At 71.4% G+C, this 110,200-nt stretch carries 103 protein-coding genes, 1 tRNA gene and 3 pseudogenes (1 of these 107 cut by a window edge); 57 read left to right on the top strand and 50 right to left on the bottom strand.

Annotation, left to right across the window (positions count from 1 at the left end; genetic code table 11):
• On the top strand, window positions 1–614 hold the 3' portion of the coding sequence (locus tag ACLJQZ_RS25480; RefSeq protein ID WP_410622385.1) for a hypothetical protein. It extends 307 nt beyond the left edge of the window; 614 of the gene's 921 nt are visible here — the last part of the coding sequence; the start codon falls outside the window, past its left edge; it ends in the stop codon at window positions 612–614.
• A gap of 99 nt (window positions 615–713) precedes the next feature.
• Entirely contained in the window at window positions 714–1,139 is a 426-nt protein-coding gene (locus tag ACLJQZ_RS25475; RefSeq protein WP_410622384.1) for a L,D-transpeptidase, read from the top strand.
• Here ACLJQZ_RS25475 and ACLJQZ_RS25470 read toward each other — a convergent pair.
• The 4 genes from ACLJQZ_RS25470 to ACLJQZ_RS25455 all read right to left on the bottom strand — a co-directional run bounded on the left by ACLJQZ_RS25470 (window position 1,094) and on the right by ACLJQZ_RS25455 (window position 4,879).
• A complete protein-coding gene (locus ACLJQZ_RS25470) occupies window positions 1,094–1,537 on the bottom strand; it encodes a hypothetical protein (protein WP_410622383.1) in 444 nt (147 codons plus the stop codon). The two genes, ACLJQZ_RS25475 and ACLJQZ_RS25470, sit on opposite strands and share 46 nt — an antisense overlap.
• Entirely contained in the window at window positions 1,534–1,977 is a 444-nt protein-coding gene (locus ACLJQZ_RS25465; RefSeq protein ID WP_410622382.1) for a hypothetical protein, read from the bottom strand. The genes ACLJQZ_RS25470 and ACLJQZ_RS25465 overlap by 4 nt, the downstream gene beginning before the upstream one ends.
• A gap of 83 nt (window positions 1,978–2,060) precedes the next feature.
• On the bottom strand, window positions 2,061–3,422 hold the full coding sequence (locus ACLJQZ_RS25460) for an NAD-dependent succinate-semialdehyde dehydrogenase (RefSeq protein WP_410622381.1): 1,362 nt from the start codon (window positions 3,420–3,422) through the stop codon (window positions 2,061–2,063).
• 170 nt (window positions 3,423–3,592) lie between these two features.
• Entirely contained in the window at window positions 3,593–4,879 is a 1,287-nt protein-coding gene (locus tag ACLJQZ_RS25455; RefSeq protein ID WP_410622380.1) for an ABC transporter substrate-binding protein, read from the bottom strand.
• A gap of 128 nt (window positions 4,880–5,007) precedes the next feature.
• Between ACLJQZ_RS25455 and ACLJQZ_RS25450 the strand changes: the two genes are divergently transcribed.
• Window positions 5,008–6,030, top strand: a complete 1,023-nt coding sequence (locus ACLJQZ_RS25450) for a LacI family DNA-binding transcriptional regulator (RefSeq protein WP_410622379.1) — start codon at window positions 5,008–5,010, stop codon at window positions 6,028–6,030.
• A gap of 102 nt (window positions 6,031–6,132) precedes the next feature.
• Window positions 6,133–6,501 carry a DUF742 domain-containing protein gene (locus ACLJQZ_RS25445; protein ID WP_247053754.1) on the top strand — a complete coding sequence of 123 codons (369 nt, stop codon included), beginning with the start codon at window positions 6,133–6,135 and terminating at the stop codon, window positions 6,499–6,501.
• Here the strand turns inward: ACLJQZ_RS25445 and ACLJQZ_RS25440 are convergent.
• A complete protein-coding gene (locus tag ACLJQZ_RS25440) occupies window positions 6,488–7,321 on the bottom strand; it encodes an alpha/beta fold hydrolase (protein ID WP_410622378.1) in 834 nt (277 codons plus the stop codon). The two genes, ACLJQZ_RS25445 and ACLJQZ_RS25440, sit on opposite strands and share 14 nt — an antisense overlap.
• Before the next feature lie 66 nt (window positions 7,322–7,387).
• Complete coding sequence (locus ACLJQZ_RS25435) at window positions 7,388–8,014, bottom strand: TetR/AcrR family transcriptional regulator (RefSeq protein ID WP_410622377.1); 627 nt, start codon at window positions 8,012–8,014, stop codon at window positions 7,388–7,390.
• Between the two features lie 39 nt (window positions 8,015–8,053).
• On the opposite strand from ACLJQZ_RS25435, the gene ACLJQZ_RS25430 reads away from it, so the two are divergent.
• A complete protein-coding gene (locus ACLJQZ_RS25430) occupies window positions 8,054–8,923 on the top strand; it encodes an SDR family NAD(P)-dependent oxidoreductase (protein ID WP_410622376.1) in 870 nt (289 codons plus the stop codon).
• 47 nt (window positions 8,924–8,970) lie between these two features.
• Entirely contained in the window at window positions 8,971–9,231 is a 261-nt protein-coding gene (locus ACLJQZ_RS25425; protein WP_410622375.1) for a hypothetical protein, read from the top strand.
• A 30-nt stretch (window positions 9,232–9,261) separates the two neighbouring features.
• On the opposite strand, the gene ACLJQZ_RS25420 is transcribed toward ACLJQZ_RS25425, so the two are convergent.
• Genes ACLJQZ_RS25420 through ACLJQZ_RS25410 form a run of 3 tightly spaced genes read right to left on the bottom strand, consistent with a single transcriptional unit; the run spans window position 9,262 to window position 11,683 of the window.
• On the bottom strand, window positions 9,262–10,839 hold the full coding sequence (locus ACLJQZ_RS25420; RefSeq protein ID WP_410622374.1) for a WXG100 family type VII secretion target: 1,578 nt from the start codon (window positions 10,837–10,839) through the stop codon (window positions 9,262–9,264).
• The gene (locus ACLJQZ_RS25415; protein WP_247053731.1) at window positions 10,839–11,153 is read right to left on the bottom strand and encodes a hypothetical protein; all 315 of its coding nucleotides are present in this window, start codon (window positions 11,151–11,153) and stop codon (window positions 10,839–10,841) included. The genes ACLJQZ_RS25420 and ACLJQZ_RS25415 overlap by 1 nt, the downstream gene beginning before the upstream one ends.
• Window positions 11,150–11,683 carry a YbaB/EbfC family nucleoid-associated protein gene (locus ACLJQZ_RS25410; protein ID WP_410622373.1) on the bottom strand — a complete coding sequence of 178 codons (534 nt, stop codon included), beginning with the start codon at window positions 11,681–11,683 and terminating at the stop codon, window positions 11,150–11,152. Before ACLJQZ_RS25410 ends, ACLJQZ_RS25415 begins: the two co-directional genes overlap by 4 nt.
• Window positions 11,684–11,872: 189 nt before the next feature.
• On the opposite strand from ACLJQZ_RS25410, the gene ACLJQZ_RS25405 reads away from it, so the two are divergent.
• Window positions 11,873–12,871, top strand: a complete 999-nt coding sequence (locus ACLJQZ_RS25405; RefSeq protein ID WP_410622372.1) for an aldo/keto reductase — start codon at window positions 11,873–11,875, stop codon at window positions 12,869–12,871.
• 281 nt (window positions 12,872–13,152) lie between these two features.
• On the opposite strand, the gene ACLJQZ_RS25400 is transcribed toward ACLJQZ_RS25405, so the two are convergent.
• Window positions 13,153–13,632, bottom strand: a complete 480-nt coding sequence (locus tag ACLJQZ_RS25400; protein ID WP_410622371.1) for a hypothetical protein — start codon at window positions 13,630–13,632, stop codon at window positions 13,153–13,155.
• A gap of 102 nt (window positions 13,633–13,734) precedes the next feature.
• Here ACLJQZ_RS25400 and ACLJQZ_RS25395 point away from each other — a divergent pair, with 102 nt between their 5' ends.
• From ACLJQZ_RS25395 to ACLJQZ_RS25385, 3 genes are all read left to right on the top strand, one after another.
• Window positions 13,735–14,424, top strand: a complete 690-nt coding sequence (locus ACLJQZ_RS25395) for a response regulator transcription factor (protein WP_410622370.1) — start codon at window positions 13,735–13,737, stop codon at window positions 14,422–14,424.
• On the top strand, window positions 14,421–15,680 hold the full coding sequence (locus ACLJQZ_RS25390) for a sensor histidine kinase (RefSeq protein WP_410622369.1): 1,260 nt from the start codon (window positions 14,421–14,423) through the stop codon (window positions 15,678–15,680). Before ACLJQZ_RS25395 ends, ACLJQZ_RS25390 begins: the two co-directional genes overlap by 4 nt.
• 86 nt (window positions 15,681–15,766) lie before the next feature.
• A complete protein-coding gene (locus ACLJQZ_RS25385; protein ID WP_410622368.1) occupies window positions 15,767–16,315 on the top strand; it encodes a hypothetical protein in 549 nt (182 codons plus the stop codon).
• Between the two features lie 316 nt (window positions 16,316–16,631).
• Here ACLJQZ_RS25385 and ACLJQZ_RS25380 read toward each other — a convergent pair whose 3' ends face one another.
• Window positions 16,632–19,901, bottom strand: coding sequence for a glucodextranase DOMON-like domain-containing protein (locus ACLJQZ_RS25380; protein WP_410622367.1), 3,270 nt, complete (start codon window positions 19,899–19,901; stop codon window positions 16,632–16,634).
• 124 nt (window positions 19,902–20,025) lie between these two features.
• Here ACLJQZ_RS25380 and ACLJQZ_RS25375 point away from each other — a divergent pair, with 124 nt between their 5' ends.
• Window positions 20,026–20,436, top strand: coding sequence for an ATP-binding protein (locus ACLJQZ_RS25375; RefSeq protein ID WP_410622366.1), 411 nt, complete (start codon window positions 20,026–20,028; stop codon window positions 20,434–20,436).
• A gap of 18 nt (window positions 20,437–20,454) precedes the next feature.
• Here the strand turns inward: ACLJQZ_RS25375 and ACLJQZ_RS25370 are convergent, their stop codons facing one another.
• From ACLJQZ_RS25370 to ACLJQZ_RS25345, 6 genes are all read right to left on the bottom strand, one after another.
• A complete protein-coding gene (locus ACLJQZ_RS25370; protein WP_410622365.1) occupies window positions 20,455–21,186 on the bottom strand; it encodes an ANTAR domain-containing protein in 732 nt (243 codons plus the stop codon).
• 259 nt (window positions 21,187–21,445) lie between these two features.
• Window positions 21,446–21,748 (bottom strand): STAS domain-containing protein, encoded by a 303-nt coding sequence (locus ACLJQZ_RS25365; RefSeq protein WP_410622364.1) that lies wholly within the window; start codon window positions 21,746–21,748, stop codon window positions 21,446–21,448.
• Window positions 21,745–25,833 carry a SpoIIE family protein phosphatase gene (locus ACLJQZ_RS25360; protein ID WP_410622363.1) on the bottom strand — a complete coding sequence of 1,363 codons (4,089 nt, stop codon included), beginning with the start codon at window positions 25,831–25,833 and terminating at the stop codon, window positions 21,745–21,747. The genes ACLJQZ_RS25365 and ACLJQZ_RS25360 overlap by 4 nt, the downstream gene beginning before the upstream one ends.
• Window positions 25,834–25,899: 66 nt before the next feature.
• Window positions 25,900–26,325 carry an ATP-binding protein gene (locus ACLJQZ_RS25355; protein ID WP_410622362.1) on the bottom strand — a complete coding sequence of 142 codons (426 nt, stop codon included), beginning with the start codon at window positions 26,323–26,325 and terminating at the stop codon, window positions 25,900–25,902.
• Entirely contained in the window at window positions 26,322–27,710 is a 1,389-nt protein-coding gene (locus tag ACLJQZ_RS25350) for a PP2C family protein-serine/threonine phosphatase (RefSeq protein ID WP_410622361.1), read from the bottom strand. The genes ACLJQZ_RS25355 and ACLJQZ_RS25350 overlap by 4 nt, the downstream gene beginning before the upstream one ends.
• Entirely contained in the window at window positions 27,710–28,063 is a 354-nt protein-coding gene (locus ACLJQZ_RS25345; protein ID WP_410622360.1) for an STAS domain-containing protein, read from the bottom strand. The genes ACLJQZ_RS25350 and ACLJQZ_RS25345 overlap by 1 nt, the downstream gene beginning before the upstream one ends.
• A 164-nt stretch (window positions 28,064–28,227) precedes the next feature.
• Between ACLJQZ_RS25345 and ACLJQZ_RS25340 the strand changes: the two genes are divergently transcribed.
• Window positions 28,228–28,614 (top strand): STAS domain-containing protein, encoded by a 387-nt coding sequence (locus ACLJQZ_RS25340; protein WP_410622359.1) that lies wholly within the window; start codon window positions 28,228–28,230, stop codon window positions 28,612–28,614.
• Window positions 28,615–28,620: 6 nt separating this feature from the next.
• Here ACLJQZ_RS25340 and ACLJQZ_RS25335 read toward each other — a convergent pair whose 3' ends face one another.
• The gene (locus ACLJQZ_RS25335; RefSeq protein ID WP_410622358.1) at window positions 28,621–29,829 is read right to left on the bottom strand and encodes a PP2C family protein-serine/threonine phosphatase; all 1,209 of its coding nucleotides are present in this window, start codon (window positions 29,827–29,829) and stop codon (window positions 28,621–28,623) included.
• 81 nt (window positions 29,830–29,910) lie between these two features.
• Here ACLJQZ_RS25335 and ACLJQZ_RS25330 point away from each other — a divergent pair, with 81 nt between their 5' ends.
• Window positions 29,911–30,570 carry a histidine phosphatase family protein gene (locus ACLJQZ_RS25330; RefSeq protein WP_410622357.1) on the top strand — a complete coding sequence of 220 codons (660 nt, stop codon included), beginning with the start codon at window positions 29,911–29,913 and terminating at the stop codon, window positions 30,568–30,570.
• On the opposite strand, the gene ACLJQZ_RS25325 is transcribed toward ACLJQZ_RS25330, so the two are convergent.
• The 3 genes from ACLJQZ_RS25325 to ACLJQZ_RS25315 form a co-directional block, all read right to left on the bottom strand.
• Window positions 30,567–31,286 carry an SDR family oxidoreductase gene (locus ACLJQZ_RS25325; protein WP_410622356.1) on the bottom strand — a complete coding sequence of 240 codons (720 nt, stop codon included), beginning with the start codon at window positions 31,284–31,286 and terminating at the stop codon, window positions 30,567–30,569. The genes ACLJQZ_RS25330 and ACLJQZ_RS25325 overlap by 4 nt on opposite strands.
• Before the next feature lie 59 nt (window positions 31,287–31,345).
• Entirely contained in the window at window positions 31,346–32,182 is an 837-nt protein-coding gene (locus ACLJQZ_RS25320; RefSeq protein ID WP_410622355.1) for a helix-turn-helix transcriptional regulator, read from the bottom strand.
• A 111-nt stretch (window positions 32,183–32,293) separates the two neighbouring features.
• Entirely contained in the window at window positions 32,294–33,877 is a 1,584-nt protein-coding gene (locus tag ACLJQZ_RS25315; RefSeq protein ID WP_410622354.1) for an alkaline phosphatase D family protein, read from the bottom strand.
• A 151-nt stretch (window positions 33,878–34,028) separates the two neighbouring features.
• Here ACLJQZ_RS25315 and ACLJQZ_RS25310 point away from each other — a divergent pair, with 151 nt between their 5' ends.
• The gene (locus ACLJQZ_RS25310; RefSeq protein ID WP_410622353.1) at window positions 34,029–36,281 is read left to right on the top strand and encodes a PHB depolymerase family esterase; all 2,253 of its coding nucleotides are present in this window, start codon (window positions 34,029–34,031) and stop codon (window positions 36,279–36,281) included.
• Here ACLJQZ_RS25310 and ACLJQZ_RS25305 read toward each other — a convergent pair.
• Both ACLJQZ_RS25305 and ACLJQZ_RS25300 read right to left on the bottom strand, forming a co-directional pair.
• Complete coding sequence (locus ACLJQZ_RS25305) at window positions 36,278–36,781, bottom strand: methylated-DNA--[protein]-cysteine S-methyltransferase (protein ID WP_247053685.1); 504 nt, start codon at window positions 36,779–36,781, stop codon at window positions 36,278–36,280. The genes ACLJQZ_RS25310 and ACLJQZ_RS25305 overlap by 4 nt on opposite strands.
• Before the next feature lie 17 nt (window positions 36,782–36,798).
• A complete protein-coding gene (locus ACLJQZ_RS25300) occupies window positions 36,799–37,707 on the bottom strand; it encodes a glycoside hydrolase family 16 protein (protein ID WP_410622352.1) in 909 nt (302 codons plus the stop codon).
• Between the two features lie 341 nt (window positions 37,708–38,048).
• On the opposite strand from ACLJQZ_RS25300, the gene ACLJQZ_RS25295 reads away from it, so the two are divergent.
• A complete protein-coding gene (locus ACLJQZ_RS25295; protein WP_410622351.1) occupies window positions 38,049–39,221 on the top strand; it encodes a glycoside hydrolase family 64 protein in 1,173 nt (390 codons plus the stop codon).
• A 42-nt stretch (window positions 39,222–39,263) separates the two neighbouring features.
• Window positions 39,264–39,476 carry a hypothetical protein gene (locus tag ACLJQZ_RS25290; protein WP_247053679.1) on the top strand — a complete coding sequence of 71 codons (213 nt, stop codon included), beginning with the start codon at window positions 39,264–39,266 and terminating at the stop codon, window positions 39,474–39,476.
• A 217-nt stretch (window positions 39,477–39,693) separates the two neighbouring features.
• On the opposite strand, the gene ACLJQZ_RS25285 is transcribed toward ACLJQZ_RS25290, so the two are convergent.
• A complete protein-coding gene (locus tag ACLJQZ_RS25285) occupies window positions 39,694–40,230 on the bottom strand; it encodes an ATP-binding protein (protein ID WP_410622350.1) in 537 nt (178 codons plus the stop codon).
• 239 nt (window positions 40,231–40,469) lie between these two features.
• On the opposite strand from ACLJQZ_RS25285, the gene rho reads away from it, so the two are divergent.
• Window positions 40,470–41,534 carry a transcription termination factor Rho gene (rho, locus tag ACLJQZ_RS25280; protein WP_410622349.1) on the top strand — a complete coding sequence of 355 codons (1,065 nt, stop codon included), beginning with the start codon at window positions 40,470–40,472 and terminating at the stop codon, window positions 41,532–41,534.
• Window positions 41,535–41,953: 419 nt separating this feature from the next.
• Here rho and ACLJQZ_RS25275 read toward each other — a convergent pair whose 3' ends face one another.
• Both ACLJQZ_RS25275 and ACLJQZ_RS25270 read right to left on the bottom strand, forming a co-directional pair.
• Window positions 41,954–42,154 (bottom strand): DUF3072 domain-containing protein, encoded by a 201-nt coding sequence (locus tag ACLJQZ_RS25275; RefSeq protein ID WP_247053671.1) that lies wholly within the window; start codon window positions 42,152–42,154, stop codon window positions 41,954–41,956.
• 164 nt (window positions 42,155–42,318) lie between these two features.
• Window positions 42,319–43,371, bottom strand: coding sequence for an NlpC/P60 family protein (locus tag ACLJQZ_RS25270; RefSeq protein WP_410622348.1), 1,053 nt, complete (start codon window positions 43,369–43,371; stop codon window positions 42,319–42,321).
• Between the two features lie 333 nt (window positions 43,372–43,704).
• Between ACLJQZ_RS25270 and ACLJQZ_RS25265 the strand changes: the two are divergent.
• From ACLJQZ_RS25265 to ACLJQZ_RS25255, 3 genes and pseudogenes are all read left to right on the top strand, one after another.
• Window positions 43,705–44,247 (top strand): annotated as a pseudogene (locus ACLJQZ_RS25265) (HAD-IC family P-type ATPase); the annotation flags it as partial.
• Window positions 44,248–44,369: 122 nt separating this feature from the next.
• Window positions 44,370–45,200, top strand: coding sequence for a peptidoglycan-binding domain-containing protein (locus ACLJQZ_RS25260; RefSeq protein ID WP_410622347.1), 831 nt, complete (start codon window positions 44,370–44,372; stop codon window positions 45,198–45,200).
• Window positions 45,201–45,335: 135 nt separating this feature from the next.
• Window positions 45,336–46,154, top strand: a complete 819-nt coding sequence (locus tag ACLJQZ_RS25255; protein WP_326951025.1) for an LLM class flavin-dependent oxidoreductase — start codon at window positions 45,336–45,338, stop codon at window positions 46,152–46,154.
• Here the strand turns inward: ACLJQZ_RS25255 and ACLJQZ_RS25250 are convergent.
• Window positions 46,108–47,052 (bottom strand): threonine/serine dehydratase, encoded by a 945-nt coding sequence (locus ACLJQZ_RS25250; protein ID WP_410622346.1) that lies wholly within the window; start codon window positions 47,050–47,052, stop codon window positions 46,108–46,110. The two genes, ACLJQZ_RS25255 and ACLJQZ_RS25250, sit on opposite strands and share 47 nt — an antisense overlap.
• An 84-nt stretch (window positions 47,053–47,136) precedes the next feature.
• Between ACLJQZ_RS25250 and ACLJQZ_RS25245 the strand changes: the two genes are divergently transcribed.
• On the top strand, window positions 47,137–48,021 hold the full coding sequence (locus ACLJQZ_RS25245; protein WP_410622345.1) for a LysR family transcriptional regulator: 885 nt from the start codon (window positions 47,137–47,139) through the stop codon (window positions 48,019–48,021).
• Window position 48,022: 1 nt separating this feature from the next.
• Here the strand turns inward: ACLJQZ_RS25245 and ACLJQZ_RS25240 are convergent, their stop codons facing one another.
• Entirely contained in the window at window positions 48,023–49,030 is a 1,008-nt protein-coding gene (locus tag ACLJQZ_RS25240) for an aldo/keto reductase (protein WP_410622344.1), read from the bottom strand.
• Between the two features lie 141 nt (window positions 49,031–49,171).
• Here ACLJQZ_RS25240 and ACLJQZ_RS25235 point away from each other — a divergent pair, with 141 nt between their 5' ends.
• Window positions 49,172–50,020 carry a helix-turn-helix transcriptional regulator gene (locus tag ACLJQZ_RS25235; protein ID WP_410622343.1) on the top strand — a complete coding sequence of 283 codons (849 nt, stop codon included), beginning with the start codon at window positions 49,172–49,174 and terminating at the stop codon, window positions 50,018–50,020.
• A gap of 75 nt (window positions 50,021–50,095) precedes the next feature.
• Here the strand turns inward: ACLJQZ_RS25235 and ACLJQZ_RS25230 are convergent, their stop codons facing one another.
• Window positions 50,096–51,019, bottom strand: coding sequence for a LysR family transcriptional regulator (locus ACLJQZ_RS25230; RefSeq protein ID WP_410622342.1), 924 nt, complete (start codon window positions 51,017–51,019; stop codon window positions 50,096–50,098).
• Window positions 51,020–51,092: 73 nt separating this feature from the next.
• Here ACLJQZ_RS25230 and ACLJQZ_RS25225 point away from each other — a divergent pair, with 73 nt between their 5' ends.
• The 4 genes from ACLJQZ_RS25225 to ACLJQZ_RS25210 all read left to right on the top strand — a co-directional run bounded on the left by ACLJQZ_RS25225 (window position 51,093) and on the right by ACLJQZ_RS25210 (window position 55,391).
• On the top strand, window positions 51,093–52,019 hold the full coding sequence (locus tag ACLJQZ_RS25225) for a DMT family transporter (protein WP_410622341.1): 927 nt from the start codon (window positions 51,093–51,095) through the stop codon (window positions 52,017–52,019).
• A gap of 10 nt (window positions 52,020–52,029) precedes the next feature.
• Window positions 52,030–52,926 (top strand): NAD(P)H-binding protein, encoded by an 897-nt coding sequence (locus tag ACLJQZ_RS25220; RefSeq protein ID WP_410622340.1) that lies wholly within the window; start codon window positions 52,030–52,032, stop codon window positions 52,924–52,926.
• Window positions 52,923–53,540, top strand: coding sequence for a CPBP family intramembrane glutamic endopeptidase (locus ACLJQZ_RS25215; protein ID WP_410622339.1), 618 nt, complete (start codon window positions 52,923–52,925; stop codon window positions 53,538–53,540). The genes ACLJQZ_RS25220 and ACLJQZ_RS25215 overlap by 4 nt, the downstream gene beginning before the upstream one ends.
• Before the next feature lie 66 nt (window positions 53,541–53,606).
• Window positions 53,607–55,391: a glycoside hydrolase family 76 protein gene (locus ACLJQZ_RS25210; RefSeq protein ID WP_410622338.1), complete on the top strand. Its 1,785-nt coding sequence runs from the start codon at window positions 53,607–53,609 to the stop codon at window positions 55,389–55,391.
• 49 nt (window positions 55,392–55,440) lie between these two features.
• Here the strand turns inward: ACLJQZ_RS25210 and ACLJQZ_RS25205 are convergent, their stop codons facing one another.
• On the bottom strand, window positions 55,441–56,634 hold the full coding sequence (locus tag ACLJQZ_RS25205; RefSeq protein ID WP_410622337.1) for a carbohydrate-binding protein: 1,194 nt from the start codon (window positions 56,632–56,634) through the stop codon (window positions 55,441–55,443).
• Window positions 56,635–56,788: 154 nt separating this feature from the next.
• Here ACLJQZ_RS25205 and ACLJQZ_RS25200 point away from each other — a divergent pair, with 154 nt between their 5' ends.
• Window positions 56,789–57,409, top strand: coding sequence for a SecDF P1 head subdomain-containing protein (locus ACLJQZ_RS25200; RefSeq protein ID WP_410622336.1), 621 nt, complete (start codon window positions 56,789–56,791; stop codon window positions 57,407–57,409).
• Here ACLJQZ_RS25200 and ACLJQZ_RS25195 read toward each other — a convergent pair.
• Complete coding sequence (locus ACLJQZ_RS25195) at window positions 57,406–57,882, bottom strand: MarR family winged helix-turn-helix transcriptional regulator (RefSeq protein WP_410622335.1); 477 nt, start codon at window positions 57,880–57,882, stop codon at window positions 57,406–57,408. The two genes, ACLJQZ_RS25200 and ACLJQZ_RS25195, sit on opposite strands and share 4 nt — an antisense overlap.
• 82 nt (window positions 57,883–57,964) lie before the next feature.
• Between ACLJQZ_RS25195 and ACLJQZ_RS25190 the strand changes: the two genes are divergently transcribed.
• Window positions 57,965–58,606: an FMN-dependent NADH-azoreductase gene (locus ACLJQZ_RS25190; RefSeq protein WP_410622334.1), complete on the top strand. Its 642-nt coding sequence runs from the start codon at window positions 57,965–57,967 to the stop codon at window positions 58,604–58,606.
• Window positions 58,607–58,651: 45 nt separating this feature from the next.
• Here the strand turns inward: ACLJQZ_RS25190 and ACLJQZ_RS25185 are convergent, their stop codons facing one another.
• Complete coding sequence (locus tag ACLJQZ_RS25185; RefSeq protein WP_410622333.1) at window positions 58,652–59,371, bottom strand: M24 family metallopeptidase; 720 nt, start codon at window positions 59,369–59,371, stop codon at window positions 58,652–58,654.
• Between the two features lie 191 nt (window positions 59,372–59,562).
• Between ACLJQZ_RS25185 and ACLJQZ_RS25180 the strand changes: the two genes are divergently transcribed.
• From ACLJQZ_RS25180 to ACLJQZ_RS25165, 4 genes are all read left to right on the top strand, one after another.
• Entirely contained in the window at window positions 59,563–59,772 is a 210-nt protein-coding gene (locus ACLJQZ_RS25180; protein WP_326951012.1) for a molybdopterin-binding protein, read from the top strand.
• Window positions 59,773–59,853: 81 nt separating this feature from the next.
• Window positions 59,854–60,360, top strand: a complete 507-nt coding sequence (locus ACLJQZ_RS25175; RefSeq protein ID WP_410622332.1) for an ATP-binding protein — start codon at window positions 59,854–59,856, stop codon at window positions 60,358–60,360.
• Between the two features lie 20 nt (window positions 60,361–60,380).
• Complete coding sequence (locus tag ACLJQZ_RS25170) at window positions 60,381–61,379, top strand: GlxA family transcriptional regulator (RefSeq protein WP_410622331.1); 999 nt, start codon at window positions 60,381–60,383, stop codon at window positions 61,377–61,379.
• Between the two features lie 63 nt (window positions 61,380–61,442).
• Window positions 61,443–62,069 (top strand): helix-turn-helix transcriptional regulator, encoded by a 627-nt coding sequence (locus ACLJQZ_RS25165; RefSeq protein WP_410622330.1) that lies wholly within the window; start codon window positions 61,443–61,445, stop codon window positions 62,067–62,069.
• Here ACLJQZ_RS25165 and ACLJQZ_RS25160 read toward each other — a convergent pair.
• Window positions 62,050–65,472, bottom strand: a complete 3,423-nt coding sequence (locus ACLJQZ_RS25160; protein ID WP_410622329.1) for an indolepyruvate ferredoxin oxidoreductase family protein — start codon at window positions 65,470–65,472, stop codon at window positions 62,050–62,052. The genes ACLJQZ_RS25165 and ACLJQZ_RS25160 overlap by 20 nt on opposite strands.
• Before the next feature lie 179 nt (window positions 65,473–65,651).
• Between ACLJQZ_RS25160 and ACLJQZ_RS25155 the strand changes: the two genes are divergently transcribed.
• Window positions 65,652–66,098 carry an Lrp/AsnC family transcriptional regulator gene (locus ACLJQZ_RS25155; RefSeq protein ID WP_410622328.1) on the top strand — a complete coding sequence of 149 codons (447 nt, stop codon included), beginning with the start codon at window positions 65,652–65,654 and terminating at the stop codon, window positions 66,096–66,098.
• Between the two features lie 238 nt (window positions 66,099–66,336).
• Here ACLJQZ_RS25155 and ACLJQZ_RS25150 read toward each other — a convergent pair whose 3' ends face one another.
• The 3 genes from ACLJQZ_RS25150 to ACLJQZ_RS25140 all read right to left on the bottom strand — a co-directional run bounded on the left by ACLJQZ_RS25150 (window position 66,337) and on the right by ACLJQZ_RS25140 (window position 69,858).
• On the bottom strand, window positions 66,337–67,338 hold the full coding sequence (locus ACLJQZ_RS25150; RefSeq protein WP_410622327.1) for a hypothetical protein: 1,002 nt from the start codon (window positions 67,336–67,338) through the stop codon (window positions 66,337–66,339).
• Window positions 67,339–67,447: 109 nt separating this feature from the next.
• Window positions 67,448–69,088, bottom strand: a complete 1,641-nt coding sequence (locus ACLJQZ_RS25145) for a thiamine pyrophosphate-binding protein (protein ID WP_410622326.1) — start codon at window positions 69,086–69,088, stop codon at window positions 67,448–67,450.
• The gene (locus tag ACLJQZ_RS25140; RefSeq protein ID WP_410622325.1) at window positions 69,085–69,858 is read right to left on the bottom strand and encodes a cyclase family protein; all 774 of its coding nucleotides are present in this window, start codon (window positions 69,856–69,858) and stop codon (window positions 69,085–69,087) included. The genes ACLJQZ_RS25145 and ACLJQZ_RS25140 overlap by 4 nt, the downstream gene beginning before the upstream one ends.
• A 119-nt stretch (window positions 69,859–69,977) precedes the next feature.
• Between ACLJQZ_RS25140 and ACLJQZ_RS25135 the strand changes: the two genes are divergently transcribed.
• Genes ACLJQZ_RS25135 through ACLJQZ_RS25125 form a run of 3 tightly spaced genes read left to right on the top strand, consistent with a single transcriptional unit; the run spans window position 69,978 to window position 72,140 of the window.
• Window positions 69,978–70,379 carry a GntR family transcriptional regulator gene (locus ACLJQZ_RS25135; protein ID WP_410622324.1) on the top strand — a complete coding sequence of 134 codons (402 nt, stop codon included), beginning with the start codon at window positions 69,978–69,980 and terminating at the stop codon, window positions 70,377–70,379.
• A 22-nt stretch (window positions 70,380–70,401) separates the two neighbouring features.
• The gene (locus tag ACLJQZ_RS25130; protein WP_410622323.1) at window positions 70,402–71,295 is read left to right on the top strand and encodes an ABC transporter ATP-binding protein; all 894 of its coding nucleotides are present in this window, start codon (window positions 70,402–70,404) and stop codon (window positions 71,293–71,295) included.
• Complete coding sequence (locus tag ACLJQZ_RS25125; RefSeq protein ID WP_410622322.1) at window positions 71,292–72,140, top strand: ABC transporter permease; 849 nt, start codon at window positions 71,292–71,294, stop codon at window positions 72,138–72,140. The genes ACLJQZ_RS25130 and ACLJQZ_RS25125 overlap by 4 nt, the downstream gene beginning before the upstream one ends.
• Window positions 72,141–72,272: 132 nt before the next feature.
• Here ACLJQZ_RS25125 and ACLJQZ_RS25120 read toward each other — a convergent pair whose 3' ends face one another.
• Complete coding sequence (locus ACLJQZ_RS25120) at window positions 72,273–72,455, bottom strand: hypothetical protein (protein WP_410622321.1); 183 nt, start codon at window positions 72,453–72,455, stop codon at window positions 72,273–72,275.
• 323 nt (window positions 72,456–72,778) lie between these two features.
• Here ACLJQZ_RS25120 and ACLJQZ_RS25115 point away from each other — a divergent pair, with 323 nt between their 5' ends.
• On the top strand, window positions 72,779–75,211 hold the full coding sequence (locus ACLJQZ_RS25115) for an RICIN domain-containing protein (protein ID WP_410622320.1): 2,433 nt from the start codon (window positions 72,779–72,781) through the stop codon (window positions 75,209–75,211).
• Between the two features lie 58 nt (window positions 75,212–75,269).
• On the opposite strand, the gene ACLJQZ_RS25110 is transcribed toward ACLJQZ_RS25115, so the two are convergent.
• A complete protein-coding gene (locus ACLJQZ_RS25110) occupies window positions 75,270–76,124 on the bottom strand; it encodes an SAM-dependent methyltransferase (RefSeq protein ID WP_410622319.1) in 855 nt (284 codons plus the stop codon).
• 76 nt (window positions 76,125–76,200) lie between these two features.
• Entirely contained in the window at window positions 76,201–76,392 is a 192-nt protein-coding gene (locus tag ACLJQZ_RS25105) for a hypothetical protein (RefSeq protein WP_410622318.1), read from the bottom strand.
• Between the two features lie 233 nt (window positions 76,393–76,625).
• Here ACLJQZ_RS25105 and ACLJQZ_RS25100 point away from each other — a divergent pair, with 233 nt between their 5' ends.
• Together ACLJQZ_RS25100 and ACLJQZ_RS25095 are read left to right on the top strand one after the other, a co-directional pair.
• The gene (locus tag ACLJQZ_RS25100; protein WP_410622317.1) at window positions 76,626–77,360 is read left to right on the top strand and encodes a sugar phosphate isomerase/epimerase family protein; all 735 of its coding nucleotides are present in this window, start codon (window positions 76,626–76,628) and stop codon (window positions 77,358–77,360) included.
• A complete protein-coding gene (locus ACLJQZ_RS25095; RefSeq protein WP_410622316.1) occupies window positions 77,357–78,460 on the top strand; it encodes a Gfo/Idh/MocA family protein in 1,104 nt (367 codons plus the stop codon). The genes ACLJQZ_RS25100 and ACLJQZ_RS25095 overlap by 4 nt, the downstream gene beginning before the upstream one ends.
• Here ACLJQZ_RS25095 and ACLJQZ_RS25090 read toward each other — a convergent pair.
• On the bottom strand, window positions 78,457–79,044 hold the full coding sequence (locus ACLJQZ_RS25090) for a TetR/AcrR family transcriptional regulator (RefSeq protein ID WP_410622315.1): 588 nt from the start codon (window positions 79,042–79,044) through the stop codon (window positions 78,457–78,459). The two genes, ACLJQZ_RS25095 and ACLJQZ_RS25090, sit on opposite strands and share 4 nt — an antisense overlap.
• A gap of 123 nt (window positions 79,045–79,167) precedes the next feature.
• On the opposite strand from ACLJQZ_RS25090, the gene ACLJQZ_RS25085 reads away from it, so the two are divergent.
• The 3 genes and pseudogenes from ACLJQZ_RS25085 to ACLJQZ_RS25075 all read left to right on the top strand — a co-directional run bounded on the left by ACLJQZ_RS25085 (window position 79,168) and on the right by ACLJQZ_RS25075 (window position 81,593).
• Window positions 79,168–79,956: a DeoR/GlpR family DNA-binding transcription regulator gene (locus ACLJQZ_RS25085; RefSeq protein ID WP_410622314.1), complete on the top strand. Its 789-nt coding sequence runs from the start codon at window positions 79,168–79,170 to the stop codon at window positions 79,954–79,956.
• Complete coding sequence (locus tag ACLJQZ_RS25080) at window positions 79,953–81,146, top strand: MFS transporter (RefSeq protein ID WP_410622313.1); 1,194 nt, start codon at window positions 79,953–79,955, stop codon at window positions 81,144–81,146. Before ACLJQZ_RS25085 ends, ACLJQZ_RS25080 begins: the two co-directional genes overlap by 4 nt.
• A gap of 127 nt (window positions 81,147–81,273) precedes the next feature.
• Window positions 81,274–81,593: pseudogene (locus ACLJQZ_RS25075) on the top strand (ArsR/SmtB family transcription factor).
• Between the two features lies 1 nt (window position 81,594).
• Here ACLJQZ_RS25075 and ACLJQZ_RS25070 read toward each other — a convergent pair.
• Window positions 81,595–82,806 (bottom strand): SEFIR domain-containing protein, encoded by a 1,212-nt coding sequence (locus tag ACLJQZ_RS25070; protein ID WP_410622312.1) that lies wholly within the window; start codon window positions 82,804–82,806, stop codon window positions 81,595–81,597.
• Window positions 82,807–83,015: 209 nt separating this feature from the next.
• Here ACLJQZ_RS25070 and ACLJQZ_RS25065 point away from each other — a divergent pair, with 209 nt between their 5' ends.
• The 4 genes from ACLJQZ_RS25065 (at window position 83,016) to ACLJQZ_RS25050 (ending at window position 90,632) form a co-directional block, all read left to right on the top strand.
• Window positions 83,016–84,458 (top strand): SEFIR domain-containing protein, encoded by a 1,443-nt coding sequence (locus ACLJQZ_RS25065; RefSeq protein WP_410622311.1) that lies wholly within the window; start codon window positions 83,016–83,018, stop codon window positions 84,456–84,458.
• Window positions 84,459–84,469: 11 nt separating this feature from the next.
• Window positions 84,470–87,430, top strand: coding sequence for a DEAD/DEAH box helicase (locus tag ACLJQZ_RS25060; protein WP_410622310.1), 2,961 nt, complete (start codon window positions 84,470–84,472; stop codon window positions 87,428–87,430).
• Complete coding sequence (locus ACLJQZ_RS25055) at window positions 87,427–88,659, top strand: hypothetical protein (RefSeq protein ID WP_410622309.1); 1,233 nt, start codon at window positions 87,427–87,429, stop codon at window positions 88,657–88,659. The genes ACLJQZ_RS25060 and ACLJQZ_RS25055 overlap by 4 nt, the downstream gene beginning before the upstream one ends.
• 113 nt (window positions 88,660–88,772) lie before the next feature.
• A complete protein-coding gene (locus ACLJQZ_RS25050; protein ID WP_410622308.1) occupies window positions 88,773–90,632 on the top strand; it encodes a hypothetical protein in 1,860 nt (619 codons plus the stop codon).
• 4 nt (window positions 90,633–90,636) lie between these two features.
• Here the strand turns inward: ACLJQZ_RS25050 and ACLJQZ_RS25045 are convergent, their stop codons facing one another.
• Both ACLJQZ_RS25045 and ACLJQZ_RS25040 read right to left on the bottom strand, forming a co-directional pair.
• Window positions 90,637–91,446 (bottom strand): MerR family transcriptional regulator, encoded by an 810-nt coding sequence (locus tag ACLJQZ_RS25045; protein WP_410622307.1) that lies wholly within the window; start codon window positions 91,444–91,446, stop codon window positions 90,637–90,639.
• 7 nt (window positions 91,447–91,453) lie between these two features.
• On the bottom strand, window positions 91,454–92,758 hold the full coding sequence (locus ACLJQZ_RS25040; protein ID WP_410622306.1) for an amidase family protein: 1,305 nt from the start codon (window positions 92,756–92,758) through the stop codon (window positions 91,454–91,456).
• Window positions 92,759–92,871: 113 nt separating this feature from the next.
• Here ACLJQZ_RS25040 and ACLJQZ_RS25035 point away from each other — a divergent pair, with 113 nt between their 5' ends.
• Both ACLJQZ_RS25035 and ACLJQZ_RS25030 read left to right on the top strand, forming a co-directional pair.
• Window positions 92,872–93,084 (top strand): hypothetical protein, encoded by a 213-nt coding sequence (locus ACLJQZ_RS25035; RefSeq protein ID WP_410622305.1) that lies wholly within the window; start codon window positions 92,872–92,874, stop codon window positions 93,082–93,084.
• Window positions 93,085–93,137: 53 nt separating this feature from the next.
• Window positions 93,138–93,584: a nitroreductase family deazaflavin-dependent oxidoreductase gene (locus ACLJQZ_RS25030; protein ID WP_410622304.1), complete on the top strand. Its 447-nt coding sequence runs from the start codon at window positions 93,138–93,140 to the stop codon at window positions 93,582–93,584.
• 133 nt (window positions 93,585–93,717) lie between these two features.
• Here the strand turns inward: ACLJQZ_RS25030 and ACLJQZ_RS25025 are convergent, their stop codons facing one another.
• On the bottom strand, window positions 93,718–94,356 hold the full coding sequence (locus ACLJQZ_RS25025; RefSeq protein WP_410622303.1) for a maleylpyruvate isomerase family mycothiol-dependent enzyme: 639 nt from the start codon (window positions 94,354–94,356) through the stop codon (window positions 93,718–93,720).
• Window positions 94,357–94,422: 66 nt separating this feature from the next.
• Window positions 94,423–95,214 carry an ANTAR domain-containing protein gene (locus ACLJQZ_RS25020; RefSeq protein WP_410622302.1) on the bottom strand — a complete coding sequence of 264 codons (792 nt, stop codon included), beginning with the start codon at window positions 95,212–95,214 and terminating at the stop codon, window positions 94,423–94,425.
• Window positions 95,215–95,322: 108 nt separating this feature from the next.
• On the opposite strand from ACLJQZ_RS25020, the gene ACLJQZ_RS25015 reads away from it, so the two are divergent.
• Window positions 95,323–95,916: an HSP18 transcriptional regulator gene (locus ACLJQZ_RS25015; RefSeq protein WP_410622301.1), complete on the top strand. Its 594-nt coding sequence runs from the start codon at window positions 95,323–95,325 to the stop codon at window positions 95,914–95,916.
• Between the two features lie 29 nt (window positions 95,917–95,945).
• Window positions 95,946–96,131 (top strand): hypothetical protein, encoded by a 186-nt coding sequence (locus ACLJQZ_RS25010; RefSeq protein WP_247053572.1) that lies wholly within the window; start codon window positions 95,946–95,948, stop codon window positions 96,129–96,131.
• Window positions 96,132–96,307: 176 nt separating this feature from the next.
• On the opposite strand, the gene ACLJQZ_RS25005 is transcribed toward ACLJQZ_RS25010, so the two are convergent.
• A complete protein-coding gene (locus ACLJQZ_RS25005; protein WP_410622300.1) occupies window positions 96,308–97,096 on the bottom strand; it encodes a cellulose-binding domain-containing protein in 789 nt (262 codons plus the stop codon).
• 149 nt (window positions 97,097–97,245) lie between these two features.
• Between ACLJQZ_RS25005 and ACLJQZ_RS25000 the strand changes: the two genes are divergently transcribed.
• The 4 genes from ACLJQZ_RS25000 to ACLJQZ_RS24985 all read left to right on the top strand — a co-directional run bounded on the left by ACLJQZ_RS25000 (window position 97,246) and on the right by ACLJQZ_RS24985 (window position 101,173).
• Window positions 97,246–98,193 carry an NmrA/HSCARG family protein gene (locus ACLJQZ_RS25000; protein ID WP_410622299.1) on the top strand — a complete coding sequence of 316 codons (948 nt, stop codon included), beginning with the start codon at window positions 97,246–97,248 and terminating at the stop codon, window positions 98,191–98,193.
• 11 nt (window positions 98,194–98,204) lie between these two features.
• Window positions 98,205–99,275 carry an LLM class flavin-dependent oxidoreductase gene (locus ACLJQZ_RS24995; RefSeq protein WP_410622534.1) on the top strand — a complete coding sequence of 357 codons (1,071 nt, stop codon included), beginning with the start codon at window positions 98,205–98,207 and terminating at the stop codon, window positions 99,273–99,275.
• Between the two features lie 28 nt (window positions 99,276–99,303).
• Window positions 99,304–101,007 (top strand): BTAD domain-containing putative transcriptional regulator, encoded by a 1,704-nt coding sequence (locus ACLJQZ_RS24990; protein WP_410622298.1) that lies wholly within the window; start codon window positions 99,304–99,306, stop codon window positions 101,005–101,007.
• An 83-nt stretch (window positions 101,008–101,090) separates the two neighbouring features.
• Window positions 101,091–101,173, top strand: a tRNA-Leu gene (locus ACLJQZ_RS24985).
• Here the strand turns inward: ACLJQZ_RS24985 and ACLJQZ_RS24980 are convergent.
• Window positions 101,138–102,808, bottom strand: a complete 1,671-nt coding sequence (locus ACLJQZ_RS24980; RefSeq protein WP_410622297.1) for a recombinase family protein — start codon at window positions 102,806–102,808, stop codon at window positions 101,138–101,140. The two genes, ACLJQZ_RS24985 and ACLJQZ_RS24980, sit on opposite strands and share 36 nt — an antisense overlap.
• A 517-nt stretch (window positions 102,809–103,325) precedes the next feature.
• Between ACLJQZ_RS24980 and ACLJQZ_RS24975 the strand changes: the two are divergent.
• A pseudogene (locus tag ACLJQZ_RS24975) lies at window positions 103,326–103,756 on the top strand (histone-like nucleoid-structuring protein Lsr2).
• 185 nt (window positions 103,757–103,941) lie between these two features.
• On the opposite strand, the gene ACLJQZ_RS24970 reads toward ACLJQZ_RS24975, so the two are convergent.
• Both ACLJQZ_RS24970 and ACLJQZ_RS24965 read right to left on the bottom strand, forming a co-directional pair.
• Window positions 103,942–104,967: a YceI family protein gene (locus tag ACLJQZ_RS24970; RefSeq protein ID WP_410622296.1), complete on the bottom strand. Its 1,026-nt coding sequence runs from the start codon at window positions 104,965–104,967 to the stop codon at window positions 103,942–103,944.
• Window positions 104,968–104,983: 16 nt separating this feature from the next.
• Window positions 104,984–105,472 carry a nitroreductase/quinone reductase family protein gene (locus ACLJQZ_RS24965; protein ID WP_410622295.1) on the bottom strand — a complete coding sequence of 163 codons (489 nt, stop codon included), beginning with the start codon at window positions 105,470–105,472 and terminating at the stop codon, window positions 104,984–104,986.
• 87 nt (window positions 105,473–105,559) lie between these two features.
• Here ACLJQZ_RS24965 and ACLJQZ_RS24960 point away from each other — a divergent pair, with 87 nt between their 5' ends.
• Together ACLJQZ_RS24960 and ACLJQZ_RS24955 are read left to right on the top strand one after the other, a co-directional pair.
• The gene (locus ACLJQZ_RS24960) at window positions 105,560–106,420 is read left to right on the top strand and encodes a TetR/AcrR family transcriptional regulator (protein ID WP_410622294.1); all 861 of its coding nucleotides are present in this window, start codon (window positions 105,560–105,562) and stop codon (window positions 106,418–106,420) included.
• A 341-nt stretch (window positions 106,421–106,761) separates the two neighbouring features.
• Window positions 106,762–107,700: a hypothetical protein gene (locus tag ACLJQZ_RS24955; RefSeq protein WP_410622293.1), complete on the top strand. Its 939-nt coding sequence runs from the start codon at window positions 106,762–106,764 to the stop codon at window positions 107,698–107,700.
• A 141-nt stretch (window positions 107,701–107,841) separates the two neighbouring features.
• Here the strand turns inward: ACLJQZ_RS24955 and ACLJQZ_RS24950 are convergent, their stop codons facing one another.
• Window positions 107,842–108,159 (bottom strand): STAS domain-containing protein, encoded by a 318-nt coding sequence (locus ACLJQZ_RS24950; protein WP_410622292.1) that lies wholly within the window; start codon window positions 108,157–108,159, stop codon window positions 107,842–107,844.
• Window positions 108,160–110,200: the final 2,041 nt, after the last annotated feature.

Below are 110,200 nucleotides of genomic sequence, written 5' to 3'. Positions count from 1 at the left end.
AGCAGGCCGCGGGTGGCGGTGGCGCCGCGGCGGCGGCCGCGCCGATACCGCAGCTCGACCCGCGCGTCGTCGACTCGATCATGGCGTCCGAGGGCGCCACGGGGGAGCAGGGCGGCGTGCCCGAGGCCTACGGCTTCCGGCAGAACATGCACAACGGCTACGACCAGATCATCGCGGCGCGCGAGCAGTACGGCCAGGGCAGCGCCGAGGAACGCGCCGTCGTCAGCGACCTGATGAGCGCGAACGCCCGCGCGGCCGGCGCGCTCAACTTCACCGACGCCGGCACGCAGGCCGCGATCATGTCCGGCGCCCACATGCGCGGCGCCGGCGGCGTCCGCGCGATCATCAACCACATGGGCGGCGACGACATCGTGCGCAGCTCGAACACGATCAGCGACGCGGCGGTCCAGCACGTCCAGGGCCTGTCGGCGCAGGACTTCCAGCAGCAGTTCCACGACGCGCGCATCGAGTACGACCGCCAGATCTACGGCGGTACGACCACGCACCAGGGCGGGCACACGGCGAACTGGTGGGACCGCTACGGAAACGGGCTGACCCAGCGCTACGACCGCGAGCAGAACGAGTTCCTCGGACTGTCCCAGCCGCAGAACTGAACCGTTCCAATGATCTTCGGGGCGATTCGAAGATCGGGAAACGGGGCACCTCACCTCCTGTAGCCGAACGACAGCGGGAGGCACACGATGATCCGGAGGATGACCGCGGTACTGGGCGGGATCGCCGCCATGGCGGGCGTGGTGACGCTCGCCGGGACGGCGGAAGCGGCTTCAACGCCGTGCAGTGCCGAAGCGAAAGCCTGCGTCCAGCGCAGTACGAACACGGCGTGGTTGACGGACGGCGCCGGGAACGTCACGCACGGCGGGGTCCCGATCACGGTCGGGCTCGCGAAGTACCCGACTCCGCTCGGGACGTTCCACGTGCAGTACAAGGACATCGACCACTACAGCAAGCAGTTCAACGGGCCGATGCCGTATTCGGTGTTCTTCACGAACACCGGGGTCGCGTTCCACCAGGGCAGCCTGAAGGTGAAGTCCCACGGCTGCGTGCACCTTTCGCACGCGGACGCGGTCATCTTCTACAACACGCTGCACCCGGGTGACGTGGTCCAGGTCGTGGCCTGACCTGGCTGTCCTTTGTGGAGCAGTCCAGCGAGGACAGCGCCGAAGACCAAGTGGTCCAGCACCTGCGGAACGCGGGGAAGCGTGCGCACCGCCGGGTAGGCCCGCGCGGCGATCCCGAGATCGAGCGCCGCGATGGCCAGCCCGGCCACGGCACCGCGGGTGACGCCGAGTTCGTGGCGGCGGACGGCGCAGCTCAGCACGACGGTCCAGAGGGAAGAGATACCGATGTGCGCGACCAGCCCGGCGGCGACGCCGGGCCGGTCGCGCCGTCCGGGCAGCAGAGTCCCGGCCGCGCGCGTCGCGGCGAGGACGTCACCACGCGTCAGCACGGCATGAGCGGTGGACGGAACCCCGCTCACCACAGCGGCGATCACCCCGGCACGGACGAAGCGGTTCACAGCGCCGCGAGGTAGCCGGCCAGCCGGATCCGCAGCCCGCGGACGTAGGGAAGCGCGATCGTGAACGCGGCCGCGGGGTGATAACCGGACAGCCGGTCGCCGTGCGTACACGGCCCGGCGAAGTAAACGAAGGCGTCTTCGTCGTCGTAACGCCCGGGAGACCAGCGCGTCGCATCACCGGCCCGGCGATCCGGGCACTCGGCCCGCGCGACCCAGTACGCGCCGAGTTTCATCACCTTGGCCAGCTGGACGGCGAACCCGGCGAGATCGGTCTCCGGCAGCCCAAGCCCCCGCCCGCTCCACACCCGCGGCGTACGGTAGTCGTCCCCCACGAGGTGGCCGAACGTGACCGAGCCGCCCACGCACCGACGCGTCCAGCGAGCGGATTCCGTTGCCCCAGCGGGAACTCCGCGCCGCCCGCCGACGATCTCCAGCGTCATGGGAAAACGATAGTCGATCAACCGGTGATCGACACCGCCGCGCGGGTTGCGTCGGCTGCGCCGCCCGGTCTAGTGACACCCGTTCAGAGCCGGATGGGCTTCTTGTTCATGAACTCCTCGATGCCCAGCGGCCCCAGTTCCCGGCCGATGCCCGAGCGCTTGATGCCGCCGAAGGGGAGATCCGCCTCCGAGCCGCCCGACTTGTTCAGGTAGACCATGCCCGCCTCGATGCCGCGGGCCACGCGCGTGGCCCGGGTGCGGTCGGTGCCGAAGACGCTCGCGCCCAGGCCGAACGGTGTGTCGTTGGCCAGGGCGATCGCCTCCTCCTCGGTCTCCGCGCGGAACACCAGGACCACCGGGCCGAAGATCTCTTCATGGTAGGCGGCCATCTCCGGTGTCACGTCGGTGAGGACCGTGGCCTCCAGGTAGGCGCCCGGGCCGGGGACGCGGTGGCCGCCCGCGCGCAGCGTCGCGCCCTCGCGGATCGCCGTCTGGACCTGGGCGGCGACCTCGTCCGCCGCCGCGATCGAGGCCAGCGGGGGCAGCGTCGTCGCCGGGTCCGCCGGGTCGCCCGGGACGTAGTACTCCGCGACGCGCTTGGCGAGCCGGTCGACGAACTCGTCGTAGAGCCCGCCCAGCACGATCATCCGCTTGGGCGCGTTGCACGACTGGCCGCAGTTGCGCATCCGGGCGGTCGCGGTGACCTTCACCGTCTCGTCCAGGTCGTCGGTGTCCAGCACGATCAGCGGGTCGGACCCGCCGAGCTCGAGGACGCACTTCTTGAGGTTCCGCCCGGCCTCGGCCGCGACGGAGATCCCGGCCTGCTCGCTGCCCGTCAGCGAGACGCCCTGGATGCGCGGGTCCGCGAGCATCCACGGGACCTGACGGCTGGCGGCGAAGACGTTCTCGTACGCGTCTTCGGGCACGCCGGCGTCCTGCAGCACCCGCTCGATCGCGGCGGCCGAGCGCGGGCAGATCGACGCGTGCTTGAGCAGGATCGTGTTGCCCAGCACCAGGTTCGGCGCGACGAACCGGGCGACCTGGTAACACGGGAAGTTCCACGGCATGACGCCGAGCAGCGCGCCGATCGGCTCCTTGGTGAGTACGGCCTCGCCGCCGCGGATCGGGAGCGGCTCGTCGGCGAGCAGGTCCGGGCCGCGCTCGCCGTAGTACCGGAAGATGTCGACGACGATGCCGATCTCCCCGCGGCCTTCGTTGATCCGCTTCCCCATTTCGAGCGTCATGATCGCGGCCAGCTCGTCGGCGCGTTCGGCGAACAGGTCCGCGGCCCGCAGCACGATCGCGGCCCGCTCGGCGACCGGCCGGCGCCGCCAGGCGCGGTATCCGCCGTGCACCCGGCCGATCGCGGCGCGGACCTCGTCGTCGGTCGCGTTCGGGATCTCTTCGACCAGCTCACCCGTCGCGGGATCAGTGACTGAGTACATGAGAGCGACGGCCTCCAGCTTCGACGGCAACGCGGTCGAAGCTGAGTATAGCCTACTGAATACTGTATACACTAGGAGTGGCTGAGTGCTGGCGCTCGGGGCGACTCCGCTGAAGGGTGGCGAGCGGGGAACGGGGCCAAGTCGCACCGTTCCCCGTCCCATCCGGGTTGCTACGGGATGATTCCTCGCGACGCCAGCGCGTCCGCCAGGCGTTCGCGCAGTTCCTGCGCCGTGGCCTGGACGTCGATCTCCGCCGGGGGTGAGAGCACCTTCGAGATCACCGTCGACAGGTTCTGGTACGCCGGGGTCAGGGGGCGGACCGCCGCGTCCGTCAGCGCCGCCTGGATGTCGCCCTTCATCGGGTACTGGTCCGCCATCGTCGGGTTCGCCGTCGGGTCGGCCGGTTTCGACGCGTCGAGCGGGGCCGTGTCGCGGTAGATCGACGCCAGGCTCGGCGGGATGCCGTCGACCAGGGCCTGGTACTTCTGGCTCGACGCGTTGCGCAGGCACAGCGCGGCTTCGAACGCCTCCGGCTTGTGCTGCGAGTACGTGCTCACCGCCAGGTTGAAGCCGCCGATGGTGACCCGGCTGGGCTGCCCGGCGACGACCGACGGGTAGCGCGTCCACTTGAAGTGGCTCAGCTCCTGCGGCTTCTCCTTGGCGTAGGAGGCGTACACGAACGGCCAGTTCAGCTCGGTCGCCGCCTGGCCGCGCTGGAACGCCTGGCGGATCTCGTCTTCCTTCTGGTTCGTCAGCGACGGGTCGGTGATCCCCGCGGTCGTGAGCCGCTTCAGCAGCTCGAGGGCCTTCACCGCGCCGTCGTCCATCACCACGGACTTGCCGTCGTCGGACAGGATGTGCCCGCCCGCCGACGCCACCAGCGTGTTGTAGAAGACGACCAGACCCTCGTACTGCGCGCCGGTGAACACGACCTGGTACGGCTTCCCGGCCGCCTTCAGCTGCTGGGCCTGGTCCATCAGCTGGTCGAACGTCTTGGGCGGCGACGGCGTGATCCGGTCGTCGTACCAGAGCAGCTGCACGTTGGTGTTCTTCGTGGCGCCGTAGAGCTTTCCGTTCCACTTGGCCGTCGCCAGCGGGCCGGGCAGCACGTCCCGGGTGGCGGCCGCGGCGTCGGCGCCGGTCCACTCCTGCGCCCAGCCCGCCTCGGCGAACTCGGGCACCCAGGTGACGTCGAGGCCGAGCACGTCCAGCGAGGTGTCGCCCGCGGCGAGCCGGCGGACCATCTGCTCGCGCTGGCCGTCCGCGCCGCGCGGCAGCTTGTTGTAGACGATCTTGTACCGGCCGCCGGCTTCCTGCGTGCACTTGTCGACCACCGTCTGGAGGTGGTCTTCCGGCGAGATGTAGAGGTTGATCGTGAGTCCCGCGGCCCCGGAGCACGCGGCGAGCGCGCTGCTCGCCAGGAGCGCGGCGCCCACGACGGGAAGGATCTGGCGCATGACGGCCTCCTTGCCGGACAGGCCACGCTGATTGCAAGCGCTTGCAGCGATGATTATCCTCGATCGAGGTGGGTGTCAATCCGCCAACCGTGAAGGACCGCAAGCGCTTGCAAGACCCGGGGTGGGGAATGCCGGACAAGCTCGACGACGTCGCCCGGCTCGCCGGGGTCTCGGCGGCGACCGTCTCGCGGGCCTTGCGCGGCGTGCCGGGGGTCGCCGAGCGCACGCGGACGCGGGTGCTGGCCGCCGCCGCGGAGCTCGGCTACGCGATCTCGCCCGCCGCGTCGAGCCTGGCCACCGGCCGCACCGGCACGGTCGGCGTGATCGTGCCCTACGTCGACCGCTGGTACTTCGCGCGCCTCATCGCCGGCGTCGAACGCGTGCTGCGCGAGGCCGGGATCAGTTTGCTGCTCTACAACCTGGGTGACGACACGGGCCGCGCCCGGTTCTTCGCCGGCCTCCCGCTGCGCCGGCGCGTCGACGCGGTGCTCGTGCTGTCGCTCCCGCTCTCGGCGATCGAACGCGAACTGCTGCTGGGCCTCGACGTCCCGCTCGTCACGATCGGCACCGAAGAGCCCGGCGCGGACTCCGTCGGGATCGACGACCACGGCGCCGCGGTGACCGCGATGCGCCACCTCGTCCAGCTAGGCCACCGCGAAATCGCGTTCATCGGCGAAGACGCGCCGGTGCCGCTCGGGTTCACGACGCCGTTGCGCCGGCTGGCGGCGTACCGCGAGATCTCCCACGCGGTGTGCCGCGAAGACGGCCGGGCGCCGGACGCCGCGTTCGAGACCGGCGGCGGGTTCACCGTCGCCGGCGGGGAACGGGCGATGGGCACCCTGCTGGGCCTGCCCCGCCGGCCGACCGCGGTGTTCGCCGCGTCGGACGAGATGGCCTTCGGCGCACTGCGGGCGCTGCGCCGGGCCGGGCTGCGGGTGCCGGACGACGTCTCGGTGCTCGGGTTCGACGACCACGACCTGGCCGAGCTGCTCGACCTGAGCACCGTCGCCCAGCCGGTGGCCGAGCTCGGTGGGCGTGCCGGCGAGCGGATCTTGGCGCGATTGTCCGATGGAAAAATCCTGACATCTCCGGCGATCTTGCGGACAAGGCTAGTCCTTCGGGGCAGTACCGCCCCGCCGGCGAGCCGTTGACCTGCACTTTTTCCGGCGTTGCTCTGTTCGGTCGATTGCGGCCTAGGCGATCACCGGGTCAAATAATCGCCGACAAGGATTAATCGCAGTGAGGAGCTGGCTGTGCAGTGGGGGTCCGTGCTCGAAGATGGCGGGGCGGGCATGGTCCGTCCGTACTTCCGCACCCATGGCCGGACGCGGCCGACACGCGATCTTCCCGTCGAGACATTGGTCTCGACCACACCGCGGGGGCGGGCCGTGGTGCGGGGGAGCTCGCGGGAGGAGTCGGAGATCTGCGCGCTGCTCCGGACGTCCCAGTCGGTCGCCGAAGTCGCGGCGCTGCGCCGGATTCCGCTGGGGGTGGCGCGGGTCCTGCTGTCGGATCTCGCCGACCGCGGCCTGGTGGCCGTGCACACCGTCCGGATGACCGCGGGCAACCGGCCGAGCCTGGACCTGATGCACCGCATCCTCCAGGGCCTCAGCGCGTTGTGAACTCCCGGATCAGCCGGGCGAACTCGGCCGGCTGATCCAGCGGGAGCAGCGTGTAGCTGTCGGCCACTTCGACGAGCTTTCCCTTGGGCAGCAACGCCGCCAGCCGTTTCCCGTGCTCCGGCGGCATCACGCGGTCCTCGCTCGCCCAGACGACGAGCACCGGCCGGTCGAACGCCGGCAGCCGCTCGGCGGGCTCCCGCAGGAAGCCCGGGTCGGCGCCCGCGGCGCGCAGCATGCGGACGGCGTCACGGCGGATTCCCGCGTCGGTCAGGATCGGCCGGACCCAGCCCGCCGTGGTCGCGTCGCCGCGCTTGGTCAGCCACCCGAACGCGATCGGCAGGCGCCGCACCGCGCGCAGGCGCATCTGCTGCATGAACAGCCCGAACAGCCGCGGCGAGAGCTTGCCGGACGTCACTACCGTCCTGCCGGTGAGACCGGGCGGGAAGTTGTCGAACGCCTCGCACGAACCGAGCACCACGCGGCTCACGCGCGCCGCGCCGTCCGCCATCAGCAGCTGGACCAGCGCGCCGCCGGTGTCGACGCCGACCAGCGTGACGTCCCGCAGGTCCAGCCGGGCGAGGAACTCGCCCAGCAGCCGGGCGATCCCGGGTAGCGACAGGTCCGCGTCCGCGCGCATCGGGTGCCGGTGCGCGCCGAGCGGCAACGTCGGGACGACGCACCGGTGGTCGGCGGCGAGATCCGCGACCGGGCCGTCCCACAGCGAGCCGTCCATCAGCAGGCCGTGGACCAGGACCACGACCGGGCCCGGCCCGCCGCTGTCGGTGTACTCGACGGTTCCTGCGGACAGTTCGACCTGCATGCCGGCCTCCCAGTGACGTCCCCCTGGGCAGAAGTGAACCACGTGGTTCGCAAACTGTCGAGGAACTCAGGAAGCCGCTTCCTCCCGCTCCACCGCGCGCAGCAGCGCCTGGAACCCGGCTTCGGCGCCCGAGCCGTCGTCGCTGGTCAGCAGGTCCACCAGAAACCCGCGCAAGGTCGCCAGGATCATCTCCGCGACTTCGAGTTTCCGCTGGTCAGGCCAGTGCGCCGGGCAGAACGACACCAGTGTCGGCAGGTACTGCTGCGACGCACCCCGGCCGAGGGCGGCGTAGCGGCCCGGGTCGTACATCGCCAGGCCCATGGCTTGGTCGAGCACCCGCCGCAGCCGCGACTCCTCGTCGCGGAGGCTGTGCCACGCGGCCCGGACGCGGGCGCTGAGCGTGGCCGGCTCGGCGGTGCTCGCCGCCAGTGCGTTGCCGATCCGGCGCTCCCGCAGGTTGACGACCGCCTGGCGGAGCAGGTCTTCGCTGCCGTCGAAGTGGTAGAGCAGCACCTTGTGCGTCGTCCCGGCCGCCCGCGCGGCGCGCCGGAGCGAGAAGTCCACGAGGCCGTTCTCGGCGACGTCGTCGGTCACCTTGTCGAGCAGTTCCCGGCGCCGGGCCTCCCCGCGCGGCGAGCCGGCCGACCGGCGGTAGCCCGCCCGGGCCGGTTCGTCCCCGGTAGCGTTGTCCACGGGAGACAGCTTGGCATGCTGCCCCGGAGGGGATTCGCGATGCACGTGCTGGTGACCGGGGGCAATGCCGGCATCGGGTACTTCGCCGCCGAGCAGCTCGCCTCGGCGGGCGCGGAGGTGACCATCGGCAGCCGCGACGCGGCGAAGGCCGAGGCGGCGGCCGCCTCGATCCGCTCGCACGTCTCGGGCGCGAAGATCCGCCACGTCCGGATCGACCTGGCCGACCTCGCGTCCCTCGAACCGGTCGCGGACGCCGTCGGCGCGCTCGACGCCCTCGTCTGCAACGCCGGGGTGATGCTCGACGAGCCGCCGCGGCGCGAGACGGCCGACGGCCACGAAATGATGTTCGGCACCAACCACCTCGGCCACTTCGCCCTCGTGGCGCGGCTGCTGCCGAACCTGGCCCCGCACGGCCGGATCGTCACCACCGGCAGCTTCGCGGCGAAGTCGTCGAGCCTCGACTTCGCCGACCTCCAGAGCGAACGCGACTACCACCCGAAGCGCGCGTACGAGCGGTCCAAGCTGGCGCAGATGCTGTTCGCGCTGGAGCTCGACCGGCGGCTGCGGGCCGCGGGTTCCAAGCGGCTCAGCGTCGTCGCGCACCCGGGTGGCGCGCTCGACTCGCTGACGCCGTCCCGGCCGCCGGTGCACGTCCGCACCGCCGGGCAGTGGCTGCGCGGACTACCGGCCCGCGTGCTGCTGCAGGGCAAGGACGCCGGTGCGCGTCCCGCCGTCCGCGCGGTGCTCGGCCCGGACGTCGCGGGCGGGCAGCTGTGGGGCCCGCGGACGTTCGGCCTCCGCGGCCGCCCCCGGCTCGAACCCCGCTGGGCGAACCTGACCGAAGATCCGTCCGCGGCGCGGTTGTGGGCGGAAAGTGTCACGCTGACCGGGCTGGACCCGCTGGGGTGACCGTGCGACCCGCACAGCGCTGACGGCACGGCGGTGCCCATCGCACGGTGACGTCTCCGGGACCCGTCCCGGCCGGTTCGCCGCCCTGGCGCTGGGCCGCCGGGTGCTGGCGCTGGGGGAGAGCCCGCCCCGCGCCGGCTTGGCCGCCACGTCCGGACGGCCTGGCCGCGACGCCTCGCCGAGGCGAGCGACGCCCGCTCGCGACCCGCCCCGAGACGGGCCACTTCCTGCACGTCGACCTGCCCCGGCCCGACGAACGGCCGGCGTTGCACCTGGCGTCGCGAGCGGTCATCCTGTCCGACCCGTGACCGGCGGGGTGCGCCGGTCACGGGTGGGATCTAGTCGTCGTCTCCGCCGCCGGTGACGTTCCCGATGCTGGCGGGCACGCCCTTGATCATGTCGACGACGGTCTTGCCGGCCAGGCCCGACTTGCCGAACCACGGGTCGGTCATGACCTTGATCGCCGACTCGAACTTCTCGGCGGCGGCCGGGCTGTTGAAGAGCTTGCCCAGCTCGTGCACGGAGAGGTTGCTGATCTTGTCGAACTTCTGCATGATCTCCGGCGTCACACCGTCCACCTTGGACAGCTTGTCCTTGATGACGTCGGTCATCTGGTCGGTGAACGGCTTGTGCGGCTTGGGATCTGGCGTCGGAGTGGCCGGCGGGTTGCCGGCGTCGTCCGGCTTCGGCGGCGCGGGCTCCGGCTTGGGCGGCGCCGGTTCGGGCTTCGGTTCCGGAGTGGCCGAGGACGGCTTGGGGGCGGGCTCGGGCTTGGGTTCCGGCTTGGGTGGCGCCGGTTCCGGGGTCGCCGAGGACGACGGCGCGGGCTCGGGCTTGGGCTCGGGTGTGGGTTCGGGTTTCGGCTCCGGCTTGGGCTCGGGCGTGGCCGAGGACGGCTTGGGCTCCGGTTCGGGCTTCGGCTCCGGCTTGGGTTCCGGCTTGGGTTCCGGGGTCGCCGAGGACGACGGCGCGGGCTCGGGCTTCGGCTCGGGAACGGGCTCGGGTTTCGGCTCGGGCGTGGGTTCCGGCTTGGGTTCCGGCGTGGCCGAGGACGGCTTCGGTTCCGGAGTCGCGTCCGGCTTCGGCAACGGCGTCGCGGGCGGCTTCGGGGTGGGCGTCGGCGTCAGGCTGCTGGCCGGGGGCTTCGCCCCGGCCAGCTCGTCGCCCGCCTTGCCCATCTTCGCCAGCGACGCCACCAGGTCGCCCAGCTTCTTGGCCAGCTCGATGAGCTTCGTGCCGATCTTGCCCAGTGCCGTGGCCACCGTGCCGATCGTCGTGCCGACGAACAGCGCGATCGACGCGCCGAACGTCACCGGGGCCAGCGCCGCCGCGATCAGGGCGCCCTTGATGATCGTCGCCAGGAGCATCGCGATCAGGTCGCGGAAGATGCCGCGGAACGCGCCGACGATGCCGCCGGCGATCTTCATGTTCTTGCCGGCCTGGTCCAGGTACCAGCCCAGGGAGCCGAGCTGCTCGGTGACCGCGTCCATGTCCTTCTTGAACGCGTCGGCCGCCTTGCCGGACCAGTCCTTCATCAGCGTGTCGATCGCCGTCTGGTGGTCCTGCGACCACTGTTCCAGCTTCTTCTTCTCGGCTGTGAGCGCCTCGCTGGCCGCCGCGATGCCGATCGGGTCGCCCATCAGGATGTCCAGCGGCCACCGCAGGATCGTGATGTGCTCGATGAGCCAGCCGATCCCGGCGGTCAGCAGGCTGCCGATCGGGTCCAGCACGAGACCGATGGTCTCCAGCGCCATGCCCGCCGAGCCGATGCCGATCGCGACCTTGTCGTTGTCCTTGACGGCCTTGTCCAGGCCCACCGCCGCCTCGAAGAACCCGGCCCCGGCCGACGCGTTGTCACTGTTGAAGAGCTCGCCGCCGTGGAGGCTGACGTCCTTGCTCTTGTAGTCGTCGGCCATTATTCGAACCTCACGATCGAATCGACGGCGTCCTGCTCACCGGACTTGTACCGCTTCGCGGCCTCGGTGACCTTGTCCGCGAACTCGCCGATGGTCTTCGCGTAGTCCCCGAACTGGTGGTGCGCCTTGTCGGTCCACGTGCTCGCGCCCGCGGCCATCAGCTGGCACGCCGGGTTGATGCCGAACATGCCGGGGTCGCAGGTCATGCCGCCGACCAGGTCCCCGGTGCTCTTGAGGTTGCTCTCCAGTTCGTCGAGGTGCTGGGCGAACTTCGCCAGCGGCTCGGAATCGACCCGGAACCCGCCGCCGCTCACCAGGGGTTCGATTCGTCGTCGAAGGTGTCGTCGCCCGAGGGACGGCGACGCGGAGCAGGCCCTGCGGCCGGCGGTGGGCCGGCCGGGCGCGGTGGTGGTGGCGGCGGAGTCGCGGCCGGCGGCGGGGTCCGCTCGGGCTCGGCGTTGTCCGGCGCCGCGAAGTCGCCGTCCGGCGGCGGGTCCGGCGGCAGGAAGGACCGGACCATGTCGGTGGACTCGCTGTCGCCGTTGATGGTCGCGAAGGAGTCGGCGACGCTGCGGGCGGTCTGGCGCTGCGCGTCGCGGACCGCGCCCATGATCGCCGCGGTCAGCCGGGCCGGGCCCATCTCGCAGGCCCGGAAGCCGAGCTCGAGGTTCGTCAGGGCGCCGTTGGGGGCGAGGGTCACGGTGACGGCCCCGTCGCGGGTCCGCACGGTGGCCCCGGCGGCCGAAAGCGCTTCACTCAGCGCCGCCGCCTTCGCCTGCATGTCCCGGACCTGCCGATCCAGCAGGAGTTGGAAGTCTTCACCTGGCCCCAGGTTCGGTTGCACGAATTCGACTCCTCGCCATCCGGGGAGGCCGTCTACCAGCGACGACCTGAATTCGGGCAGATTAGCGCACACCGGACGTTCACTCACTGATAGTCGGGGGTATGCCTGCTTTTCTCCTCGTTCTTGCCCGGTTGTGCCTCACCCGGTCGGGTTGACCCGGAGCGCGGTCCGGGTTGCACGATCGAGGGCATGACCGAACTCGACCACTACCGGCCCCTGGGCCGCTCCGGGCTGCGGGTCTCGCCGCTCGCCCTGGGCGCGATGACCTTCGGCACCGGCGCCCTCTGCGCCGACGACGACACGGCCCGCAAGATCTTCCGCACCTACGTCGACGGCGGCGGGAACTTCGTCGACACGGCGGACAACTACGGCGACGGCCGCAGCGAGGTGCTCGTCGGCGAGTTCCTGCGCGACACCGCACGCGACGACATCGTGCTCGCCACCAAGTACGCCGGGCCCAAGTTCGCCGGCGGCGGCCCGGTGTCGGATCCCCGGCACCGCAGCAACGGGCGCAAGAACATGGTCGCTTCGCTCGAGGCGTCGCTGCGCCGGCTCGGCGTCGACCACGTCGATCTGTACTGGCTGCACGTCTGGGACGGCTTCACCCCGGCCGAAGAGGTGATGGCCGCGTTCGACGATCTGGTGCGGGCCGGGAAGATCCGCGCCGTCGGGCTCAGCGACGTCCCGGCGTGGTACGCGACGAAGGCGGCCATGCTCGGCGGCCAGCCGGTGACGGCGCTGCAACTGGCCTATTCCCTGATCGAGCGGGCGATCGAGGCCGAATACGTGCCGCTGGCCCAGGAGTTCGGCATCGCGATCCAGCCGTGGGGCGCGATCGGCGGCGGCTTCCTCAGCGGCAAGTACACCCGCGACGGCGAGGGCACCGGCCGCCTCGAAGGCTCCGGCGTCCCCGAGCCGCGATGGGCGATCCTCGACGCCGTCCGCGAGATCGCCACCGAGGTGGACGCGACCCCGGCGCAGGTCGCCCTGCACTGGGTGACGCGCCGGCCCGCGATGCCGGCACCCCTGATCGGCGCCCGGTCGCCGGAGCAGCTGACCGAGAGCCTGGGTGCGCTGGCCCTCGACCTGACCGACGCCCAGGTGGACCGGCTGACGGAGGTGAGCGCGGTGCCATTGCCGTTCCCGCACGGCATCCTGGCGCAGCTCAACGCGGGCCTGCCGCGCTAGCCGTCGTCCGGCCGGTCGCGCTTCTCGTCGCTGTGGTGGCCGGATTGCGGGCCACGCACGAAGGCCGCACAGCGACGAGAATGGCCGACACGGCCGACACGGTCGACACGGCCTACACGGTGCCCGGAGCAGCGAGCACGGCGCCCGGGACCGGCCAACATGGCGACGGGAATGGCCAACACGGCGCCCGGGCCCGGCCAACATGGCGTCCGGAATGGCCAACACGGCGACCGGAATGGCCAACACGCGACGCGAGGGCAGCTCAACGCGGGCCTGCCGCGCTAGCCGTCGCCGCCGTGGCCTCCGTGGTGGTCGTCGGCGACCGACTCCGCGTGGGGTTCGCCGCCGACGCAGGTCACGACCGTCACGTTCTCCGTGCCGCCGTTCTTGAACTTGATCGACGCCGAGGCGGCCGGGCCGCGGGAGACGTCGTCGGTGCGGAAGCCCGGGTCCGGGCTCCACGACCGCAGTGTCACCTGGCCGCCCGCGCACTCGGCGACGAGGCTGCCACCCGGCACCGTCAGGCCACGCGGTGCCGGGGCGCTCGAAGAAGGAGCGGCGGCGGTGGTCGTGGGCACCACCACCGACGAGGTGACCGGCGCGGCCGCGAGCGCGCGGGTGACGTCGTCCTGGGACAGGGGCTGGTTCTGCGGGCCGAGGATGCCCGCGCCGACGACGTCCAGGGCGAACGTGGCGACCGCGGCCGTGGCCCCGGCGGCCAGCAGCCACCCCACCGCGATCAGCACCCCACGTCGTCCCATGTGGTCCACTGTGCCACCCCGAAGGGTTAAGGCACTCCTAACGCGGTCCTAGGGTTCGCCACGATCCGGTCGACGCGGCCTCGCCGGTATACCGTCCTGCGCATGGCCACGGTGTTGATCGTCGAGGACGACCCGACCATCCGCACAGCGGTGCTCCGCGCGTTGACCGACCGCGGGCACACGGTGACGTCCGCCGCGAACGCGATGACCGGGCTGCAGGCGGCGGTGACCGACCGCCCCGACGTCGTCCTGCTCGACCTGGGGCTGCCCGATCTCGACGGCCGTGAGGTGCTGCGCATGGTGCGGGCGGTCAGCGCGGTGCCGATCATCGTCGTCACCGCGCGCGGCGCGGAGGACGAGATCGTCCGGCTGCTCGACGCCGGCGCCGACGATTACGTCGTGAAACCCTTCGGTGGCGCGCAACTCGACGCCCGGATCCGCGCGGTGCTGCGGCGCAGCGAGCCGGAGGAGACGACGGCCCCGGTCGTCGTCGGCGGGATCTCGGTCGACGCGCGGACGCGGGAGGCGTCGCTCGACGGCGTCCCGCTCGACCTCACGCCGCGCGAGTTCGACCTGCTGCACTACCTCGCCGCCCGGGCCGGAACGGTGGTGAGCAAGCGCGAACTGCTCGCCGACGTCTGGAAACTGCCCTACGCGGGCGCGGACAAGACCGTCGACGTCCACCTTTCGTGGTTGCGGCGCAAGCTCGGCGAAACCGCGCAGGAGCCGCGGTACCTGCACACCGTGCGCCGGGTCGGCGTCCGGCTCGCCGAACCGGGGGCCAGGTCGTGAGGAAACGGCTCGCGCTGCTGGTGGCCGTCACGATGAGCCTGGTGCTCGTCGCTTTCCTGGTGCCGCTGGCGATCCTGCTGCAGTCGGTCACCGCCGACCGCGCGGTCACCGCGGCCACGGCGAAGGCGCAGTCGCTCACCTCGCTGGTGGCGACGGCCGACGCGCGCACGCTGCAGCCGGCGATCGACCAGCTCAACACGACCGCGGGCCACCCGGTGACGGTGTTCCTGCCCGACGGCACGGTGCTCGGCGCCCCCGCCGCGCGCACGCCCGGCGTCCAGTTGGCGGCGGTGCAGGGCAGCCTGACGGTCGAGGACGCGGACGGGCGGGAGATCCTGGTCGCCGTCCAGGGCCTGCCGCGGGGGACGGCGGTGGTGCGGGCCTACGTCGACCGGGCGGAGCTGACCCGCGGGCTGGGGTCGGCGTGGCTGGTGCTGGCGGGGCTGGGGGTGTTGCTGCTGGCGCTCGGGGTGTTCGTCGCCGACCGGCTGGCCCGCGCGGTCGTGCGGCCGGTCCACGAGCTCGCCGAGGTGTCCCGCCGGCTCGCCGACGGCGACCTCGACGCGCGGGCGCGCTCAGGCGGGCCCGCGGAGGTGCGGTCGGTGACCTTGGCCTTGAACTCCCTCGCCGCCCGGATCCGGGAGCTGGTCCGGCAGGAACGGGAGGCCGTGGCCGATATTTCGCACCGCCTGCGGACCCCGCTGACCGTGCTGCGGCTGGACGCCGAGTCCCTGCGCGACCCCGAAGAGGCCGAGCGGATCACCGGTCACGCGGAGAGCCTGGAACGCCAGGTCACCGCCCTCATCGAGCAGGCACGCCACCGCGATTCGGCGCCGGTTTCGTGCGATGCGGCGGAGGTCGTCGTCGAGCGGGCGGCGTTCTGGTCGGTGCTGGCCCAGGACCAGGACCGCGAGGTGCACTTGTACCTCGACCCGGGACCGCTGCCGGTCGCGGTCGGCGCGACGGAGCTCGCCGCGTGCCTGGACGCGTTGCTGGGCAACGTCTTCGCGCACACGCCCGAAGGAACGACGTACACGATCAGCCTCTATCCGAAGCCGGACGGCGCGCGGCTGGAGGTCGAGGACCAGGGTCCGGGGTTCGACGAGGTTCCCCTGCGCGGCCGGAGCGGCGCCGGGTCCACCGGGCTGGGGCTGGACATCGCCCGCCAGACGGCCCGCTCGTCCGGCGGGGAGTTCCACGTGCACCGGGTCCCGCCGCACGGCGCGCGGATCGTCCTCGATCTCCGAAGTCCTTAGGAGTTCTTTAGGCTGCCGGAAGCGCGCTGCTATCACTGATCGCGGGATGCTCGGTTTCGTTGTCGGAGAACGAAAAAGGAGCAGCGATGCGCAAGGTACTGGTGTTCGCGGTAGCGGGAGCGGCCCTCACGATCGGCGGGACGACGGCGGCACTGGCGTCGTCGCACCCGGGTACGGACGACGGCGTCCGGCCGTCCACGGTCTCGACGACGTCGGGAACGCCCACGCACAGCGGGGTTTCGGCGACGGCCACGGTGCCGGAGTCATCGGCGACTTCGGCGCCGGGCGTGACGTCCGTCCCGAGCACGTACCCGTCGGCCGGCCGGCACGGCAGCCGCACGGCCGAGCCCGGTGACGACCGCGGCCGGTCCACTGTGGAGCCGGGCGACGACCACGGCCGGGGTGTCGAACCCGGTGACGACCACGGCGGTCGGGGCGCGGAGCCGGGTGACGACCACGGTGGCCGGGGTGGCGAGCCGGGTGACGACCACGGTGGTCACCACGAGGCGGCCCCCGCCCCGGCGACGACAGCGGACGCGGCGGCGCCGGTCACGGCGAGAACGGTCGCGGTGCGGCGGATGCTCGGACGAGTGGTCATGAGCTGTACCCCTTCCGGTGTCAGGCGAGTCCGGTGAGTGGTTCACCGAACTCCGCGCTCACTGGGAAAGATGCCCACGACCCGTTCGGGTTAGCTCCGAAGTGGGGTTGCCCGCAGAAAAGCAACCCTGGGTGATCTTGAACGTCCTGTCGGACGTGATCCCGTGCGCGACGGCGCTGGTGCTGTTCACGTGCACCGGCCGGCTCGGCTTCGATAAGCGCGGCCCGGCCTGCCGGTGACGTTGGCGAGCGCTTCGCCCGGTGACAGGTCCTTCGTGCGCTTGAACGGCCGGCAGATCCCCGTCCACACCATCGGGACGGGGATCGCCGAACTGCCGGTCCGAACCCGGCGGGTCAGCCCACCGGCACGCCGCGGACCGCGACCGGGCCGCGGGTCGGGTCCAGCTCGGCCGCCTGGTCGACTCCCGCCGGGGTCAGGACGTCGAGGGCCTTCGGTGCCGTGGCCGGGTCGGCGGTGCACACCGGGGCCGTGCCGCCTGCCGCACACAGGCCGAACGTGTACTGGCCCGCTGTCGGCGTGAACGGCCTCGCCTGGTCGGGGGAGTTGCCGTCCTGGCCGGTGAGGACCACCGCGAACGTCCAGCCCGCGCCGGGCGTCCCGAACGCCGACTTCGCCACGCTGACCGTGATGTACCGCGTCGCCTGCGAGGCCTGGACCGAGGGCGTCGCCAGCGCGGCGCCCGAAGCGTCGACGAGTGACGGGTCGGCGAAGCCTTGGACCTCGATCCGGCGGCTCCAGGCGTCGGACGGCGCGATCGTGTACGCCCGGCTCGGGAACGGGGCCGCGGTCGACGTGGTCGCCGCGGCCGGGTCGTGGGCGTAGATCGTCAGCAGCTGGGCGCCCAGCGGTGACCCGAACGTCGGCGTGAGGTCGCGGACCTGGGCGCGGAACACCAGGGTGGTGCCCGAGTCGATGACCTGGAACCGCTGCAGGTCGAACGCGCCCGCGTGGAAGTCCGTCGCGGTCGGGTAGGTGTAGGTACCCGGGCCGTTGTCGTCGCCGTCCGGGTCGGTCTGGTCCAGCAGGACCGTGCCCGTCACGAAGTCCGAGCTGATCGTCCGCTGCACGTAACCCGTGCCGGCACCCGTGGCCGTGGCGGTGACGACGTTCGCGCCCAGGGGCGTCGGCACCGTCGCGGCGAACGTTCCCGCCGCCGAAGCCCGCACCGAGAGCACCGTCGTCGTCCCGGCGTCGGTGGCCGAGACAGCCAGGTCGACCTGGCTGCCCGCAGGCGCGGTGCCGGTCACCGCGGCCGTCGCGGTCGACACCGACGCCGGCGCGTCCAGAGTGACCGTCAAGGCCGCGGGCGGGGCGTGGGTGACGTACCGGGCGCGGACGTCGGCGGGCTGCTCGGGCAGCCTGCCGTCCGCGACGGCCCGGGCCAGGCGCACCGACTGGGACTGCGCCCAGCTCAGCGGCGCGACCGAGCCGACCGACTGGCCCGGCGTGAACCCGATGGACGCGGTTCGCGGGTCCGTGCCGTACGGCGACGCCGGGACCGCCGGGTTCTCCCAGATCTGCTCGGGGATCAGGCCGGTCCCGCCGGTCTGGGCGCGCATCGCGCGCAGCAACGCGCCCGCGCCCGCGCGGTCGCCGGTCTGGACGGCCTGCTCGCCGCGTTCGCCCGCGAGCACCGGCCAGAGGTGCCCGGACCCGGTGTTGGTCGTCGGCCACGGCGTGCCGGTCGGGGCGCAGTTCGTCGGGTCGGGCTCGTAGCAGTCGCCGTAGCCGTCCTCGCTGCCCGGCGCCGACGTGCCGTAGCGGTACCAGCCCGGCCCGGCCGGGGTGTCCCGCTTGATCACGCGGTCGGCGACGGCCAGCGACGCGGTGACGTCGGGGTCGTTCGCCGGCAGCACGCCGAGGCGGGTCAGCTCGAGGAATCCGGCGTCGACGACCGCGCGCTGGTCGGCGTCCACCGAGCCGTTGCCGAGGTTGTAGAAGTACTCCGAGTTCGGGTCGCCGTTCTTGGTCAGCCGCAGGAAGTAGCGGCCGCCGTACGGGCCGTTCGACGTCACGGTCCAGCCCTTGATGCTGCGCTGGAACTGGTCGGCGGTGGCCCGGTAGACGCGGGCGCGCGCCGGGTCGCCGTTGTGGTCGGCGATCACGCCGGCCGCGACGAGCCCGGCGATCTCGGCGGCGATCGTCGAAGGGGAGTAGCCGCCCTGCTCTTCCCAGCGCTCGGAGCCGAACGACGGTCCGTGCGCGACGACGAAGTCGGCGGCCGCGCGGATGTGGCCGGTGTAGAGCGTCCGGTCGCGGTCGAGCCCGGCCTGCAGCGCCATCAGGATCGGGTACGCGCTTTCGTCGAGCTGGTCACCGCCGGAGTCGGGGGCCTTCTTGCCGTTGAGCAGGGAGTTGCGCGGGAACCGGCCGTCCGGCTGCTGCTGGGGGGAGAACAGCCAGCGCACGCTCGCCCGCGCCGTGTCGCGGTCGCCCGCCGCGAGCAGACCGGAGAAGCTCTCGTAGAGGTCGCGGGCGAAGATCTCGCGGTAGGAGCCGAAGTACACGGGCTTGCCGCCGGGGGCGTCGCCCGCGGACACCGCTTGGCCCCACGGGCTGCCGAGCGACGCCACCACCGCGCCCGGGAAGGTCTTGTCCTCGCTGGCCTTCAGGACGTTGGCCGACTGGTAATATGCGTCGGAATCCTTGCCGCGCAACGGGGTCAGCCCGTTGTCGTAGTTCTGCCAGCCGCGCGCGTAGTCGCGGTAGCTCTGGTCGAACGGCGTGCGCAGGCTCGCCCCGGCCGTCGCGACGGCTGCCCGCGCGTCCGTGCCGAAGCCCAGCGCCAGCACGGCCGGGCGGCGCGGGGCCAGGTCCAGCTGCGCGGTCTGCACCACGTTGCCGTTCACCGCCGTCGACGTCGGGTCGGTGAGCCGGTGATCACGGTCCAGCTGGGCCAGTCCGTCACCGGCGGTGCCGGCGAAACCACTGGCGGTGCTCAAGAACTTGCGGTCCGCGCGCAGGGCGGCGGCCAGCGGCGTGCCGTAGTCGCGGGCCGGTGCACTCGAGACGGTGTTCGCGTCGGCGCTGACCAGCGCGGTCGTCGCCGCGTCGACCGTGGCGGTGTCCCCGCCGCCGTTGGCCTCCCCGCCACCGCCGTTGCCGTTGACGCTCGCGTCGAACCGCACGTAGACCTTCAGGTCCCGGCCGGAGTCGCGCAGCGGCTCGAGGCGGGTCCGGATCAGCACGCCGGTGCGTGCCGGGTCGGCCAGGTACTCGGTGACCAGCCGGTACTTGCCGCTGCGCGGGGTCGAGGTCACCTCGCAGGCCATCCCGCCCGCGCTGGTCCGGACCGTGTAGGTCATGTCGCGCGCCTGCAGGTCGGTGAAGCTGCGGCCGTCGGTGACGGCGAACTGCAGCGTCTCGACGTTCGTGTTGTCGATCACCGGCGCGTAGACGTCGGAGAGCACGCCGTTCGCGACGGTGAACCACGCCTTGCTGGTCGTGTTCCGCGCGGTGCCCAGGCAGTCCTTGCGGGCCAGGCCGAAGTGCGAGACGGCGCCCGGACCGTGATCGGCGGCCGCCGAGGCGGCGGGCACGGGCAGGAAGGTGGCGGCGGCCAGCACCGCGCAGAGCACCACGGACCACGTCGACCGAGTCATCCGCACATCGGATCACGCCCGTTCGCGCCGCACCAGGGCCGAACGGCCGCCCGGGCGCGGTAACCGTTGGTTGAGAACCCGGACGAGTGGGTAGCAAACCCGCAGTCCCCCCGAGGAGGTGAATATGGAAGAGCACGGATCGGATGGATGGAACTACCGCGGCACGATCACCCCGCGCACGTTGCCGGGTCTGCGCCGCCATCTCATGTCGTGGCTGCGCGGAAGAGCCGGCGAGGAAGTGGGCCGGCAGGCCGACGAGATCGTCCTGGCCTGCTGGGAGGCGATGGCCAACGTGCTGGACCACGCCTACGGGGGCCGGCCCGGCGAGATCGACGTCCGGGCGCGGATCGACGACCGGGTCCTGATCGTCACGATCGCCGACCGGGGCAGCTGGCAGGCCCTGGAGGAGCAGGCCGGCCGCGGCCGCGGGCTGCGGCTGATCCAGGCGCTGGTGGACGGGCTCGACCTGCGCTCGACCGACGACGGCACGGTCATGACGCTGACCTGGCCGTTCCCGGTCCGCCGCAGCGCCTGAGCAGCGTCTCGGACGCGGTCAGCCCGGAGTCGCGCCGTCGGACAGCTCGGCGACGAACCGGGCCGCGATGTCCCGCAGCTTCACGTTGGTGTGCTGGGACTCGGTGATGAGGCGTTTCATGGCTTCGTCGGCGGAGATCCGGTGCACGGCCATCAGGATGCCCTTGGCCTGCTCGATCACCGCCCGCGATCTCATCGCGGCCTCGAGCTCGGTGGCCCGCTGCCGCGCCTGGTGGTAGCGCCGCGTGGTGCGCAGGCCGAACGTGACGATCGTGGTGTAGAGCTTCAGCAGCTGGGAGTCGGTCTCGGCGAACCCGTGGTCGCCGAAGCCGAAGAGGTTGAGCGCGCCGCCGAGGTGCTCGTCGACCCGCAGCGGCGCGGCGAGGTAGCTGCCGACGCCGACGCTCCCGGCGAACTCGGTGAACTCCGGCCACACCCGCCCGGCCGTGGCGAGCGGCACCCGGACGATCTCGCCGGACGACGCCGCCTGCAGGCACGGGCCCTCACCCGCCGCGTACTGGACGTGGTCGATGTCGACGGCGCGGTCGTCGGTGGCGGCCGCGGTCGTGGGCTCGCCGTCGCGGATCGCGGTGATGCTGGCCATGTCGGCGCCCGGGATGGCCCGGATGGCCTCCGCGCAGACGGCCTGAAGGATCTCTTCGGCGGATTCGGTCTCCAAAGCACCCGTGAGGTCCGCCATGGCGGCGGTCAGCTCGTCGATGTCCTCGGCGGGGATCGGCGCACCGGTCACTGCTCAACTCCGTCCGGGCCGCTGCGGTCAGGTCTCGAACCGTTGCTGCTTCAACGGAACGGCGAAACCCTACTCGCGCCGGTCGCGTCCTCCGCAACTCTGGGCCCGGTATGGCGGTGGCACCGGCCCGGGCTCGCTGCTGAACACCGTGGGTTGGCTGCCGGGACGCCACCTAGCGACCGCCGGCAGTGCCACCCACACATCCAGCCGCCACTGCCCCACGCGTACCCCAGCGGGCCGGATCCCAACCCCCGCGGGCTCAGCGGATCGTGACCTCGGCGACCCTGGTGAGGCCCGACACCCGCAGCACCCGGCCGAGCAGCCGCGGGGCCACCAGCCGCAGGTCGTGGGAGCCGGCCCGGTCGAACAGCACCGCGACGCCGGCGCTGTCGAGGTAGGTCACGCCGGTGAGGTCCACCGTGACGGTGCCACTGGCCGCCAGTTCGCGATCGAGCGCCGAGCCGAACTCGGGGGCGTTGCTCATGTCGATCTCGCCGGTCACGGTCAGTGTCCGGTCTCCCGCGTCATCGGGACCGGGGACCAGGGTGAGTGCCGTCGTCACGAACCGATTCTCCATTCCAGGGTGACGGTGGTGCCCTCAGGGTCGTGGCGGACGGTGACCGCGTCGGCCAGCGCCTTCATCATCGGCATGCCGCGCCCGCGCAGCACGTGGTTGTCGGGCGGCGGCTGCTTCCAGTGGCCGCGGTCGGTGATCGTCACGACCAGCCGGGCGCCGCCGAGGCTCGCGGACAGGTGCGGGTTCGCGCCGTCGCCGCCCACGTAGGCGTGCTCGACCGCGTTCGCACAAGCCTCGCCCGCGGCGACCAGCACGTCCTGCGCGAGGTCCGGGTCGAGCTCCGCGGTGGCCAGCCACGCCCGCAGCCAGTGCCGGGTCGAGGCGAGGCTGTCCGGGTGCGCCGCGAACTCCATCGTCAGCGGCGGCACGGTCCGGCGGTAGAGCAGCAGGGCGACGTCGTCCTCGTAGCCGCCGGCCGGCCGGAGCGAGGTCATCAGCGTGCTCGCCAGGTCGGTCAGCTCGGCGTCGTGCGCGCTGTGGGCGACGCCGGTCGCGCGGTCGATGCCGTCGTCGAGCGATTCACGGCGGCGTTCGACGAGCCCGTCGGTGTAGAGCATGAGCAGCGAGCCGATAGGGACGACCGCCGTGGCCTCGGGCCGCGGTTCGGGGAGACGGACCGCGAGCGGGACGCTGCCGCCCGCGTCGAGGGACTCGGCCGTGCCGTCCGGGTGGATCAGGGTCGCGGGCGGGTGCCCGGCGCTGCTGTAGGTGAGGGTGCCGGTGGCGGGGTCGAGGACACCGCAGAACACGGTGGTGCACAAGGCATCCGGCACCTGGGCGGCGAAGCGGTCCAGCGCGGTGAGGGTGTGCGACGGGCTGCTGGCCTCGAGCAGCAACGCCCGGCAGGCGCTGCGCAGCTGGCCCATCACGGCCGCCGCGGGCAGGCCCCGCCCGACGCAGTCGCCGACCACGATGCCGATGCGGTCGTCGTCGAGGGCGATCACGTCGTACCAGTCGCCGCCGACCTCCAGGGGCGGGGTCGCCGGTTCGTAGCGCACCGCGAACCCCTCGGGAAGCCGGGCGGGGCCGAGGATCGAGCGTTGCAGCGCGAGGGCGACCTCGCGCTGCCGGTCGTCGCGGTGCGCGCGGCGCAGGGCGTGCGCGAGGGTGCCGGCCAGCAACGCCAGCAGCGTCTGGTCCTCGGTGCCGAGCGGCCGCCCGGCCGCGGGTTCCACCCAGAGCGTCAGCTGCCCGTCGGGGTGGTCGAGGGTGGTGCCGGCGGCCGTGCCCGCCGTCGCCGCGTGCAACGCGGGCAGCGCGCGGATGCGGTCGAGCGTCGCCCGCACGGAGGTGTCGAGGTCGGCCCACCGCCGGTCGCCGGGGTCGGTGGAGGTGAGCTCCGGTTCGCCGATCCGCGGCCAGGTGACGGCGAGCACGCGGTCGGCCCGCCACAGGTCGCGCAGCAGGTCCACGGCGGCGCCGAGCACGGCCGGGACGCCGCTTTCCCCGGTGAGGCGCTGGTTCATCGCCGCGAGCGCGGCTTCCCGCTGCACCGCGTAGCGCTCGGCGGTGACGTCGCGGATCGTGCCGACGAGGCGGCGCCGGCCTTGGTCGTCGTTCAGCTCGGTGTACGCGGTCGCGGCCCACACCCGGTGGCCGTCGCGGTGCCGCATCGGCAGCACGAAGCTGCCGGCGGGCTCGGCCTTGGTCCGGGCGAGAGCGTCGAGCACCTGCCGGTGTCCGTCGGGATCGGTGTCCGCGGCAGGCAGCCAGGGGAACGGCTGGGCGTAGGGCAGCCCGTCCGTGCCGTAGCCCAGCAGCTCGGTGAACGCGGCGTTGATCTCCACGATCCGCCCGTCGGCGTCGCCGACGAAGAACCCCTCCTGCAGCGAGTCGATCATCGCCGCGCGCCAGCGCGTGTGCTGCGTCCGCAGCCGGGCCAGCCGGATGGTGGTGCGCACCCGGGCGAGCAGTTCCCGCGCGGAGAACGGCTTCACGAGGTAGTCGTCGGCGCCGGCGGCCAGCCCGTCGACCGCGGCCTCCTGCCCGGCCCGCGCCGAGAGCAGGAGCACCGGGACGGCGGCCGTGCGCGGGTCGCCGCGCAGTCGAGCCAGCAGGGCCAGCCCGTCCAGCCGGGGCATCATCACGTCGCTGATGATCAGGTCCGGCGGGTCGGCGGCCGCGGCGGCGAGCGCTTCGACGCCGTCGCGCACCGACGTCACGGCGTACTCGTCGCGCAGCAGCCGGGCGAGGTACTCGCGCATGTCGGTGTTGTCGTCGGCGACGAGCACCCGCGCCCCGGTGAGCCCGGACGGGACGACCTCGGCCGCGGGGTCGTCGTCCGGTCCCGGCAGCCAGCGCAGGGTCTCCGCCACGAACGGTTCCACGGCCTCGGCGTCGATCCCGTCGCGCGCGGGCCCGGTGGCGACCTGCTCGGCGGGCAGGTGCCCGGTGCCCAGCGGCAGCCGGATCCGGAACGTCGTGCCGGCGCCGGGCGTGCTGTCCGCGGTGATGTCGCCACCGTGCATGCCGACCAGCTCGCGCACCAGGGCCAGGCCGATCCCGCTGCCCTCGTTCGACCGCGCCCGCGCCGAGGGGATGCGGTGGAACCGCTCGAACAGCCGGGGCATCTCGGCGGCGGCGATGCCGATGCCCGTGTCGCTCACCCGCACCTCGGCGTGCTCGCCGTCGCGCCCGGCCGACACCCGGACCGTGCCGTCGAAGGTGTACTTGACCGCGTTGGACAGCAGGTTGAGGACGACCTTCTCCCACATCCCGCGGTCCACGTGCACCGGCTCGCCGACGGGCTCGCAGTCGACCTCAAACGCCAGCCCGGCCCGCTCGACGGCGGCGCGGAACACGCTCGCGAGCTCCGCGGTGAACTCCGCGAGGTCGACCGGCTCGAAGCGCGCCTGCATCCGGCCCGCCTCGATCCGGGAGAAGTCGAGGAGGCTGTTCACCAGCCGTCCGAGCCGCATCGCGTTGCGGTGGATGACGTCGGCTTCCTCACGCACGGCCGCGTCGGCACCGGCGAGCGTCTCCCGCAGTGCGGCCGCCGGCCCCAGGATCAGGGTGAGCGGGGTGCGGAACTCGTGGCTGACGTTGGAGAAGAACGTCGTCTTCGCGACGTCCAGCGCGGCCAGCTCCTCGGCGCGCTCCTGCCGCACCTGGTAGGCGACGGCGCCGTTGACCAGCGCCGTGGTCTGGTGGGCGACCAGCCCGAGGAACGTCCGGTAGTTCTCGTCGACGGCGTGCCCGCCGCTCGCCGCGAGCACGATCACCCCGGTGGCCGGGGTGTCCGCGGCCCCGGGCAGCGGCAGCACCACCGCCTCGGCGGGCGCGGTGGACCAGCCGCCCGCCGGCAGCTCGCCGAACTTCCCGGTCAGCCCGGACACGACGCGCGGGACGCCGTCGGCGAGGACTTCCGCCAGCGGCCAGCCGGCCGTGTCCCCGGAGCCGCCGGGCGTCACGGCGGCGAGGGTGAGGTCATCGGTGCCCGGGCGGCGGACGTGGATCGCGGCGTACGGTACGTCGGCCCCGGCGCGGCCCAGCACGTCGGTCACCAGCTCGCAGGCTTCCGTGACGGTGCGGGCGATCCCGGCTCGCGCGCCCAGCTCGCGCAGCGCGGCGAGCCGGCGCTCGCCGATCACGCGCTCGGTGCTGTCGGTGCAGGCCGTGAACACCGCCTGCACGGCCCCGCTGTCGTCGTGGATCGGGCTGTAGGAGTACGTCCAGTACGTCTCTTCCCAGTAGCCGTGCCGGTTGATCGGCAGCAGCATGTCCTCGGACCAGGTCGCCTCGCCGGTCTCCATCACCCCGGCCAGCATCGGCCCGATGATGTGCCAGATCTCGGACCAGACCCGCTCACCCGGCTTGTCGAGCGCCGGGTGCTTGGTGCCGAGCAGCGGCAGGTAGGCGTCGTTGTAGAGGAATCGCAGGTCCGGTCCCCACCAGACGATCATCGGGAAGCGGGAGGTCAGGCAGATCCGCACTGCCGTCGTCAGGCTCGGCGGCCAGCTCTCCGGCGGGCCCAGCGGCGAGGACGCCCAGTCGAACTCCCGCATCCGGGCCGCCATCCGGCTGGTCCCGGGGATCACGGCACGGGGGCCGGACTCGTCAGCGGCGGTCATCTCTCTCCCGGATCTGGGCTCCGCAAGAGCCTACCGGGGCGCCGCGGGCCGCGCTGATCCGTGCGGTCAGCGCGCCGCGTCGGTCAGCCAGGTCATCGTGATCGTCGTGCCGTCGTCGCGGTGAACCTGGGCGCACTGGTCGGTGAGGCTGTCGATGAGCAGCAGCCCGCGGCCGCGCAACCCGTTGGTGGGCACCGGTGCGCGCCAGTTGCCGTAGTCCGTGACGGTGACGGTCAGCCCGCCCGCCAGCGCTTCGGCCCGGACGTCGATGTAGCCGGTTTCCTGGTCGCGGTAGGCGTGCTCGGCGGAGTTGGCCATCGCTTCGTAGCCGGCGAGGACGACGTCCTCCGCGCGTTCGGTGCCCAGGCCGAGCGCGCGCACCCACTCGGTCAGCGCTTCGCGCAGCTCCGGCAGCCGGTCGGCGAGCGCGACCGTGCGGCGGTGGAACGAGGCCGGGGAGGGAGGCGCGCCCGGGGGGACGGGGTCTGTCATGGGCGGTCCTCTCCGCGGTGACGCACGTGGATCAGCGCGATGTCGTCGTCGTGGCGCCCGTGCGTGAGCTCCTCGACGAGGGTGTCCCACGCCGCTTCGAGGTCGGTCGCGGCCAGCAGGGCCGGGATCCCGGCCAGCAGCCACTCGATGCCCCGGGTGAGGTCGCGGGTGCGGCTCTCGACGAGGCCGTCGGTGTAGCGCACCAGGTCGGTGCCCGGCGGGAACGTGGTGGTGTCCTCGGGGAACGCCGAGCCGACGCCCAGCGGCTGCGCCATCGTCTCGCCGAGCTGCTCCACCGGGGCACCGGGCCGGATCAGGATCGCCGGCAGGTGCCCGGCGTTCGCGAAGCTCAGCGTGCCGTCCGGGTGGTGGACCGCGTAGAAGCAGGTGACGAAGCTCCCGCCGAACAGCCCGGCGGTCAGCTCGGAGACGTTGCGCAGCACTTCCGACGGCGTCAGCTCCAGCAGCGCGTCGCAGCGGATCGCCGTCCGGACCTGGCCCATCACGGTCGCGGCGGTGACGCCGTGGCCGACGACGTCGCCGATCACGAACGCGGTCGCGCCGGAGGGGAGCCGGATCACGTCGGACCAGTCGCCGCCGATCTTCGTCCCGGTGGCCGCGGGCAGGTACCGGGTGAAGACGTCGAGGCCGGGCAGGTCCGGGACGACCGGCAGCATGCTGCGGGACAGCTCGGTGACGAGGGTGCGCTCGCGCTCGTAGCGGCGGGCGTTGTCCAGCGCGATGGCCGTGTAGCCGGCGATGCCCTCGGCGAGGTACTCGTGCCGCTCGGTGAACCGGGCGGATCCGGGGTGGCCGACGAAGAACCCGCCCAGCACCTCGCCGGTGGCCGGGCTGATCGCCGACACCGCCAGGTAGCTGCGCACGGGCGGGTGTCCTTCGGGCATCCCGTGGTGGGGCGCGTTCTTCCCGAACCGCGGGTCCGCGGTGGTGCCGGGGCTGCGGACGGCGCCGGTGCCGTCGAAGGCCGGGCCGAACACCGCGGTGTTGCGCGGTATCGGGAACCGCTCGAACGCCGCCCGCGGCACGCCCGAGAGCGTGTAGAGCGTGTACGACTCGCCGACATCGTTGACGAGGTTGTAGAAGAACGCGCCGAAGTCCGCGCCGGTCGCCTTCGTGGCGGCGTCGGTCGCGTCCTGCACGATCCGGCTGAGGTCCGGCTGGGCGGTCAGCCGCCGGCCGACCGAGTGCAGCGCGTCGATCACCGCGGCGTCGCCCCGCAGCCGCGCCACCGTGTCCGCGAGGTCCGCGGTGGCGGCCCGCACAGCGGCGGCGGCGGCGGCCTCGGTCACGGCCGGTTCGTCCGCCCCGTCGACGAAGGCCCGGCGCACCGCGTCGAGGACTGCGTCGATGGGGGGCGGGGACATCAGGGACTCAGTGCGTCGGTGAGCGACGGGAAGATGGCGAGCTCGTCGGTCAGCCGCGTCAGCTCCAGCGGGCGCAGTGTGATCCGGCCGTTCGCCACCACGCGCAGCGGGGCGGAGCCGGAGTCGCCGCGGTGCGCCCGCACGAGCTCGGCCATTCCGGCCGAGGCCAGGAAGGTGACGTCGGTCAGGTCGATGACCAGCACCGCCGGTTGCTGCCGGGAGGCGCGGTCGGCGAACTGCCGCAGCTTCGGCGCGAGGGCGAGGTCGAGGGCGCCGCTCACCCGGAGCACCGCCGCGCCGTCGCGGTGCTCCAGAACGACGGTGCCCTCGGCACCCACGTCCGGTTCGGCCATGGTCACCATCCTGCCCGTTTGCGCGCGCGAGGCAAACTCGCGGGTGCTGAAACGGCGCAGGCGCCCTGCGGCAGGCATGATTGGTCACGGTTGAGCAGACAGCCTTCGTGATCAAGCGCGCCCGCCGGACGTTCCGGCGGCGGCGCCGAGGGCGGGAGAGACACATGACCGAGAACACCCACACTGAAGGCTCGCCGGCCGCTGTGCCATTCGGCGAGTTCAGGATCGCCCGAACGGAGCAGCGGGACGGCGCGGTGGTGCTCGAGGTCGCCGGGGACGTCGACACCACCACAGCGCCCGCGTTGGTCCAGGCGGCGGACGAGGCGCTCGCCGCGGTACCGAGACTGCTCGTGGTGGACCTGAGCCGCGTCGAGTTCCTGGCCTCGCCGGGGCTGACCGCGCTGCTGATGATCCACCGCAACGCCGCGGCGGGCACCACCGTGCGGATCGTCGCGACCGGCCGCGCCACCCTGCGGCCGATCCAGCTGACCGGCCTCGAGGACAGCCTTTCGCTGTTCCCGACCCGGGAGGCGGCGCTGACGGCTTCCTGAGCCGGCTCAGGCGTGGCGGTGGACCACGAGCAGGGCGACGTCGTCCTGCGCCGGCCGCGAGCCGATCATCGCCGCCATCAGCTGCGCGCACACGCGCTCGGGCTCCCCGGCCCGCACGGTGGCCGCGAGGTCGGTCATGCCGGTGTCCACCGTCCGGTTCCGGCGCTCGACGAGCCCGTCGGTGTAGAACACCAGCACGCCGCCCGGCGGCAGGGCGACGACCGTCCTCCGCCGGACGGGGTGCCCGATGGTCAGGCCGATCGGCGGGTCCGGCGGCGCCGTGACGAGCGCGCCCGGCTCGCCCGGGCGCGCCAGCACCGGCGGCAGGTGCCCGGCCAGCGACAGCGTCAGCGTCTCCCGCGGCGGGTCGACGATCCCGTAGGCGACCGTGGCCATCGCGCCGTGCTCGAAGTGGTTGGCCTTGCGGTCGAGCTTGCCGAGCGTCTCGGCCGGGTCGTCGCAGTCGAGGGCGTAGGCGCGCAGGGCGCTGCGCAGCCGGCCCATGATCACGGCCGCCTCGAGCCCGTGCCCGGAGACGTCGCCCATCACGACGCCGACCCGGTCGCCCGGCAGCGGGAACAGGTCGTACCAGTCGCCGCCGAGCCCGGCGTCCGCGCCGGGCACGTACCGGGCGGCGAAGCCGAGACCGGGCAGTTCGGGCAGCCGGTCCGGCAGCAGGCTGCGCTGCAGGGCCATGGTGGCGGTGCGGTTCTCCTCGAGGGCCTCCACCTGGATCGCCGTGGCGAGGCGGTCGGCGAGCAGCTGCAGGGTGCCGGCTTCGGCCTCGGAGAACCGGCGCGGCCGCACGGACCCGACGTGCAGGACGCCGACCAGCTCGCTGCCGGTGATCATCGGCACCCCGAGCATGGCGTGCAGGCCGCGTTCCCAGAGCAGGGAGTTCACGACGGTGGTCTCGTCGACGTGGTCGAGGACGACGGGCGCGCGGTCCTGGGCCACCCGCCCGGCGAACCCGGTGCCGACCGGCACGCGCACGCCCTGGTGGACCTCTTCCTCGATGCCCGCGGCCGCGATCGCCACGAGCTGCTGCCCGCCCGCCTGGTAGCGGAGCACGGTCGCGGTGTCGACCCTCAGCACCTCGCGGACGCGGTCCAGGGTCGCGGCGAGCAGCTCGGCCAGGCCGAGGTGGCCGGCGGGGGCGCCGATGATCGTCTCCAGCAGCTGCAGCCGGTCCTGGGCGTCGAGGCTCCGCGACATGGATCGACCCTAGCCGGACCTCCTTGGCGGGCCTAGACATCCCGGGTTTCGGCGGCGGGTCCCAGGGGGTACCAGCCGCGCGTGAAAGTCGACCTGGAATGGGTGGGTGTGCTGCGGCACGGCGAGAGCACCGGAAACGTGGCCCGGGAGGTGGCGGAGACGGCGGGCGCGGACGTGATCGACCTCGCCGAGCGCGACGCCGACGTGCCCTTGACCGAGCCGGGCCGGGACCAGGCCGCGGCGGCGGGGGCGCTGCTCGCCGCGCACCCGCCGGACGTCGTGGTCACCTCGACCTACCGCCGCGCCTGGGACACCGCTCGCTTGGCCGCGCCGGCCGGGGTGGCGATCATCCCCGACGAGCGGCTGCGCGATCGCGAGCTCGGCGTCCTGGATCTGCTGACCACCCGTGGCGTCCGCGAGCGCTGGCCCGACGAGGCCCGGCGCAAGCGGCGGCTCGGCCGGTTCTACTACCGGCCCCCGGGCGGCGAGTCCTGGGCGGACGTCGTGCTGCGGGTGCGCTCCCTGCTCGCCGAGCTGAGCGCCGAGCGGCCGGGCGCGCGGGTCCTGCTGAGCGCGCACGAGATGACGGTGTTCGCTCTCCGGTACCTGCTGGAGGGAGTGCCGGAACCGGACCTCATGCGCGCGGCCGCCGCCACGGCGGTCCCCAACGGCTCGCTGACGACCTGGGAACGCGACCGCGACGGCGGCTTCACGATGGTGCTGGCGCAGCGGACGCCCTAGCGCTGGGCGGTGGGCCGGACCACGAGCTCGTTGACGTCGACGCCGTCCGGCTGCCCGATGGCGTACGAGATGGCCCCGGCGATGGCGTCCGGCGGCATCGCGTTCGCGCGGTAGGCGACCATCGCCTCCTTCGCGCCCGGCTCGGTGATCGTGTCGGCCAGCTCGGACTCCACGACCCCCGGCGAGATCGTCGTGACGCGCAGGCTCGGGTCGGACTCCAGGCGCAGGCCTTCGGTGATCGCGCGCGCCGCGTACTTCGTGGCGCAGTAGACCGCCGCCGTCGGCACCACCTCGTACGCGCCCGTCGAGGCGATCGTCACGAAGTGGCCGCCGCCTTGCCGCGTGAAGTGCGGCAAGGTCGCGGCGATCCCGTTGAGCAGGCCGCGGACGTTGACGTCGAGCATCCGGTCCCACTCCTCGACGTGCCGGGAATCCAAGCGGGACAACGGCATCACGCCGGCGTTGGCGACGAACACGTCGATCCGGCCGTGGTCGCGCACCGCCGCGTCGGCGAACGCGGCGACGTCGGCGCGGTCGGTGACGTCCAGGCTGTGCACGTCGGCACGGCCGCCCGCCGCCCGGATCTGCGCGGCGAGCGCGTCGAGGCGGTCCTTCCGCCGGGCACCGAGCACGACGTGGTGGCCTTCGGCGGCCAGCCGCACGGCGGTGGCGTGGCCGATGCCGCTGCTGGCCCCGGTGATGAGGACGATCTTCACTGACTTTCCCTTCAAGGGTTTTCGGGCAGCACAAACAGGCTGTCCAATGTGGAATTGACTCAGCGGTTGACGTTCTCCGGCATGCTTTCGGCGGTGAGGCTGCCCAGCAACGACAACGCCGCTTCCGACGGGCTGCCCGGCTCCGCTTGGTAGACGACCAGCTGCTGCCCGGGCGCGCTGTTCACCGTCAGCGCCTCGTAGCTCAACGTCAGGTCGCCGACCAGCCGGTGGTGGAACCGCTTGGTCTCGTGGGTCTTCTGCCGGATGTCGTGGCGTGCCCACAGCCTGCGGAACGCCTCGCTCTTGACCGACAGCTCGCCGACCGTCTCGATCAGCCGGGGGTCGTCGGGGTCGATCCCGGCGGCCGCGCGCAGGCCGCCGACGGTGTTGGCCGCGACCCGGTCCCAGTCCGGGTAGAACGTGCGGGCGTCCGGGTCGAGGAACACCAGCCGGACCAGGTCGCCGCTGTGGGTGTGGCCGTCGAACAGCGCCCGGCCCAGCGGGTTGTGCGCCAGCACGGTCAGGCACCGGCCGAGGACCACCGCGGGCGTCGCCGGCCAGCCCGCCATCAGGCGGACCAGGTTCGGGCTGACCTGCTCCCGCCGCCGGGCCCGGCGACGGGCCGCCGGTCGGGCCAGCCGGTGCAGGTGGGCGGTGGCTTCGTCGTCGAGCACCAGCGCCCGCGCCAGCGCGTCGAGCACCTGCTCCGACGGGTGCCGTTCGCGGCCCTGCTCCAGCCGGACGTAGTAGTCGGTGCTGACGCCCGCCAGCAGCGCGACCTCTTCCCGGCGCAGGCCCGCGACGCGCCGCCCGCGGCCGCCGGGCATGCCCAGCTCCTCCGGGTTGACCTGCGCACGGCGGGCCCGGAGGAACTCCCCGAGTACGTTTCCATCCATGCCCCCGCCGCCACCCTCAACGGAGGAGCTTCGCTCCGCTGGCTTCTCTTCAGCCATGATCCGAGGCTAACCCGGATCAGGCGGGGGTGACTGGCCGCGCCGCACCCACCCTCAGGTGAGGCGGATCGACGGCCCGTCGACGAGGCCGTCGTCCGTCGTCCGCTGCATCGTCGCCCACGCGGTGCGCCCGTCGACGTCCAGCGTCATCACGGCGTTGCCGAAGTGCGGCCCCGAAACGCAGTCCCACGTCAGGTCCGTGGGCCGGACGCCGGAGCGGCGCGCGAGCCACCCCATCAGCCCGGTCAGCCGCGGGGACCAGCCGAGCCGGAACACGCGGTTCATGTACCACGGCACGGTGTTGTGCATCGGCGAGCAGGTCAGCTGGTGCACCGGCGCGGCCGGTTCGCGCGGGAACCGGGCCCGGGCGACGTAGGCGTGGTGGACGTCGCCGGAGAGCACGTTGACCGAGGCCGCGCCGTCGTCGGCGACCCGGGCGATGAGCTTCGCCAGCCGGTCGAACGACTCGCGGAACGCCGGCCAGTGCTCGAGGTCGGCGAACTGCCGGAACCACTCGGCGGCCTTGCCGCGCACGCCCGGCCGGGTGCACGCGCGTTCGTTGATCGACTGCGCGAAGGACAGCGCGGTCGGCAGCAGCCACGGCAGTGACGTGCCGATCAGCAGGTGGTCGACGTCGCCGCCGGCCTGCTCCTCGATCCAGTGGAACTCGTCCTCGCCGATCATCGACCGCACGCCGCCTTCGAGGATGCGCCCGGCCCGCGAGTCGATCACGAGCAGCCGGACCGGGCCGAAGTCGCGCCGGTAGGACCAGCGCGTGCCCTTGGCGCCGTCGGCCTCCCGGTCGGCATGGTCGGCGAACTCGCGCAGCAGCTGCGCGTTGTCCGTACCGGACGCGCCGACCTGCTGGAAGAGCTTGTCGCCGGCGAGCTCGTCCGGACCGAGGTTGCCCAGGTGCTGGTAGATCCAGTACGACACCAGCGCGCCGCGGATGCGTTCGGTCCACCACGACGTGGCGGCCATCTCCGCCCGCCAGGCCTGCGAGGTGTTCCAGTCGTCGCGGACGTCGTGGTCGTCGAAGATCATCGACGTCGGCAGCGTGGACAGCAGCCAGCGCACCGCCGGGTCGGACCAGGCCTCGGAGTAGAGGTGGCAATACTCCTCGAAGTCCGCGACCTCGGTGCCGGGCGGCTGCGAGGTGTCGCGCCGGCTCGCGAGCCACTTCTGCGTGTCGTCGGTGGTTTCGTCGGCGTAGACCTGGTCGCCGAGCAGCACCAGCGACTCCGGCCACTCCTCCTCGGCGAGCTTGGCCATCCGGCGGGCGTACGCGGCGAGCGCGTCCTGCCCGAGGGCGTCCTGCTCGCGCGGCTTGCGGCAGGAACCGAACACCAGCCGGAACCGGGAGTCCTCGGGGGAGAGCGTGCGGATCCGGCTCGGCGGCAGGTCACCGCCGGGTTCGGGCCAGACGACGTCGCCGTCGAGCCGGACCTCGTACGGCGTGCTCTTCGCCGGTTCGAGGCCGGTGAGCACGACCAGCGCGTAGTGGTGGCCGGAGACCTCGAAGGTCCGGGCGGTCGCGTCGCCGGCGCCGACCTCGCATGGTCCGTCCGTCTCGACCCAGATCGTCGCCGACGTGGCGTCGACGTGCCGGAGGAGCGGGCCCAGCAGCAGCGCGGTCATCCGGCGATCCTCCCAGAACCGCGTCGTCCCGGCTGTCCGGCGCGCAGTGGGTGGTGCGAAAGCCCCGAAACATACCGATAGTCGTTGACCGGTTCCGGGGTGCGACGAACGATCGGTTCAGCTGCGCGCCTTGCCCCGAAAGGAACCCCGAGTGAGAAGACTGCTCACTGTGCTGCTGGCCGCCGTCGTGCCGGTGGTCGCCGCGGTCGTGCTGCTCGTCGCGCAGCCCGCGTCCGCGGCGTCGCTGACCCGCGTGACCGGTTTCGGCACCAACCCCAGCAACCTGAACATGTACACCTACGTCCCGGACCGGGTGGCGGCCAAGCCGGCGCTGCTGGTCGCGATCCATTACTGCACCGGCTCGGCTTCGGCGGTCTTCAACGGCTACGCCCGCGACTACGTCACCGCGGCCGACCAGTACGGGTACGTCATCGTGTTCCCGGAGGCCACCCGCGGCGGCGCCTGCTTCGACGTCTCCTCACCACAGGCCCTGACCCGCGGCGGCGGCAGTGACCCGGTCGGCATCCTGTCGATGGTCGACTACGCGAAGCAGCACTACAACGTCGATCCCGCCCGGGTCTACGTCACCGGGTTCTCCTCGGGCGCGATGATGACGAACGTGCTCGCCGCGGAGTACCCGGACGTGTTCGCCGCCGGTTCGGCGTTCATGGGCGTGCCCGCCGGCTGCTTCGGCACCACCGACGGGTCGAGCTGGAACTCCCAGTGCGCGAACGGCCAGCTGACGAAGACCGCCCAGCAGTGGGGCGACCAGGCCCGGCAGATGAGCGGCGGGCGCAGCGGGCCGTACCCGCGGATGCAGCTGTGGCACGGCACCGCCGACGACACCTTGCGCTACCCGAACTTCGGCGAAGAGGTCAAGCAGTGGACCAACCTCGCCGGGGTGAGCCAGACGGCGTCGGTCACCGACCAGCCGCAGTCCGGCTGGACCCGCGCCCGCTACGGCGGCACCGGCGTCCAGGCGCCGGTCGAGGCGATCAGCGTCCAGGGCGCGGGGCACGTGCTGCCGCAGAGCGGCATGGTGGGCTACGCGATCTCGTTCCTCGGCCTGAACAGCGGCGGCACGACCACGACCACGCCGACCACCCCGACCACCCCGACCACTCCCACCACGACGACGTCGGCCCCGCCGGCGACGGGCACCACGCTCGGCGGCGCGGCGGCGCGGACCGGGCGGTACTTCGGCACGGCCGTCTCGGCGAGCAGGCTCTCGGACAGCGTCTACACCGGCATCCTGAGCCGTGAGTTCAGCATGATCACGCCCGAGAACGAGATGAAGATCGACGCGACCGAGCCGAACCAGGGCCAGTTCTCCTACGGCAACGCCGACCGGATCGTGGCCCAGGCCAAGTCCCAGGGCGCCCAGGTCCGCGGGCACACGCTGGCCTGGTACGGGCAGCAGCCCGGATGGATGCAGGGCATGGAGGGCTCGTCGCTGCGCTCGGCGATGCTCAACCACGTCACGCAGGTCGCGACGCACTACCGCGGCCGGCTCTACTCGTGGGACGTGGTGAACGAGGCGTTCGCCGACGGCGGTTCCGGCGCCCGCCGCGACTCCAACCTGCAGCGCACCGGCAACGACTGGATCGAGGCGGCGTTCCGCGCCGCCCGGGCGGCCGACCCCGGCGCGAAGCTCTGCTACAACGACTACAACACCGACGACTGGAGCCAGGCGAAGACCCAGGCCGTGTACCACATGGTGCAGGACTTCAAGTCCCGCGGCGTGCCGATCGACTGCGTCGGCTTCCAGTCGCACTTCAACAGCGCCAGCCCGGTGCCGTCGAACTACCAGACCACGCTGCAGAACTTCGCCGACCTCGGCGTGGACGTCCAGATCACCGAGCTGGACATCGAAGGGTCGGGCACCACGCAGGCGAACAGTTTCCGCACGGTCACGAACGCCTGCCTCGCGGTGGCGCGCTGCAACGGCCTGACCGTGTGGGGCATCCGGGACACCGACTCCTGGCGCGCGTCGGCCACCCCGCTGCTGTTCGACGGCAGCGGCACCAAGAAGGCCGCCTACACCGCGGTCCTCGACGCGCTGAACGGCGGCACCACGACCACGCCGCCGCCGACGACCACCCCGCCGCCGACGACCACGACCCCGCCGCCGTCGGGCGGGTGCACCGGGACCTACACCAAGACAGCCGAGTGGAACGTCGGCTTCAACGGCCAGGTGAGCGTGACGGGCTCGAACAACTGGGTGCTCACGATCACCTTCCACGCACCCCAGAAGGTCATCGGCAGCTGGAACTACACCGGCACCTGGGACAGCACCGGGTACGTGCTGACCGCGAAACCCAACGGGAGCGGCAACGTCATCGGGTTCACCGTCGAGCACGGCGGGAACCTGACGGCGCCGGGCGTCACCTGCGCGGCGAGCTAGAACAACCGGCCGACCTCGTCCGCGGGCGGTTCCTCCAGGCTCAGGAGGAACCGCTTGCGGGCCAGGCCGCCGGCGTACCCGGTCAGGCTCCCGCTCGTGCCGACCACCCGGTGGCACGGCACGATGACGCTGATCGGGTTCCAGCCGTTGGCGTTGCCGACGGCCTGCGCGGCACCCGGGTCGCCCAGTGCGGCGGCCAGCTGCCCGTAGGTGCGGGTCTCGCCGAACGGGATCTTCGTCAGCAGGTCCCAGACCTGCTTCTCGAACGCGGAACCACGCGGCGCGAGCTCGAGGTCGAACTCGCGCCGCGTGCCCGCGAAGTACTCGCCCAGCTGTGCTTCCACGACCTCGAAGCCGGTCTCGGTGCGCTCCCCGAGGTCGGTCATCCGGGGCGTGCGCAGGTGGCCGTCGAAGTAGAGGCCGAGCAGTGCACCGGCCGCGTCACCGACGAGGGTCAGTGGCCCGATGGGGGAGTCGATGACGGTGTGCCGGACGCTCATGGCGCCAGCTTAACGGCTCAGGAATCGCTGACCTTGACCGAGAGCGAGTCGACGCTCATCTCGGCGCCCGGCGTGATGTCCGCACCCGGGGAGGTGCAGCCGCAGACCTTGTTCGGGTAGGAGCCGCCGATCGCGACGTCGAAGATGACGAAGAACCCGTGGTCGACCGCGGCCTTCCAGGTCGCGTCGGACACCTGGTTCTGCTTCACCGAGTAGGTCTGGTTGCCGTCGAGGTAGAACCGCAGTTCTTCCGCGGCGGCGTCGCGGCGGTCCACCACGACCGAGTAGGAGTGGTAGCCGTCCTGGCAGCCCGGGCAGTCCTGCAGGTCGCTCGTGATGCCGTCCGGGTCGTGGCACTCGCCCTGCCACTGTCCACAGTGGAAGGTGGTGGAGTGCTTGCTGAGCGCGTTGACGTCCTCCATGATGTCGAGCTCGCCGATGCTCGGCCAGTTCGTCGCGCCGACCGGCCGCGCGTCGCCGCCCATCGCCCAGAACGCCGGCCAGTAGCCGAGCCCGCCGGCGGGGGACGGCTGCTTGAGCGACGCGCTGATCTCCATCTGTCCACCCGCCGGGGCGGCGAAGTCGGTCCGCTGCGTCTCGATCCGGCCGGAGGTCCAGTTGCCCGCGGCGTCGCGCAACGGCTTGATGGCGAGGTGGCCCGCGCCGTCGTGGTAGACGTTGCCGGTCGAGTCCGTGGCCGTCTCGAGCTCGCCGGTGCCCCAGGCCGCCGCGCCGCCCGGGTAGCCGGTTCCCTTGTCGTAGAGCCAGTCCTGGGTGTTCAGACCGGTACCGGCCGCGCCGTCGAAGTCGTCCTGGAACACGGTGGTCCAGGTCTCCGCGGCGGACGTCGTCGCCGGGGCGAGGAAGGGCAGTGACAACGTTGCCATCACGGCGGTCAGTCGCAGGAAACGCTTGCTGGGCTGCATGGGGGTCCGCTTTCTCTGTGATGAAGCCGGAAAGGGGGTGCGTCCACCTGCGAGGCCGTCCACTGTCACCGACCGTTCGCGGGGAAGTCAAGGCCCCTGCCCGGAATTACCCACGACCCGGTACCCAGGGGCAGTCACCGGCCGGGATTGTTTGAAAATTCCCGGTGCGGGGAATCGCGCGCTGAGTGCGAACGGTGGTCTAGACCTACCTTGGAGGGGTTGTCAGGCCCGGTGGGCGGCGTTCATAGTTTGTTGGCGTCCACAACGAATCTGCGAGCGCGGCCGGTGTCTCCATTGTGGAGCACGCCGCGTGTTCTGGTAATCCTCAACGTGGAGGAATCATGATCTCGCGCCGCTCGTTCCTGAGCCTTTCGGCGGCCACGCTCGCCACCGCCACCGTGCTGCCCCTGGCCCGCACCGCCTACGCCGCGACGCCGTCGACCTTCGGTCTCGAGCTGGTGAACAACTCCGGCTCCGGCACCGTGTACGCCTACGTCACCGGCACGACCCCGGACGGCCGGCTGGTCCTGCTGCGCGCCGACGGCTCGCCGTACTACCCGGACTCGCCCGGCGCCGCGCACACGCCGTTGCCGGAGGACTGCGCCATCCCGGTCGGTTCCGGGGCCCAGGTCTCCGTGCCGAAGATGGGCGGCGCGCGGATCTACGTCGTCACCGACGCGAAGCTGGACTTCTTCCTCGATCCGGGGCCGGCCCTGGTGCACCCGAGCTTCCTCAACACCGCCGATCCCAACTTCGGGAAGAACTGGTCGTTCAGCGAGTTCACGTTCAACGACGAGCAGCTGTTCGCCAACATCAGCTACGTCGACTTCGTCGGGATGCCGATGGGTCTGTCGCTCACGACGTCCGGCTCGGGCACGAAAACCGTCAACGGCCTGCCTTCGGGATCGCTGGACGCCATCTCGTCGGAGCTGACGGCGCTGGGCGGCAACTGGCCGGGGCTGGTGCAGACCGGCGGCGGCGGGAACCTGCGGGCGCTGTCGCCGCACCACCACGCCGACCAGTTCGGCGGGTACCTCGACGGGTACATCGACCAGGTCTGGCAGAAGTACGAGGGCACGGACCTCGTGGTGGACTCGCAGAACCCGGGCCTGGGCACGTTCACCGGCCGCGTCACGGGCGGCCGGCTGGTGCTCGGGGCCGAGTCCTTCGCGAAGCCGGCCACCGCGGACGTCTGGAGCTGCGACAGCGGCCCGTTCGCCATCGCGGCCGGCGCGAGCGACGCGCGCAAGAGCATCATCCCGCGCCTGGCGGCGGCGCTGAACCGCACGACGTTGCTGGACAACGCGCACCAGCCGACGGCGGAGGACCCGGCGAAGTTCTACCTGGGCGACGTCACCAACCACTACGCCCGCATCGTCCACTCGAAACTGCCCGACAACCGGGGCTACGCGTTCCCGTACGACGACGTCAGCCCGGGCCCGGACTTCAGCGGCGCGGTGTTCGCCGGCGACCCGGACGTGCTGACGATCACGGTGGGAGCGACCCATGGCTGAGCCCGTTCAAAAACTGTCGGTGGTGGCGGTTAGCCTCATGGCATGAACACGGACGACGCGACGGTCCCGGCGGACCAGCTCACCAAGGGCCAGTGGTTCTGGCACGAGCCCGCCCCGGGGCTGCCCGCGTGGCAGCTACAGGTGACTTCGGCGGACATCCTGGAGGATTCCGTCGAGATCTTCACCACGGACGAAGAGCGCGAACTGGTGTCGTACCCGCGCAACCGCCTCGTGCGGCTGGCCAGCGCGGCCTGAGGTTCCCTGAAGCGCGGTGGGCCTGCTCCGGCTCACCGCGTTTCTCGGCTTTCGGGCCTGCTCACCGCATTCAATGAGCGATGCCGGAGTGACTGACGGTATTCGGGTCGGTGGTCGCCCGCTGCGTCGTCAGCCGTGATGTTCTTTCATCTTGCTCGATTTCCGAATCGGCTGCTTTCGCGGCCTCTTGCTCGTGCCCTCTTTCGACCGCCGCGGGTCAGGCTGCTCCCGCATGCCGCAAGGCCGCCGGGCGCCAGGTCATCCGGACCGTGGTGCCCTGCTCGCCGGTGTGGATGTCGGACTGGTCCGTCACCTTGTCGATCAGCAGCAGGCCGCGTCCGCCCGAAGTGCGCAGGCCCGCGGTGCGGGGGCGGTTCGCGCGGGTGGCCGGGATGCCGCAGCCGGTGTCGGTGACCGTCACGGTCACGGCGTCGCCCACCCGCGCCGCTTGCAGACGCGCCCAGCCGTGCTTGTCCGGGTAGGCGTAGGCCGCGACGTTCGCCAGCGCCTCGTAGGTCGCCAGCGTGATGTCGTGCGTGCTCTCCGGGTCCAGGGGGAGGGCGGCCAGCCAGCGGATGAGCTTGCGGCGCAGGTCGGCGACGTCGTTGGGCAGCGCCGGCGCGAGTTCTTCGAAGGTCGAGGTGACCACGGTCCCGGACCCCGCGGGGAGGCGGTCGGGGGACGTGGTCCCGGGTGGGCCGTCGTCGGCGGTTTCGCCGGTGTCGACGTCCGGCTCCAGGGTGTGTCGGTGCACGGTGTGCTCCCATCCGTCGGCCACGGTTCGGCGGGCTTCCCTGGAGACCTACCCACCGCCACCGGTTCTCACGCATTGTGCTTCGGGGAAAGTCCGGCTACAGTGAAGGTGCTCCTTGCGGACGTCGGCCTTCAGGCCGCCCGGAGGAAGCTCCCGGATCCAGGCCAGTTCGGCCTCTTTCCTTTCATTCACGGCCCGCGCCGTCCGCGCGCCGGCCGTTCCCGCATTCAGGAGAAACCATGCCTTTCCACGGAATCCTTGACGTACAAGGAAAATCCGCCTTCGTCCGCGCCGGCTACCGGCGCGCCGACGGCGACATCACCATCCCCCTTTCCGTCGTCCGCAAGCACAAGCTGCGCACCGGCGACGAAATCACCGGCACCGCCGAGGAAATCATCAGCGTCGACGGCGTCAACCCGGCCACCCCGCGGCCGGACTTCGACGACCTCGTCCCGGTGCACCCCGACGAGCGCCTGCTGCTCGAAACCACCCCGGCGCGGGTGCTGACCCGCGTCATCGACCTCGTCACGCCGATCGGCAAGGGCCAGCGCGCGCTGGTCGTCTCGCCGCCGAAGGCGGGGAAAACCACGGTGCTGAGCGAAATCGCGCACGGCATCGCCACCAACCACCCGGAGTGCAAGCTCATGGTGCTGCTCGCCGACGAGCGTCCAGAGGAGGTCACCGAGCTGCGCCGGACCGTGCGCGGGGAGGTGATCGCGTCCACATTCGACCGCCCGCCGGCCGAACACGTCGCGATCGCGGAACTGGCGGTCGAGCGCGCCAAACGCCTGGTGGAGCGCGGCGAGGACGTCGTGCTGCTGCTCGACTCCCTGACCCGCCTGGGCCGCGCGTACAACCTGTCGGCCCGCCCTTCCGGTCGCACACTCTCCGGAGGTGTCGACGCGGCGGCCCTGCAGCCGATGAAGCGCATCCTCGGCGCCGCAAGGAACGTCGAGGGCGGTGGTTCCCTCACGATCATCGCGACCGCGCTCGTGGAAACCGGTTCGCTGGCCGACACGGTGTTCTTCGAGGAGCTGAAGAGCACGGGCAACGCCGAGCTCAAGCTGGACCGTCGCACCGCAGAACGCCGGGTCTTCCCGGCGGTCGACCTGGCCGCGTCCGGCACCCGGCGCGAGGAACTGCTGGTGACGCCGGAGGAACTCGCCGCAATGCGCGACGTCCGCCGAGCACTACAGGGCCCGCACGCCGTAGAGCAGCTGCTGGACCAGCTCCGCAAGACGAGCTCGAACGCCGAGTTCCTGCTCCGCGTGACCGGCGCGGCCGCACTGCCCCAGGCCGCCTGAGCCCACTGCGCCACAGTGCGCCTTCGCGGCAGGTGCCTGCCCTCTCGTTCGCGACGCGCTGAGCCGCAGTGTGCTTGCTCGGCACCGCGCATCCGTTAGCTGCCGCGCCCGCTCAGCTGCGGCGCTCATGCGGTCCGCTCGACCGGCGCTCTTGCTCGGCCGCCGCACTCACTTCGGTGCCGCGCACCTGGACCGGCGCGCTTGGTCCGCCGATGTGCTCTCAGCGGGTGCCGTGCCAGCTCAAGCGCTCGCGCCGCCCGATCGGGCTGGTTCGGTCCGCCGCCGAGCGCCCGCCGACCCAAGCTCTGGCCAGCCCAAGCGCTCGTCCGCCGGGTGCCGGTCAGCCGCCGCAGCCAGGTGCCGCTTCAGCCGCTGCGGCACCTGGCCGGTGCCGGTCCGCGCAGCCACCGCGGAAACGCTCAAGCGCCGCGGCCGGTGGTCTGTTGCAGCTCGTCGATCCGCTTCGACGCCTCGGCCTTGGTCAGGTCTTCGGGCACCTCCTGCCCCGCCTCCTGGGCGAGCGTCTGCAGGTAGGACTTCTGCGGCCCGGTCATCGGCTCGTCGCCGGTGGTCCAGTCGCTCGGGTCCTTCTCCGGGTTGGGTTCCGGCTGTTCGGTCATCACCACTCCATTCGAACGTCTGTTCGCTCGGGTTCGACTGTAACCCAGAGCCCCGACAGTTTCCGTGCACGTCCCCGCGGAGGAGTTTCCCCGCGAATCCCGCCCGGAAACGCGAAATCCGTCCACGGCGGCGTGAACACCACTGTGGACGGATTCGCGAAACGTCAGGCCGTCGGGCGGGTCGCTCCGGCGTACTCGCTCATCAGCGGGGAGATCTTGACCACGTCACCACTGGTGGGGGCGTGGACCATCTTTCCGTCGCCGATGTACATCCCGATGTGCGATACCGGGGAGTAGTAGGCGACCAGGTCGCCCGGCTGCAGCTGGTCGCGCGACACCGGCGTGCCGAAGCCCGCCTGCGCCGCCGAGTTGCGCGGCAGGGAGATGCCGGCCTGCTTGTAGGCCCACTGCATCAGTCCCGAGCAGTCGAACGTGCTCGGTCCGGTCGCGCCCCAGACGTAGGCGCTGCCGAGCTTGCTCAGCGCCGCGTTGACCGCGGTCTGGGCGGCCCCGGTCGCCGCCTTGACGGTGGGGGCCTTGCCGCCGGTGTCCTTCTGCGCGGCCTTGTCGGCCGTGCTGAGGGTCTTGCTCTGCGCCTCGATCTGGTCGATCTGGGTCTGCAGGTTCTTCTTCTTGCCCTCGATGTCCGAGGTCAGCTTGGCCGCCGCGTCGCGCGCGTCGGTCGCCTTCTTCGCGGCGTCCGTCGCCGTCTTCTCGGCGGTCTTGGCCTTCTCGGCCGCGCCGCTGAGGTTGTCCATCGCGGAGTTCTTGTCGGTCGCGATGACCTCGAGGGCCGACGAGCGGTCCAGGAAGTCCTGCGTCGACGTGCCGGCCAGCAGCGCGGACAGCTTGTTGAGCTGGACGCCGCTGGTGAACGACGCGTTGGCGAACTTGTCCACCTGGGACTGGTACTTCTGCTTCGCGTCGGCGGCCTCGGCGCCCGCGGTCTTCGCCGCGTCGACGTCGGTGGTGGCCTTGTCGAGCTCACCCTGCTTGGTGGTGAGGTCGGCCTGGGCCTTGAGCAGGTCTTCGTTGAGCTTCTCGGCCTGCGCCGCGAGGTCGCGGTACTTGGCCAGGGCCTCCGACCCGGTGGGCGGAGCCTGGAGAGCGGGGATCGGGGCGGCGGTGGCCGCGGGGTCGGCGACGGTGATCACTGCGATCACCGCGGCGGCCGCGAGGGCACCTGACACCACGCGCTTGACGGGATGCGAATGCACGGTCGCGCGGGTCTCCTTTGCTGTTCGGCCGCCGGTCGGGACCGGGGCGGCGAGTCGGGGGCCTCGTCCGCACTGCCCCGTCACGGTGCGCGCTCTCCCGCAACAGGTGAGCCACGCGGTGTGGGGGTCCGGTACCCGGCAAGGGGGTATCGGCGGCGATCTCGCGTAGCCACCTGTCGGTGGCGCGGGGCCGCGAGATCTCGAACAGGTTACGAAAAGAACACGGGAGAGTCCAGGGGGTTCGCGTCGGAACTCTCCGTGACGGCCGGAATCATCGCTGGACCAGGTGCGCCGGGAAAACTTGTGTCCGGTCTGACAGGCCGTAGCTGCACGCTGGCCGTGGCCGACACCGTCAAGCCGACGTCGGCCGAGGCGGTCCGGCGGCTGCGCGGGCTCGGGCTGACGCCGGTCCTGCTGACCGGCGACAGCGCCGTCGTCGCCCGCGCGGTGGCCGCGGAGGTCGGGATCGAGCGCGTGATCGCCGAGGTGCTGCCGCACGACAAGGCCGCCGTCGTCGAGCGGCTTCAAGCGGCGGGGCACGTGGTCGCCATGGCCGGCGACGGCGTCAACGACGCGGCCGCGCTCGCCCAGGCCGACCTGGGGCTGGCCATGGGCACCGGCACCGACGTCGCGATCGAGGCGGCCGACCTGACGCTCGTGCGTGGTGACCTGCGCGTGGCGGCCGACGCGATCCGGCTGGCGCGCCGGACGCTGCGGACGATCAAGGGCAACCTGTTCTGGGCGTTCGCCTACAACGTCGCCGCGCTGCCGCTCGCGGCCGCGGGCCTGCTCAACCCGATGATCGCCGGCGCGGCGATGGCCGTCAGCTCGGTCTTCGTCGTCACGAACAGCCTGCGTCTGCGCCGGTTTGAATAAGCACGGCCGAATAAACACGGCCGAATCGGCACGGATGGGTGATTGGAGGTCGTTTGTACGTCCCTTGTATCCGGCCGGGTGATCCTGATGGCGGCAGGGATTCCGACGAGTGGAGGACAGGGATGTTCACGAAGGCCGCCGTGTTGACGGCACTCACCGCCGCGACGCTCGCTGTGGCGGCGCCGGCCCAGGCCGTGCCGGCAGCCACGACAGCGTTGCCCGCGGCGAACATGGAGGCCGTGCTCAAGGCGGCCCAGATCGACCCGCGCCGCGCCGACGACACCCAGACGCCGGGCGCGCACGACAGCGTCCTGCTGGTCGAGCAGGCGTTGCAGGCGAAGGGGCTGCTGGACAGCAAGTACGTCGACGGCTACTTCGGCACGACGACGATCACGGCGTACTCGCAGTACCAGAAGTCGCTGGGCTACACCGGGATCGACGCTTCGGGCCTGCCCGGCAAGACGTCGCTGGAGAAGCTGGGCGCGAGCCGCTACACCGTGACGAGCGCGGTGTCCGCGGGCAGCCGCGTGGCCTACCGCGGGGTCACGATCAACACCCGCACCAAGGCGATGCTGCTGGCGGCGGAGAAGATCGCCGGCTTCACCGTCAGCCTGACCCAGGGTTCCTACAACCCGGGCGGTGTCGACGCTTCGGCCGGGACGCACGACGGCGGCGGCGCGATGGACATCTCGGTGTCCGGCATGTCGGCGGCGACCCGCACGACCCTGTTGAAGGCGCTGCGCAACGTCGGGTTCGCGGCCTGGTACCGCACGCCGGACCAGGGTTTCGCCTACCACATCCACGCGATGGCGATCTCCGACCCGGACCTCTCGTCGGGCGCGCAGCACCAGACGGGCGACTACTACCTGGGCAAGAACGGCCTGGCCGGCCGCGGCGCCGACGACGGCCCCTCGGTCACGAAGGTCACCTGGGAGGAGTACCAGCGCGGCTGACGCGGCTCCCGAAGTCCGTGAAGGCCTCCTTACCGGCCATAAGAGCCGGTAAGGAGGCCTTCACGGCGTTCGTGGTGGCACGGCCGGGCGCGGCGGTGTTTGATCGGGGCAAAGACACAAGTGGGGGTTGATCCGATGGCTGAGAAGGCGTTCCGGTTCGGTGTGGTCGCGGCGGCCCAGGAGGGCGGCGCGAAGTGGCGGGAGACCGCGCGCCGGGCCGAAGAGCTGGGGTACTCGACCCTGCTCTCGCCGGACAACCTGAACCTGCCGACCCCGACGGCGTCGCTCGCGACGGCCGCCGCGGTCACGACGACCTTGCGGGTGGGCTCGTTCGTGCTGGCCAGCCCGCTGCGCACAGCACGCGCGGCCGCGTGGGAAGCGCACAGCCTGACGGCGATGACCGACGGCCGGTTCGAGCTGGGCCTCGGCACCGGCCTGGCGTCGATGCGCCAGCAGGCCGAGGAGCTGGGCCTGCCCTACGGCACCGGCCAGGAGCGGCTCGACTCGATCTCCGAGACGATCGACCACGTCCGCCGCCTCGACGGTGACGCGCACACGCCGGTGATGCTCGCCGCGGGCGGTCCCAAGGCCCGCCGGCTCGCCGCGGCGAAGGCCGACATCGTTACCCTCGCCGGGGGCGTGCTGACCACCCGCGACGAGTTCGCGTCGCACGTCGAGGAGATCCGGACCGCCGCCGACGGCCGGGACATCGAGCTGGCCATGAACATCTTCGTCGTCGGCGAGGTCGTCCCGCCGTGGATCCGCGGGTTCATCGGCGTCGACGCCGCGACGCTCATCGAGCATGACTCGCTGACCATGCTGCGCGGCAGCGTCGACGACATGGCGGGCGAGCTGGAACGCCGTCGCGACGAGCTGGGCGTGTCCTACGTCAGTGTCAACAGCGCCTTCATCGAGGAGTTCGCGCCGCTGGTGGCGCTGCTGACGGGGAAGTGAGCGTCGCGGGGTCGGTGTTGCCGCCGCAGAGCAGGACGGCGACCCGCTCGCCGGGCGCGGGCACGTAGGCGCCGCTGAGCAACGCGGCGCAGGCCGTGGCCCCGCCCGCTTCGACGGCGAGGCGGTAGCGGTCCCACAACGTCGTCCGGGCTTCGGCGATCGCGGCGTCCTCGACCAGGACCGACCCCGCGCCCGTGCGGGTGGCGACCGCGAAGGCGATGTCCCCGAGCCGGGACGCGCCGAGTGAGTCGGCGGCCAGGCCGGACACCTCGACCTGGACCGGCTCGCCCGCGTCCAAAGCCGCGTGGAGCGTCGGGATCGTGCGCGGCTCGACGCCGACCACGCGCGCCCGGCCCTCGACCGCCGCGGCGATGCCCGCCAGGAGCCCGCCACCGCCGACCGCGACCAGGATCGTGTCGAGCCCGTCCACCTGCTCCAGCAGTTCCAGACCGGCCGTGCCCTGGCCGGCGCAGATCTCCGGCTGGTCGTAGGCGTGGCAGAACAACGCGCCGCTGCCGGCCGCGTGCTTCACCGCCGCGTCGTAGGCGTCGGCGTACTTGTCGCCGACGAGCTCGACGGCCGCGCCGAGCGCGTGCAGCTTCGCCACCTTGACCGCGGGCGCAGTGGTGGGGACGAAAACCCTTGCGGGGACGACGAATTCGCGGGCGGCGTGGGCGACGGCGAGGCCCGCGTTGCCGCCCGACGCGGCGACCACCCCGGCCGCCGCGATGTCACCGGCCGCCAAGATCCGGTTGAACGCGCCGCGGGCCTTGAACGACCCGGTGTGCTGCAGGTGTTCCAGCTTGAACCACACGCCGTCGGCCGCGAAGACCGGCGTCCGGCGGACCCGGCCGTGGATCCTCGTGGCGGCGCGTTCGACGTCCGAAGTGCTGATCATGACCTCAGCATGCGCGCGCCCGGCCGTAAGCACCAGCGACGTCTCCTATGCTGGCGTTAGCAACGCTTACGGCTGGAGGCTCCCGTGCTCGACGCCCACCGCCTGGCCCTGCTCGCCGAGGTCGCGCACGCCGGGTCGATCGCCGGTGCGGCACAACGTCTTTCGTTCACGCCGTCCGCCGTCTCGCAGCAGCTGGCCAAACTCGAACGCGACGTCGGCGCACCTTTGGTGCACCGCAACCCGCGCGGCGTCACGCTCACCGCCGTCGGTGAAGCGCTGCTCACCCACGCCGAGACGATCGTCGGGGAGCTGCGGACCGCCGAGCGGACCGTGCGGGCCCTGCTCGGCGAGGAGCCGGCGCAGCTGACCGTCGGCACGTTCGCCAGCGCGGGCGCGACCCTCGTCCCGGCCGCGCTCGCGGGCTTCCGCGAGGCCCACCCGGCGGTCGCGCTGCGGCTGCTGGACCTGGAGCCACCCGACGGCTACGGCCTGGTCAGCTCGCGCGACCTGGATCTCCTGATCACCCATCACTATCCCGGCGCGGTCCTGCCCGACCCGCGTGGACTGGACCGCTCGTTGCTGCGCTCGGAGCGGTTCCGCCTGATCCTCCCGGTGGGCCACGCGAAAGCCGCCGTCCGCCGCCTCACCCTGCGCGGGCTCGCGGGGGAGGACTGGATCTCGGGTAGCCCCGGCGTGCCCAACCGGGTGTGCCTCGAACAGCTCGCGGACGCGGCGGGGGTCCGGCTGCGCGTCGCCCACGAAAGCCGCGACTACCAGGTGATCCTGGCGCTGGTCGAGGCCGGGCTGGGGATCGCGTTCATCCCGGAGAGCGTGCTGGAGCGCGCCGGCGGCGCCCGGATCGAGGTCCGGGACGCGGCCGACGCCCGCCCGGCCCGCGACGTCTTCCTGGTGCACCACAAGCGTCCGGGCCGGCTGGTGACGGAGATGGCGGACCGGCTGCGGGCGTGACTCAGCGGCGTCGCAGCCGCGGGTTCTCGATCGCCGGCGCCGCCGCCTGGTAGTTGTCGTGCCGGTTGACCTCGGTGCCGGGCGGGACGATCTCGTCGATCCGGTCGAGCACGTCACCGGGCAGCGGGCCCTGCGCGGCCAGCAGGTCGTCGAGCTGCTCCGGCGTGCGCGGGCCGATCAGCACCGACGTCACGGCCGGGTGGCTCAGCACGAACCGCACCGCGAGGTGCGCCAGCGGCAGGCCCGCGTCGCCCGCGAGTTTTCGCAGCCGCTCGACGGTTTCGGCCCGCGCGCGGTTCTCGGGGACGGCGAGGTCGAACACCTCGGGGGCCATCCCGGCGCGGTGGCCGCGCGCCGGGTCGCGGTCGGTCAGCCAGCCGCTGGACAGCGGCCCGTAGGTCAGGACACCCATGCCGTGGCGCTGGGCCGTCGGCAGGACGTCGTTCTCGATGATCCGGGTGAGCATCGAGTACCGCGGCTGCTCGGTGCGGAACCGGTGGTGCCCGCCGCGCCGCGCGGCCCACTGCGCCTCGACCATCAGCTCGGCCGGGAACGTCGAGGACCCGATCACGCGCACCTTGCCCGCGCGGACCAGATCGGACAGCGCGCCCAGCGTCTCGTCGATGTCGGTCAGGTGGTCGGGGCGGTGCTGCTGGTAGAGGTCGATGTGGTCGGTGCCGAGCCGCGTCAGGCTGGCTTCGACGGCCTGCTTGATCCACCGCGGCGAGGCGCCGGCCTGGTTGGCGTCGGGGCCCATCGGCATCGAGAACTTCGTCGCGAGCACGACGTCGTCACGGCGGCCCTTGAGCGCCTCGCCGACGATCACCTCCGACTCGCCGTGGGAGTAGACGTCGGCGGTGTCGATGAGGTTGATCCCGGCGTCCAGCGCCGCGTGGATCATCCGCACCGACTCGGCGCGATCGGTGTTGCCCATCGCGCCCAGCATCATCGCGCCGAAGGCGAAGCGGCTGACGGAGATGCCCGTGCCGCCCAGGATTTCGCGTTCCATCTCGGTTCTTCCTTCTCGGGAGCTGGTTCTGCTTCCAGCTAACCGCCGGCTCCGGCCGTTCGACGTCGCGAGAGGGGCATGGCTCGACCGGGGGTCCAGCAGACCCCCGCACGCGCGCGGCGCCCGATCTAGGCTGGCGGGATGAGCGAGGACAACCCGGAACTGCGGGACTTCCTGCGCGCCCGCCGGGCCCGGGTGACACCCGGGGACGCCGGGCTCCCGCCGGAACCCGGCGTGCGGCGCGTGCCCGGGCTGCGGCGGGAAGAGGTCGCGCGGCTGGCCGGGGTGAGCGTCGACTACTACGTCCGGCTCGAACGCGGCCGGAACCTGAACGTTTCGGAGTCGGTGCTGGACGCGATCGCGCGGTCGCTGCAGCTGGACGAAACCGAGCGGCGGCACCTGGTCGCGCTGGCCAAGCCGAGCCGCCGCCGGCCGCGGACCCCGGCACCCCAGCGCGTCCGCCCCGGGCTGCTGCGGGTGCTGGAGACCCTGACCGACGTCCCGGCGATGGTCACCGGCCGGCGCCTGGACGTGCTGGCCGCCAACCGCCTGGCGAAGGCGCTCTACCGCGACTTCGACGCGCTGCCCCCGCGCGAGCGCAACATGGCCCGGTTCGTCTTCCTCGACCCGCCGGCCCGCGAGCTGTACGCGGACTGGGAGTCGTCGGCGCGCAGCGTGGTGGCGACGCTGCACCTGTACGCGGGCCGCAACCCCCACGACCCGGCCCTGGCCGAGCTGATCGGCGAGCTGTCGGTGCGGGACCAGGATTTCCGCGTCTGGTGGGCGGATCACGACGTCTACCAGCGCACGCACGGCACTAAGCACTACCGGCACCCGGTGGTGGGGGATCTGGTCCTGGGGTACGAAGCCCTGGCTCCGACGGGCGACCACGACCAGGTGCTGGGAGTGCACACGGTGGAGCCGGGCTCACCTTCGGAAACGGCGCTGAGGCTGCTGGCCAGCTGGGCGGCGGAACCGGCGACGCCTTGATACCCGGCTCGTCGTGAGTGTTTAGGGCGGTTAGAACCGCCCTAAACACTCACGACGAGCCGGCACGAGGTGGCCTCAGCCGACCGGGCGGAGGGCGGTGGTGAACCGGGCCGACGCCTCGCTCAGCGCGTCCAGGCACGCCCGGACCGCGCCGTGGTCCTCCTCGCCCGCCCGGCAGATCGCGTAGATCGTGCGGGTCAGCGCCGGGCGGGTCGTCAGGATGCGGACGCGGTCCGGGAGCCGGTCGCGGGCCAAGCGGGGGACCAGCGCCGCGCCGAGGTTGCCCGCCACCAGGGCCAGCTGGGTCGGGTAGCTGCCCACCGTGCAGCTGATCCGCGGGTCCAGCCCCTGCTTGCGCAGGACCTGGACCAGCCAGTCGTGGCAGCCGGAGCCGGCGCTCCAGCCGATCCACGGCAGGTCGTCCACTTCGGACAAATCCACCGTCTTGCGGTGCGCCAGGCGGTGGCCGGCCGGCAGGGCGAGGTCCGCGACGTCGGAGAACAACGCGATCCTCGTCGTCTCCGGCGGGAGGACCGTCGGGCGGTCCGCCCAACTCTCCAGCACCGCGACGTCGAGGTCGCCGGCCAGGACGCGGGGCATCGTCTGCTCGGCCTCGCCCTCGTGCAGCGTCACCTCCAGCCGCGGGTGCTGCACGGCCAGCGTCGCCAGCGCGGGCGGCAGCAGCGCGTGCACGGTCGTCGGGATCGCGCCGACCCGCAGCGGCCCGATGACGTCCTCGCGCAGCAGCTCCAGGTCGGTTTTCGCCTCGGCGACCTGCGCGAGGATCCGCTCGGCGTGCCCGGCCAGCACCTGGCCCGCCTTCGTCAGCCGGACGCCGCGGCCGCGGGACTCCAACAGCGGCTGCCCGGCCTCCCGTTCCAGCTTCGCCAGCTGCTGGGAGACGCCCGAGGGCGTGACGTGCAGGGACGCGGCCGCCGCGGCGACCGAGCCCTGGGTGGCGAGGGCGTGCAGCGCCCGCATCCGCTCGAGTCCGAACACGGTAGTGATGCTACCGGATTTCGCGCAGAAACATTCGCTTGTCCTTGACAGTCGAGACGCCCACGCTGGAGGGGTGACCACGACCGCGCCCCGCCCCGTCAAGACGACCTTCACCCAGCGCGTCGACCCCCGCCTGCTCGCGGCGCTCGGCAGCTTCTGCATCGCGCTGTCGTCGGTCTTCATCAAGGTCTCGCACACCAGCGGCGCCACCAGCGCGTTCTGGCGGCGCCTGCTCTCGCTCCCGGTCCTGTTCGCGCTGGCCTGGTGGGAGCGGCGCAAGGCGGGCCCCGAGACCCGCCGCCGGGTGCTCTTCCCGCTGCTGGCCGGGGCCGGGCTCGGCCTGGACTTCGTGCTCTGGGGCGAGGCGATCCCGCGCGTCGGCGCCGGCATCGCGACGGTCCTGCTCGCGGTGCAGGTCGTGATCGTGCCCGTGCTGGCGTTCGCGTTCCTCGCCGAACGGCCGTCGAAGCGGTTCCTGGTGGCCGCGCCGGTCCTGCTCGGCGGGATCGTGCTGGCCGGCGGTTTCGCCGGGACCGGCGCGTTCGGCCCCGACCCGGTCACCGGCGCCGTCGCGGCGCTGATCGCCGGTGCCGGGTACGCCGCCTACCTGTTCCTGATCCGGCTCAGCGGCGCCAAGGGGACGCAGTCGCACTCCTTGCTCCTGGCGACGCTCTCCGCCTGCGCCGTCGCGCTGGTCCTCGGCCTCCCGTCCGGCACGCTCGACTTCGCGCCGGGCTGGCCCTCGTTCGGGTGGCTGATCGCGCTCGCGCTCGTCGGCCAGCTGACGGGCTGGCTGCTGATCTCGGCCGCGCTGCCGCGGATGTCGGCTACCTCCGGCGCGACTCTCATGCTGCTCCAGCCGGTCGGCGCGGTGCTGCTGAGCATCGTGCTGCTCGGCGAGTCGCCCGGCGTGCTCCAGTTGGTCGGCTGCGCGGCCGTGCTCGGCGCCGTCTGCTTCGCGGGCACCGCGCGACCTGCGGGGCGGCGCGGTCGCGACTAGCGTCACCGGTATGCGAGTGCTGGTAGCGGGAGCGTCGGGGTTCGTCGGCAGCCGGTTGTGCCCGGCACTCGATGAAGCCGGGCACACCGTGCTCGCGATGACCCGCAGACCCGAGGACTACCGCGGCACCGGCGAACCCGTCCGCGGCGACGTCGCCGACGTCGGTTCCCTGCGCGACGCGCTCAAGGGCGCCGACGCCGCCTACTACCTCGTCCACTCGCTCGACAGCTCGGACTTCAAGCGCCGCGACTCCGAGGCGGCGCGCGCCTTCGCCCGGGCCGCGGCGGACGCCGGGATCGGCCGGATCGTCTACCTCGGCGGGCTCGGGGACGACGACGGCACGCTCTCGGAGCACCTCGCCAGCCGCCGCGAGGTCGAAGAGCTGCTGGGCGAGACCGGCGTGCCGGTCACCGTGCTGCGCGCCGGGATCGTGATCGGGCACGGCGGCACGTCGTGGGAGCTGACCCGCCAGCTCGTCGAGCACCTGCCGGCGATGGTCACCCCGCGCTGGGTCGGCACCCGCACCCAGCCGATCGCGATCGACGACGTCGTCCGCTACCTCGTCGGCGTGCTCGACCACGCCGACGCCGCGGGCCGCGCGTTCGACATCGGCGGCCCGGACGTCCTGGCCTACCGGGAAATGCTGCAGCGCGTCGCCGCGATCGAAGGCCGGCCGCTGGTGATCGTGCCCGTCCCGCTGCTGTCGCCGCGGCTCTCGTCGTACTGGCTCTCCCTGGTCACCGACATCGACGTGCAGACCGGGCGCTCGCTGATCGACTCGATGACCAACGAGGTCGTCGTCCGCGACGACAGCATCCGCAAGATCGTCGAGTTCGAGCCGATGAGCTACGACGACGCCGTGCTCCAGGCCCTCGGCGAGCGCGCGAAGAGCCGGCGGGCCGAATGAAACGTCGGTTCCTGACCGCCGTGACCGCCGCCGGGACCGGGCTGCTCGGCGCGTCCCTGTCCAGCCCACCCGGGTCACTCCGCTTCTACGGCCTCACCGCGGGCGTCGCCACGACCTGGCTGGCGGGCGCGCGTGCGGCCGGGCCGGTGCGCCGGGGCCGCCGCGACGTCGTGCAGCCGGTGCTGGCCGGCGCGGGCGCGTTCGGCGTGTTCTACGGCTGCGCGCTGGTGTCGCGGCACATCCCGCCGCTGCGCCGCGCGATCGCCGGCGTGCTCGACTACGCCCACCGCGGTTCGACGACGTCGGTGGTGGCGACGACGCTCCTGACCGGCGCGGCCGAAGAGGTCTTCTTCCGCGGCGCCCTCTACGACGCCGCGGGCGCGCGCCGCTCCACCGCGATCTACGTGCTGTCCACCTGCGCGACCCGCAACCCCGCGCTCGTGCTGGCGTCCGCGGTGATGGGGTCGCTGTTCGCGTGGCAGCGCCACCGCGGCGACGGCGTCCAGGCACCGGTGCTGACGCACGTGGTCTGGTCCGCGCTGATGCTCGCGGTCATGCCGCGCCTGTTCGGCCCCCCGTCGGCGATTGTCCGGAACGAGCCAGAAGTTGTCTGAACCCTTCTGACCGGGCGCCGGATTTCCTATCCTGGAAAGAACTCCGGCGCGTGGAGAGGGATGTCGATGCGGACATTGCTCGTGCTCCTGCTCGTCCTCGGTTCCCTGTCACCCCTGTCCGCCCGGCCTGCTGAGGCGGCGACGGCGGTGTGCGTGACCTCGTGCGACACGCTCGATCCATCGCGAGCCGCGCGAGAGAGCTTTCCCTTGCCCGACAAGGTGATCAACGGCCGGGTCGTGCGGCTGCACGCCTCCGACCCCGACGGCATGGCCTGGGCGAGCATCGACAACGGCGTCGCCAACGACGCCGTCTGGCTCGACCGCTCCTGGGACGGTGGCGCGACCTGGGAAGGCCTGCTGGGCAAGGCGAGCATCCCCAGCGGCCGGACCGGCACCCGCACGCTGATGTACAACCTCACCGATCCGGCGCATCACCGCCGCGGCCTGGTCCGGGCCTGCGGGGATGCGCAGGGCGTCGCCTGCACCGCCTGGATCTACCCGGACGTCTGCGACGCCGCGTGCGACCGGGCCGCCCCGGGCACCGGGGACGCCCAGCCGGTCGCTCCCACGACCCTTTACGGCCGCACGATCCGGCTCCACTTCGACGGCCGCAGCATGGCGTGGGCCGGCATCGAAGCGGGCGGCGCCGGCGACGAGGTCTGGCTCGACCGGTCCTGGGACGCGGGCGCGAGCTGGCCGGACGGCTCGTCGCTGGGCCGCACCAGCGTCGCCGCGGGCGCGACCGGCACCCACACCACGGCGTTCGCCACGCGGGACCCGCGCGGCCGGCTGTACGGCGGCGCCGTGCGCGCGTGCGGCCGGGAAGCCACGCACGCCTCGGGCAGCTGCACGGCCTGGGCGCGCTCGGCGACGACCCGGGCCGCCGGCGCGGTGGACGCGCTGATGTGGTCCTTCGAGCCCTACACCGCGTGGTGGCCGTCGAGCTGGTGGAACTCGGCGGTCGCGGTGACGGCCGTCGCGGACGCGGGCGGCTTCGACGCCGCCATGGCGCGCACCTTCGACGTCAACCGGGCCGCTTTCCCCGCCGGGGGCCGCAGTTCCGACCCGATCGAGGGCGACTTCGTCAGCCGCGCCATCGACGACAGCGCGTGGTGGGGCCTGGCCTGGATCGCCGTCTACGACCGCACCCACGACGCGCGTTACCTCACCGAAGCGACGACGATCGCCAGCTATGTCAACGGCTTCTGGGACACGGGCACCTGCGGTGGCGGGGTGTGGTGGAACCGCGAGCGGACGTACAAGAACGCCGTCACGAGCGGGTTGTACCTGCGGCTGACCGCGTCGCTGCACACGCGGCTCGCCGGTGACACCGTGTGGGGCCAGCGGGCTCGAACCGCGGGCGACTGGTACCTGAACGGCGGCCTGATCAACGCTTCCGGCCTGGTGAACGACGGCCTGACGTCCTCGTGCGCGAACAACGGCCAGACCGTCTGGACGTACAACCAGGGCCTCGGCATCGGCGGGCTGGTCGAACTCTGGCGCGCCACCGGCGTCACGTCCTATTTGGACGCCGCGAGGAGGCTGGCGGACGCGGCGACGTCCCGGCTCACCGCGAACGGCGTGCTCGTCGAGTCCTGCGACGCCGCGAACTCGTGTGACGACAACCAAAAGCAGTTCAAGGGCATCTTCATGCGCTACTTCGGCGACCTGGCGAACGCCACGGGCTCGGCGACCTACCGGGCCTTCGCGCAGAAGCAGGCCGACACGCTGTGGGCGAGCGATCGCGACTCGCTCGACCGGATCGGCGAGCGCTGGAGCGGGGCGACGCCGAACGCGACCGACTGGCGGACCCAGGCGTCCGGGCTGGAAGCGGTGCTTGCGGCGGGGTAGGCCGGGCCGGACGCGGCGGGTGGGAAGCCACGCAGCGGCCCGGCCTGGCTCAGCAGTGGCCGAGGTCGGCCCACTGCGCGGTGAGGCCGGGCTCGGAGCCCTGCGTCCACCAGTTCGCCTGCCAGAGGTGGCTGTTGTGCTTGACCCGCTGCCCGCCGAGGTAGACGGTGCCCCAGTTCCACTCCGCCGCGCTGGAGCAGTTCGCGGGCTGGGTCGGCGTGGTCGGGGTCGTCGGGGTGGTGGGTGTCGTCGGGGTGGTCGTCGGCGGCGGGCTGGTCGGCGTGGTGCAGTTGCCGGAGCCGACCGTGTCGACGTGTGCGGTGCCCGCGCTGCGGTAGTTCGAGGCCTGCGCGACCGCGGCGGCGGGGGTGACGACCTGGTTGCCCGCGTAGTAGGTCCAGTCCACCTGCTCGGTGTAGGTGCTGGTGCCGCTCGTGTGGCCGGCTGTGTCGATGAACCACATGTTGTAGTTGATCGACATCGGCGTGCGCGGGTAGACCGGATCGCCCTGGGCGTCGGTGGTGTGGTCCGCGGTGAGGACGCCGTCGAGGTAGTACTTCACGTGCCCGCCGGAGACCTGCGTGACGATGTCGTGCCAGCCGTCGAAGCTGCGGTTCTGCGCGGTGGAGGTGCGCAGGCCGTCCCAGGACGGGTTGTTCCAGTAGGTGTACCAGGACGTCTGGTAGTTCGCGGTCGAGCCGCCCCAGCCGCCGTTGGGCAGGTACTCGGAGAAGTCGAGCTCGCTGTATAGCGGGTCGCGGTCGTACCGCAGCGGCGAGATCGTGAAGTACGTTTCGTTGACGTGGTCGCCGTCCGTGCCGCTGGCCGGCGCGTCGGTGAACTTCACGCGGCTGGCGTAGGTGCCGTCCAGGAACCGCAGCTGGTTCTGGTACATCTCGGCGTGGGTCGTGCCGTTCGCGCTGCCGTCGGTGGACGCGTTGAGCTGCGCCACCTTTTCCCCGTTCACCGTGGGGAAACTGATGTTGCTCGTCAGCCAGCGCGCGCCGGGCACGCCCGGGCTGCCGACGTCGTTGCGGGTGGTCCAGCCGGCCGCGCCGAACGCGCCGTCGGTGGGAGAGGCGTAGTGGAAGTCGTCGAACAGGACGCCGCAGGCGGCTGTGGTTGTGGCTGTGGCAGGGGCGGCCGGGCTGGCGTCCGCGCCGTGGGCGAGCACGAGCGCGGCCGCTGTGGCCGTCGCGGCGGCGAGCGCGGCGGCGGCCTTGGCCGGTTTCCGGGGGGACATGGTGGTGTCTCTCCTCTCGGGGGAGGTACCTCGAAGAGCGGACAGATTGGTCTAGACGAATTAGCCTCAGTAGAGTGCGTCTTACCATTGGTAAAGTCAAGGAGTTACCAGTGGTAAGTTCCCGATCCGGGGCCGGGACGTCACAATGAGTCCCGTGCGGATCTCCCTCGCGGCGCTGGCCGTCCTCGTCACTGTCGCCGGGTGCTCGGCCCAGGTGCCCGGAAGCGCGGCACCCTCGGGAGACGGCTTCGTCGTCAAGGACGGCACGCTGCTGCACTTCCGGCCGGTCCTGACCGAGCTGCCGCCGTCACCTTCACCGGCACCGACGGGCTCGGCGCCGGATCGGCAGAGTGCCGACCCCGCCGCGCAACAGGCCGCCGCGGCCGCGCTCGACTGTCCTCAGGGCAGCCCGGACCCGTTGGCCGGCCGGGACGACCCGGCGCGGCCGCTGGTCAGCTGCGACCGCGCGAAGGGCACGAAGTACGTGCTCGGCCCGGCGTTCCTGAGCGGCGCCGACGTCGGCTGGGTGGCCGCCCGCCTCGACCCGCAGTCAGGCCGCCCGGTCATCGAGATCCGGTTCGCCGCGGCCGGCACCCGGACCTGGGCGGAATGGACCGGTGGGAACGTCGGCAAGCAGGTGGCGATGGTGCTTCAGAGCCGCGTGCTCACCGCGCCGGCCGTCCAGTCCGCCATCACCGGCGGCGAAACGCAGATCTCCGGGGAGTTCACCCTGCCCGAGGCGCGGCAGCTGGCCCGCGACATCGCGGGCGGTTAGCAGGGGCGGCTCGCGGCTTCCGTGCAGGCTTCCATGTTCGTGGTGCTCGTGACCTGCTGCAGCAGCGTGTAGAGCGTCTCGCGCTGCTCTTCGTCGAGGCCGCTGAACACCTCGTCCTCGACCGCGGCGAGCGCGAACTCCGCGCGTGCCAGCAGCTTCGCGCCGACGTCGGTCAGCTCGACGATGTGCCGGCGGCGGTCGACGGGGGAGCGGCGGCGCTCGATCAGGTTCTCCGTCTCGAGGTCGTTGAGCAGCCCGACGACGTTCGTGCCGTCCATCTCGAGGATCTTCGCCAGGTCCTGCTGCGAGCTGCCGCCTTGGTCGCGCAGCACCGTCAGGGCGATCAGGTGCCGCGGGCGCAGCCCGAGCGGGGCCAGCACCGACTCGCTGCGCAGCCGCAGCCGGCGCGCGAGGTGGTCGAGCAGCGCGCCGCAGCGGTGGGGCGGCTGGTTGACGACCGGCAGCGAAGTCATCTGCCCAGTATATGGCCGGCCTGATGATCGATGTGCTATTAATGGTTTGTCTAACACCAACGATCTATGGACGGCGAACGACATGGCGCATCTCCTGCACATCGACTCGAGCATCACCGGCGAGGCTTCGGTGAGCCGCAGGCTCAGCGCGCGGGCCGCGGCCGCGTGGCGGGCCGCCCACCCCGACGGCACGGTGACCTACCGCGACCTGGGGGAAAACCCGGTGCCGCACATCGACGCGGCGGGCGGGACGGCCGGCCGGGTGCCGCCGGAGCGCCACACGCCCGCGCAGGCGGCGGCGTGGGCGCTGACGCGGGAGATCGTCGGCGAGGTCCAGGCGGCCGACACCGTGCTGCTGGGCCTGCCGCTGTACAACTTCGGCCCGCCGAGCAGCGTCAAGGCGTGGGTCGACCACCTCATCGCCCCCGGGCTCTCGACCGACGCCGTGACGATGGCCGGCCTGCTCGGCGGCCGGGAGTTCATCGTGCTGGCCAGCCGCGGCGGCGGTTACGGCGCGGGCACGCCCCGCGCGGGCTGGGACCACGCCGAGGCGTGGCTGCCGCACGGCCTCGCGCCGACCGGCCTGGAGCCGCGGTTCATCACCGCCGAGCTGACGCTGTCGTACGTGAAGCCGGCGATGGCGGAGCTCATCCCGCTGGCCGACGCCAGCCTCGCGACGGCCGAACGCACCATCGACGAGCTGTGGGCGACCGCGCGGGTCTGAGGTGACCGGTCCTCCTCACCGGCGTCGGGGCCGGTGAGGAGGACGTCAAGACTGCGCGGCGGCGGGGCCCAGATCGAGGAGCTGCTCGAGGAAGCCGCCGATCTCGCGGTCGCGGTCGACGAGGTGGACCTCCAGGATCCAGTGCGACGCCTGGCCGCCCCGGTCCGGCCGGCGCATCGGCTGGTCGCTGCCGGGCGCGATGTAGGACGCGATCCTGGCGCCGTCGATCGTCTCGTGCGGGAACTGGCCGACGAGGTGCCCGGCGATCTCGCCGCCGAACTCCCAGCCCGCTTCGTGCGCGAGCTGGACCATGTGCGCGTACAGCTGCTCGCCGGTGATGTCCGGCAGCGCGTCGAAGTACGCGCGCCCGGCGTCGAACACCTTCGGCAGCGCGTCGCGCAGCGCGTGCTTGACCGGGTCGTCGCCCAGCACGAACGTGCGGCCGAAGTCGGCTTCCCAGTCTTCGAAGATCGGGCCGAAGTCGGCGAAGGCGATGTCGTCCTCGCCGAGCACGCGATCCGGCGGGTTCTCGCGGTAGGGCCGCAGCGTGTTGACGCCGGCGCGGACGATCCGCTTGTGCCAGTAGCGGCGGATGCCGAGCAGGTCCCCGGCCAGGTCGCGGATCGCGTCGCTCGCCTCGGTCTCGCGCACGCCCGGCGCGAGGATCCCGCGTTCCTCGACCGCGGCGAACAGCTCGACCGCCTTCGCCTGCGCGTCCAGCAGCCGCTCGGCCCGCAGCGCTTCGTCCTCGACCACGTCACCCATGGGCCGACGGTAGCAAGTCACACCGGATTCGCGGGTGCTCCCCAGCGCGTCCCGCCGCGACGCAGCTGCGGTGAACGGGCCCGCCCCGGTGCCGCACCACCCGATCGTGCCGGGCCGCTTCCGGCGGCGTGACCTGCGGAAAGGTCGTAGCCTGACGCCGTTCACCGCCCCTGTAACCCGTTAGGACGGCCATGCGTCTCTCCACCCGCAACCAGCTCACCGGCACCGTTTCGGCCATCAAGCCCGGCGCCGTGATGTCCGTCGTGACCGTCGAGCTCGACGGCGGCCAGCAGGTCGTCGCGTCGATCACGAAGGACGCCACCGAGGAGCTGGAGCTGGCGCCGGGCAAGCCGGTGACCGTGCTCGTGAAGTCCACGGAGGTCATGCTCGGCGTCGAGTGACGTCCTCCTTACGGGTGGTTCCCGGACGGGTGGCATGATGCGTGACTCGAACAGTGGCACCCGGGCCGAGGAAGGTCAGGTTTGAGCGCGCACACCTCCCAGATGGACGACCTCCGGCTGGTCGCGCAGCCCAGCGCGCTGCCGGTCAGCGAGCTGTTCGTCCGCCTGATTCTCAGCGACTGGTCCTTGAAGCCGATGTTGGAGCAGGTCACGGCCACGGCGAGACGCCTGGTCGAGGCGGTCATCGACGCCGGCGACCCCAAGGCACCCGCCTTCGTCACCCTGCGGCTGCGGCTGACCGCCGAGGTCCTGCTGGTGGAGGTGGACGACAACCTGCCCCACCTGCCGCCACCCCAGGCCGCACCCGGCGAGCGCGTCGGCGTCGACCCGGCTCCCGGCGGCGGCCGCACCACCTGGTGCGAGCTGCCGCTGCCCGGCGGGATGACCGCGAAGCAGGTGCGCCTGCCCCGCCGGGGCGATCGCCGGACGCTGGTCGACGAGCCGGTCTCCGGTGACCCGGTGACGGCGGACCCGCAGGTCCTCGAACGGCTGCTCACCCGGCTGAGCGGCTGGTCCGGCGAGGGCTGAGCACCGGCTCTCCCGCCGAGATGGGCGGAGGCGGAACTGGTGATACTGGACCGGTGAAAGCCCGTCCCGTCCTCGTCGTGCTCTACGACGGCGTCCGCCTCCTCGACGTCTCCGGTCCGCTGGAGGTGTTCGCCGAGGCCAACGAGCACGGCGGGCGGTACGAGCTGCGGACGGCGTCGCCCGGCGGCGCCGACGTCCGCGCCAACACCGGCACGCGCCTCGGCGCCGACCTCGACCTGGCGGCGGCCGACCCGCGCGGGGCGACGGTCCTGGTGCCCGGCGGTCCCGAGTGGGTCCGCACGATCGCCGACACCGAGCTGGTGGCCCAGATCCGCCGCCTCGCCGACGGCGCGAGCCGGACGGCGTCGGTGTGCGCGGGTGCGTTCGCACTGGCCGCGGCGGGCGTCCTGGACGGCCGGCGCGCGACGACGCACTGGGACCTGACCGGCCAGCTGGCCCGCCGCTTCCCGCTGGTCCGCGTCGACGCGGACGCGATCTTCGTCAAGGACGGCCCGGTGATCACCTCGGCCGGCGTCACCTCGGGCATCGACCTGACGCTGGCGCTGGTCGAGGAGGACCTCGGCCCGGAGATCGCCCGGCTGGTGGCCAAGCACCTGGTGGTGTTCCTGCAGCGGCCGGGCGGGCAGTCGCAGTTCAGCGTCCGGCTGGAGACGGGCCGCCCGCGCAACGAGGTGCTGCGGGGCCTGCTGGACGCGGTCGCGGCGGACCCGTCGGCCCCGCACACGCTCGGCGACATGGCGGCTCGCGCGGGTGTCAGCGTCCGGCACCTGACCCGGCTGTTCCGGGAGGAGCTGGGGCGGACGCCGGCCCGGTTCGTCGAGCAGGTCCGCCTGGAGTTCGCCCAGCAGCAGCTGGAGGGCACCGTGGACCCGCTGGACGTGGTGGCCCGCCGCTCGGGTTTCGGCTCGGTGGAGACGCTGCGGCGAGCCTTCGCGCGTGGCCTGGGCGTGACGCCGAGCGACTACCGGTCCCGGTTCCGGACCACGGGCATTTCCTGAACGTTTCGGCCGCCGTGTCCGTGCTTTCCGGTAGGGGGCATCGACGTGAGGAGGCCGGCCGTCGTGCGGATCGTGATCGCCGAGGACGACGCACTGCTGCGGGAAGGGCTCGTGCTGCTGCTGCGCAGCGCCGGGTTCGTCGTCGCCGCGGCCGTCGACCACCCCGACGACCTGCTCACCGCCGTGGGGGACGTGGCACCCGACCTGGCCGTCGTCGACGTCCGGATGCCGCCGACCTTCACCGACGAAGGCCTGCGCGCCGCTTTGGAAGCGCGTCGCCGGGCGCCGGGGCTGGCGATCCTCGCGCTGTCCGCGTTCGTCGAGGACGGCTACGCGGGCGACCTGCTCGCCGCGGGCGGCGGCGGGGCCGGCTACCTGCTCAAGGAGCGCGTCGGGAAGGCCGACGAGTTCCTGGACGCCCTTCGCCGGGTGGCGGCCGGCGGGACGGTGCTGGACCGCGACGTCGTCGCCCTGCAACTGGACCGGCGCCGGCCCGGCGACCCGGTCACCACGCTCACGGCGCGCGAACGCGAGGTCGTCGCGCTGCTCGCCGAAGGCCATTCGGTCCCGGCGATCGGCCGTCTGCTCGGCATCGGCACGGACGCGGCGCGCCGCCACGCCGGGGACGTCAGCACGAAGCTGCGCGTCCCCGACGAGGCCCAGGCGATGCTCAGCTACCTGCGTGCGTGAGCGCCAGTACCTCGGCCTGCTTCTCCCGGTACCGCGCCACATTCGCCAGCTTGACGTCTTCGTAGCCGCGCACCAGGTCGGGCAGCTCGGCCAGCGCCAGGACCTGCGCGAGGTCGACGTCCTCGGCCCGGAACGCGCGCAGCACGACGCCGCGGTACTCCTCGACCAGCTCGCGCTCGACCCGGCGGACCTCGGCGCGGCCGAACGGGTCGAACTTCGTCCCGCGCAGCCGCCGCAGCGCGTGCAGCAGCCGGAACGCCGGGCGGAACCACGGGCCGAGGCTGATCTTGCGCTTCATGCCGAGCGTGCGCAGGACCGGCGGGTGCAGCCGGTACGCGAACCGCGTCCCCGTGCCGAACTGCACTTCGAGGTCCGCCGTGAACGCCGGGTCGAGCGAGAGCCGCGCGACCTCGTACTCGTCCTTGTAGGCCATCAGCTTGTACAGGTGCTTCGCCACGGCCTCGGTGACCGCTGTCGGCCCGTCTTCCAGGACCCGCACCTGCTCGACGTATTCCGCATACGTCCGGGCGTACGTCTCGTCCTGGTAGGCGACCAGGTCGGGGATCCGGATGTCGAGCAGCCGCGCCAGCTCGGACCCGGGCTCGGCGTGCACCAGCGAACGCACGGCCGGTGCGGCGGGCTTCGGCGTCGCGGCGGGCGCGGGGGTGACCGCGGCGGCCAGAGCGGCCGGGTCGGCGACGAGCTGCCGGCCGCGGCGGAAGGCCTGCAGGTTCGCGGCCACCGCGGTGCCGTTCAGCTCGATCGCGCGCTCGAGCGCCGCGGCGGGCAGCCCGATCACGCCGGTCTGGAAGGCCGCGCCGAGCTGCAGGACGTTCGCGAACTGGTCGTCGTCGAACAGCGTCTCGGCCAGGCCGCGCGCGTCCAGCGACACGGTGCGCGCCGCCGCGGCTTCCAGCGGCGCGAGGACGCTGCCGGGGCTGGGGAACGCCACCGTCGTGTCGACGACCATCCGGCCGGTGGGCACCTCGGTGGTCGACACGACCGCCGTCGTCCGGCCCGGGTCGGCCACGCCCAGGTTCGTCGCGTCCGCCCCGACGAGCGCGTCGCACGCCAGGTAGAGGTCGCACTCCGCGGTCGCGAGCTTCGCGGCCTGGGCGACCGGCTCGGCCGTCACCTTCAGGTCGGACACCACGGCGCCGCCCTTCTGCGCCAGCCCGGTCTGGTCCAGCGTGCGGACGTGCCGGCCGTCGAGCACCGCGGCCGTCGCGAGGATCTGCGTCACGGTGACGACGCCGGTGCCGCCGATGCCGGTGATCCGCACGGTGAAGTCCGGCGACCCCGGCGAGGCGGGCGCGGGGACGGCGTCGGCGGCCAGCTCGCCCAGCTTGCGGTGCTGCTTGCGGCCGGTCGGCACGACGGTGACGAACGACGGGCAGTCGCCGGCCAGGCAGGAGTAGTCGACGTTGCACGACGACTGGTGGATCGTGGTCTTGCGGCCGAACTCGGTGGCCACCGGCTGCACGGACAGGCAGTTCGACTTGGTGCCGCAGTCGCCGCAGCCTTCGCAGACGCGCTCGTTGATCACGACGCGGGTCGCGGGCGTCTCCTGCTTGCCCCGACGGCGTTTCCGCCGCTTCTCGGCCGCGCACTCCTGCTCGTGGATCAGCACGGTGACGCCGCGGACGGCGGCGAGCTCCTCCTGCGTACGCAGGATTTCGGTGCGGTCGCGGACCACGACGCCGGCGGGCAGCTTGCGGCGGCGCAGGGCCCCGGGCGCGTCACTGGTGATCACGACCTGCTTCGCGCCCTCGACGAGCAGCAGTTCGGCGACCTTCTCCACCGGCAGCGCGCCGACGGCGTCCTGCCCGCCGGTCATCGCGACGGCCGAGTTGTAGAGCAGCTTGTAGGTGATGTTGACGCCGGCCGCGACCGCCGCGCGCACGGCGAGGCTGCCGGAGTGGGTAAACGTGCCGTCGCCGATGTTCTGCACGAAGTGATCGGCCTCGACGAACGGCGCCATGCCGATCCACTGGGTGCCCTCGCCGCCCATCTGCGTCACGCCGAGGACAGAGCCGACCTGGTCGGGCTCCATGAACAAGGCCATCGTGTGGCAGCCGATACCGCCGCCGACGAGCGTGCCCTCCGGGACCTTCGTGGACGAGTTGTGCGGGCAGCCGGAGCAGAAGTACGGCGTCCGCGCCAGCAGCGGCACGGAGATGCGTTCGCGCCGCCGGCGACCGCGCCAGGCCTCGACCGACGGGATCTCGTGGTGCGCGGCGAGCCGCCGGGCCAGGCCGGTCGCGACGACGTCCGGGTCCAGCTCGCCCAGTTCGGTGAACAGCGTGCGGCCGTCGGTGTCCTTCTTGCCGTGCACGGCGGGCGCGCCGGACGTGCCGTAGAGGACCTCCTTGAGCGCGGCCTCGATGAACGACCGCTTCTCCTCGACGACGACGATCTCGTCGAGCCCGTCGGCGAACTCGCGGACGATCGACGGCTCCAGCGGGTGGATCGCACCCAGCTTGAGGACGCGGATGCCGTGCCGGTGCAAGGCTTCCTCGTCCAGGCCGAGGATGCGCAGGGCCTGCTGGACGTCCAGGTAGGACTTCCCGGCCGAGACGATGCCGATCCGGTCGACGGGGCCGCGCGTGGTGATCCGGTTGAGCCCGCTCAGGCGCAGGTACTCCATCGCCAGCGGCAGCCGCACGGTGAAGAGGCTGCGTTCCAGCGCGGCGAGGCTCGCGCCGAGCAGTTTCGACGTCGGAGCGTGCCGGTAGGCCGTGGGTCCCAGGTCCGGAGCCGTCCACTGTGGACCGACCTGGGCGGTGCCGGACGCGTCCGCGACGTTCGTGACGACCTTCAGCGACGACCACAGGCCGCTGGCGCGGGACAGCTCGACCGCGTGCATCCCGAAGTCGAGGACGTCCTGCGAGTCGGCGGGGTACAGGATCGGGATGGCCAGGTCGGCCAGCGTGAGCTCGGACGCGCAGGGGATCGTCGAGGACTTAGCGTTCGGGTCGTCGCCGACCAGCGCGACCGCGCCGCCGCGGGGGTCGGTGCCGGCCAGGTTGGCGTGGCGCAGGGCATCGGACGCGCGGTCGAGACCCGGCGCCTTGCCGTACCAGTACCCGGTGACGCCGCGCTGCCCGCCGGCGCCCGCGACGAGCTGGCTGCCCATCACCGACGTCGCGGCCAGCTCTTCGTTGAGCCCGGGCCGGTGCACGACGGCGTGCTTCTCCAGCAGGGTCGCGCGGCGGCCCAGCTCGAGGTCGTACCCGGCCAGCGGTGAGCCTTCGTAACCGGAGACGAACACCGCGGGGTCGCCGCCATGGGCGCGGTCGTGGCGGACGCGGTCGAACAGCAGCCGCACCAGGGCCTGCACCCCGGTGAGGTGCACGGTTCCCGCCTCCCGCAGGTAGCGGTCCTCCAGCGTGAACGACTCCACGGCGCGGCTCCCTTCGCCCTCGCGCGGCTGTGCTCGGGCGCACAGTGCGATGCGGGCCACGGCACACGGTATCGGCCCCGGACGCAACAGCCGACGCGGGATCACCGCCTCTCACGCAAACTTCGGCGGTCATGATCGACGATTGGCCCGGTTTTTTGCGCGGAGTTACGCTCGCCCGCATGACCGAAGAGCTACTCGACGCCACCGACCACGAGATCCTCGGCCTGCTGCGCGAGGACGCCCGGCGCACGCTGTCGGACATGGCCGGCCGGGTCACTTTGTCGACGGCGGCGGTCAAGCGGCGGATCGACCGCCTCCGCGAGACGGGCGTGATCACGGGCTTCACCGTCCAGGTCGACCACGCGAAGCTGGGCTGGGGCATCGAGGCGTTCACCGAGCTGCGGTTCGTCGGCAACACGAAGGTCGCCGAGATCCTCCGCACGACCACGCGGATGCCGGAGGCCCAGGCGGTGTTCACGATCGCGGGCGACCCGGACGCTCTCGTGTGGCTGCGCGTCCGTGACATGGCCCACCTCCAGAAGACGATCGACGAGATCCGCCGCCACCACCAGATCACCGGCACCAAGACGCTGATCGCCCTGGAGTCCTGGTCGCGTGGGCACTAGCGGCACGCTCTCCCAGCGGCCGGATCTCGCCGAGGCGACCTGTGCCATCCCGTACCCGCCGGGTTCGCCGCGGTAGACGGTGGGCGAGCCGCCTGGTCCGCGCCCTCCGGGTCGCGAGACCTGTTCGCTCGACGGCCGTCCAAGCAGCTCTCGCCGACCGGCGGCGCCGGACCGGCCTGCCGTTCGATCGCCACGGCTCGGTGCTGGTCCCCGAAGTACCCGCACCCGGACAGAACACCTAATCGCCCAGCAGTACGCCCGAGTCGCGCTCCCGTTGCAGGAAGAATTCCGGCCATTCGAGCGAGTCCGGCGGTGCCTCCAACGCGGTCGCCCGGCGGCGCATCTCGGTCAGGAAGTCCGTGTCCAGCACCGTCCGGGCCGAGATCGGTTCGCGCAGCAGCGTGCCGGCCGGGCCTTCGTACAGGTAGGCGTCCACGCCGGGAAAGCCCTTCGTGCCCGGTGGGAAGTCGCGGTCCAGCGGGAAGTACGACGCGTCCAGCTGTCCCAGCCACGAGCTCTTCAGCGTGATCAGTGATGGCCACGAGCCCAGCCGCGGTTCGAGCCGCGCGTTGTCCTTCAGGAAGCCGCGGTGGTCCGCGACGACGAACGCGCTGCCCGGGTACTCCTGCTCCAGGCGGCCAACCGCGCTGCCCGTGTTGTGGGTCAGGTGCCCGAGTCCGAACAGCAGCAACGCTTTCCGGTGTTTCTGCAGCACCTGTGTCTTGAGCACGGACACGATCGCCGGGTCGCGGTCCTCGAACGGCGTGAAGTCAGCCGGGTGGTGGATCCTGCTCCAGTCGACCGGTGGATCGCAGGCCAGCACCCGGATCCGGCGGCTCGCCGGCAGCGTCGTGTTGACCTGCCGGACCAGCGGGAACAGTTGTTCGTAGAACGTCGAGAACCCGCAGCTGGGCTGGGTGGTGTTGCGCCACACCGGCCGGACGTCGGCGATCGGGATGTCCGCGCCGGCGATGTAGGCGTCCAGAATCGGCTGGTACAGCGAGTTCCCGCATTCCACGGCGATGTCGTTCACCTTGCCGGGCAAACGTGGATCGCGGACCAGGTCGAGCAGGAAGCTCCCGACGTCCGGGCTGGACTTGGCGACGAGCGCGTGGTCGTCGAACGCGGCCAGCAACGCGCCCGCGGCGTCCGGCGACGACCGCGACTGATCGGCGGTGGCCGGTGTGGCCGGCGTGACCACCAGGCCCATGGCCGCGAGCACGGCCAGGAAGATACGCATGAACGGCTCCTCGGAGCGACGAAGTTACCCCACTGTCTTACGTCTGTAAGACAACTCGGCCAGCATCCAGCCGCGCCCGAGCCGTTGTCAAGGGCGTCCCACGATCGTGTCAGTGCCGGAAGGCCTCCGCGAGCCACCACGAACCGCCGTCGTCGGCGATCTTCGCGTCGATGACCAGGGGCGCGTCGCGCGGTCCGGCGAGCCAGTCCTTCACCGCGAAGAGGTCCTCGGCCGACCGCACGGTGACGCCGGCGCAGCCGAAGCCGCGGCCGATGGCGGCGATGTCGGAGTCGGGGAACCGGACCGTGGTCATGTCGGCGTCGCCGAAGTGGTGGATCTCCGCGCCGTACGCGGCGTCGTTGTAGACGATCACGACCAGCGGCAGGCGCAGCCGGACCGCGGTGTCCAGCTCGGACAGTGCCATGTGGAACCCGCCGTCGCCGGTGCCCAGCACCGGCAGCCGGTCCGGGCGGGCGAGCGCGGCGCCGATCGCCGTCCCCAGCCCCAGGCCGACGCTCTGGAACGCCTGGGTGAAGCAGAACCCCAGCTCGTCGGGGACCGAGAGGTACGCGCTCGGGTAACCCATGAAGTTGCCCGAGTCGATCGAGACGATCCGCTCGGCGGGCAGCAGGTCGTCCAGGAGCCCGCTGAGCGTCCGCGGGTCGATCCGGCCGCCGCGGGACAGGTCGTCGTGCTCGACGTCGTTCCAGCGCCCGGCCGCCGCGATCCGGCCGGCGACGTCTTCGGTCCGGTAGCCCACCGCCTTGTGGTCACCGAGCTCGCTCAGGACGTCTTCGGCGGTGCAGCCGGCGTCGCCGACGACGCCGAGGTCGATCGGCCGGTGCGCGCCGAGCGCGCCTTGCTCGAGGTCGACCTGGACCAGCGTCGCGTGCGGACTGAGCAGCTTCCCGTCGCGGGTGGTCCACGTGTTCAGCGCGCAGCCCCACCCGACGACGAGGTCGGCGCCGGCGATCAGCTCCGCGGCCACCGGCGAGGCGAACCCGCCCGAGATGCCCAGCGCGAACTCGTCGTCGTGGAAGAGCCCGTGCGCGACGGCCGACGTCGCCAGGAGTGCTCCGGTGCGCGAAGCCAGCTCTCGCAACGGTTCCCGGCTCCCGCGGGCGCCGCGCCCGGCGACGAACACCGGCCGTTCGGCGGCGATCAAGAGGTCCGCCAGGTCGGCCGCCGCGCCGATGTCGGGGCGCATCGGGGCCGGTCCGGGGATCGGCGGCAGCGGGTCCGGCACGTCCGGCGGGTCGGGCGCGAGCTGCGCCTGGACGTCGAGCGGCAGGTTCAGCACGACCGTCCGGCGCTCCTGCAGGGCGGTCCGGAAGGCCCGGACGGTGTCCGCGACCGCGCTCGCGGCGGAGTGCACCCGCTCGGGCACCGCGCCGACCGCGGTGGCCAGCCCGTCCTGGTCGATGCGGAAGTTCGACAGCACCGACGAGCCCGCGGAGTCGGCGGTCACCACGAGCATCGGCGTCCGGCTCTTGGCCGCCTCGGTGATTCCGGTGACGGCGTTGGTCAGCCCGCAGCCCTGGTGCAGCGACAGCACCGAGACCTTCCCGCTGATCCGCGCGTAGGCGTCGGCCATGCTCGCCGCGCCGCCCTCGTGGCGGGCCGCGACGAACCGGACGCCGCCCGCGCGCAAGGCGTTGGTGACCTCGAAGTTGCCGCTGCCCACTACGCCGAACGCGGTGCCGGCGCCGAGGCCGGCGAGGGTGCGGCCGACGAGCTCGGCGACGTTCACCGCTCCACCAGGGCCAGTACGCGCGCCGGGCTGCCGGATCCGCCGACGATCGGCAGCGGCGAGACGATCAGCAGCACGCCGGTCGGCGGCAGGGACGCGAGGTTCTGCAGCTGCGTCAGGCCGTGCTTCCCGGCGCCGAGCAGCAGCTCGTGGCACGGGAACATCGGCTCGAGGCCGGGCGCCTGGCCCGCGTCGGTGCCGACGGTCTCCACCCCGAACCCGGTGATCGAGGCTTCCTCGGCGAGCCACCGCGCGCACTCCGCGGAGACGCCGGGGGTGTGCGAACCGGTCTCGTCGGCGTTGAGGAACTCGTCCTGGTCGCCGCCGCGCGCGTCCCAGCCGGTGCGGTAGAGGAGCCAGCCGCCGGCCGGCAGCGGCCCGTGCTCGGCCGTCCACGCGGTCACGTCGTCCACCGAAAGGAGGAAGTCCGGGTCCGCGGCCGCCCGTGCCGAGAAGTCGAGCACGACCGCGGGCGCGACGAGCGTCTTCAGCGGCACCTGCGAGACGTCGTGGCCGTCCTTTCCGGACACCCAGTGCACCGGCGCGTCGAGGTGGGTGCCGGTGTGCTCGCCGGTGTGGATGTCGTTCCAGTACCACCGCGGGCCGCGCTCGTCGTAGCGGCTGATCTCCTCGAGGCGGAACGGGATGGTGTTGGCGAAGGGCTCGGGCAGCCGGAGGATCGGCGTGCTCGGGCTCAGCGGCGCGGTGAGGTCGACGATGCCGACCGCCCCCGAGGTGATCGCCTGGCCCAGTCCGTCCAACAACGACATGCCTGCCTCCCGGGTGCGGGTGAACGTCTCGTCCGAGACCCTATGCCGGGAGCCCGGTCCTTGACAGGGCTCGATTCCGGGTGTTGTCTTAATGTCGTAGGACAGTAGGAGGGTGTGGCGTGATCGAGTTCGTCCTGGACGGCCGCTCGCGGGTCGCCACGTACATGCAGCTCGTCCTGCAGGTGAAACAGGCGCTGCGCGTCGGCCTGCTGCGCGACGGCGACCAGCTGCCGAAGGTGCGTGAAGTGGCCCAGGCGCTGGCGATCAACCCGAACACGGTGCTCAAGGCCTACCGCGAGCTGGTGCTCGAGGGGCTCGCGGAGGGCAAGCCGGGGGTGGGCACGTTCGTCACCGGCACCCTCGCCGGGCCGTCGCTCGGCTACCAGGCGCGGCTGCGCGAGGAGCTGGTGGCCTGGCTGGAGCGCGCGGAAGAGGCGGGGATGTCGGGTGACGACATCAGCGCGCTGATCGACACGACGATGCGCGGCACCACGCCGCCGTTCGACCAATGGAAGCTGTAGTGACCCCGAGGGGAGTCCGAAGATGGAGCTGGCGGTGGAGGCCAGGGCGCTGGGCAAGCGCTACGGGCGCAGCTGGGCGCTGCAGGACTGCGCGCTGACGCTGCCCGCCGGGCGGATCGCCGCGCTGGTCGGCCCGAACGGCGCGGGCAAGTCCACGCTGCTGCACCTGGCCGTCGGGCTGCTGAAGCCCGACGCGGGGGAGGTGCGCGTCTTCGGCCGCGACCCGCGTGACGGGCCCGTGGTGCTCGCCGACATCGGGTTCGTCGCGCAGGACACCCCGGTGTACCGGGACTTCACCGCGGCGGAGCTGATCACCATGGGCGGCAAGCTGAACCGCCGCCGGTGGGACGCCGCGCTGGCCCGCGAGCGGCTCGCCGCGCTCGGCATCCCGCCGGGCAAAGCCGTCGGCAAGCTTTCGGGCGGGCAGCGGGCGCAGGTCGCGCTGGCGCTCGCCCTGGCCAAGCGGCCGCGGCTGCTGCTGCTCGACGAGCCCATCGCGAGCCTCGATCCGTTGGCACGCCGCGAGTTCATGCAGACGCTGATGGGCGCGGTGGCCGAGAGCGAGACCACGGTGCTGCTGTCCTCGCACCTGCTGGCCGACCTCGAACGCAGCTGCGACTACCTGGTCGTTTTGCAGTCCTCCCGCGTCCAGCTGACCGGCGCGGTGGACGAACTGCTCGACGCGCACCGCACGCTCACCGGCCCGCGCGCCGGCAGCGAATCCATCGCCGGGGTCGCGGAAGTCGTCCGCGCGAGCCACACGGACCGCCAGTCGACGCTGCTGGTCCGCCGCGGTACCGGTTCGATCGATCCACTGTGGACGGAACACGAAGTGACCCTGGAGGACTTGGTGCTCGCCCACCTCGCCGCGGCCGGACCCCGCGTCGCCACGGAAGCCTGGGGGGTGCCGGCATGATCTGGCTGACCTGGCGCCAGTACCGCAGGCAGGCGTGGTTCACGCTCGCCGTCCTCGGGGCGCTCGCCGCGATCATCGTCCCCACCGGCCTGGCGATGCACGCGAAGTACGAGGATTCGGGCCTGGCCGCCTGCCGGGCCGCGCTGGGCCAGGCGTCGATGATCACGCAGACGGGGTCGGTGGCGAACTGCGACAGCCTCGCCCACCAGTTCCAGCAGCAGTTCGGCGGCATGGTGTTCGTCGCCGTCCTGTTCGTGATCCTGCCGGTGCTGGTCGGCGTGTTCTTCGGCGCGCCGCTCATCGCGCGTGAGGTCGAGCAGGGCACGCACCGTCTGGTGTGGACACAGGGCGTGAGCCGGCTGCACTGGGCGCTGGTCAAGTTCGGGCTGGTCGGCTCGATCACGGCGGTGCTGGCCGTCGGGTACGCGCTGGGCGTGTCGTGGTGGTTCGAGCCGCTGGTGAGCGCGACCGGCCGGCTGGGCTACTTCGCTTTCGACGTCCAGGGCGTCGTCCCGGTCGTATACACGCTGTTCGCCCTCGCGCTCGGGATCTTCGCCGGGACGTACTGGACGAAAGTGCTGCCCGCCATGGGCATCTCGCTCGTCGGTTACGCGGTGGTCCGCGTCGCGATCGAGGTCTTCGCCCGCCCGCGGTACCTGCCTGCGCAGACCCTCACGTTCGCCCCGGACAGCGGGCAGACCCCGAACATCGCAGCGGGCGACTGGGTGATGGACCAGGGCGTGCGCAACGCGGCGGGCGACATGGTGCTGCCCAACTCGCAGATCGGCCCGTGCGGCGCCGAAGGCTGCGGCACGGGCGGCGCCGGCCCGGGTGCCTACAACTAGATGGAATACCAACCGGGGGACCGGTTCTGGACGTTCCAGGGCATCGAAACGGGCATCTTCGCGGTGCTGACGGCGGCGCTGGTGTTCTTCGCGATCCGCCGGGTCCGCGTGCTCGCCTGACCCGCGCCCGGCTCACGATTTCCGGCCCCAGAACGCGCGGACCACCTCGGCGAAGGCGCGCAGCCCTTCCGGGCCGCGTTTCTTCGCGATGTACACGCACACCGGCAGCGCCGCGACGAAACACGCCGCGAGGCAGAGCACGACGTAGAAGGGCGCCGCCACCCACGAGCTGACACTCACCTTGACCTCGCTCATCACGCCGCCCGTCCCGGTACCGGCGGTGCTCGTCGAAGTCGGTTCAGCTGGGGTGTTCGGTGCTGCGGAGGGCAGTCCGGGTCTGCCCGGTCGCCATCGGCCACCGTGATACCCGCCCGGCTTGCACCGAGCCACGCACACAGTCGTTGCGACCCGGTGCGCTCCGGACCCTCCGGTCGGATCTTAACCCGGATCTGACCGCGGGTACACGACCGAATCCGTGCCGTATGCCGGCGCCTCCGACGAACGGCGGATTTACAACGTTGTATCCAGCGGGTAAGACTGTTTTTACAACGTTGTAACAACCGCGGAGGCTGATACCCGTGTCGCTGAGCCGCAGGCAGTTCGTCGCCGGAGCCGTCGCCGCCAGTCTGTTCGCGAGTACGCGGGACGCCGGGGCCGCCGTTCCCGGGGGCCGCACCGTCGCTCCCGCGGCCGGCGGGTTGTACACGCCGAACGCGGCTCCGCTCAAGCCCACCGCGTTTCTCAAGCTCCCGCCCGGCGCGGTCACCGCGCGCGGCTGGCTCGCCGGGCAGCTGCGCCTGCAGCTCGACGGCCTGTGCGGGCACTACGCCGAGACGTCGCACTTCCTCGACTTCGCCACCAGCGGCTGGGTCCACCCGGAGCGCACCGGCTGGGAGGAGGTGCCGTACTGGCTGCGCGGCTACGTCGACCTCGCCGCGGTCACCGGCGATGTCACCGCGAAAGCCACCGCCGGCAAGTGGATCGACGCGATCCTCGCCACCCAGCAGTCCGACGGCTTCTTCGGTCCGACGGCGTTGCGCACCGCGCTCAACAACGGCCCCGACTTCTGGCCGTACCTGCCGCTGATGCAGGCCCTGCGCTCGTGGCAGGAGTACACCGGAGACGCGCGTGTCGTCCCGTTCCTGACCCGTTTCCTGCGGTACATGAACGCGCAGGGGCCGGGTGCATTCAACTCCAGCTGGGTGTCCGTCCGCTGGGGTGACGGGCTCGACAGCGTGTTCTGGCTGTTCAACCGCACCGGCGACACGTTCCTGCTCGACCTCGCCGACAAGATCCACACCTACGGCGCCAACTGGGTCGGCAATCTGCCGAGCCTGCACAACGTCAACGTCGCCCAGGGTTTCCGCGAGCCCGCGCAGTACGCGCTGCGCACCGGTTCGGCGTCGCTCACTCAAGCCACCTACCAGGACTACACCACGGTCATGGCCGCGTACGGCCAGTTCGCCGGCGGCGGGTTCGCGGGCGACGAGAACGCGCGTCCCGGCTTCGGCGACCCGCGGCAGGGCTTCGAGACCTGCGGGATCGTCGAGTTCATGGCCAGCCACCAGCTGCTCACCCGGCTGACCGGCGACCCGGTGTGGGCCGACCGCTGCGAGGACCTCGCGTTCAACTCCCTGCCTGCCGCGCTCGACCCGGCCGGGCGCGCGGTGCACTACATCACCAGCGCGAACGGCGTCGACCTCGACAACGTCCCCAAGAGTGAAGGCCAGTTCCAGAACGGCTTCGCGATGCAGGCCTACCTGCCCGGGGTCGACCAGTACCGCTGCTGCCCGCACAACTACGGCATGGGCTGGCCGTACTTCACCGAGGAACTCTGGCTGGCCACCCCGGACAACGGGCTCGCGGCCGCGATGTACTCCGCGAGCAGCGTCACGGCGAAGGTCGCCGACGGTACGGCGGTGACCATCACCGAGGACACCACGTACCCGTTCTCCGAGCAGGTCACCTTCACCGTGCGGACGCCTCGGAACCTGGCTTTCCCGCTGTACTTCCGGATTCCCGCGTGGTGCGCGACGCCGCGGCTCACGGTCGCGGGCGCGTCGGTCGCGGTGACCGCCGGGCCGTCGTTCGCGAAGGTCTCCCGCACCTGGGCGGACGGCGACGTCGTCACGCTGACGCTGCCGCAGCGCACGACCGTGCGGACCTGGAGCGCGAACCACGACTCTCGGTCGGTCGACCACGGCCCGCTGACGTACTCGCTGAAGATCGGCGAGAGCTACCAGTCGCTCGGCGGGTCCGCGCAGTTCCCGCAGTACGCGGTGCACGCGACGACGCCGTGGAACTACGGCCTGGCCGCCGACGCGGCGCTGACCTTCTCGGCGGCCGGGGGAACGTTGCCCGCCAATCCGTTCACCCCGGACGCCGTCCCGGTGAAGATCACCGCGTCGGCGCGGAAGATCGCCGAGTGGACCGCGGACGACCAGCACGTCGTCACGCCGTTGCAGGCGTCACCGGCGAAGAGTGACGCGCCGGTCGAGACGATCACGCTGATCCCGATGGGCGCGGCGCGGCTGCGCGTCACGTCGTTCCCGACGGCGGCGCCGGACGGTCATCCGTGGCTGCCTGGCGGCGGGGGAGCGGCCATCCGGATCGTGAACCGCAACTCGGGCAAGGTCTTGGGCGTCGATCAGATGTCCACAGCGGACAGCGCGCGGGTGGTGCAGTTCGCCGACAACGGCACCGACGACCACCTCTGGCACCTGGTCGCGAACGGCGACGGCTGGTACCGGATCCGCAACCACCACTCGGGCAAGGTGCTGGGCGTCGACCAGATGTCCACTGTGGACAGTGCGAAGGTGGTCCAGTTCGCCGACAACGGCACCGCGGACCACCTCTGGCAGCTGGTCGACAACGGCGACGGCTGGTGGCGGCTGAAGAACCGCAACTCCGGCAAGGTCCTCGGCGTCGACCTGATGTCGACGGCGGACAGCGCCCAGGTCGTCCAGTTCGCCGACAACGGGACAGCGGACCACCTCTGGCAGCTGCGTTAGAGAGCCTGTCGTGAGTGGTAATGCGGGTTAGAACCCGCATTACCGCTCACGACCGTGGCTAGCGTTTGATGCCGACGATCCCGGCCACGCACTTCGCGGAGCCGCTGAGCGGGGTGAGCCGGGGGCCGTCGGGCCACCACTCGTCGCACACCGCCAGTCCCGGCTGCGACGTCGCGTTGGGCTGCAGGAACTCCAGGCCCGGCAGCATCGCCTCGATCTCGGTGCGGGTGCGGAACCGGCCGGCGCCGAGGGGGCCCTGGGTCAGGATGTCCTCGATGCGCTTGGCGATCGCGGTCAGCTCCGGCACCTCGGGGTCGAAGAAGTGCGACAGCACCACGTACGAGCCCGGCGCGAGCGCGTCGATGTACTCGCCTATGACGTCGGCGGCGCCGTCGCCCTCGAAGTGGTGCATCGTGCCGACGTGCAGCAGCGCGACTGGCTCGGTGAAGTCGATGTGGCGCAGCACCTCGTCGTTGCCCAGCACCGCTTCCGGCTTGAAGATGTCCGCCTCGACCATGTGCGTGAAGTCGTTCTCGGCGAGCAGCGCGCGGCCGTGCGCCAGGACCACCGGGTCGTTGTCGATGTAGACGACGTTCGTGTCCTTGTCGATGCGCTGGACGATCTGGTGCGTGTTCTCCGCGGTCGGCAGCCCGGACCCGCAGTCCACGAACTGCCGGATCTTGGTCTGGCTCGCCAGCATCCGCAGCGCGCGGTTGTGGAAACCGCGGTTGCCGCGGGCGATGTCCACCGCTTCCGGGACCGCCTGCCGGATCTTCTCCATCACCACGCGGTCGACTTCGTAGAAGTTGTGGCCGCCGAGGAACCCGTCGTAGATCCGCGCGATGCTCGGCCGCTCGGGATCCACCCCCACCGGCTTCTGGCTGGGAGAGCTCACGGACGGGGCGTCGGACATGGCGACCTCGCAGGACATCGGCGGGCGGCGTGGGCCACCCAGCGTAGTAGGTCGCGTCTCCGCGGTAAACGCGAGGTCAGCCGCTCGGGCGAAGCCGCTGGTCCGGAATGTCGTCCCGGCATCCGGCGCGGTCCCGGCGCAACCGCGCCAGGTGCTGCTCGATCCGCCGGTCGAGATCGCGCGCGGCCTCGGACAGTTCCGTCAGGTCGCGACGGGACCCCGGGTGGCCGAGCGCCCCCGTGTCCACTTCGTCCCCTGTCCTGTCCACTGACGGCACCTCCCGCGTCGGTCCGGCCCCTTCCCGCGCTGCGTTACTGCCCCATCCGGAGCACCCCAAAACCCCCGCGGCCGGTGAGCCGGGGCACGCACGAAGACGTCCGGGAAAACCGCGAATCTGTCCGTTCGAGTCACCGGGAAAGCCCTGGTGTGAATTTTGACCAGGTGGTAGAAATCTTGTGGAGCCGTGGCGGGCGTCCGCCACCGTGATCTCAGGAGCTGGGGATGAGCCTGCTTTCCGTGCAGCTGTATTCGGTCCGCGACGCGTTCGCGGCCGATCCCGCCGACACCCTGCGGCGTCTCGCCGCGATCGGCTTCACGCAGGTGGAGCCGTACGGCGTCGTCGAGAACGTCGAGGCGCTGCGGGCCGGGCTGCCGGCCAACGGCCTGACCGCGCCGACCGCCCACGCCCGGCTGATCGGCGCCGACCAGGCCGCCGTGTTCGCCGCGGCGGCCGAGCTGGGCATCGGCCTGGTGGTCGACCCGCTGGTCAAGCCCGAGCAGTGGCAGGACCCGGCCGACATCGCCGCGACCGCCGACGCGCTCAACGCCGCCGCGAAGGTGGCGGCCGAGCACGGCGTCGGAGTCGGCTACCACAACCACTGGTGGGAGCTGGAGTCCCGGATCGACGGCCGCGCCGGGTTCGAGGTGTTCGCCGACCAGCTCGACCCGGCCGTCGCGCTGGAGGTCGACACCTACTGGGCCACCGCGGGCGGCGAGAACGCGGCCGCCCTGCTGGGCCGGCTCGGCGACCGCGTCAAGGCGATCCACGTCAAGGACGGCGGCCTCGCCACCGACGCCTCCGGCCAGCTTCCCGCCGGTCAGGGCCAGGTCCCGATCGCCGAGGTGCTCGCCGCCGCGCCGGCCGCCCTTCGCGTGGTCGAGTTCGACGCTTTTGACGGCGACCTCTTCGAAGCCATCGCCGCCAGCTACACCTTCTTGACCGGCGCCGGGCAGTGACGGGCGGGCCGGTCGGCGTCGGGTTCGTCGGCGCCGGCGTCATCAGCGGCACCTACCTCGAGAACCTGACGAGCTTCCCGGACGTCCGCGTCCTGCGCGTCGCCGACCTCGACACCGAGCGCGCGGCGGCGCGGGCGGCCGAGCACGGCGTCCCGCGTTCGGGCACCGTGGCCGAGCTGCTCGACGACCCCGACGTCGAGCTGGTCGTCAACCTGACCACTCCGGCTTCGCACGTCGACGTCGGGCTCGCCGCACTCGAGGCGGGCAAGCACGTCTGGGCGGAGAAGCCGCTCGCGCTCGACCGCCAGACCGGCCGCAAGCTGCTGGACCGCGCGCGGGAGAAGGGCCTTCGCGTGGCCAGCGCGCCCGACACCGTGCTCGGCGCCGGGCTGCAGACCGCGCGGCGCGCGATCGACGAAGGCCGGATCGGGCAGCCGAACACCGCGCTCGCGCTGTTCCAGGTGCCGGGGCCGGAGAGCTGGCACCCCGCGCCGGAGTTCCTGTTCCAGGCCGGCGGCGGGCCGCTGCTGGACATGGGCCCGTACTACCTGACGACGCTGGTGCACCTGCTCGGCCCGATCCGCCGGGTCACCGGCGCCGGCGGCCGGGCGCGCGACACCCGCGTCATCGGATCCGGGCCGCGCGCCGGGACGGAGTTCCCGGTGACGGTGCCCACCACGGTCACGGCCCTGGTCGAGTTCGCCTCGGGCGGGTCCGCCCAGCTCGTGCTGAGCTTCGACTCGGCGTTGAAGCGCACCGGGTTCGTCGAGCTGACCGGCACGCTCGGCACCGCCGTGCTCCCGGACCCCAACCGGTTCGACGGCGCGACCGCGCTGCACCTGTTCGGTCAGGACGAGCCCGAAGAGCTGGAACCGAAGGGGCACAAGGCATCGCGCGGCACCGGCACGCTGGAGCTGGCGCGGGCGATCCGCGCCGGGGTGCCCGAACGCGCGTCCGGCGAGCTGGCCTACCACGTGCTCGACGCGATGCTGGCCATCGACGAGTCGCTGACCCGCGGGCAGCCCGTGGAGGTGGACAGCGTGGTCGCTGTGCCGCCCGCGTTGCCGGCGGCGTGGGATCCGTACGAAAAGACGCTCTAAAGCGGGACGGTGAGCAGGTTCTGCAGGGCGAACCGCAGCGAGCCGACCAGGTCCACATCCCCGGGCACGGTCAGCCACTGCACCTGCAGGCCGTCCATCAGGGCGATGAAGGTCAGCGCCGCGACCCGGGGGTCGACGCCGTCGCGCAGCTGGCCGCGCGCGGCGAGGACCTCGAACGACTCGCGCACGCCCGCGCGCGCGGCCCGGTAGTGCTCGACGAAGTAGTCGTGCGCCGGGTGGTCCGGGGCCACGGCTTCGGCGGCGAGCCGCGAGTAGAGGTCGACGATGCCGGGGTGGCGGACGTTGTGCTCGGCCAGCGCGACGAAGTGGCGCAGGACGTCGAGCCCGGGCGGGACGCGCAGCTGCTCGCGGTCGGAGTCGTCGGCGTCACGCCGTTCGAGGACGGCGGCGAGCAGCGCTTCCTTGGTCGGGAAGTAGTACAGGAGGCCGGCGTGGGTGATACCGACGCGTTTGGCGATCTCCCGCAGCGACGAGCTGTGGTAGCCGAGCTCGCCGTACGCCGCGGCCGCCGCCGTGATGATGTCCTCTCGGCGGATCCGGCCCTTCAGGTAGCCCCCGGTCACGGGGCTGCGGTGGTCTCGGCGACGTGCACGTCCCCATCATGCCGCAGCGGGATTTCGCACAAGCTGCGTGATCGGTCGAACAAATCAGTTGTGCGAATGCGCGGTTCTTGCGAGCATCGCGGAGTGAAGAGCGCGGAGCGGCAACGAGTGATCGTCGAGCGGCTGCGCGGCACCGAGCAGGTCGGTGTCGGCGAGCTGGCCGAGGTGACCGGCGCGTCGGAGATGACCGTGCGCCGGGACCTGGACCACCTCGCCGCCCGGGGTGTGCTGCGGCGGGTGCACGGCGGGGCCGTCCCGGCGTCGCCGTCCGGGGTGGAGCCGCCGTTCGCGGCCCGCGCCACGGCGTCCGCCGAGGCGAAGCGGGCCATCGCGGCCGCGGCCGCGGAGCTGATCGCCGACGGGGAGACCGTCGTCCTCGACAGCGGCACGACGGCGCTTGAGCTGGCGCGGTTGCTGCGCGACCGGGCGGTCACCGTCATGCCGCTGTCGTTGCACGCCGCCGGTGAACTGGCCGACGCGCCGCACGTGCGGCTGCTGCTGCCCGGCGGCGAACCGCGGCCGGGGGAGCAGGCGCTGGTCGGGCCGCTGACGCTCGCTTCGCTGCGGGCACTGCGGTTCGACGTCGCCGTGCTGAGCCCGTGCGCGTTCGACCTCGAAGCCGGGTTGACCGCGTTCGATCTCGCCGACGCCGAGGTCAAGCAGCAGGCCCTGGCGGTGTCGGCGCGGTCGATCGTGCTCGCCGACAGCGCGAAGTGGGATCGCGCCGCGCTCGCCCACGTGTGTCCCGCCGACCGTGCGGACGTCCTGATCACCGACCCGGGTGCCCCCGCGGACCAGCGTGCGGCGCTGGCCGAGCGGGGCGTGCTCGTGCACGTCGCTGTCCCCGTGCCAGACTCGCTGGAGAACCGATGACGACCGTTTCCGCCCGTCCGCGTGCCGCCCGTGTCGCGACGTGGATGTTCTTCGCCCTCAATGGGTTCGGCATGGGGATGTGGGTGGTGCACATCCCGAACGTCGAGCGCGCCACCGGCATCTCGCACAGCACGCTGGGCGCGTTGCTGCTGGTGCTCGGCGGCGCGGCGTTCGCCGGCATGCAGGTCTCCGGGCCGCTGGTCGACCGGCTCGGGCACCGCAAGCTGGTCCCGGCGGCCGGGGTGTTCCTCGGCCTCGCGCTGTGCGCGCCGGGGTTCGCGAACTCGTGGTGGACGCTGGGGCTCTCGCTGATCCTGTTCGGCTTCGGCAACGGCGCGATCGACGTCGGGATGAACTCGCACGCGGTCGTCGTGGAACGCGCGTACCCGCGTCCGATCATGGCCTCGTTCCACGCGATGTGGTCCATCGGCGGCGCGCTGGCCGCGGTGATCGGCGCCGCGACGCTCGGCGCGGGCGTCCCGACCGGCGTCACGCTCACCGGCACCGGCCTGGTGTGCATCGTGCTTTCCCTGGTGGCGGCCCGGTTCCTGATCGAGCCGGCCGACGCGCCCGCCGACGTCGCGGCGTCGGTCCCGGCGCCGACGTCCGCCCGCCGCACCTCGGGCCGGCTGATCTGGCTGCTGGGCGCGCTGGCCCTGGCGCTGATGCTTTCTGAGGGCGTAGCGAACGACTGGGCCGCGCTGCACATGGAGAAGGTGCTGGGCACCTCGGCTTCGACGGCGGCGCTGGCGTACGGCGCGTTCGCGGTGGCCATGACGACGGGCCGTTTCCTGACCGACCGCGTCGCGGCCTGGGCGGGCCCGGCGGCGATCGTCCGCTACGGCGCGGCCATGGCGGCGGTGGGGCTCTCGGTGGCCGCCGCGGCGCCGTGGGTCCCGCTGTCCCTGGTGGGCTGGGCGGTGTTCGGCCTGGGCCTCTCGGGCGGCGTACCGCAGCTGTTCTCGGCGGCGGGCAACCTGGACACACGCAACTCGGGCGCATTGATGGCCCGGGTGGTCGGCTTGGGTTATGTGGGCCTGCTGGCCGGCCCGGCGTTGATCGGCGGGCTGACGCGGTGGATGCCGCTGAACGTGACGTTCGCCGTCCCGGTGGTGCTGTGCGTCCTGGCGGCGCTGTTCGCGGGCGTGCTGACTCCGAAGCCGGAACCCGTGGAGCAGCCGGTGGCGTGACCTCGGTCAATGGTGGTGGGCCGGCTCCTCGTGGGCCTGCTCGGCGCCGGTCGCCGGTTAGGTGTGGACGACGACCGCCGTCAGGTGGGGGACCGCGTGCAGCAGCCGGTGCTCGACGTCGTGGGCGATGCGGTGGGCGGAGTCGTTCCGCCTGCCGGCCGACCCGACCCGCATCAAGGTCCTGGGCCCTGCTGCAGGGCGAGTCGTCGGTGGCCTGCCCCGGCCGACCTGGCCGGCGCGACTCCGACGGCGGTCAGCCGGCACCTGGCGAAACTGCGGCTGGCGGGCCTGGTGAAGGGCCGCCGCGAAGGCACGTTCGTCTACTACTCGGCGGCCGACAACCACGTCCGCGGCCTGCTGGCCCAGGCGTTGCACCACGCCGACCACCTGGACCGCGACCTGCCCCCGGGCGCACACGCCCAGCCGCACCACCCGCGAGCGGACTAACTCAGCGGCTGAGGGGCGCCGCAAGCCGCGCGACCAGCTCCTCGGCGATTTCCTTCGACGTTGTGCGCAGGTCTTCGGTCGGGAAAGCCTCTTCAGTCCCGATCCGGACCCGTCCGGGACTGTTCATGCTGAAGGTCGCCGTGTTCGCCGAAGCATCGCTGATCTTGCCGAGTCTGGTCGTCGCGGAGATCGGGTCCAACCCGATCGCCGGAGCGAGGCTGTCGGGTATCGGAAGATCGATGGCCAGGAGAGTATTCAGCCGGTCTGTGACCTGCGGTGCCAGGTGTTCTCGATCGAGGACCCGGCTGACGCCGACTTTCGGGAGAGGAAACCAGCACGTGCGTTGACCACCCCGCAGCACGGTGAGTCCGCATTCCCCGGCTCGCCAGTCAGCCGAAAACGCCCAGGCGGCATCCGCCGACGAGCCGACGCTGATGGCCTGTTCCTGCGAGAAGAGCCGCTCGGACCGCCCCAGCGCAGCCAGTTCGTCGCAGATCCGCTCGAGCTCCAGCACGCCGTGCCGTGCAGGCGAGGCAGCCGGAACGAGGTGCACCTCGACGAGCGGGCTCTGCGCCTGGTAGTGCCGCGGGAGTATTTCCGCTCGCCAGGTGACCGGGAGCTCCTCGAGCAGGGTCACCTGGCCTTGCTTCGCCGCCGGGAAGCCCGCCAGGGGCGGGAGAAGGGGCCGGGGGCCAAGCGGTGGTCGCACGTCGCGAGGCTGCCGGGTGATCACTCGCAGCAAGCCCTCTGCGCCCTCCGGGGTGTTGGACGGGATTTCGTACCAGTCCGCCGCGTTGGGCTGCAGGAAGTTCGGAATCTCGCGCTTATCGTGGCCGGGCAGGAGAACCGGAAGGAGTTTGGTCGTCCACCGCGTGCGATCACCTTGCAGGAGGTCGCGAAGCAGCGCCGCCTCCGCCTGGCCTCCGAGGTTCGAGTCGTTCGGCCCGTAGCCGTCACCCATCCGTCGATAACCTTCGGATGCGACGATCAGCACGTAGTCCGATTCCGTGATGTTCTTCGTCGCCCAGACCTGCCAGTCCTGCCGCTGCCCGGATGCCCAGCGATCGAGCACCACATCGACACCCTGGGTCACCAGGAAAGCGGCGAACTGCAGCACATCCTCGCGGTGCCGCTCGCTGTCGTGGGTGTACGACACGAAGACCTTCGGGTGATCACCGGGTTCGTGGCGGTCGTACTGCTCCGGCGACACCATCGGAAATCCTCTTCGCCTGGCCGCGCTCGCGGCGTTCGCACTGCGGGGAACGATAGCAACAGCGCACCGCATCGGTTTGCGATGGGGACCCGATGCGTTCCCGATGGGTGAGAAGAGGACAATTTCCGGTCAGTTTCCGCGTTCGCTCCCACGCCTGACGGCCGTCGTGGGAGTGTGCGTCACACGGATGATCATGCAGTGGAAGGGCGGTGCCGGTGACGGAACCGGGGGGAGCCGGAACCTCGCCGAGGGTATACGTTTCCTATGCGCACGATTCCGCGGAGCATACCGACGCGGTGCGCGAGTTCGCGGCCTTCCTGCGGACGGAGGCGGGTGTCGACGCGCGCTTGGATGCCTGGTCAAGCGGGGTCCGGCGAGATTGGACCGCGTGGACGATCGGTCAGTTGAAGAAAGCGGAGTTCGTCCTCGTGATCGCTTCTCCGCAGCACAAAAGCATTGTCGACGGTGGCCCGTCATCCGCAACCGGGAGGGCGAACCAGCTCGAAGGCGCCATGCTCCGTGACAACCTGGCGCGAGATCTGCCCGGTGAGACGCGGCGGATCCTGCCGGTGGTCCTTCCCGGTCACACCGCCGACGAGATCCCGGATTGTCTCTGCGGCTATTCCGCGACGCATTATCGCGTCTCGGAACTGACGGTGGACGGCGTCCGAGACCTGCTGGCGGTGCTCGCGGGCATGCCACTTCACGCGATGCCGCCACTGCGTCCCTTCGTGCCGCCGGCGCCGCGCGTCGACCCGGTCGTGCCAGGGCTGCCAGGCCAGCAGGAGCGGACGGCCCGGATCCTGGCTGCGGACGCCGAAGTCGAGATCGGGGAGTCCCGGTACTTGGTCCAGAGCGGCACGCTCGACGTCCGGCCCAGCAGGGACCAGGCATCGGTCGAGCGCAGGGCACGGGCGTTGCGGATCGGCCCTCCTCACGAACACGTCTGGCTCCGCCAGGTGGAGCTGCGCCAGGAGACTCCGGCCGCAAAAGCCGCGTCGGCCGCTGTGGTCCGCGAACACGGCCTGCTGGTCGAGCTCCAGGGCCGGGACCGTGGGCTGCCTCGCGCTTTGCGCTTGGTCGAAGACAGCCGTTCGGTGACGTCCGTGACCCTGTGGCCGGTGTCGCGATCACTCGGCGGACCGTGCGACGCCTTGGCTGCTTGGTTGCCTCATCGAGGCGAGACGATCGACGACTGGCAGGTTCGCCGGACGCTGCTCGGTTTGGCCGGTCTCGGCCGAACCCTGGCACTTCTGCACGCCCAAGGCCTGGCACACCGCAGGCTCGCGCCCGCCGAGCTCGTGCGGTTCGACGACGGCAACGTGCAGGTGCGAGACCTCGGGTTGGCGGTGACGTCATATCAGCCGGGTGAGGGGCCGGGACCGTACCAGGCTCCTGAGCAGGGCGTTCGCCACAACGGACACGTCGGCCCGTGGACCGACGTCTACCAGGTCGCCGCCGTGACCTATCACATGATCACCGGATTCCCGCCGGCCCCGGCGTTTCCGCTGCCCTTGCGGGCATCAGGAGCGGTCCTTCCGGCGGGTGTCACCGCCGCCGTCGACACCGCCCTGGTGCCCGATCCCTCCCGCCGCCCCGACATGCGTTCCTTCGTCGCGGCGCTCCAGGCCGTCCGTGACCATCGTCTGTGAGGAGTACGGACTTGCTACGCGTCGTCGATCTGCGTGGACGGATCTCCCTCGTGCCGGGGAAGTCACTCGACGCACGCTTGCTCCAGCAGTCGAAAGACCACCCCGGCATCCCGGTGGGCGTCGGTCGGATCGCGGCCGATCTCACCAGCCGGCCGGACGGAGTCCCGGCCACCCTGAGTGAACCATTCCGCAAGGGGAGTGACTGGAGCCTGCTCCTTTACACCCACGCCTACGTCGTACGGCTTTTCGTGAGCGGGGACGGTGATGCGTACACGATCGCGGGGATCAACCCGCTCCGTCTCGACGACCACGACCGGCTGGCGCGCGGGTGTCTCCTGCTGAGGACGAACTGGCACCTGGCCTTCGGATACCGGCAGATCCCCGCGGGCTCGTCCGCGCACTGGCATCGGCTCACCGCGGAATGGGCCGCGTTGGCCGCGGGGCCGGACGGGCAGCGCGTGACGCCTCGCTCCAGCCCGGCACAAACGCGGTTTCTCGATCGGCTGGACACCCTGATCGAAACCGACCGGGAGCTGGCCGCGCGGCGAGCCGTTACCGTGCCGACCTACCCGTACAAGTCGGTGCAGCCGGCAGGGGAACGGCGATACAGCAGTTCGTCGGTCTACGTGTTCAAGGTGGTCGGTGGCCGGGTCCCGGAACGGGACAAGTTCGTCCGGCTGCGGGGAGAGTCCGGGCAACGTGGTCAGGTGACCCGGGTCGACGGCACCGAGGTGACCGTTCGCTTCGACGAGCCGATCGGCTGGGACCGACTCAGCCCGCAAGGTGAGCTCGAACTGACCTCGAGCGACGTCGTGTTCGCGAAGCAACGTGAGGCGGTCGCGCTTCTGCGCGCGGGGAAGATTCGCAACCGCTCGCTGCTCTCCGTGCTCGTCGACCATCAAGTGCGCCCGTTCCAGCCGGTTCCGGAGAATCCGGGAGAGGTGCTGGACGAGGACCAGCTGGCCGCGTTCCGCAACGCGCTCGGGGTGACCGACATGCAAGTGGTGCTGGGGCCGCCTGGTACGGGCAAGACCCGCACGATCAGCCAGATCGCCCGTGCGTGCGCGCTGTCGCCCGACCGAGGACCGGTACTGGTTGCCTCTCACACGAACCGTGCTGTCGACAACGTGCTGGCCAAGCTGCCGAAGGACGTGGTGGTCGTCCGAGTCGGGAACGAGGGAAAAGTCGATCCGGATGGCCGGTCCTTCCTGCTGGAGCGGTTGGCGGCCGAGCACCGCGGTGAAGTCCTGGCCGCGACCGCGGCTGCGCAGAGCAGGTACGACGGGCTGCCGAGCGCGGCCGGCTGGGCTGGGGAACTCGGTCGCCGGATCGGTGGGCTGAGAGCGGCGATAGAGGCGGAACGGGCTGCGGGAGCGGGTTTGGCCCTCGCGCGTCGAAGCGTGGGTGGGCAGGTGGTCGAGCGATTCGATGCGGCCGTCGCCACTCTTGCCCGGCTGCAGACGCGAGTAGCCACGTTGCGGGGCAAACTGGACCGGCTCGGCCGGCGTGATCATCGCGCTCGCGGCCGGGCACCGTGGCCGTTGTTCGCCGGGCCGGCGAGGGCGCTCGCCCGGCGGCGAGCGCGATTGCTGGCCGCGCGGCAGACTGACCTTTCCGCGTTGCTCGAGGTCGTCGGCGTACACCGCGGCGAAGTCGCCCGGGCCGAGCACGCCTTGGACCTGGCAACCCGCGGCATCCCTCAAGTCCAAGCTGCGTCATTCGCTCTTCAGCAGGCAATCGGCCGGACAGCCGACTTCAGACTGCAAACACTGAATGCCGCGTCCGCGATCAAGGCCGCCGTGGGGCCGGCCGATGTCCTGCCTCAGGTCCGTACGGACCTTGACGCGAACACGACCTTGGCGGCGCTGACCGACCTGCACACCTGGCTCGGCCCGCGCCTTGCCTTGTTGCGCGCGCGAGCGGAGTTGCTCCGGGAATGGCACGACGAGGTCGCCGGTGCCGTCGAGCAGCTCTATCCCGAGCTGATCCGCTATGCGGACGTGATCGGTGCGACGTGCATCGGCGCCGCCTCGCGTCCGGAGATCGCCGAGGTCGAGTTCGATCTCGCGATCGTCGACGAGGCCGGGCAGATCAGCTTCAGCAATCTCCTGGTCCCGCTCGTGCGGGCGGAGCGCGCGGTACTGGTGGGCGACCATCGCCAGCTGCCCCCGTTCGTCGACGACGAGCTGGAAGCCTGGGCGAAGGAGTCCGGAGATCCCGAGCTGCGGGACCTGCTCACGAAAAGTGCGCTGGAGGTGCTGGTGGAACGCCTGCCGGAGAGCCACGTCGTCCAGCTCCGCCAGCAGCGCCGGATGCCCAAGGTGATCGCGGACTTCATCTCCCAGACCTTCTACGACGAGACGTTGAAGACCATGGTGGCGAGAACCCACGACGACCCGCTGTTCGCCAGTCCGCTGGCCTTCGTCGACACGTCGGAGCTGTCCGTGGATCAGCGAGCCGAGACGCGCGCGCAGCAATGGGACCCCCGGCTGCCGGGCGGCTCCGTGAACCACGCCGAGGCTCGCCTGTTGAGTGCGCTCGCGGCATTCTACGAACGACGTCACGAGGAGTGGGCCTTGATCGTTCCGTATGCGGCTCAGGTCAAGCTGATCAAGGAGCTTCTGCGCGGTGAGCTTCTCGACCCGGACACCATCGACGCCAACGTCGGGACGGTGGATTCCTTCCAAGGCGGGGAGCGTGACGTGATCCTTTACGGCTTCACCAGGAGTAACCGATCCGGAAATGTCGGGTTCTTGGGTGAGTTGCGACGGGCGAACGTGGCGTTCACCCGCGCCAAGCACCAGCTGGTGCTGACCGGTGACCTCGGCATGCTGCGCCGAGCGGAGGACCCCGGCTTCCGGAAACTGGCTCGCGCGCTGGGCGACCATGTCGCCCGGTCGGGTGACGTCCGCCCGTACGAGGAAATCTGGCGTCTGTTGGACGAAGAGGAGCCGGGGGCCGGCGCGTCGTGACCACTCGCAAGTACCTGATGCGCTACCCGGAAGAGCGTGTGCTCGAAGACGCGGCTTTCGGGCACGGCCTGACGCCGGCCCGGGTTTTCGCCGTGCTCTTGCCGGTGTGGCAGGTCGAAGTGCGGGCGACGACGACCGACGGCCGGCCGTACGCGCTCATCGACCGCTATCTCGAGAGGGGCATCGCCGAAGCCGGGTTGGGCACAGTCGGCGAACTGGCGGCCTTTCTGGCACTGGACGAGGCACTGGTCGACCGGGCTCTTCGCGTTCTCGGCCGGCTGGGACACATCCGGACGCGTGACGGCAGAATCGAGCTCACCGAGCTCGGGACGCGGTCCCACCGCGACCAGGTGTGCTACATCGTCGAACGGGAAGACCGCCGTAAGCTGTACTTCGACGGCTTCCGGTCGTTCCCGCTGAGCCGCGCGCACTACGATGCCGGCGTGGTCACTTTCCTGTCCCCCCAGGACATCCCTGCGGCGACGTCCGGCGACCGGAACCGCATCTTCAAGATGCTCCACACCACCCGGGGGTTCCGTCGTGAGGCTCTGATGGAGCTCGCCGGCCGCCCCGACCGCGACTACTTCAACTTGCCGCTGCGAATCGATCGCCCGGAAAGCCTCGGCGAGGAGTGCGTGTACTTGCCGACGTTCATCGTGCGCGCGCTGGAACCGGGCGGCCGGGTCCGGCATCTCGTCTACAGCCAGGCTTCCGACGCGGCGGATCCGGATCTGGGAGAGCTCTGTGAGACGACCCCGGAAATATCTTTCGTGCTCGAATCGGACGCGGCTGCCTCCAGTGCCGCGCGCGCGGAAACCCGGATCACCGAATGGCTGCGGCGCATGTCGTTGGAGGACTGCCGCCCGGTGCGGTCGGCACACGGTGCGTGGCGGGTCGTGGTGCCCGCCAAGAGCTTCGAACCTCAGGGGCGGGTGCCGCTGCACAAGCTGGGATCTTTCGTGGTGTCGGGCACAGACCTGCTGCACATCTGGTGTACGGATCGGAAGACGCGAGAACGGGCGCTGCTGGAGCGGGTCGACCTGTTCCTCGGCCGCCGGACGCGTAGCGGAGCGGACAAGGTGAAGAACCAGGCTGCCAGGATGGTCAGGCAGCTCGAGCTGGGTGCGGTCGGACTGCCGGAGATCCGCGACCTGGCCGTGGGCGCAGGGTTTCGGGATCTGGCCGCGCGGCTCGGTGAGGTGCTGAACAGCGGGGTGTCCGAGATCTGACCGGAACCTGTCCGGCCGGGTTGAACCATCAAGTGGACAGTTCCCAGTCAATTCCCGGAACAGGGCCGTAATCGTTCGTGTTTCCCGGTCTTGTGGGCTAGTTTCTCGCACTCATGAACCTTCCTCTCGACCAAGAAAACGGCCCCTCCGAACTGCGGCTGGCGGATCTGAATCCGTTTCTGACGATCACGGTGCTGGAGGCGGTCGACGACGACCCCGCTCCGGCATTCCAGGCACTCAAGCGGTTTCTGCGCAAGACGGCGGCGGATCGGGGGCGCGCGAACTCGGCGCGGATCCAGGCGGAGATCACCCTGGGAGCGCGGGATCTCGTCGAGGAAACAGGAGTGCTGGGTGAACTGGGATTCGACGAACTCTACGGAGTCGCCCGCGAAGTGACCGGACCACCGGACTGGACGGACGACGAATCCGGCTTCGTCAACGTGATCAACCAGCTGAGCCTCGCAGTGAGGCGGCGGCGCTTGGTCGCCATCTGCACCGGCATCGTGAGTGACGCGAGGATCGCACGCTGGCTTCAGGACGGGACTGTGCCTTTCCGGCTGCTGCCGCCGCATGTCCTGACCGGCACATTCCGCGGCGACGGCCGGATGCTGTGGGCCCGGGGGATGCATCGCCGCCGGACGACCAAGGCGGACAGCAGATCGGTCGGGGGTATCCGGCTCCAGGACACCTTGAGCACGATCGAGGACAGCACGTACGCGCTGACCGCGGCGAAGGTCGCCTACCTGCCGGCCGACGACGCGGCTGTTCTCCGGGACCTGATCACGGTGTCCCCGGACAAGTCCCGGCTTTCCTGGAAGCGGACATCGCACCTCCCGATGTTCCTCGCGGCCACGGGAGAGGCCCTGGATCTCCTGGAAAAGGCGTTGGTCGCAGACGACGATCCGGAGCCGCCCTTTCCGGAGTTCGCGGTGCCGGAGGCGGACCTGGACCGAGTCCGTGGTGCGTTCGACGTCATGATCGCCGACCCCGATCAAGTCCGCGGCGAACCGGACGCGGACGAAGACCGTGTCGAACGTGCGGAACTGCTGCGCACCGCCGTCATCGAGGTGCGCGGCGACGAGAACTCGCCGGTCGCCGCTCTGGATGTCGGCTTCGACGGCGCTGTCGCCGGAACTCTCCTGGTCAAACCCGTGAAGTTGGGCAAGGCCGTCGTCCTCGACGTGCGGTACCAGGGAGTCCCCTCCGCCGAACCCGTCGCCCGTCAGATCAGGGACGCGGTGGCCGAGGGGGACGTGCTGACCGTCTACTACGAGTCGGGTCACGCGTTCACCGGACAGCAGCTCTTCCGCCAGCGCTTGACCACGACGCCGTTCCCGAATTTCGACTTCCGGAACTTCACCGGTTTCTCGATCACACGCGAGAAGCCGCGCGTTCACGGCGACCAGGCGATCCACGATGCGATTGCCCGCGACGGTGACAACTCGCTCTTCGCATGGGTGGTCCGGGAGTACTCCGGCGGTTGGCTGCTGTGCGACGACGGTGCGGGCGAGGTCGCGGACTTCCTCCACCTCACCTCCGACGGGGAGCTGACCGCGATCCACGTCAAGGCGGCCGGCAACCACACCGCGAGCCGGCGGATCGCGGTGACCCGGTTCGAGCAGGTCGTCAGCCAGGCGGAGAAGAACATCCGGCAGCTTCACACCCAAGCCCTCGTGCATCGCCTGGCAACGCCGCGCATCGCGGCACCGGCCGCCTGGCGCGATGGTCGCCGGGTAAGCAGTGCCGACTTCGTCCAGCAGCTGAGCCGGCGCGTGTCGACCGGCCGGACCAAAGTCGTCGTCATCCAGCCACACCTGTTGAAGTCGTCGCACGACGCGGCTCGCGCCGCGGCTGCGGCGGGCAAGCCGAACCGGGACAGCGGCAGTCTCGCGCTCCTGGACAACCTGCTGCTCGCCACCCGGCGGACAGTGACGGCGCTCTGGGACGATCTGGTCGTGGTGGGCTGTGAGTAGAAGCTCAGGCGATCGGCTCCTGCAGTTCCGTCACCCAGCCCGCCGGATCCTCCGGACAGTCCAGGTACAGCTCCCGCTGCGCGCCCGCCGAGCGGTGGCCGTGGTCCTCGATCCACCGCACGACCGCCTGCCAGCTCGGCAGCACGCCGTCGATCGCGCCGCGGTGGACCAGCGTCGCCGCGCGCGCCGGCGGTAGGTCCGCGACGCTCAAGCCGGTCAGGTCACCCGGGCCCACCGACGCCGGGATCGCCGCGTGGACCACGACTTCGTCCTCCGCGCGCTGTTCGTAGTAGCACGTCAGGCGCCCGGCCGGCGTCACGTCCGCCGTCCGCAGCCGGCGGCCCAGCTCCGCGCACAGCGGGCGGACCACCGGCCCGATCGCCTCCGGCGCGAACCCCGCCGCGACGCCGGTCAGCTCCACCACCCGCACGGCCGGCAGTTCCTTGACCACGACGTCGTACGCCGGCGCGCGGCCCTCGTCCTCGATCGTCCGCAGCCGGGCCTCGACCTGCGCCAGCTTCGCCGCGCTCTCCGCCACCGCCGTCTCCAGCTCCGCGCGCCGCAGGTCCAGCATCCCGCGCACCCGCTCGACCGGCACCTCCTCGGCCAGCAGCGTCCGGACCTGCTCGAGGGTGAACCCGAGGTCCTTCAGCGCGACGATCCGGTTGAGCCGGGCCAGCTGCCCCGCGGTGTAGCTGCGGTAGCCGGTCGCCGGGTCGACGCGGGCCGGGCGCAGCAGCCCGAGCGCGTCGTAGTGGCGCAGCATCCGGACCGACACCCGGCCGTGGCGGGCGAAGTCCCCGATCGAGAACATCCGCCGATCATTCCCCAGGCGGGACGAACCCGCCCGCGACGGCCGCGGCGAGCTCGGCGAACGTGATCGCCGTGTCGTCCTCGTGCGCCGGGCCGACCACCTGCAGCCCGGCCGGCGGCGCGCCCCCGGCCGGGGCGGACACCGCGGGCAGGCCGGGCAGCGACGCCTGCGCGATCCAGAACACCTGGTCGTCGTAGCGGTCCTGCTCGCCGTCATGGGGGAAGGCCGTCGTGAAGACGGTGGGGCACAGGAAGACGTCGACGTCCCGGAAGTACCGGCCCCACGCCGCCGCCGAAGCGTGCCGACGCCGTTCCTGCTCGACGACGCCCGCGAGATCGCCTTCGTGCATCGCGAAGAACAGCTCCACCTGGAATCCGAAAGACTCCGCCTGGGCGGCCGGGTCGACGTCGTCCGGCCAGCCTTCGGTGACCTGGACGCCGGCGCGGGCAAGCGCGTCGGCGACGTCCGAGAGCGCGGCGCCGACCTCGGCGGTCACCGGGCAGCGCGGGTCGTCGAGGACGACGCCGGCGCGAAAGTCCGCCAGCCGGGTGTGGCGCGGGGGCGCGAGCCGCCACGAGTACGCGTGCGCCTCGGCGCCGTCCGGCCCGCCGGTGACGCCGAGGGCGAGCCGCAGGTCGGCGGCCGAGCGGGCGAGCGGCCCGGCCGCCGACGGGAAGTCCCGGCCGGGCTCCGCGGGCGGCCCCGGTGGCTGGAACCCGCGCAGCGGCACGGTTCCGGCGGTCGGCTTGAGGCCGTAGACGCCGCAGTAGGCCGCCGGGATCCGGATCGAGCCCGCCAGGTCGGAGCCGTACTCCAGATAGGACAGACCCGCCGCGACCGCGGCCGCGGCACCCCCGGACGAGCCACCCGGCGTGCGCGCCGGGTCGCGGGGGTTGAGCGTGTGGCCGTACACCGGGTTCACGGTCCGCCCGAAGTCGGCGAGCATGTGGTGCACATTGGACTTGCCGACGACGATCGCGCCCGCGGCCCGCAGCCGTTCGACGACGGCCGCGTCGTGGTCCGCGACGTACTCCGCGAACGCCGGCTCACCCCAGGTCGTGTGCATGCCTTCGACGGCGAAGGCGTCCTTGACGGTCATCGGGACGCCGTGCAGCGGCCCGAGATCGGCACCGCGCGCGACGGCCCGGTCCGCGTCCTCGGCGGCTTCGAGCGCGACGTCACGATGGGTTTCGACGACGGCGTTGAGCTGGGACTCCTCGATGCGGTCGAGGAGTTCTTCGGTCAGGTCACGAGCCGAGAGCGCGCTGCGGCGGATCCCGGCGGCGGCTTCGGTGGCGGTCCGGAAGGTCATGGGCCGAGGAGTACGGCCTGACACGGTGTCAGGGTCAAGCGGGGTTCCCGGATGCGCGTCTTGGGTAACCAAGAGTCACAGCCGCCCGACCCACGGACGGCGGAGGGAGATCGATGCCGATCGCAGCGGAGCGCCTGACCGCACCCCCGGCACCACCCGAGCCGATCCCGGCGGACCCGGTCGGGCCGAGCCCCGACCCCGCGCCGCCGGGCCCGGATCCGGTGCCGCCGAGCCCCGGCCCGGAGCTGCCGACACCCGAGCCCGGCAGCGTGCCCGTGCCGGATCCCGTCCCGCCCGAGTCGGCGCCGGGTCCCGATCCGATTTGAGTTACGGCTTTCGGATGATATGAGTTTCGTACTAGTTGGTGTACGCTCGGGGCATGGCAACAGCACAGAACTACCGGCGGATGGTCAACGCCGGGAACAAGCTCGTCGTCGGGCTCCAGCGGCTCGGCATCGCCTTCGGCCCGATGCAGCTGCTCACGGTCGCGGGGCGCCGCAGTGGCGTCCCGCGCACCTTCCCGATCGCCGTCATCCCGCAGGACGGCGAGCGCTACATCATCCAGGCGTACCCGAAGGCCGCCTGGGTGGCGAACGTGCGCGCCGCGGCCGACGTCACGCTGACCCGCGGCCGCCGTTCGGCTACTGCCCGGCTGGTCGAGGTGCCGGTGGAGGAGCGGCGGCCGATCCTGCGCAAGCTGGTGGAGACCAGTCCGCCGAGCGTCGGCAACCGTTACGTGACAACGGGTCTGGCCGAAGCGTCAAACCCGGACGCGGTCGCCGACGCGGCAGGCCGGATCGCGGTGTTCCGTGTCGAATCCGTTTAGGAGCCGCTTCCGCCGCGCGCTGCCGGCGGCCCGGTCGCGGTACCTGTTCGAGCAGCGGCGAAGACAGCGCGCCGCGGCGCTCGGCCGGCGCCGAGAGACCGTCGTCTACAGCCGACCGCTTAAGCCGGATCGCTCAGGAATCCGTTCCGCAGCGGGCCGCCAGCTGGTCGACGCCGGGCCCGGAAAGCTCGTCGAGCACCGCACTCCGCCCGGTCATGGCCAGCACCAACGCGAGCATCGGCCCGGTCACCTCGGGCCCGGTCCCGGTGGACCAGCTCGCGTCGGTCGCCCGCAGCGTCAGCCCGGTGACCCGCTTCTTCGCGCCGATCAGCAGGTTGGACCGCCGGTAGAACTCGGCGACCTGCACGAGCGTCGCGATCGGGAACGCGCGCTCGAGCCCCAGCGGTCGGCGGATGTCGGTGCCGTGCACCACGATCTCGCCGAGCCACGAGTCCGCCGGCCCCGGCGGCCCGGTGGTGTCGTTCGCGTGCTCGCGCAGCTGTGCGAGCGTGGCTTCCGGGCCGGCCTCCGTTTCGCGGGCGAGGTTCTTCGCGGCCATCGCCTCGAACCGGAACCCGGAACCGGCCAGCCGCGCGAAGAACGTGGCGGGCGTCAGCTTCGCGGTCGCGACGACGTGGCCGAGTACCTCGTGGACTGTCCACCCGCGACACAGCGACGGCGTCGACCACGCCGCGGCGGGCAGGTTCGCGAGATCGTCGGCGAGCGCGGCGCGTTCCCGGTGGATCTCCGGCCAGGAACTGGCGTCCGCCATGGGGGCCTCCCGGGTGTCTTTCCGGGATGTCCCGGTGCTCGCAGGTCGCCTGAGCGCCCGGAAGTGTTACAACGCCGCAGTCGCGCCGTCGAACACCTGCATCAGCTGTTCGGCCGCGGTGCGGGCCGCGTTTCCCGGGCGGATCGTGCGTTCGCCGTCCGGCTGCGGCGCCGGCGCCCCGGACATCAGCTCCACCAGCGCGACGGCGAGTTCGCGGACCTTGACGTTGAACTCCTGGCTCGCCCGCCGCAGCGTCGCCCACGCCTCGTCGGGGCTGCAGCGGCGCAGCGCGATGACAATGCCCTTCGCCTCCTCCAGCGCGGCCCGCGACTGCAGCAGGTCCAGCATCTGCTCGGTCTGGTCCGGCCAGGCCGACTCGGCGAGGACGAGCGCCATCGCCGTGAGCTTTTCGTAGCGCCGCAACACCGTCACGGTCTCTTCGGTGGCGGGGCAGTCGAGTGTGGCCGACAGCACCAGGCCGCCGTCGGCGTCCCAGGCGACGGGCATCGCGGCGACCCCGCGGGTGCGCAGCCAGTCCGCCGCGAACTCGGGGGAGTGCTCGGTCATGCCGCTGACGGTGAGCGCGGGCCACCGCTCGTCGGCGAAGACGTCGGCGGCGACCACCGGCACGCCCGTGCGGCAGGCGAGCGGCACCGGGCCGCCGAACCGCTCCAGCTGGGCCCGGACGCACGCGGCCGGGAGCCCGCGGGCGGCGGCCACACGCAACGGGCCGTCGCCGTGCTGGACGGTCACGGCCGCGCCGAGCGCGCCCGGCACCTCGGCCGCGATGCGGTCGAGCAGCTCCTGCAGCAGTGCGGTCAGCGGCGCCTGGTCGTCGGCCGCGGGTCTTCCGGTCACCTCGAAACCTTTCTCGACGTCTTGCTCGAAACTCTGGCGTCGACACGCACGGCGGTTTTAACATGTCGTCCTTAAGACGACAAGATACCCGTCGTCGAAAGGACGACCATGGACGAGACCGCCGGAGTACTGGGCCGGATCCACGAAGCGGTCGCCGCCGCGCGGGCGGGCACCGCCGATCAGGACCAGCTGGTCACCGCGCTGAACGGCCTCCGGCTGCTGCGGGACGAACTGGCCGGCTGGGAGCCAGAGCTGATCACGGCGGCACGAGCGGCCGGCGCCAGCTGGGTGACCCTCGCGCCCGCGCTCGGCGTCGCCAGCAGACAGGCCGCGGAGCGGCGTTACCTGCGGTTGCAGCCGTCGAGCACCGGAGAACAGACCGGCGAGGCCCGCGTCGACGCCGAGCGCGACCGGCGGGCGGGCGACCGGGCCGTCGCGGACTGGGCGCGGCGCAACGCCGCCGTGCTGCGCCAGCTCGCCGGCCGCGTGAGCGCGCTCGACGGCTTGGCCCCGGCCGCGCAGGCGAGCGCCGATCGTCTCGGCGTCGCACTGGGCGACGACGACCCGGCGAACCTCCTGCCGCCGCTGGCCGCGGCCCGGCCGCACCTGACCGGCGACCTGGGTACCCGGGTGGGTGAAATCGCCGCCGAAGCGGCCCGGTTGCGCCGTGCCGCCGCCGGCAACCGCCGCTCCCGGGACTGAGCCGCCGCTCGTGTGGGTACCAGGCGGGTATGGCACAAGAAGCGGAACAGAACCCCGACGAGCGCACCGCGGGCCGGGCCGAGCTGCTGCCCGAGGAAAAGGCCGTCGAGAGCGCCGATCCCGAAGCTCAGGCCCGCGAAGTGCTGCGCGACTCCGACCGCCGGAGCGCGGACCCCGAGCCGACGATGACCCGGCGTCCGGAGGAGACGATCTGAGCGATCAGTCCCCGTCCGAGTCGCTGTTCTCCCGCTCGTCCTCGGTCCGGTCGTCCATCGGGTTGCCGCTGGAGTCGTCCTCGTTCGTCTCGTGGTGGGGTTGAGTCATCGCATCTTCTCGTCCGGGTGGCCGATCTTCGGCGGCTACCCGGACGGAAAACGGATCAATCCCGCGATCAGCCCGCGTCGCAGGCCGCGCCGTTGAGCGTGAACGCGCCGGGCGCCGGGTTGCCGCCGCGGATCGAGCCGTTAAAGCCCGTGGTCACGGTCGCGCCGGGCGCGAGGGTGGTGTTCCAGTCGGCGGCGTCCACCGTGACGCGGCCGCCGCGCTGGTCGTAGTCGCCGTCCCAGCCGTGCGTGACTTGCTGACCGCCGGCGAACGTCCAGCTCAGCGTCCACGGCGAGAGCGTTTTCGCGCCCTTGTTGGTGATCGCGACGGCCGCGGTGAAGCCGTCGTCCCACTGGTTCTGCACGGTGAACCGCACCGAGCAGGTCGCCGGCGGAGCGGCCGCGCTCGACGACGACGGCGGGGCCGACGCCGAGCCTGACGGCGCGGTCTGCCGGCCCACCATGACGGTCGGGATCGGTGTCGGGCTCGGCGGCGGTGGCGTGCTCGTGGCCGGCTTCGGGGTGGTCGCGGGCAGCAGCGGCACCTGCGGGGGCGACGCCTCCCGGCCGGGCGAGCTGGTGGTCACGGCGATCACGATGATACTGCCGACGACGGCGACCAGCCCGCAGATCGCGCTGGCCCACCGGATCCGCGCCCCGGCCCGCTGCTGCGCGGCGGCGGCTTCCCGGGCCCGCTGCTCGATCCGGTCCACGTGCTCCTCGGGCGACAACCCGTCGGGCAGCGGCGCCCGCGGCGGCAGGGAACCGCCGGTCAAGGGCCGCGCTGTGGCGCCGGTCTCCTTCAAGAGCTCGGCGACGGAGATCTCGTCGTCGTCCCGCCGGGCGCGGCGCGCCATCCAGCACCTCCCGTCTCGTGCCCGGCGAATCCTAGGAATCCGCGCAGGTCTTGTAAACCGCGTGCACGCGGCGTGCACACGCCGCCAACATCGCCGCGGTTACCTGGGTTCACGACCGGATGTCCCGGTCACCGAGCCAAGGGAGAACCATGACCGAGCAGAAGATCATCGCCGTCGTCGGCGCCACCGGCCAGCAGGGCGGCGGCCTCGCCCGCGCCATCCTCGACGACCCCGCCGGACGCTTCGCCCTCCGCGCGATCACCCGCCGCCCCGACTCCGAAGCCGCGCAGGCGCTCGCCGCGCGTGGCGCCGAGGTCGTGGTCGCGGACCTCGACGACGAAGCGAGCCTGACGACGGCGCTGCAGGGCGCGTACGGCGCCTACTTCGTCAGCGCGTTCTGGGAGTACAACGACGTCGAGCGCGAGCAGAAGCAGGCCCGCGCGATGGCCGCGGCCGCCAAGACCGCGGGCCTGCGGCACGTCATCTGGTCGACGCTGCCCGACACCCGGCTGCACCTGCGCCTGGACGACGACCGCGTCCCGACCCTGAACGAGCGCTACAAGGTCCCGCACTTCGACGGCAAGGCCGAGGCCGACGCGTTCTTCGTCGAAGCGGGCGTGCCGACCACGTTCCTGTCCACGACGTTCTACTTCGAGTCCTTCCTCGACTTCTTCCGCCCGGTCCGCGATGACGACGGCGTCCTCGCCCTGCACCTGCCGATGGGCGACCGCAAGCTGCCCGCGATCGCGGCCGAGGACATCGGCCGGACGGCGTTCGGCGTCTTCGAACGCGGCCCCGAGCTCGTCGGCCGCACGATCAGCATCTCCGGCGAGAACCTGACCGGCGAGCAGTACGCGGCGGCGTTCGCCAAGGTGCTCGGCGAGGACGTCGCCTACCGGCCGGTCAGCGTCGAAGCCGTGCGCGCGCAGGGGTTCCCGGGCGCCGACGACCTGGCCAACATGTTCTTCTACTACGCCGAGTACGAGAGCGTCTTCGCCGGCGCGCGCGACCCCGGCGCCGTGCGCGAGCTGAACCCGCGGCTGCAGGGCTTCGGCACCTGGCTCGCCGCCCACCACGACGCCTTCAAGGGGCTGTGATGCCTTTCGGGATGCAGTTCGGGATCTTCGGGGTCGGCGACATCGCGACCGACCCCGTCACCGGCGTGACGCCGACCGAGCACGAGCGGATCCAGCGGATGGTCGAGACGGCCGTCCGCGCCGAGGAGGCCGGCCTCGACGTCTACGCGACGGGGGAGCACCACAACCCGCCGTTCGTGCCGTCGTCACCGACCACGTTGCTGGGGTTCGTCGCGGCGCGCACCAGCCGGATCGTGCTGTCGACGTCCACGACGCTGATCACCACGAACGACCCGGTGAAGATCGCCGAGGACTACGCGATGCTGCAGCACCTCGCGGACGGCCGGCTCGACCTCATGCTCGGGCGCGGCAACACCGGCCCGGTGTACCCGTGGTTCGGCAAGGACATCCGCGACGGCATCGCGCTGGCCGTGGAGAACTACGCGCTGCTGCGGCGGCTGTGGCGCGAAGAAGCCGTGGATTGGTCCGGCAAGTTCCGGTCTCCGCTGCAGGGCTTCACCTCGACCCCACGTCCGCTGGACGGCGTCCCGCCGTTCGTCTGGCACGGGTCGATCCGCAGCCCCCAGATCGCCGAGCAGGCGGCCTTCTACGGCGACGGGTTCTTCCACAACAACATCTTCTGGCCGGTCGAGCACACCCGGCGGATGATCGCGCTCTACCGCGAGCGCTTCGAGCACCACGGCCACGGCCCTGCGGACACGGCGATCGTCGGCCTCGGCGGCCAGACGTTCATCCGGCGCCGCTCCCAGGACGCGATCGCCGAGTTCCGCCCGTACTTCGACCACTCGCCGATCTACGGCCACGGCCCCTCGCTCGAGGAGACGATGGACCAGACACCCCTGGTCGTGGGCAGTCCGGAGCAGGTGATCGACCGGACCATGCGCTTCCGCGAGGACTTCGGCGACTACCAGCGCCAGCTGTTCAACGTCGACGGCATGGGCCTCCCGCACGAGACGGCACTGGAGCAGATCGACCTGCTGGGCGCGGAGGTCGTCCCGGTGCTGCGCAAGGAGTTCGCGCGAGGACGGCCGGCGCACGTCCCGGACGCGCCGACGCACCGGTCGCTCGCCGCGGTGGAATAGCCACCCGCCGCCCGCGGTTGCGCTGAGCGTGACCGAATCAGTGCGGTTCGAGGTGCTGGGCCCGGTACGGGCGTGGCGTGGCGACGTCGAGCTCGAGCTGGGCCCGCCCCAGCAACGGGCGGCGCTGGCGGTCCTGCTCCTGCAGGGTGGCACGTCGCTCTCACCCGCCCAGCTGGTCGAAGCGCTCTGGGGCGGCGCCGAACCGAGGGCAGCGACCGGCATGGTCCGCTCGTACATCTCCCGCCTCCGCCACGCCCTGGAGCCGGACACACCGATCAAGTCGATCGGCGGCGGCTACGCGATCGTCGCGCCGGCCCTGGATCTGACGGAGTTCCAGCACCTGCTGGCAACCGGCGACGCCGCCTCCCTCCGAGCCGCGCTCGGCCTCTGGCACGGCGCCCCGCTGTCGGGCGTCAACGGCTTCGAAGCCGAACGCGTCCGCCTCGAGCAGCTGCGCCTGAAGGCGATCGAAGACCTGGCGGCGGCCGACATCGAGGCGGGCCACCACGCCGGCGCCATCAGCGCCCTGACCGAGCTGATCACCGAGCAGCCCCTGCGAGAGCGCCCCCGCGAGCTGCAGATGCTGGCCCTCTACCGCTCCGGCCGGCAAGCCGAGGCCTTGGACGTCTTCGCCCGCATCCAGCACCGGCTGGAGGACGAACTGGGCCTCTACCCAGGCCCGGAACTACGCGAAATGCAGCGTCGCATCCTGGCCTCGGACTCGACCCTGGCCGCCACCATCACCCGCCCCACCCAGCTACCTCCGCAGCTCCCGGAGTTCGTAGGCCGCGAGGACATGCTGACCGCGCTAGCCGACACCCTGCGGACAACCAACCCAGGCATCCCGGTGGTGGGCGTCGAGGGCCTGGCCGGAATAGGCAAAACCACGTTGGCGATCCAGCTGGGCCACAAGATCGCGACGTCCTTCCCGGACGGCCAGCTGTTCACGGACCTGTCGATCTCGCCGGACCCGCTGTCCGAGCTGCTGCGAGGCATCGGCGTCACTGACCTGCCACCGTCGTCAAGCGAGCAAGCGGCGCTGTGGCGCACCCGCACGACAGGCCGCCGCCTACTCATCGTCTTGGACGACGCCCAGGCAGCGGAGCAGATCCGCCCGCTGCTCCCAGGCACCGGAGGCCCGGCGGTGATGATCACGGCGCGCCAGCGCCTCTACGGCCTACCTCACGCCCACTGGCAGAAACTACGAGGCCTGGACCCCACAGCAGCGCTGCTGTTGCTGAGCCGCCTGATCGGCCCCCGAACCGACCACGACCGCGCCGCGACCGAAGAACTGGTCACCCGCACGGCGGGCCTACCCCAGGTCCTGCAGGCCGTAGGAGCCCGAGTGTCGTCCCGCCCGGAGTGGACGATGCCCCAGGCACTCGAGCGCCTGGGCCGCCCGGCCCCGGGATCCCCGGTGACACCCCCGGAGTGCGGGGCGATAGAGAAGCCCTACGAGTCGGCGATGGCCCAGCTGTCCCCGGCCCAGTCCCGAGCGTTCCGAGCGCTGTCCCACCTCCCGATGCCGGTAGTCCCGCTCGCTGCCGCCGCCGAGACCCTGAACCTCCCGCTACCCGCGGTGGCAGCCCTCTTGGAGTCCCTGGTGGACGCCCACCTACTGGACCCAGCCGGCCCAGACGCCTACCGCTACCAGGAGCCCCTCCGCGAGTTCGCCCGAAGCCGAGCAGGCCAGGATGACTGGATCGATACAGCGATAAGCCAAAACGCATGAACATCCCAACCCTCGGCATGATGACGATCCAGACCCCCCCTGAACACCCCCACGGGGCGGCCGGGTACTCTTTTCTCCAGCAGGTCCGAGTGGCGGAATGGCAGACGCGCTAGCTTGAGGTGCTAGTGCCCTAACGGGCGTGGGGGTTCAAGTCCCCCCTCGGACACTTACCATAACCCCAACTGTGCGCATCGAGACTAGTCTCGATGCGCACTAGTCGTTTTCCGGGGTAGTACGTCGCGTGCAGCTGGAGCTGCCGGTAGACCTCCGCCTTACGATCCGGGTCGGCGTCGGTCAGCACCTTCCGGATGTCTCCCAGTCGCTCGACCAGGTCGCGGATCTGGATCTTGGTCATCCGCTGCTGCTGGGGTCGCGCGGTGGCCCGTGCCTGGGTTTCGGCGCGACGCGCCTGGGTTTCGGTGATCCATCCGGTGACCAGAACGGCGTCGGCTCCTGCTTCGAGCGCGGACCGATGGCGTTGCAGGGCCTGATCGCATTCCGCGATCACTCGGACCGCCGCCGCGGCGCCAGGATCGACGTCGAGGTCCGGCTGGGCCTGGTGGAGCGCGTCGATGGTCTCGTTGATCCGGTGCGGGGCGAAGCAGGTGCTGAGCCAGTCGTCGAGCGGACCGAGGAGGTCACGTTCGGCCAGGTAGACGTTGCGGGGGTGCTCGGTCTTGTTCGCCAAGCCGTACTCGGTGGGGTAGCGGCAGCGGTAGAAGAGCTGTTCGCGGGTCTTCTGTCCCTGCATCCGGCGGTCGCAGACTCCGCAGTGCAGCAGCCCGCGCAGGACGTAGCGGTGCTGCGTGCGGGTGCGCTCCCGAGTTGTGCGGCCGGCGCCTTTGGCGGCGGCGATCTCCTGGGCCTGGCGGAAGGTCTCGACGTCGATGATCGGGTCGTGGACGATCTTCTCGGAGAAGATCCACTTGTCGCGGGCGTTCCACCGCATCTTCGTCTCGTGACCGAGTCCGACGTCTTCGACGTCGATGAGGACTTCGTCTTTGCGTTGCTTGTTCCAGACCTGGCGGCCGGTGTAGCGAGGGTTGCCGAGGATGACGCCGACGGCGCCCTTGGCCCAGGCACGCCCAGTGCGGTGCCGGTTGCGGGCCTGGTCGTTCATGGACGGGCAGGGAATGTCGTCGCGGGTCAGCTCTTCGGCGATGGCGTACTTCCCGCGGCCACCGATGTACTCGGCGAAGATCCGCTGCACGATCGGGGCGGTGGCGGGGTCGGGTTCGAGGCGGCGCAACCGTTTGCCTTCAGCGGCCTTGGCCGGGTTGGGGTGCGGCCCGGCGTCGGCGATCACGTAGCCGTAGGGCGGCCGTCCGCCGAGGAATCGGCCTTCGACGCTGGCTTGGGCGGCCATGGCTGCGCGGACCCGGATCTTGATCCGGCTGCGTTCGCCCTTGCTCATCCCGCCGAACACCGACATCACCAGATCGTGTGCCTCGGACTCCGGATCGATCGCACCACCGACTTCGGCCACCCAGAGGGTGACCCCGTAGTGGACGAAGACGGGGTGGGTCAGGCCGTACTGGTTGCCGTAGAACGCGCGCTGGGGTTCACCGATCACGACAGCGTCGAACCCGCGCTCGTCTTCCCGCAGCGCGGCCAGGAGCCGGGTTGCTTCGGGGCGCCGTTTCCACGGGATCGAACGGGACTGCCCGATGTCGAAGAACTCGGCCACGATGTCCCCGTGGGCGCCGACCAGAGCCTTGGCTCGGGCGAGCTGCCAGTTCAGGGAGGCGACGGGGTCCTGCTGATCTTCGGTCGAGACCCGGCCGTAGAACGCGAATCGCATCAGGCTGCCACCTGACCGGAAGCGGGTCGGCTGCTGGTCACGTTGTCGTGGTCGGCGCTGAGCAGCAGTCGCAGCAGCGCCCCGGCAGCCCCAGGAGGCAGCGCGGGAGGGTGTGCCGGTAGCTCGACGGCGGGTGGGCTGTCGTCCTGCCGACGTCGCCGCGGGCGACTGCCGGCGGAGTCGCCTCTTGCCGGTGGCCGAGACGGGCTGTGGCGCTGCGTGGAGTTCGTCATATCCTGCCCCTGTGTGCCTGATCGATGTACGGGTCGTCCAGGACACCGTCGTAGGCGCCAAGAGGGCAAGTGCCCGTCCGGGTCGTCGTGAACAGTGCCTCGATAGCAACTCCGTCTGTTCGGCCATCTGGCGACATGGCGACGCCATATCGTTATCCTGGTGGAAGTGTATTGATAGTCTTCGTCTGATATTTGTGTGGTAATTAAATTGTACGGTCGACTCTATTGCGGATATTGGCATTGGGTAATCTGCGTCGATGTAATGCACGGTAGTCAACGACGTCATGGAGTGTGAGATGGTGCAGAAGGTGCTGGTCGAGATCCTGGACGACGTCGATGGGAGTATGGCTAGCGAGACCGTCCCGTTCAGTCTGGACGGTGTTTCGTATGAGATCGACCTGTCGGCAGAGAACGCCGCCGCGCTACGTGAGGAACTCGCCGCATATGTCGCGTCCCCGGCCGCCGGACGGGCGGCCGGAAGATGCGGAGTTCCGCCGGTCGGCCGAGCGCCACGAGTGCGGCGGAGGACCGCGACCGGTCGCGCGCCATCCGGGCTTGGGCCGAGGAGCACGGCTACGAAGTCGCCGACCGCGGTCGAATCTCATCCGAGGTCATCGCCGCCTTTGACAGCGCGCAGCAGAACGCCGCGCAGCCTTCGACAGTCGTACGACGGCGCGTTAGCGCCCAGAAGAAGGCAGCCGGTACTCGAAAGTAGCCGCAGGCCGGTGCGTGCTCGTAACGCGGCAGTAACCGTGTCGGCTGATCCGGCCGGCGATCCAGCGCGGCGCTTTCGATACGGCCAGACACCAGACGGTTCACCGGAGGCGCCATGGAGATGGGAGGACTTGGCATGACCGCAGTCCGGTGTCGGGGTTCGGCTCGCGGCGTGAATGCTGCGGCTTACTCAGCCGGGTTGGAGGTTGATCGGCGGTGGCCGGTGTCGATCGATCCGGATGCCTTGGAAGCGATCGGCGTGGTCCGGCGGCGCGACGGGACCGGCTTGGCCGAACGGGCGAGCTGAGGAAGGAAGCCCGGGACGACCACGCGCCCGGAAGCCGCCGTCGCCCGCGGCCACCTTGTACCGTCGTGACCGGAAGCGAGCGGCTGCACGCCGAGGACCACACTTGGGCCCTCGAGCGCGGGCAGCTCCCGCATCCCGCCGTAACGGCACGGACTGACCGCGCTCGCCGACAGTGCCGTTCTGCTCACCGCCGCGCTGCATGACTTGCGGCTCAGTGGCGGTGGAGGACGAGGAGGAACTCGGCGGTGCCGTGGTCGTCCCAGTGAGCCGAAGGGGCCGTAGCCGGCGGGGCCGGGAATCGCCCAGTCGGAGAACGTGACGGGGATGGTGCCCGCGGTCTGGAGGGTGTCGCTGTCCTGGCGGGTGGTGAGGGTGATGGTGACCGGGTGGGAGTGGCCTCGCAGGGAAAGCTGACCCGGGATGGTGACGGGGGTGACGGCCGGGTCGATCGTCAGGGGCGTGGTCACGGCGACGACGGCGTCGGGGTGCTGCGCTGTGTCGAGGCTGATGGCGAGCTGGGGGGTGGGTTTGCCGTCGGTTGTGAGTGTGGTCAGGTCGACGGTGAACCGGCCGGCGGTGACCTTCTTCCCGGTGATGGTGAGGCTGCCGGTGACGGATTCGGTGCGTTGGACGACGTCGTTGCTCGCGAACAGGACGGTTTGCCGGATGCGGAAGCCGGCGGTGGATCCGGTGGTGACGTCCCATCGGCCGGTGAGGGGACCGCTGGGGGCGCTTGTCGTGGCGTGCAGCGCGAGCGGGGCGGGGACCGGCGCGAGTTTGACGTAGAGGACTGTCGAGGCGACGAGCAGCAGGACGAGTGCGGCGAGGGTGATGAGGATGCGCCGTGTCCAGCGTCGTCCGCGGTGGGTGTTGCGTGGCGACGGGCTGGAAACTGTCGTGGTCATGGTGGACCTTCCTTGGTCAGTGCCGGGGTGCGGTGTCGGGGAGAACTTGGAAGACGGGGTAGCCGGCGGCGATGGCGTCGAACTCGGATGGGGGCGCGTCGGGGCTGATCGGCAGGTGAGGGCGGGCGCCCGGGACGGTCTCGAGGTAGCGGTGGAGGATCGGGCCGCGGTTCTCGACGGGGATTTCGACGAGCCGGCAGGGGTGGCGGCCGCGGCGGTGGAGGATGGCGTGGCCGTCGGCGGCGCGGACGTTGCGGACCCAGTTGCACCGCTCGCCCAGCATCGGCACCAGGTACCAGTGGCCGTGCCAATCGGCCATGCCCAGCGGGAACCGCGTCGGGTTTCCGGAGCGGCGGCCGGCGACCTCGAGGGTCACCCAGCGCCGGGGCTGCAGGCCGAGGCTGAAGACGGTGGCCCACAGCCGGGCGAACCGCCGGGCAGCGGGGTCCGCGTGGCCGCCGCAGTACATCGCTCGCAGCCGGTCGGGGGAGTACAGCCAGGTCATCGTTGCCTCCTTGTCGGGTCGTGCTGGGGTAAGCTTGACCGGACTTGAGACTTGAGACATAGAGTCCAAAGTAACTTGGGAGTGGATGTGGACGAGGCCGACCGTGCGCCGACGGGCCTGGGGCGGCGCCGCAGCCGTCGGTCGGATGAGGAAACCGCCGAGCGGATGCTCGAGGCGGCGATGGCGATGGTCGGCCGCACCGGTCTGACGGTGAGCCTGGATCACCTCCGCTTCGAGGACATCATCCGCGAGGCCGGGGTGGCGCGGAGCGCGGTGTACCGCCGGTGGCCGTACAAGGACCTGTTCTTCGGCGAGCTGGTGACCGAGCTGGCCAAAGCCGCGGTCCCGACCGCGGCCGACACCGATGCGATCATCGGCCTGATCAAGAACGTCGTCAGTGCGCACCGCGACGGGCTCGGCACCGCCGAGGGGCGGCACGCGTTGCTGGTGGAACTGTTCCGGCAGGCGGCGCTGCAGGACTTCCAGGCGCTCTACGGGTCCGCCGAGTGGCGGACCTACCTGGCGCTGCACGCCACGTTCCTCAGTCTTGCGGAAGGTGAACTGCGGCAACAGATTCAGGAGATCCTCGCCCGTTCGGAGCACGGCTTCACCACCCGGGTCGCCGCGGCCTGGCAGCACATCGCGGGGTTATTCGGCTACCGGCTGCGCCCTGAGCTGGGGTCCACGTTCGAGACGGTGGCGATCCTGGTCAGTGCCACCGCCCGCGGCCTGATCCTGATCGCACTGTCCACACCGGACCTCGCCGACGAACGCATCCCGGCCCGGCCTTTCGGCGCTGCGGCGACGGAGGACTGGTCGCTGCCGGCTCTGGGCATCGCGGGCACGGCCGTGGCCTTCCTCGAGCCGGACCCCGGAATCAGCTGGGACGATGACCGGATCGAGGCTGTGCAGACTGCGGTGAACTCTCTGACCGTCCCGAGTCCATGACGGCCGGTCGGTGACGTCGCGGGGTCAAGGCCCACCATGCGGCGTCGCCGAAGGTGTAAATGTTCGCGCCGGTGGCGTGTCGCTCGACATCGTTGTCAGCGGCCAGCTGAACTGGTCAGGCTCGATCGGCCCTGCGGTGTGTGTGCGTGTGTCGCCGACCTCGCGTCCATCGACATCGTGGGCAACCCAGGCGTCGTTCAGTCAGGCCAGTTCGGGCCGAGTAGTCCATTCACTCTGACCGTCGCGCTGCGGCCCGTGGAGATCGATTTGCCGCCGACTCGGACACTGTAGCGGACCCAGCGCTGCCGACAATTGCCGACACCGCCTGGCAGGATAGGGAGGTGATCGACGATACTGGTGACGCCTTTCCGACGCTTGCTGCCAGCGCATTCTCAACTGGCTTCGCCGACATGTTCAAGCTACCCAAAAATCTGTATCCGAACTATGGAAAGCGACTCATCGAAGGTCTCGCGCCAGCCATGGTCCCGCGGTGGGACGCCGCCGCGTTCTTCCCGGAAGGCAACCGCGCCGCGTCGGCAATCAGCTATCAAGTCGCGGGCTTGGTCGGATTCACCGACACGATCAACCAGGCTATGGCACCCTACACCGAGCGATGGAGAGAGATCTTCAGCTCGCTGGTCACGCTTTCGGTTGAATGGTTCCCGCCGAACCTTGACGCCGCGTTGCCCAGCTACGAGCAACTAGAAGTCATGCTCGTGGACGAAGGGATTCCACTCGCATGGGTTCCGCGTTCCGACACGGTCCGGTCGCTGTCGAATGCTGCAACGGCCGTCGAGCGTCGACGTATCCTTGGCCGCCGGTGGCGTGGAATTGCAGGGGACTGCGCGAGCGTGATCGCCGAAGTCGACCACGCCGACCTGCGTGATAGCCGCGGATTCGCCATGGATTGCGTGCGAGCGCTGCAGGATGGGCACTCGAACGCGGCGCAGGCACTGGCCGCGAACCTGCTGGACTCGCTCATGCAGCGTCACATGACGAACGCGCGGCGAGTCGACTTGACGAGGAACGAGCTGAAGAAGAATGGCACGCGGTTCGACCTCGACGGTCACAAGCTCCGGGTTGCCCTTACGTTCGCGCCGGTCTGGTACGCCCACGCGAAATATCGTCCGGACCAGGGAGACGTCATCCCAAGGGTCTTCGGTCGCCATCCGACCGTGCACGGCGTCTCCCGAACCCAGTACAGCCGGATCAACTCGATCATCGGTCTGATGCTGGTGACTTCGGTGCTGAAGTACTTCGACGTGGAACTGCCTCGTTAGGCAGGCGTTGAGTCGACGCCGGCGGATCTCCTTGCGCCTTATCTCGGAACAGCCTCACCTGCTGGCGGTCGCGGCGAGCGCGGCTGCACGCGAGAGGGATGGTGAACAGGTCGCTGACGCCGATCAAGTCCCACAACCGGGTCAACGTCGCGTTGAGGACCAGGCGCAGTCCGTGCGGCGCTGTAAGCTCACCAACAGGTTGATCTTGGTCGAAGACATGAACGTCACCTCGGACAGGTCTGCGATCAGGTGTCGACAGCGAGGCCTCAAGGCTGACTCGCAGGCCACGTGCAGCGCCGAAGTGGTGAGTTGATCGGCCTTGCCGGTCGCCGCCAGCTGAGTCGTGGAGTCCGCGGGTGCGCTGAGGTCGGTGTCCAGCAGTGCATCGGGATCGATCGGCGGGACGGTCGTGCGGGGGGACGGGACGCCAGGGATGCTGTCGGCGGCTGCGGGATTCATCGGGGTTCTCCGTCTTCGCCGCTTCGGCACGCGGGCATGCCGATCGAGCGGGGAGGGCTGACAGCTTGACGCTGGACAACGGTGGTGCAGGTAGATATGGGAATTTCAACTCGATCGGGTGAGCTGGCCGATTGCGGTAAACCGAGGCGCTCAGATGCGCGTAGGCGTCTCGAGTGACGTGATATGTCGCGGTTGCGGCATTGATGTCGCTGTCTAACCAGATAAATGAAAAATATCCGCATTTGGAGGAACCGATGCCGCTACGACGATTCTGTGCAAGCCTGATGATCGGTGGCGCGATGCTGGGAGGCACCGCCGTCATAGCTCCCAACGCCACGGCGAGCCCAGTCGAGTCGCGTGGACCAGCCTCCGCCACCAGCCAGTTCGAGTGCGGTTTTCTCCGGTGCAGCTACGTCTTCACCAGGAGCCAGACGCGCACCATCGCGAACAGCAGCCTGCCTGGCGCTGGGTGTGGCTTCATCCCGTTTCCGGGTAGCGCCGCTTGCGCCGTCAGCTACGCCATAGCGCAGAAGGTCGCCAAGCTGGCCGTCAGTGAGGACGCTTGTCTCAAGCTTACCTACGCGACGGTGGCGCCGTATCCTTCGTGGTATTCCTCCGACGGTGGTTCCCGCTGCAGGTAGCACGGAACCGAGTGGTTCCGGCCGAACGGGGTGTCGGCGAGGTCTGGCGGGTCGACGCAGAGGACCGTAGGCGACATTGACGCCCGCGGTCGCCGCCCAGTAGCGCGATGTTCTCGTCGACGATGTCGGCACCGCCACGAGTCGGATTGCCGAGGCTGGCCAGGCCGAACCCAGTCCGCAGATGGCTTCGCCTCGTTTCGGGCGAGAGCGCGCGGCTTCCATCGGCAATGCCGGCCTCTTCCTGCGCACCGCCAGCACGACGATGGCACGAACAGGGCGCCGCAAGAGTGGGACACAACCCGACGCCGAGTTCGGCGGCGCACGGGCGAGACTCAACCTGCTGGAGGGGCGAGGCGGTCGCCATTGAGGTCGACGAAACCTGAGGTTGGCGCACGGCCTGGTCCGCTCCTTTGCTCATCACCGGAGCAGTGGCCTCGAAAGTTCTGAACGTGAACCACTGGCTCAAGGCTGCTAACGTAGTCGCCCTCGATCCTCTGCTGAGGATCCGCACCGACGGTGCCCGCGAGCAACAAAGCGAACTCGTCATCGTCGCTTTCCAGTGCCACTTGCAGCCGCAGCAGAGGCCGCTGTCCCTGACCCGGCAGCGCCGGGTGCACCAGCCACGGGCCGACCGCCGCGAGGGCTCGGCACGTCGGCACGCGACCGATCGAGACCGAGGTCGGAGGGTAGCTGAGCTCCCCGCGCTCGCTGCAGTGCACGATGTCGCCTACGGCGGCCGACGGAGGCGCTCGGACGTGGACATTCCTACCCGCTCTGGAACCCGGAGCTGGACCGTCAGCCGATCCACATGGTCGAGCCGGTCTTCGACGAGCTGTTCGGACCGCCCGATGTGTCCAGCCTTGAGCGAGTTCGGTGGGAGCATGAAGCCGGTCGGCTCGCACCGCTGCGTGAGGAGGTGGGCCAGCGTCTGAGTTCGGAACGCTGACGGCACGAGAGCCTGGCGCGGTGGGGACGCATTGCTGCCCTGGAGTGTCAGGCCCGCGTAGGTATGACCAGCGGGAAGCGCACAGAATCGGAATCGAGAACGCGAAGCCTTGAGCATCCGGTCGCTTGTCGCGCAGCAGGCAGCCGCCGGAGTGAGCCACGCACGCCGAGCGCCAAGATCATCCGGCGGGGTGCATGGTTCGTCGCTGAGCCGGTCTGGGCAGGCACTGTCGACCATGGTGGCCCAGATGCATTCCATGCCGATTTGAGAATGTTCGAGATGGATGAATCCGTTGGCCTTCCGTATTGAAACGCGTGCCAGAGCTGCCTAGTACTCCAGCCGGGCTTCGTGATCTTCATGGCTCCTGGAGCGATTGGCGCTGGTAGTGGGCTTGTGTGCGCGATATTGATGGCGTCGGCGCCAGTACGAGCAGTGCAAGACGTGCTGGATGTCC

The sequence above is a fragment of the Amycolatopsis sp. cmx-8-4 genome (assembly GCF_046548675.1).
GTDB lineage: Bacteria > Actinomycetota > Actinomycetes > Mycobacteriales > Pseudonocardiaceae > Amycolatopsis.
The sequence above is the reverse complement of the archived record's forward strand: the minus strand, read 5'-3'. Positions and strand labels throughout refer to the sequence as shown.

Bases quoted from the DNA above. Each gene is read 5' to 3' on its own strand.
- ACLJQZ_RS24950 (WP_410622292.1), bottom strand. From the start codon at position 108,159: ATGAATCCCGCAGCCGCCGACAGCATCCCTGGCGTCCCGTCCCCCCGC.
- ACLJQZ_RS25430 (WP_410622376.1), top strand. From the start codon at position 8,054: ATGCACGTGCTGGTGACCGGGGGCAATGCCGGCATCGGGTACTTCGCC.
- ACLJQZ_RS25420 (WP_410622374.1), bottom strand. From the start codon at position 10,839: ATGGCCGACGACTACAAGAGCAAGGACGTCAGCCTCCACGGCGGCGAG.
- ACLJQZ_RS24965 (WP_410622295.1), bottom strand. From the start codon at position 105,472: ATGACCTGGCTGTACTCCCCCGACCGGCTGCGAGCGATGTACTGCGGC.
- ACLJQZ_RS25100 (WP_410622317.1), top strand. From the start codon at position 76,626: ATGAGCCTGCTTTCCGTGCAGCTGTATTCGGTCCGCGACGCGTTCGCG.
- ACLJQZ_RS25005 (WP_410622300.1), bottom strand. From the start codon at position 97,096: ATGGCGCGCCGCGCCCGGCGGGACGACGACGAGATCTCCGTCGCCGAG.
- ACLJQZ_RS25000 (WP_410622299.1), top strand. From the start codon at position 97,246: ATGACCGAGCAGAAGATCATCGCCGTCGTCGGCGCCACCGGCCAGCAG.
- ACLJQZ_RS24995 (WP_410622534.1), top strand. From the start codon at position 98,205: ATGCAGTTCGGGATCTTCGGGGTCGGCGACATCGCGACCGACCCCGTC.
- ACLJQZ_RS25255 (WP_326951025.1), top strand. From the start codon at position 45,336: ATGGCTGAGAAGGCGTTCCGGTTCGGTGTGGTCGCGGCGGCCCAGGAG.
- ACLJQZ_RS25335 (WP_410622358.1), bottom strand. From the start codon at position 29,829: ATGTCGCGGAGCCTCGACGCCCAGGACCGGCTGCAGCTGCTGGAGACG.
- ACLJQZ_RS25345 (WP_410622360.1), bottom strand. From the start codon at position 28,063: ATGGCCGAACCGGACGTGGGTGCCGAGGGCACCGTCGTTCTGGAGCAC.
- ACLJQZ_RS25290 (WP_247053679.1), top strand. From the start codon at position 39,264: ATGAACACGGACGACGCGACGGTCCCGGCGGACCAGCTCACCAAGGGC.
- ACLJQZ_RS25125 (WP_410622322.1), top strand. From the start codon at position 71,292: ATGATCTGGCTGACCTGGCGCCAGTACCGCAGGCAGGCGTGGTTCACG.
- ACLJQZ_RS25030 (WP_410622304.1), top strand. From the start codon at position 93,138: ATGGCAACAGCACAGAACTACCGGCGGATGGTCAACGCCGGGAACAAG.
- ACLJQZ_RS25130 (WP_410622323.1), top strand. From the start codon at position 70,402: ATGGAGCTGGCGGTGGAGGCCAGGGCGCTGGGCAAGCGCTACGGGCGC.
- rho (WP_410622349.1), top strand. From the start codon at position 40,470: ATGCCTTTCCACGGAATCCTTGACGTACAAGGAAAATCCGCCTTCGTC.
- ACLJQZ_RS25375 (WP_410622366.1), top strand. From the start codon at position 20,026: ATGGAAGAGCACGGATCGGATGGATGGAACTACCGCGGCACGATCACC.
- ACLJQZ_RS25360 (WP_410622363.1), bottom strand. From the start codon at position 25,833: ATGACCGCCGCTGACGAGTCCGGCCCCCGTGCCGTGATCCCCGGGACC.
- ACLJQZ_RS25015 (WP_410622301.1), top strand. From the start codon at position 95,323: ATGGACGAGACCGCCGGAGTACTGGGCCGGATCCACGAAGCGGTCGCC.
- ACLJQZ_RS25120 (WP_410622321.1), bottom strand. From the start codon at position 72,455: ATGAGCGAGGTCAAGGTGAGTGTCAGCTCGTGGGTGGCGGCGCCCTTC.
- ACLJQZ_RS25440 (WP_410622378.1), bottom strand. From the start codon at position 7,321: ATGCAGGTCGAACTGTCCGCAGGAACCGTCGAGTACACCGACAGCGGC.
- ACLJQZ_RS25355 (WP_410622362.1), bottom strand. From the start codon at position 26,325: ATGACAGACCCCGTCCCCCCGGGCGCGCCTCCCTCCCCGGCCTCGTTC.
- ACLJQZ_RS25205 (WP_410622337.1), bottom strand. From the start codon at position 56,634: ATGTCCCCCCGGAAACCGGCCAAGGCCGCCGCCGCGCTCGCCGCCGCG.
- ACLJQZ_RS25455 (WP_410622380.1), bottom strand. From the start codon at position 4,879: ATGCGCCAGATCCTTCCCGTCGTGGGCGCCGCGCTCCTGGCGAGCAGC.
- ACLJQZ_RS25110 (WP_410622319.1), bottom strand. From the start codon at position 76,124: ATGTCCGACGCCCCGTCCGTGAGCTCTCCCAGCCAGAAGCCGGTGGGG.
- ACLJQZ_RS25250 (WP_410622346.1), bottom strand. From the start codon at position 47,052: ATGATCAGCACTTCGGACGTCGAACGCGCCGCCACGAGGATCCACGGC.
- ACLJQZ_RS25170 (WP_410622331.1), top strand. From the start codon at position 60,381: ATGGGCGGAGGCGGAACTGGTGATACTGGACCGGTGAAAGCCCGTCCC.
- ACLJQZ_RS25080 (WP_410622313.1), top strand. From the start codon at position 79,953: ATGACGACCGTTTCCGCCCGTCCGCGTGCCGCCCGTGTCGCGACGTGG.
- ACLJQZ_RS25195 (WP_410622335.1), bottom strand. From the start codon at position 57,882: ATGACTTCGCTGCCGGTCGTCAACCAGCCGCCCCACCGCTGCGGCGCG.
- ACLJQZ_RS25450 (WP_410622379.1), top strand. From the start codon at position 5,008: ATGCCGGACAAGCTCGACGACGTCGCCCGGCTCGCCGGGGTCTCGGCG.
- ACLJQZ_RS25140 (WP_410622325.1), bottom strand. From the start codon at position 69,858: ATGTCGTTGTTGGACGGACTGGGCCAGGCGATCACCTCGGGGGCGGTC.
- ACLJQZ_RS25045 (WP_410622307.1), bottom strand. From the start codon at position 91,446: ATGTTCTCGATCGGGGACTTCGCCCGCCACGGCCGGGTGTCGGTCCGG.
- ACLJQZ_RS25190 (WP_410622334.1), top strand. From the start codon at position 57,965: ATGGCGCATCTCCTGCACATCGACTCGAGCATCACCGGCGAGGCTTCG.
- ACLJQZ_RS25240 (WP_410622344.1), bottom strand. From the start codon at position 49,030: ATGGAACGCGAAATCCTGGGCGGCACGGGCATCTCCGTCAGCCGCTTC.
- ACLJQZ_RS24970 (WP_410622296.1), bottom strand. From the start codon at position 104,967: ATGACCACGACAGTTTCCAGCCCGTCGCCACGCAACACCCACCGCGGA.
- ACLJQZ_RS25385 (WP_410622368.1), top strand. From the start codon at position 15,767: ATGCGCAAGGTACTGGTGTTCGCGGTAGCGGGAGCGGCCCTCACGATC.
- ACLJQZ_RS25260 (WP_410622347.1), top strand. From the start codon at position 44,370: ATGTTCACGAAGGCCGCCGTGTTGACGGCACTCACCGCCGCGACGCTC.
- ACLJQZ_RS25155 (WP_410622328.1), top strand. From the start codon at position 65,652: ATGACCGAAGAGCTACTCGACGCCACCGACCACGAGATCCTCGGCCTG.
- ACLJQZ_RS25400 (WP_410622371.1), bottom strand. From the start codon at position 13,632: ATGGGACGACGTGGGGTGCTGATCGCGGTGGGGTGGCTGCTGGCCGCC.
- ACLJQZ_RS25380 (WP_410622367.1), bottom strand. From the start codon at position 19,901: ATGACTCGGTCGACGTGGTCCGTGGTGCTCTGCGCGGTGCTGGCCGCC.
- ACLJQZ_RS25305 (WP_247053685.1), bottom strand. From the start codon at position 36,781: ATGAGCGTCCGGCACACCGTCATCGACTCCCCCATCGGGCCACTGACC.
- ACLJQZ_RS25395 (WP_410622370.1), top strand. From the start codon at position 13,735: ATGGCCACGGTGTTGATCGTCGAGGACGACCCGACCATCCGCACAGCG.
- ACLJQZ_RS25025 (WP_410622303.1), bottom strand. From the start codon at position 94,356: ATGGCGGACGCCAGTTCCTGGCCGGAGATCCACCGGGAACGCGCCGCG.
- ACLJQZ_RS25295 (WP_410622351.1), top strand. From the start codon at position 38,049: ATGATCTCGCGCCGCTCGTTCCTGAGCCTTTCGGCGGCCACGCTCGCC.
- ACLJQZ_RS25180 (WP_326951012.1), top strand. From the start codon at position 59,563: ATGCGTCTCTCCACCCGCAACCAGCTCACCGGCACCGTTTCGGCCATC.
- ACLJQZ_RS25010 (WP_247053572.1), top strand. From the start codon at position 95,946: ATGGCACAAGAAGCGGAACAGAACCCCGACGAGCGCACCGCGGGCCGG.
- ACLJQZ_RS25475 (WP_410622384.1), top strand. From the start codon at position 714: ATGACCGCGGTACTGGGCGGGATCGCCGCCATGGCGGGCGTGGTGACG.
- ACLJQZ_RS25315 (WP_410622354.1), bottom strand. From the start codon at position 33,877: ATGACCGCGCTGCTGCTGGGCCCGCTCCTCCGGCACGTCGACGCCACG.
- ACLJQZ_RS25215 (WP_410622339.1), top strand. From the start codon at position 52,923: ATGAAACGTCGGTTCCTGACCGCCGTGACCGCCGCCGGGACCGGGCTG.
- ACLJQZ_RS25465 (WP_410622382.1), bottom strand. From the start codon at position 1,977: ATGACGCTGGAGATCGTCGGCGGGCGGCGCGGAGTTCCCGCTGGGGCA.
- ACLJQZ_RS25405 (WP_410622372.1), top strand. From the start codon at position 11,873: ATGACCGAACTCGACCACTACCGGCCCCTGGGCCGCTCCGGGCTGCGG.
- ACLJQZ_RS25150 (WP_410622327.1), bottom strand. From the start codon at position 67,338: ATGCGTATCTTCCTGGCCGTGCTCGCGGCCATGGGCCTGGTGGTCACG.
- ACLJQZ_RS25275 (WP_247053671.1), bottom strand. From the start codon at position 42,154: ATGACCGAACAGCCGGAACCCAACCCGGAGAAGGACCCGAGCGACTGG.
- ACLJQZ_RS25460 (WP_410622381.1), bottom strand. From the start codon at position 3,422: ATGTACTCAGTCACTGATCCCGCGACGGGTGAGCTGGTCGAAGAGATC.
- ACLJQZ_RS25235 (WP_410622343.1), top strand. From the start codon at position 49,172: ATGAGCGAGGACAACCCGGAACTGCGGGACTTCCTGCGCGCCCGCCGG.
- ACLJQZ_RS25220 (WP_410622340.1), top strand. From the start codon at position 52,030: ATGCGAGTGCTGGTAGCGGGAGCGTCGGGGTTCGTCGGCAGCCGGTTG.
- ACLJQZ_RS25035 (WP_410622305.1), top strand. From the start codon at position 92,872: ATGCCGATCGCAGCGGAGCGCCTGACCGCACCCCCGGCACCACCCGAG.
- ACLJQZ_RS25300 (WP_410622352.1), bottom strand. From the start codon at position 37,707: ATGCAGCCCAGCAAGCGTTTCCTGCGACTGACCGCCGTGATGGCAACG.
- ACLJQZ_RS25050 (WP_410622308.1), top strand. From the start codon at position 88,773: ATGAACCTTCCTCTCGACCAAGAAAACGGCCCCTCCGAACTGCGGCTG.
- ACLJQZ_RS24980 (WP_410622297.1), bottom strand. From the start codon at position 102,808: ATGCGATTCGCGTTCTACGGCCGGGTCTCGACCGAAGATCAGCAGGAC.
- ACLJQZ_RS25340 (WP_410622359.1), top strand. From the start codon at position 28,228: ATGACCGAGAACACCCACACTGAAGGCTCGCCGGCCGCTGTGCCATTC.
- ACLJQZ_RS25040 (WP_410622306.1), bottom strand. From the start codon at position 92,758: ATGACCTTCCGGACCGCCACCGAAGCCGCCGCCGGGATCCGCCGCAGC.
- ACLJQZ_RS25070 (WP_410622312.1), bottom strand. From the start codon at position 82,806: ATGGTGTCGCCGGAGCAGTACGACCGCCACGAACCCGGTGATCACCCG.
- ACLJQZ_RS25185 (WP_410622333.1), bottom strand. From the start codon at position 59,371: ATGGGTGACGTGGTCGAGGACGAAGCGCTGCGGGCCGAGCGGCTGCTG.
- ACLJQZ_RS25320 (WP_410622355.1), bottom strand. From the start codon at position 32,182: ATGGATGGAAACGTACTCGGGGAGTTCCTCCGGGCCCGCCGTGCGCAG.
- ACLJQZ_RS25350 (WP_410622361.1), bottom strand. From the start codon at position 27,710: ATGTCCCCGCCCCCCATCGACGCAGTCCTCGACGCGGTGCGCCGGGCC.
- ACLJQZ_RS25210 (WP_410622338.1), top strand. From the start codon at position 53,607: ATGCGGACATTGCTCGTGCTCCTGCTCGTCCTCGGTTCCCTGTCACCC.